General features: G+C 48.8%; 97 protein-coding genes, 3 tRNA genes and 2 pseudogenes (2 of these 102 cut by a window edge). 32 read left to right on the top strand and 70 right to left on the bottom strand.

The window, feature by feature from the left end:
• Both BMW71_RS14495 and BMW71_RS14485 read right to left on the bottom strand, forming a co-directional pair.
• Positions 1–292, bottom strand: partial view of a glycoside hydrolase family protein gene (locus BMW71_RS14495; protein ID WP_092175414.1) — the start only. 1,169 nt of this gene lie to the left of the window's left edge; only the first 292 of its 1,461 coding nucleotides appear in the window; it begins with the start codon at positions 290–292; its stop codon lies beyond the left edge, outside the window.
• 689 nt (positions 293–981) lie between these two features.
• Positions 982–1,509 (bottom strand): RNA polymerase sigma factor, encoded by a 528-nt coding sequence (locus tag BMW71_RS14485; protein WP_092175408.1) that lies wholly within the window; start codon positions 1,507–1,509, stop codon positions 982–984.
• A 434-nt stretch (positions 1,510–1,943) separates the two neighbouring features.
• On the opposite strand from BMW71_RS14485, the gene BMW71_RS14480 reads away from it, so the two are divergent.
• Entirely contained in the window at positions 1,944–2,294 is a 351-nt protein-coding gene (locus BMW71_RS14480) for a hypothetical protein (protein WP_092175406.1), read from the top strand.
• Positions 2,295–2,351: 57 nt separating this feature from the next.
• Here BMW71_RS14480 and BMW71_RS14475 read toward each other — a convergent pair whose 3' ends face one another.
• Both BMW71_RS14475 and gntA read right to left on the bottom strand, forming a co-directional pair.
• Positions 2,352–2,936, bottom strand: a complete 585-nt coding sequence (locus BMW71_RS14475) for a DUF1989 domain-containing protein (protein ID WP_092175403.1) — start codon at positions 2,934–2,936, stop codon at positions 2,352–2,354.
• Positions 2,937–3,061: 125 nt separating this feature from the next.
• The gene (gntA, locus tag BMW71_RS14470; RefSeq protein WP_092175400.1) at positions 3,062–3,772 is read right to left on the bottom strand and encodes a guanitoxin biosynthesis heme-dependent pre-guanitoxin N-hydroxylase GntA; all 711 of its coding nucleotides are present in this window, start codon (positions 3,770–3,772) and stop codon (positions 3,062–3,064) included.
• Positions 3,773–4,068: 296 nt separating this feature from the next.
• Here gntA and BMW71_RS14465 point away from each other — a divergent pair, with 296 nt between their 5' ends.
• The gene (locus BMW71_RS14465) at positions 4,069–4,731 is read left to right on the top strand and encodes a MarC family protein (protein ID WP_143057634.1); all 663 of its coding nucleotides are present in this window, start codon (positions 4,069–4,071) and stop codon (positions 4,729–4,731) included.
• Between the two features lie 542 nt (positions 4,732–5,273).
• On the opposite strand, the gene BMW71_RS14460 is transcribed toward BMW71_RS14465, so the two are convergent.
• Both BMW71_RS14460 and BMW71_RS14455 read right to left on the bottom strand, forming a co-directional pair.
• Positions 5,274–6,686, bottom strand: a complete 1,413-nt coding sequence (locus tag BMW71_RS14460) for a sigma-54-dependent transcriptional regulator (protein WP_092175395.1) — start codon at positions 6,684–6,686, stop codon at positions 5,274–5,276.
• Positions 6,687–7,292: 606 nt separating this feature from the next.
• On the bottom strand, positions 7,293–9,920 hold the full coding sequence (locus tag BMW71_RS14455; RefSeq protein ID WP_092175392.1) for a family 20 glycosylhydrolase: 2,628 nt from the start codon (positions 9,918–9,920) through the stop codon (positions 7,293–7,295).
• Positions 9,921–9,998: 78 nt separating this feature from the next.
• Here BMW71_RS14455 and BMW71_RS14450 point away from each other — a divergent pair, with 78 nt between their 5' ends.
• Positions 9,999–11,090, top strand: coding sequence for an acyltransferase family protein (locus tag BMW71_RS14450; RefSeq protein ID WP_092175389.1), 1,092 nt, complete (start codon positions 9,999–10,001; stop codon positions 11,088–11,090).
• Between the two features lie 6 nt (positions 11,091–11,096).
• Positions 11,097–12,959, top strand: coding sequence for an exo-alpha-sialidase (locus BMW71_RS14445; RefSeq protein WP_244891179.1), 1,863 nt, complete (start codon positions 11,097–11,099; stop codon positions 12,957–12,959).
• 1 nt (position 12,960) lies between these two features.
• Here the strand turns inward: BMW71_RS14445 and BMW71_RS14440 are convergent, their stop codons facing one another.
• Together BMW71_RS14440 and BMW71_RS14435 are read right to left on the bottom strand one after the other, a co-directional pair.
• Positions 12,961–13,665, bottom strand: a complete 705-nt coding sequence (locus BMW71_RS14440; protein WP_092175383.1) for a 2'-5' RNA ligase family protein — start codon at positions 13,663–13,665, stop codon at positions 12,961–12,963.
• 5 nt (positions 13,666–13,670) lie between these two features.
• Positions 13,671–14,720 (bottom strand): hypothetical protein, encoded by a 1,050-nt coding sequence (locus tag BMW71_RS14435; protein WP_092175381.1) that lies wholly within the window; start codon positions 14,718–14,720, stop codon positions 13,671–13,673.
• 223 nt (positions 14,721–14,943) lie between these two features.
• On the opposite strand from BMW71_RS14435, the gene BMW71_RS14430 reads away from it, so the two are divergent.
• Both BMW71_RS14430 and recO read left to right on the top strand, forming a co-directional pair.
• Positions 14,944–15,528 carry a thymidine kinase gene (locus tag BMW71_RS14430; RefSeq protein ID WP_092176072.1) on the top strand — a complete coding sequence of 195 codons (585 nt, stop codon included), beginning with the start codon at positions 14,944–14,946 and terminating at the stop codon, positions 15,526–15,528.
• Between the two features lie 4 nt (positions 15,529–15,532).
• Positions 15,533–16,219 carry a DNA repair protein RecO gene (recO, locus tag BMW71_RS14425; protein WP_092175378.1) on the top strand — a complete coding sequence of 229 codons (687 nt, stop codon included), beginning with the start codon at positions 15,533–15,535 and terminating at the stop codon, positions 16,217–16,219.
• 11 nt (positions 16,220–16,230) lie between these two features.
• Here the strand turns inward: recO and BMW71_RS14420 are convergent, their stop codons facing one another.
• Complete coding sequence (locus BMW71_RS14420) at positions 16,231–16,989, bottom strand: hypothetical protein (RefSeq protein ID WP_143057632.1); 759 nt, start codon at positions 16,987–16,989, stop codon at positions 16,231–16,233.
• Positions 16,990–17,066: 77 nt separating this feature from the next.
• Between BMW71_RS14420 and BMW71_RS14415 the strand changes: the two genes are divergently transcribed.
• The 4 genes and pseudogenes from BMW71_RS14415 (at position 17,067) to BMW71_RS14400 (ending at position 20,542) form a co-directional block, all read left to right on the top strand.
• The gene (locus BMW71_RS14415) at positions 17,067–18,047 is read left to right on the top strand and encodes an isopenicillin N synthase family dioxygenase (RefSeq protein ID WP_092175373.1); all 981 of its coding nucleotides are present in this window, start codon (positions 17,067–17,069) and stop codon (positions 18,045–18,047) included.
• A 9-nt stretch (positions 18,048–18,056) separates the two neighbouring features.
• Complete coding sequence (gene chrA, locus BMW71_RS14410; protein WP_092175370.1) at positions 18,057–19,265, top strand: chromate efflux transporter; 1,209 nt, start codon at positions 18,057–18,059, stop codon at positions 19,263–19,265.
• A 748-nt stretch (positions 19,266–20,013) separates the two neighbouring features.
• Positions 20,014–20,259 (top strand): annotated as a pseudogene (locus BMW71_RS14405) (cytochrome c nitrite reductase small subunit); the annotation flags it as partial.
• A 55-nt stretch (positions 20,260–20,314) separates the two neighbouring features.
• Positions 20,315–20,542, top strand: a pseudogene (locus BMW71_RS14400) (ammonia-forming cytochrome c nitrite reductase subunit c552).
• 68 nt (positions 20,543–20,610) lie between these two features.
• Here the strand turns inward: BMW71_RS14400 and BMW71_RS14395 are convergent.
• Entirely contained in the window at positions 20,611–21,243 is a 633-nt protein-coding gene (locus tag BMW71_RS14395; protein WP_143057631.1) for a hypothetical protein, read from the bottom strand.
• A gap of 463 nt (positions 21,244–21,706) precedes the next feature.
• Here BMW71_RS14395 and BMW71_RS14390 point away from each other — a divergent pair, with 463 nt between their 5' ends.
• Both BMW71_RS14390 and BMW71_RS23730 read left to right on the top strand, forming a co-directional pair.
• The gene (locus BMW71_RS14390; RefSeq protein WP_092175365.1) at positions 21,707–22,270 is read left to right on the top strand and encodes a hypothetical protein; all 564 of its coding nucleotides are present in this window, start codon (positions 21,707–21,709) and stop codon (positions 22,268–22,270) included.
• A gap of 164 nt (positions 22,271–22,434) precedes the next feature.
• Positions 22,435–22,590: a hypothetical protein gene (locus tag BMW71_RS23730; protein WP_177179652.1), complete on the top strand. Its 156-nt coding sequence runs from the start codon at positions 22,435–22,437 to the stop codon at positions 22,588–22,590.
• Here the strand turns inward: BMW71_RS23730 and BMW71_RS14385 are convergent.
• From BMW71_RS14385 to BMW71_RS14355, 7 genes are all read right to left on the bottom strand, one after another.
• Positions 22,587–22,985 (bottom strand): group III truncated hemoglobin, encoded by a 399-nt coding sequence (locus BMW71_RS14385; protein ID WP_092175362.1) that lies wholly within the window; start codon positions 22,983–22,985, stop codon positions 22,587–22,589. The genes BMW71_RS23730 and BMW71_RS14385 overlap by 4 nt on opposite strands.
• A 22-nt stretch (positions 22,986–23,007) precedes the next feature.
• Positions 23,008–23,451 carry an RrF2 family transcriptional regulator gene (locus BMW71_RS14380; protein ID WP_092175360.1) on the bottom strand — a complete coding sequence of 148 codons (444 nt, stop codon included), beginning with the start codon at positions 23,449–23,451 and terminating at the stop codon, positions 23,008–23,010.
• Positions 23,452–23,457: 6 nt separating this feature from the next.
• A complete protein-coding gene (locus tag BMW71_RS14375) occupies positions 23,458–23,946 on the bottom strand; it encodes a hemerythrin domain-containing protein (RefSeq protein WP_092175357.1) in 489 nt (162 codons plus the stop codon).
• Positions 23,947–24,040: 94 nt separating this feature from the next.
• Positions 24,041–26,296 (bottom strand): TonB-dependent receptor domain-containing protein, encoded by a 2,256-nt coding sequence (locus BMW71_RS14370; protein ID WP_092175354.1) that lies wholly within the window; start codon positions 26,294–26,296, stop codon positions 24,041–24,043.
• Between the two features lie 326 nt (positions 26,297–26,622).
• Positions 26,623–27,012 carry a hypothetical protein gene (locus BMW71_RS14365; protein ID WP_092175352.1) on the bottom strand — a complete coding sequence of 130 codons (390 nt, stop codon included), beginning with the start codon at positions 27,010–27,012 and terminating at the stop codon, positions 26,623–26,625.
• A gap of 50 nt (positions 27,013–27,062) precedes the next feature.
• Positions 27,063–28,169 (bottom strand): hypothetical protein, encoded by a 1,107-nt coding sequence (locus BMW71_RS14360; protein WP_092175350.1) that lies wholly within the window; start codon positions 28,167–28,169, stop codon positions 27,063–27,065.
• A 10-nt stretch (positions 28,170–28,179) separates the two neighbouring features.
• The gene (locus BMW71_RS14355; RefSeq protein ID WP_092175348.1) at positions 28,180–28,914 is read right to left on the bottom strand and encodes a DUF542 domain-containing protein; all 735 of its coding nucleotides are present in this window, start codon (positions 28,912–28,914) and stop codon (positions 28,180–28,182) included.
• 325 nt (positions 28,915–29,239) lie between these two features.
• On the opposite strand from BMW71_RS14355, the gene BMW71_RS14350 reads away from it, so the two are divergent.
• Positions 29,240–30,358 carry an alkene reductase gene (locus BMW71_RS14350; RefSeq protein WP_092175345.1) on the top strand — a complete coding sequence of 373 codons (1,119 nt, stop codon included), beginning with the start codon at positions 29,240–29,242 and terminating at the stop codon, positions 30,356–30,358.
• 157 nt (positions 30,359–30,515) lie between these two features.
• Here BMW71_RS14350 and BMW71_RS14345 read toward each other — a convergent pair whose 3' ends face one another.
• From BMW71_RS14345 to BMW71_RS14335, 3 genes are all read right to left on the bottom strand, one after another.
• The gene (locus tag BMW71_RS14345; protein ID WP_092175342.1) at positions 30,516–32,285 is read right to left on the bottom strand and encodes a hypothetical protein; all 1,770 of its coding nucleotides are present in this window, start codon (positions 32,283–32,285) and stop codon (positions 30,516–30,518) included.
• A 166-nt stretch (positions 32,286–32,451) separates the two neighbouring features.
• Positions 32,452–33,819, bottom strand: a complete 1,368-nt coding sequence (locus BMW71_RS14340; RefSeq protein WP_092175340.1) for a Gfo/Idh/MocA family protein — start codon at positions 33,817–33,819, stop codon at positions 32,452–32,454.
• 162 nt (positions 33,820–33,981) lie between these two features.
• A complete protein-coding gene (locus BMW71_RS14335) occupies positions 33,982–34,557 on the bottom strand; it encodes a uracil-DNA glycosylase family protein (RefSeq protein ID WP_092176069.1) in 576 nt (191 codons plus the stop codon).
• Between the two features lie 133 nt (positions 34,558–34,690).
• Here BMW71_RS14335 and BMW71_RS14330 point away from each other — a divergent pair, with 133 nt between their 5' ends.
• Positions 34,691–35,866, top strand: coding sequence for a hypothetical protein (locus tag BMW71_RS14330; protein ID WP_092175337.1), 1,176 nt, complete (start codon positions 34,691–34,693; stop codon positions 35,864–35,866).
• Between the two features lie 64 nt (positions 35,867–35,930).
• On the opposite strand, the gene BMW71_RS14325 is transcribed toward BMW71_RS14330, so the two are convergent.
• The gene (locus BMW71_RS14325) at positions 35,931–38,684 is read right to left on the bottom strand and encodes a TonB-dependent receptor (RefSeq protein ID WP_092176067.1); all 2,754 of its coding nucleotides are present in this window, start codon (positions 38,682–38,684) and stop codon (positions 35,931–35,933) included.
• 360 nt (positions 38,685–39,044) lie between these two features.
• Between BMW71_RS14325 and BMW71_RS14320 the strand changes: the two genes are divergently transcribed.
• Positions 39,045–39,117, top strand: a tRNA-Gln gene (locus tag BMW71_RS14320).
• 670 nt (positions 39,118–39,787) lie between these two features.
• Here the strand turns inward: BMW71_RS14320 and tnpA are convergent.
• Together tnpA and ggt are read right to left on the bottom strand one after the other, a co-directional pair.
• Entirely contained in the window at positions 39,788–40,249 is a 462-nt protein-coding gene (gene tnpA, locus BMW71_RS14315; protein WP_092175334.1) for an IS200/IS605 family transposase, read from the bottom strand.
• Between the two features lie 929 nt (positions 40,250–41,178).
• Positions 41,179–42,840, bottom strand: a complete 1,662-nt coding sequence (gene ggt, locus BMW71_RS14310) for a gamma-glutamyltransferase (protein ID WP_092175331.1) — start codon at positions 42,838–42,840, stop codon at positions 41,179–41,181.
• 109 nt (positions 42,841–42,949) lie between these two features.
• Here ggt and BMW71_RS23725 point away from each other — a divergent pair, with 109 nt between their 5' ends.
• Positions 42,950–43,114 (top strand): hypothetical protein, encoded by a 165-nt coding sequence (locus tag BMW71_RS23725; protein ID WP_177179651.1) that lies wholly within the window; start codon positions 42,950–42,952, stop codon positions 43,112–43,114.
• Positions 43,115–43,372: 258 nt separating this feature from the next.
• Here BMW71_RS23725 and BMW71_RS14305 read toward each other — a convergent pair whose 3' ends face one another.
• A complete protein-coding gene (locus BMW71_RS14305) occupies positions 43,373–44,698 on the bottom strand; it encodes an amidohydrolase family protein (RefSeq protein ID WP_177179650.1) in 1,326 nt (441 codons plus the stop codon).
• 151 nt (positions 44,699–44,849) lie between these two features.
• Positions 44,850–46,148 carry a glycoside hydrolase family protein gene (locus BMW71_RS14300; RefSeq protein ID WP_244891178.1) on the bottom strand — a complete coding sequence of 433 codons (1,299 nt, stop codon included), beginning with the start codon at positions 46,146–46,148 and terminating at the stop codon, positions 44,850–44,852.
• A 325-nt stretch (positions 46,149–46,473) separates the two neighbouring features.
• Here BMW71_RS14300 and BMW71_RS14290 point away from each other — a divergent pair, with 325 nt between their 5' ends.
• Positions 46,474–47,178, top strand: coding sequence for a TVP38/TMEM64 family protein (locus tag BMW71_RS14290; RefSeq protein ID WP_092175323.1), 705 nt, complete (start codon positions 46,474–46,476; stop codon positions 47,176–47,178).
• Between the two features lie 154 nt (positions 47,179–47,332).
• Here BMW71_RS14290 and BMW71_RS14285 read toward each other — a convergent pair.
• From BMW71_RS14285 to BMW71_RS14275, 3 genes are all read right to left on the bottom strand, one after another.
• A tRNA-Thr gene (locus BMW71_RS14285) sits at positions 47,333–47,405 on the bottom strand.
• Positions 47,406–47,553: 148 nt separating this feature from the next.
• A complete protein-coding gene (locus tag BMW71_RS14280; RefSeq protein ID WP_092175320.1) occupies positions 47,554–49,719 on the bottom strand; it encodes a DUF349 domain-containing protein in 2,166 nt (721 codons plus the stop codon).
• 58 nt (positions 49,720–49,777) lie between these two features.
• Positions 49,778–50,347 carry a YqgE/AlgH family protein gene (locus tag BMW71_RS14275; RefSeq protein WP_092175318.1) on the bottom strand — a complete coding sequence of 190 codons (570 nt, stop codon included), beginning with the start codon at positions 50,345–50,347 and terminating at the stop codon, positions 49,778–49,780.
• A 97-nt stretch (positions 50,348–50,444) separates the two neighbouring features.
• On the opposite strand from BMW71_RS14275, the gene pdxH reads away from it, so the two are divergent.
• A complete protein-coding gene (gene pdxH / locus BMW71_RS14270; RefSeq protein ID WP_092175315.1) occupies positions 50,445–51,083 on the top strand; it encodes a pyridoxamine 5'-phosphate oxidase in 639 nt (212 codons plus the stop codon).
• A gap of 173 nt (positions 51,084–51,256) precedes the next feature.
• Here the strand turns inward: pdxH and bshB1 are convergent, their stop codons facing one another.
• From bshB1 to BMW71_RS14230, 8 genes are all read right to left on the bottom strand, one after another.
• Positions 51,257–51,973 carry a bacillithiol biosynthesis deacetylase BshB1 gene (gene bshB1 / locus BMW71_RS14265; RefSeq protein WP_092175312.1) on the bottom strand — a complete coding sequence of 239 codons (717 nt, stop codon included), beginning with the start codon at positions 51,971–51,973 and terminating at the stop codon, positions 51,257–51,259.
• Positions 51,974–52,000: 27 nt separating this feature from the next.
• Positions 52,001–53,032, bottom strand: coding sequence for a M23 family metallopeptidase (locus BMW71_RS14260; protein WP_092175310.1), 1,032 nt, complete (start codon positions 53,030–53,032; stop codon positions 52,001–52,003).
• 12 nt (positions 53,033–53,044) lie between these two features.
• Complete coding sequence (gene trxB, locus BMW71_RS14255) at positions 53,045–53,983, bottom strand: thioredoxin-disulfide reductase (protein WP_092175307.1); 939 nt, start codon at positions 53,981–53,983, stop codon at positions 53,045–53,047.
• A 157-nt stretch (positions 53,984–54,140) separates the two neighbouring features.
• A complete protein-coding gene (locus tag BMW71_RS14250) occupies positions 54,141–55,004 on the bottom strand; it encodes a sigma-70 family RNA polymerase sigma factor (protein ID WP_010853621.1) in 864 nt (287 codons plus the stop codon).
• Between the two features lie 99 nt (positions 55,005–55,103).
• Complete coding sequence (gene pnp, locus BMW71_RS14245) at positions 55,104–57,239, bottom strand: polyribonucleotide nucleotidyltransferase (RefSeq protein WP_092175305.1); 2,136 nt, start codon at positions 57,237–57,239, stop codon at positions 55,104–55,106.
• A gap of 101 nt (positions 57,240–57,340) precedes the next feature.
• On the bottom strand, positions 57,341–57,616 hold the full coding sequence (gene rpsO, locus BMW71_RS14240) for a 30S ribosomal protein S15 (protein ID WP_092175303.1): 276 nt from the start codon (positions 57,614–57,616) through the stop codon (positions 57,341–57,343).
• A gap of 63 nt (positions 57,617–57,679) precedes the next feature.
• Positions 57,680–59,539: an LptF/LptG family permease gene (locus BMW71_RS14235; protein WP_092175301.1), complete on the bottom strand. Its 1,860-nt coding sequence runs from the start codon at positions 59,537–59,539 to the stop codon at positions 57,680–57,682.
• Between the two features lie 72 nt (positions 59,540–59,611).
• Positions 59,612–60,013 carry an START-like domain-containing protein gene (locus BMW71_RS14230; RefSeq protein WP_092176064.1) on the bottom strand — a complete coding sequence of 134 codons (402 nt, stop codon included), beginning with the start codon at positions 60,011–60,013 and terminating at the stop codon, positions 59,612–59,614.
• Between the two features lie 91 nt (positions 60,014–60,104).
• Between BMW71_RS14230 and BMW71_RS14225 the strand changes: the two genes are divergently transcribed.
• Positions 60,105–60,178, top strand: a tRNA-Met gene (locus BMW71_RS14225).
• A 313-nt stretch (positions 60,179–60,491) separates the two neighbouring features.
• Here the strand turns inward: BMW71_RS14225 and rplT are convergent.
• From rplT to thrS, 4 genes are all read right to left on the bottom strand, one after another.
• Positions 60,492–60,836, bottom strand: a complete 345-nt coding sequence (gene rplT / locus BMW71_RS14220; RefSeq protein WP_092175298.1) for a 50S ribosomal protein L20 — start codon at positions 60,834–60,836, stop codon at positions 60,492–60,494.
• A gap of 99 nt (positions 60,837–60,935) precedes the next feature.
• On the bottom strand, positions 60,936–61,130 hold the full coding sequence (gene rpmI / locus BMW71_RS14215) for a 50S ribosomal protein L35 (RefSeq protein ID WP_092175295.1): 195 nt from the start codon (positions 61,128–61,130) through the stop codon (positions 60,936–60,938).
• Between the two features lie 22 nt (positions 61,131–61,152).
• Positions 61,153–61,704: a translation initiation factor IF-3 gene (gene infC / locus BMW71_RS14210; protein ID WP_092175293.1), complete on the bottom strand. Its 552-nt coding sequence runs from the start codon at positions 61,702–61,704 to the stop codon at positions 61,153–61,155.
• Positions 61,705–61,789: 85 nt separating this feature from the next.
• Positions 61,790–63,745 carry a threonine--tRNA ligase gene (gene thrS / locus BMW71_RS14205; RefSeq protein WP_092175290.1) on the bottom strand — a complete coding sequence of 652 codons (1,956 nt, stop codon included), beginning with the start codon at positions 63,743–63,745 and terminating at the stop codon, positions 61,790–61,792.
• A 674-nt stretch (positions 63,746–64,419) separates the two neighbouring features.
• Here thrS and BMW71_RS14200 point away from each other — a divergent pair.
• The 3 genes from BMW71_RS14200 to BMW71_RS14190 all read left to right on the top strand — a co-directional run bounded on the left by BMW71_RS14200 (position 64,420) and on the right by BMW71_RS14190 (position 66,720).
• The gene (locus BMW71_RS14200; protein ID WP_143057630.1) at positions 64,420–65,355 is read left to right on the top strand and encodes a hypothetical protein; all 936 of its coding nucleotides are present in this window, start codon (positions 64,420–64,422) and stop codon (positions 65,353–65,355) included.
• Between the two features lie 87 nt (positions 65,356–65,442).
• Positions 65,443–66,093, top strand: coding sequence for a hypothetical protein (locus tag BMW71_RS14195; RefSeq protein WP_092175285.1), 651 nt, complete (start codon positions 65,443–65,445; stop codon positions 66,091–66,093).
• Between the two features lie 9 nt (positions 66,094–66,102).
• A complete protein-coding gene (locus tag BMW71_RS14190; protein ID WP_092175282.1) occupies positions 66,103–66,720 on the top strand; it encodes a hypothetical protein in 618 nt (205 codons plus the stop codon).
• 144 nt (positions 66,721–66,864) lie between these two features.
• Here the strand turns inward: BMW71_RS14190 and BMW71_RS14185 are convergent, their stop codons facing one another.
• The 21 genes from BMW71_RS14185 to BMW71_RS14085 form a co-directional block, all read right to left on the bottom strand.
• Positions 66,865–69,483, bottom strand: coding sequence for a DNA gyrase/topoisomerase IV subunit A (locus BMW71_RS14185; protein ID WP_092175279.1), 2,619 nt, complete (start codon positions 69,481–69,483; stop codon positions 66,865–66,867).
• Positions 69,484–69,514: 31 nt separating this feature from the next.
• Positions 69,515–69,718, bottom strand: coding sequence for a hypothetical protein (locus BMW71_RS14180; protein ID WP_092175277.1), 204 nt, complete (start codon positions 69,716–69,718; stop codon positions 69,515–69,517).
• A gap of 387 nt (positions 69,719–70,105) precedes the next feature.
• Positions 70,106–72,004, bottom strand: a complete 1,899-nt coding sequence (locus tag BMW71_RS14175) for a DNA topoisomerase IV subunit B (protein WP_092175274.1) — start codon at positions 72,002–72,004, stop codon at positions 70,106–70,108.
• Positions 72,005–72,017: 13 nt separating this feature from the next.
• On the bottom strand, positions 72,018–72,521 hold the full coding sequence (locus BMW71_RS14170; RefSeq protein ID WP_092175272.1) for a DNA topoisomerase IV: 504 nt from the start codon (positions 72,519–72,521) through the stop codon (positions 72,018–72,020).
• 96 nt (positions 72,522–72,617) lie between these two features.
• A complete protein-coding gene (locus BMW71_RS14165) occupies positions 72,618–74,159 on the bottom strand; it encodes a sialate O-acetylesterase (RefSeq protein WP_218145588.1) in 1,542 nt (513 codons plus the stop codon).
• Between the two features lie 118 nt (positions 74,160–74,277).
• Complete coding sequence (locus BMW71_RS14160; RefSeq protein WP_092175266.1) at positions 74,278–75,054, bottom strand: phenylalanine-4-hydroxylase; 777 nt, start codon at positions 75,052–75,054, stop codon at positions 74,278–74,280.
• A 164-nt stretch (positions 75,055–75,218) separates the two neighbouring features.
• Positions 75,219–76,238: a 3-deoxy-7-phosphoheptulonate synthase gene (gene aroF / locus BMW71_RS14155; RefSeq protein WP_092175264.1), complete on the bottom strand. Its 1,020-nt coding sequence runs from the start codon at positions 76,236–76,238 to the stop codon at positions 75,219–75,221.
• Positions 76,235–77,008, bottom strand: a complete 774-nt coding sequence (gene trpA / locus BMW71_RS14150; protein WP_092175261.1) for a tryptophan synthase subunit alpha — start codon at positions 77,006–77,008, stop codon at positions 76,235–76,237. Before trpA ends, aroF begins: the two co-directional genes overlap by 4 nt.
• A 5-nt stretch (positions 77,009–77,013) precedes the next feature.
• Positions 77,014–78,192 carry a tryptophan synthase subunit beta gene (gene trpB, locus BMW71_RS14145; protein ID WP_092176061.1) on the bottom strand — a complete coding sequence of 393 codons (1,179 nt, stop codon included), beginning with the start codon at positions 78,190–78,192 and terminating at the stop codon, positions 77,014–77,016.
• Between the two features lie 12 nt (positions 78,193–78,204).
• On the bottom strand, positions 78,205–78,837 hold the full coding sequence (locus BMW71_RS14140) for a phosphoribosylanthranilate isomerase (RefSeq protein ID WP_244891177.1): 633 nt from the start codon (positions 78,835–78,837) through the stop codon (positions 78,205–78,207).
• A gap of 17 nt (positions 78,838–78,854) precedes the next feature.
• Positions 78,855–79,676 (bottom strand): indole-3-glycerol phosphate synthase TrpC, encoded by an 822-nt coding sequence (trpC, locus tag BMW71_RS14135; protein WP_092175255.1) that lies wholly within the window; start codon positions 79,674–79,676, stop codon positions 78,855–78,857.
• A gap of 1 nt (position 79,677) precedes the next feature.
• Positions 79,678–80,688, bottom strand: coding sequence for an anthranilate phosphoribosyltransferase (trpD, locus tag BMW71_RS14130; RefSeq protein WP_092175252.1), 1,011 nt, complete (start codon positions 80,686–80,688; stop codon positions 79,678–79,680).
• A gap of 11 nt (positions 80,689–80,699) precedes the next feature.
• Entirely contained in the window at positions 80,700–81,263 is a 564-nt protein-coding gene (locus tag BMW71_RS14125; protein ID WP_092175249.1) for an anthranilate synthase component II, read from the bottom strand.
• Positions 81,264–81,286: 23 nt separating this feature from the next.
• Positions 81,287–82,693, bottom strand: a complete 1,407-nt coding sequence (locus BMW71_RS14120) for an anthranilate synthase component I family protein (protein ID WP_092175246.1) — start codon at positions 82,691–82,693, stop codon at positions 81,287–81,289.
• A gap of 412 nt (positions 82,694–83,105) precedes the next feature.
• Positions 83,106–84,062, bottom strand: a complete 957-nt coding sequence (locus BMW71_RS14115; RefSeq protein ID WP_092175243.1) for a glycosyltransferase family 2 protein — start codon at positions 84,060–84,062, stop codon at positions 83,106–83,108.
• Positions 84,062–85,024 carry a glycosyltransferase family 2 protein gene (locus tag BMW71_RS14110; RefSeq protein ID WP_092175240.1) on the bottom strand — a complete coding sequence of 321 codons (963 nt, stop codon included), beginning with the start codon at positions 85,022–85,024 and terminating at the stop codon, positions 84,062–84,064. The genes BMW71_RS14115 and BMW71_RS14110 overlap by 1 nt, the downstream gene beginning before the upstream one ends.
• A 6-nt stretch (positions 85,025–85,030) precedes the next feature.
• Entirely contained in the window at positions 85,031–85,588 is a 558-nt protein-coding gene (locus BMW71_RS14105) for a DUF4199 domain-containing protein (RefSeq protein ID WP_092175237.1), read from the bottom strand.
• Positions 85,589–85,599: 11 nt separating this feature from the next.
• Entirely contained in the window at positions 85,600–86,118 is a 519-nt protein-coding gene (locus BMW71_RS14100) for a DUF4199 domain-containing protein (RefSeq protein ID WP_092175235.1), read from the bottom strand.
• Positions 86,111–87,358, bottom strand: a complete 1,248-nt coding sequence (locus BMW71_RS14095) for a dihydroorotase (protein ID WP_092176058.1) — start codon at positions 87,356–87,358, stop codon at positions 86,111–86,113. Before BMW71_RS14095 ends, BMW71_RS14100 begins: the two co-directional genes overlap by 8 nt.
• Positions 87,359–87,725: 367 nt before the next feature.
• A complete protein-coding gene (tamL, locus tag BMW71_RS14090) occupies positions 87,726–90,041 on the bottom strand; it encodes a translocation and assembly module lipoprotein TamL (protein ID WP_092176055.1) in 2,316 nt (771 codons plus the stop codon).
• A 1-nt stretch (position 90,042) separates the two neighbouring features.
• Positions 90,043–95,076 (bottom strand): translocation/assembly module TamB domain-containing protein, encoded by a 5,034-nt coding sequence (locus BMW71_RS14085; RefSeq protein WP_092175232.1) that lies wholly within the window; start codon positions 95,074–95,076, stop codon positions 90,043–90,045.
• Positions 95,077–95,314: 238 nt separating this feature from the next.
• Here BMW71_RS14085 and miaB point away from each other — a divergent pair, with 238 nt between their 5' ends.
• From miaB to BMW71_RS14055, 6 genes are all read left to right on the top strand, one after another.
• Positions 95,315–96,778 (top strand): tRNA (N6-isopentenyl adenosine(37)-C2)-methylthiotransferase MiaB, encoded by a 1,464-nt coding sequence (gene miaB / locus BMW71_RS14080; RefSeq protein ID WP_092175229.1) that lies wholly within the window; start codon positions 95,315–95,317, stop codon positions 96,776–96,778.
• Between the two features lie 14 nt (positions 96,779–96,792).
• Positions 96,793–98,106: a sigma-54 interaction domain-containing protein gene (locus BMW71_RS14075; RefSeq protein WP_092175227.1), complete on the top strand. Its 1,314-nt coding sequence runs from the start codon at positions 96,793–96,795 to the stop codon at positions 98,104–98,106.
• The gene (locus tag BMW71_RS14070; RefSeq protein WP_092175224.1) at positions 98,093–98,629 is read left to right on the top strand and encodes an LptE family protein; all 537 of its coding nucleotides are present in this window, start codon (positions 98,093–98,095) and stop codon (positions 98,627–98,629) included. Before BMW71_RS14075 ends, BMW71_RS14070 begins: the two co-directional genes overlap by 14 nt.
• 42 nt (positions 98,630–98,671) lie before the next feature.
• Positions 98,672–99,520 (top strand): hypothetical protein, encoded by an 849-nt coding sequence (locus BMW71_RS14065; RefSeq protein ID WP_143057629.1) that lies wholly within the window; start codon positions 98,672–98,674, stop codon positions 99,518–99,520.
• Between the two features lie 3 nt (positions 99,521–99,523).
• Positions 99,524–99,895, top strand: a complete 372-nt coding sequence (secG, locus tag BMW71_RS14060; protein ID WP_092175219.1) for a preprotein translocase subunit SecG — start codon at positions 99,524–99,526, stop codon at positions 99,893–99,895.
• Between the two features lie 150 nt (positions 99,896–100,045).
• Positions 100,046–101,020, top strand: a complete 975-nt coding sequence (locus BMW71_RS14055) for a sterol desaturase family protein (protein ID WP_092175216.1) — start codon at positions 100,046–100,048, stop codon at positions 101,018–101,020.
• Positions 101,021–101,152: 132 nt separating this feature from the next.
• Here BMW71_RS14055 and BMW71_RS14050 read toward each other — a convergent pair whose 3' ends face one another.
• Positions 101,153–101,863 carry a hypothetical protein gene (locus BMW71_RS14050; protein WP_092175214.1) on the bottom strand — a complete coding sequence of 237 codons (711 nt, stop codon included), beginning with the start codon at positions 101,861–101,863 and terminating at the stop codon, positions 101,153–101,155.
• Positions 101,864–102,093: 230 nt separating this feature from the next.
• On the opposite strand from BMW71_RS14050, the gene BMW71_RS14045 reads away from it, so the two are divergent.
• The 3 genes from BMW71_RS14045 to BMW71_RS14035 all read left to right on the top strand — a co-directional run bounded on the left by BMW71_RS14045 (position 102,094) and on the right by BMW71_RS14035 (position 104,636).
• The gene (locus BMW71_RS14045) at positions 102,094–102,372 is read left to right on the top strand and encodes a co-chaperone GroES (RefSeq protein ID WP_014021059.1); all 279 of its coding nucleotides are present in this window, start codon (positions 102,094–102,096) and stop codon (positions 102,370–102,372) included.
• Positions 102,373–102,421: 49 nt separating this feature from the next.
• Positions 102,422–104,050: a chaperonin GroEL gene (gene groL / locus BMW71_RS14040; protein ID WP_092175211.1), complete on the top strand. Its 1,629-nt coding sequence runs from the start codon at positions 102,422–102,424 to the stop codon at positions 104,048–104,050.
• A gap of 211 nt (positions 104,051–104,261) precedes the next feature.
• Positions 104,262–104,636: a response regulator gene (locus tag BMW71_RS14035; protein WP_092175208.1), complete on the top strand. Its 375-nt coding sequence runs from the start codon at positions 104,262–104,264 to the stop codon at positions 104,634–104,636.
• A 42-nt stretch (positions 104,637–104,678) separates the two neighbouring features.
• Here the strand turns inward: BMW71_RS14035 and BMW71_RS14030 are convergent, their stop codons facing one another.
• The 3 genes from BMW71_RS14030 to BMW71_RS14020 are packed head-to-tail and all read right to left on the bottom strand — an operon-like array spanning position 104,679 to position 109,324.
• Positions 104,679–106,892 carry a beta-galactosidase trimerization domain-containing protein gene (locus tag BMW71_RS14030; protein WP_092175206.1) on the bottom strand — a complete coding sequence of 738 codons (2,214 nt, stop codon included), beginning with the start codon at positions 106,890–106,892 and terminating at the stop codon, positions 104,679–104,681.
• Positions 106,893–106,905: 13 nt separating this feature from the next.
• On the bottom strand, positions 106,906–108,840 hold the full coding sequence (locus tag BMW71_RS14025; RefSeq protein ID WP_092175203.1) for a hypothetical protein: 1,935 nt from the start codon (positions 108,838–108,840) through the stop codon (positions 106,906–106,908).
• Positions 108,821–109,324: a hypothetical protein gene (locus BMW71_RS14020; RefSeq protein WP_143057628.1), complete on the bottom strand. Its 504-nt coding sequence runs from the start codon at positions 109,322–109,324 to the stop codon at positions 108,821–108,823. The genes BMW71_RS14025 and BMW71_RS14020 overlap by 20 nt, the downstream gene beginning before the upstream one ends.
• 334 nt (positions 109,325–109,658) lie before the next feature.
• On the opposite strand from BMW71_RS14020, the gene BMW71_RS23720 reads away from it, so the two are divergent.
• A complete protein-coding gene (locus BMW71_RS23720) occupies positions 109,659–109,805 on the top strand; it encodes a hypothetical protein (RefSeq protein ID WP_177179649.1) in 147 nt (48 codons plus the stop codon).
• 413 nt (positions 109,806–110,218) lie between these two features.
• On the opposite strand, the gene BMW71_RS14010 is transcribed toward BMW71_RS23720, so the two are convergent.
• The 5 genes from BMW71_RS14010 to BMW71_RS13990 form a co-directional block, all read right to left on the bottom strand.
• Entirely contained in the window at positions 110,219–111,103 is an 885-nt protein-coding gene (locus BMW71_RS14010) for a diacylglycerol/lipid kinase family protein (RefSeq protein ID WP_092175196.1), read from the bottom strand.
• Between the two features lie 71 nt (positions 111,104–111,174).
• Positions 111,175–112,215, bottom strand: coding sequence for a phosphatase domain-containing protein (locus BMW71_RS14005; protein ID WP_092175193.1), 1,041 nt, complete (start codon positions 112,213–112,215; stop codon positions 111,175–111,177).
• Positions 112,212–113,612, bottom strand: coding sequence for a TolC family protein (locus BMW71_RS14000; protein WP_092175191.1), 1,401 nt, complete (start codon positions 113,610–113,612; stop codon positions 112,212–112,214). Before BMW71_RS14000 ends, BMW71_RS14005 begins: the two co-directional genes overlap by 4 nt.
• Entirely contained in the window at positions 113,609–114,964 is a 1,356-nt protein-coding gene (locus tag BMW71_RS13995; protein ID WP_092175189.1) for an HlyD family secretion protein, read from the bottom strand. Before BMW71_RS13995 ends, BMW71_RS14000 begins: the two co-directional genes overlap by 4 nt.
• A gap of 5 nt (positions 114,965–114,969) precedes the next feature.
• Positions 114,970–115,343: the 3' portion of a peptidase domain-containing ABC transporter gene (locus BMW71_RS13990; RefSeq protein ID WP_092175187.1), read on the bottom strand. The gene runs 1,339 nt beyond the window's last position; only the last 374 of its 1,713 coding nucleotides appear in the window; the start codon falls outside the window, past its right edge — the gene reads right to left on this strand; the stop codon is at positions 114,970–114,972.

Here is a 115,343-nt window from a genome sequence, read left to right as displayed (position 1 = left end):
CCTTACCGGCGGTAGGAACCCCTCGGTAATAGGCCTTGAACGTATCCCCGTCCTGCAGGATGGTCACGTATGCGGAAAAAGCTCCCTCCCAGGGCAGGTCGAATGGCAACACCTGACCTTCATCCACCGGCGTATGCATCCGCAAGGTGGCTCCCTTCAGGGAGTCTATCAGGTACTCGTCCACAAAAAGTTCGCGGCGGTCAGCGAGGGAGACAGCTTCCTGGGCCAGGCTTACCTGGCTTGCTGTAAGTAAGAAGATAACCGGCAACAAACCGGAGTAAACGGGTATCATAGGCATCTGAGTCAGTTTGATTGCATCCAATATACTCAATTATTTCTGTAGCCGCTTCAGCGGAGTGGTGCGCATGTAGACGCTGTTCCTGCCTTCTTGACTGGAAGTGTGCACCAGCCAGCGTTTGCTTTTTGCGATTTTCGGCGCATGCGCGTTCCGGGAAAAGCCAGCGCCGCGGCCATTTACTACCGGGATTAAGTTCAGGAAAAGCTGATGCATACCGATTTTTTATTGATTGATCTTACTTACTACTGAGAAATAAGGAAAAAATCCCCTCCATTTTTTTCTTTTTTCCCGGGCGGGTTCAATCGCCCCCCTGGTAGATTGATGCCCCGAAGCCGGGTAACCAGCTTTTCCCGCGTGGCTACTTTCTTTCAAAAGGTTATTTCAAGTACTGTGTGGTACGCGTCCACTGTTTGAAGGCTTACGCGTTTTAATAACGGTCCCGACACCGAGAAGCCCCGCTTTTATTCGTCATGGAGTCAAAAATGGGCAAGTTTTTATGGTGGACGTGTACCGAAACCACAGAGGACCCGATTCTACTTGCTTGTATAAAAAAGATGTGACGTATATCCGAAAATAAGCTGTTACTTAAAAAATGATTTGGGTGCGAAAAAAAAACACACAAATATCTTCGTAGCTCCTCACGAACCACCTACCAGCCTGAAAAAATCAAGGATGCCGGGGCATTACTCCATCTCTTTCCGAAGGATAAACTTGGCTTTTACTAATTGGTTCTTCACCGTGTTTTTTGAAATCATGAGAATATCCGCGATTTCATTGTAGGACTTCTTTTCGAAATAATTCATCTCCAAAATCTTCCGCCGCTTTGGAGATAAACCTTCGATAATGCGTTCCATCTTCGTTAGCTGCGCCTCCTTTACCTGTTCACAATCGTCCTCCTCTTGTTGAATACGTTCCCAAAACCGCTCCTTCAAATTGTTGTTTTTGTTGAGTGCTTTCAAGTAATCGAATATTTCGTTCTTGACGGAAGTAAATACGTAGGAATTGAAATTCAATTCCGGGCGAATTTTGGTCCTTCGTTTGAGAATTTTCATAAATACCTCGTGGTAAATATTTTCCGCCTCCTGCTCATCCTTGATAATGGAAACACTGAAACGGATTACCGGTATCCGGTAATATTGGTAAATCTTTTCGAAGGCCTTGCGGTCTCCACTCCGAAAACCATCCAGCAATTTTTTGTCAGGTTGTTCCATATCCCAATTGATTATCGTATACACTGTTCATAAGCCTTGCACTGCATGAAACATGGACAGGCACTGCTTATTTTTTTATGAATATGAAGCTTTAAACCGGGAAAATCTGCGCAAATCACGTATATAAATCTTCAATTTGCGAATTTTACAAACACATTATGGGTTGGAAATGAAGGATTTAACAAATTGATGACAAAAAATTAACCGAAAAATTGAGAATACCCGTAAAAAAGTGGCTTCTTTTTAAAATTGTGTTAAATTTTAACGAGATTTCTGTTTCTGGAACTAAAAAAACTTTTTCGGCAATTTTGGCCTATTTTTTTATATAAAAAACGGTGTCTGGTTCATTTTTTGAAAGCTCACATAGAAGCATCGTAATAAATCTGTCCTTTGCGGTAACCACCTCGAAGGAAATTTAAACAAACCTGTGAAAAATGAAGAGTATACCTGCGCAACTACTGATTCTGCTTAGTTATTTGAATGACGCATCCGTTAACGAAAAAATTAAGGGGAGACTGGACACTATTTATGAATGGCTCGAATGTAAATTGACGCGTATCATTGACCATGAAAAGCTCAGTGACCTCAAGTCTAAACCCGACGACCCACAGGTCAGGGAACAATGGCGACTGATTTTACAGGAGGCCATTTCCGAAGACGACCTGTACTCGAATGAGTTACATGCAATGTTCGACGAAGGGATCGACCTGATTCAAAGAAATGATCCCGAATGGTATCAACGTTATTGCTCCAATAAGAAAAAGGGGGAACCCGAAATCAGGTAAGTGCGGTAGCAGCGATACCGAATACCAAACGGTGTCCATCGCGACAACTTCCGGATTTTACGATTCCGGATTTACCTCGTAGCCGATAGGTTTGAATTTGAAGTTATTGGATTGTTCGGCAGAACAGGCCGTTAGACCAATAATCAAATCCATGCAGGCTTTAAATAGAACGTAGTCCCCCGGCTTGCTTTTTGGAGGTTCCACGCGAATGGTTCCCTCCGGGTCCAGTTGTACATTCATAAAAATATTAAAGGCTGTCGGTATATCGTCGGCTGGTATGCCGAATGCGTCTAGGTTTTGCTCCAGGTTTTCGAAACAACTGGGGTGATAGGTTGGATTGTTGTACAAAATCTGAAAGGTTTCGGGACTGCAAGGAGCCAGGAGAAAATCATTTCTGCCATTCGTATCTTCCCATATTTCCATCATTTTCTGACCTCGGTTGCTCCAAAGATGATGTCCTTTCGTGATAAAAAGCGTACTTTCAAAATCCAGGGTTTTACCCGAAGAGAGCTTTTCGCGCTTGTCATTCGCATTAAATGCCACCAAATCGCTGACCTGCTCTCCCTGTAAATCAATTACCTTCAAAAATGCTCCCTTTTTGAGGTGAAAGGCTACTCCAGACTGTTTTTCAATTATTTTCATGTGTTTATAATGGTCTTTTAGTGGTCACCTACCCGCCCGGATAACGCCAGTCGGACGGGGAATCCTTGCCTGTCCGGTAGGCAGGCACGATTTCATCCTACGTCTATTTTAACGGCTCAGCCTTTCTACGGACGAAAGGGACATTTCCAGTTCTTTTCTACCCTTCTACCGCTGTATTGAGGTGCCTCCCGTCCCTCTCCGAAATCTTCGACCATTGGATTGATGGAACCCTGGTATTCCCTATCCCGTTCTCTAGTCACCTTTTTCATCGTTTCGAATTGATCGTTTTCTCTCAATTTGTCAAATTGCCGGTGTAGATTAAACGCCATGGCGGGATACCCTATCCTTCGCGCAAGCCTGCTGGCTTTTGGATGAATGCCCACAATAAAAAAAGCCGTTCCCCCAAAACTAAAGCTGAAATTGTCTGCCTCAGGATCACTACTTACCGCCGGGTCCCAATTATCTTTGCGACCTTCGAGATCGTGCAATTTTTGAAGTTGCTCCCATAACTTTTGTTCAAATCCCGATTCGGAATGGATTTCATCCGTAAAGTAGGCGATAAATGTAAGGTAATCACTTTCGGATTCAACGGCCTCTTGTAGGTATTTTTTTAAATCAACGCTTAAATCTTGCGTGGTTGTTTCCGATGCCATCAGGTTATAAAAACCCAAGCGGTATTGATTGGTATTAATAGCGGCCTTTGCGCCTACGCATGGATAGCCGGCATTCGCTATTTTCTCATTCAGATCCGTGTAGCTATTCCTGATTCGCTCATTTTTAGTACCAATCATCGCTGCAGGTGTCCAGTAGGTCGGATGGATATTTTTGCTATTCATACGCGTTTTGCGTTAGGGTGATTTTGTTTCGACATTATTTGTTCGCAAAACTGGATTCCAACGGTTCTCAAACGATTGGCCGTTCGCTTACTTACCCACACAGGGACAATTCCTGTGCCAGTACCTTGGTTGCGTGCTGCCCAAAAATCTTGAGGACTAAAAACCTCGATACCTACAACTTTTTTGGTACAACAGTCTGGGTATCGGCCGAAAACCCTAAGCCCAGCCAGCGATCTAACGCTCCATTGGAATGATATGTGTACGCTAACTGGCGTACCCTTAACCGGAATAAAGACATGAATAGTGATTTGATGCTAAATTTCCTGCTAGCGATGGTCGCAATTGTCAACCCTATCGGACTGATACCGATTTGGTACGAATTGACGGGGGATGCCCAACCAAAGGTAAGGCGCCGAATTGCCGTAATGGTGGTAGGCACCGCATTCGTTATCCTATTGGTCTTCGTGAATGTTGGAATCTTCATCCTGCAATTCTTTGCCATTGATATAGAAGTGTTTAAAATTGCCGGAGGGCTATTACTAATGCTAACAGCCGTTTCGATGGTGGAAGGAAAGGCCAGTCGCCTGACTGGAAATCAGGAGGAAGGCCAAACCGATACAGAACTCGCCGCAAGGCGGTTTGAAAAAGTGCTTGTCCCACTTACGATCCCAATGCTTGCCGGACCTGGTTCCCTCACCACTGTTTTGCTATACAGCGCGCAATCTCAGGAACTGCTGGATTACTTGGGCAATTCGCTTGTTTTGGTGGTTAGTTATGCCTTCCTTTTTCTCGTTCTCATCCATTCCTATTTGCTGGAAGAAAAAGTAAACAAACTGGCATTCGTCGCATTTACCAGAATTTTTGGAGTGATTGTCGCAGCTATTGCGATCCAATTTGTCGTGGAAGGACTTGGCGCTGTTTTTCCAAATTGGCTGGAAGGGGGGTCCGCTGTGGAGTAATCGTTACAAAATGGTTTGGAACGGTTACAGGGAGTAAGAGGCAGAAAGGTACGTTTTTAGGAGATGGTTTAAAATTTGAAAGGACCAGGTAGTACTGCACATTACTGCACAAATCAGCACCCTGATAGTTTTGCTTCGCTAAACGAATGCAAAACGAATCCCGGCCCAATTCGCTTAATAGTAGGACCGACCGGAACCTGTTGCCAGTTCAGCTTTGGCATCCACCCCCTACCCTTTGGCGGTAAGCGGTAGGGACCGGTATCACCCCGGATAGGGGATACCAGCGGCCAGAAATAGCAGGTGAAGCTGACTGATATAGGTGTGGGGGCCAAACCTGGCGGCTGGCAGAATCCCGGAACGCACCATCGTAGCTTACCATGAGCCCCCTGTTTCGGTTGGCCGGCCGAAACAGGCCCACTCACTAGCATCTTTTTCCTTTTTTTCAATGGCTTTCGATTGATAGGGCTCCATTACTATCCAATCAACCCTGACAGACCCAAGGTGCTGCGCTCTCCTCAGCGCATACCTGGTATTGGATAGCACTAATTGGCTAATTCTACGACTTTTAATTTGGAGTAAAGCGTTTTTCTGTGGATGTTCAAAATCTTCGCTGCTTTGGTTTTGTTGAAGTTGACCTTCTCAAGCACTTCCATGATTCTGGTTATTTCCGCCTGCCGTGCAGCCGACTTGAGGTCCGGCTCTACGCTACTCACCTGGTACGCTGCTTTGCCGTTATTCGTTTCGTCCAAGTGCTTGTAGGAAGGGCTAACCAGCATTGCAGCCGGCAAGGCACTTTTATAGATGTACTGATCCTTTTCAATAAACAAGCAGGCCCTTCGGATTACATTTTTTAATTCCCGAATATTTCCGGGCCATTCGTATCGATAAAAGATTCGTTTTACTTCTTCTGAAAGCTGTGGCTTTTCGATACGTAGTTCCTCACTTACCTGGCTCAGGAAATAATTGATGAACAGGGGCAAATCTGAAATTCGCTGCTTCAGGGTAGGAACCTTTAAAATAAACTCACTTAGCCGGTAAAACAAGTCTTCCCGAAAAAAGGACGAACCGGATTTAACAATAAGGTCTTCGTTTGTAGCGGCGATCACGCGGACGTCGATGGATACTTCTCCAACACCCCCGATTTTCCGGATACGTTTTTCCTGAAGTGCCCGGAGCAAAGCCATCTGCGTTTCCGGAGAAAGATTGGCAATTTCGTCCAGGAAAATTGTGCCGCCATTGGCCAGTTCAAATAACCCCGTCTTTTTGGTAACGGCTCCTGTAAACGCCCCCTTTTCGTGACCAAAAAGTTCACTTCCCGCTATTTCCTTGGACAAGCTCCCACAATCAACGGCTACAAATGGTTGATCGGAACGATCGCTGACTTTATGAATTAGTCGGGCTACCGCCTCTTTACCGGTTCCGGTTTCTCCTTCAATGATCACCGTGAAGTTCGTTGTCCCCACGCGTTTTATTTGTCGGACCATCTCCACCGCTTCCCTGCTTTCTCCGACTACAAAGTCAAATTCCTCGCTACCTCCATTTTCTTGGACAGTAGGCTTTCTTCCAACAAACGGAACGCTACTTGCGGCGGTACGTTCCCGAAGACTACAGGCCCGAATTGCCTCCAGCAATTCATCTGGATTAAGCGGCTTCGACAGGAAATTGCACGCACCCTTTTTGATTGAATCGATCGCATTTTTTAGGTTGACCTCTTGACCCATGAAAATCAGGAACACATCCGGTAGGGTTTTCAGCGCTTTTTCGAAAAATTCGTCGGCGTCGATATCCGGTAGCCGGTATTCGCAAATAACGATGTCAACCTGCTGCTTTTTCATGATTGCCAACGCAAGATGCCCTTGCGTTATGGTTTCCACCTCGTACTTTTCTTTGGATAAAAATTTTTTCAAAAGCGAACACGTGGAAATCTGATTATCAACAACTAATATCTTTTTCATACTATTTGGGGCTTTAGAATGCTTTCGGCAAGTCCCATTTGAACCAACCAACTTCCTACAAAGGTAGCGAACAAAGCACCTCAATGTGTTACAATTAAACCTCGTTTTATTATAGGTTTATGCGATCACCTGTGAATTTATTTAAGTAAAAAATACAAAAAATTGTATTAGTACGTGCTTTTTGGAAAAACAAAACCCATCAATCTCCAAAAACAGAAAAAAAAACAACGGCAGGGCAACTGACAAAGCCCCACCCGAATCTGTAACGTAAAAACCACATAAGCACTCCGTAGAAAACAGGCAAGCGCACCAATCCTATCAGGCGGGAACCTCATCGCCCCTATTCCAGGACTACTAAACGAAACGCCTCCTTGGTCGGCGTCCTACCTTGACCCGGCTAACTTCACGTTTTCAGAAAAAAACGAACGTTACCGGCATGGAACGACCAATGAAGTTTGTATAATGACCAGCTGTCAGGGTGTGCTGTTCCGGCTGGGGGTAGTCCATATTGGCACCTGGGGTTGCCGCATTCGCCCTTTTGGAATCAACAAATCCGGGCCATCGGGGTTCGTTTTACCGAGAGGAATTTGTGAAGCTAAGACCGAATTACAGATCTACAGTTACGGTCTTGCTCCCCTTGCCTGTGCGGTCAAATGCCCTTATTTTTACCTGACCACTCAAAAGTAGGGGCTTCTCGTACTTGTCAGCATCGAAGTGGGGTTCGGTCCCATCGGTGGTATAGCGGAGTTCAAGCCCCGGAAAATTCACATTCGCATACAGGGTATCGTTTTTTATCCGCAAGCCAGGAGGCGCAATGCGGTAATTGTATCCTCCATTCCAACGGGCCAGTTTGGGATACTCTCTTCGAGCCAGGGTATTTGCAAAACGATTCCAGCCTTTTTCAATTTCCTGATCCATTTCTTTAAGGTCCAATGCCCTTTCCCAATCCCGCTCCTTTGCCCAGGAACTCTCGGCAAACCCGAGTAGTTTCGGGAAAATATAGTACTCGGCCATCGCCTCGCCCTTTACCGTTTCCGACCAAAGCTGTGCCTCCAATCCCATGATATTTTCCTTCGCATCGGGATGGATGCGGACCATGTTTGCGAATTCCTTTTCCCGATCGATCGGCCGTCCCATGCTGCTGGTATAGGTTGTTTTAAACCAATCGAAGGGAGCAAAGGCCCAGGCGTCTTTTGTATCCACGAATCCCGCCCAATACAAACCCGGCTCGGCAGGGTCGTTTGAATAGGCAAGGTCAAAGTAAAAATTGGATACGTTGCACAACACCACGTCGTAGCCCTGATTGGCCAATTGGTAACCCAAATCCGGGTAATCAAACATATTGTTCCAGATATAGGGCACCACGTTTCGGCCAACGAATTCGGGATTGGGCCGGTAGGCACCGGATTCATCTTTTATCAGGGTCATTTCTTCCCATACGTGTACCTCTAATCCCCGCTTTTCCAATCGCTTCAAAAGTTCGCGGAAAAAGAAGGCCTGTAGGTTTTTCCTATCCTGTATATCGGGGAGATTTTCCAGCAATAGGGCTGCGGAAGGCGATTCGCCGGGAGATTCTTCCAGCAATTCGGCGACCATGGGCGATTCGGTCCAGGAGCCAACCGGTACCTCATCTCCTCCTGCATGCATCTTTTTTAATTCCAGACCTGCCTCCTGATACATCAGGGCCAGCTCGTCCACCACTTTCTCGTAAAAGCGGTAGGTGGATTCCCTCACTACGCTGACGACGTTGTCCTTATACGCCTGTGCCGAAAGGTACTCCGAGCGGTCATCCGGATCAATCAGGCGGTATTCCTCGGCGGCCAGCATATCGCCGGCCTCCATAAACCTGTGGTACCTTGCTTCCATGGACTTAATGGCAGCCCGGGCATGCCCGGGAAAGTTCAACTCCGGAATAATCGTGATGTGACGTTCACGGGCATACTTAAGTATATCGATAAATTCCTCCCGGGTGTAGAAGCCGCTTCCGTGGCCGCCTTTCCCATAGGCCTCCGGCCCCGAACCGTACCCGGGATGCAACGCGGGCGCTGCCATGCCTTCCACGTGCTGCCGCTGTCCGCCCACATCCGTTAATTCCGGTAACCCGGGGATTTCTACCCGCCAACCCTCGTCCTCGGAGGTATAGAAAAGAAAATGATTCAGCTTGTAATGCGCCATCATGTCCAGGGCTTTTTTGATGGTCTCCTTGGTTTGAAAATTCCTGGCCACGTCCACGTGCAAACTCCTAAAACGAAAGCGGGGGGCGTCTTCTATATAGACAAAAGGCAGGACCAATGGTGCTTTTTCGCGAAGGTAGATTTCCGGGCCCAGTAGGGAGAGCAAACTTTGCACCCCGTAAAAAACACCCGCAGCATCTCCACCCGTGATGGAAATACCCGATTCGTCCACCTCCAGGCGATAGGCCTCCTGCTGCTTCCCGTCCACCCGTATATCGGAAAGAGACAGCCGGATGGCTGCTTCTTTTCCCAGCGCTGCATTGCTTCCGAGATCAACGCCGGTCAGGCTTTTCAGCTTTTCATTCAGGTAAGCTGCTTCGTTTTCCAATCCTTCCTGATAAGCGACTGTCATCGCTGGATCGATTGAAAACGTTCCGTTTCGCTTTTCCATCCGATAAGGGCTCGGGATAATGGGCTGCAAATCGGAATCGCCTACCGGTTGCATGCGCTCGTTGATCGCATACTGCCGGGCAAGGCTGTACGGTTCTTCCTTGTCTGCCCCACCGCGCAGTAGCTGTTCTTCACGGACAAAAGGCCGGACGTTCCAATTATCCACGGGGACCGTTGCAAGCTCCTGCTGATTTGGGCCGTAAAATACCATGTACAGTCCCATAGGGGCATCCGTTTCCTTGATTATCCCTTCAATACCCGTGTAGGCTACCTCCAGCCGCTCACCGGGACCAAGGTAGAAACCTTTTTCGGGACGAAGTCGGTACCAATCGCCGTTAATATGTGTGATGGTCGCATGGGTACTGCTGAGGATCTTTCGCGGGGACATGTTGAAAAATAAAGCCCATCCCTCGTCTTCCAGGGCTTTTTCGCCCGTATTTTCAAACAGGAAACGTGCCTTGAACTGGCCTTCCTCTCCGGTAAAGTTACTGACCAACTCCCATTCCAGGTGAAGCTGTTCGACGGTTTGCTCCCAGGTGGGCGACGACTGACAGGACCCAAACAAAAGACCAAGGGCCAGGAGTAAAAAGGAAGGAAGGGTTTTATTCATAATTCAACAGATTTAAATAGCCTTATTATTACCGCTATTGGTATTAAATTGACTATCAAACGAACCTAAATTTATTCTATGAAGCCAACCCGATTGATCTCCCTGGATGCGTTGAGAGGATTTACCATTGCAGCCATGATATTGGTCAACTACCCCGGTACATGGGACCAGGTCTACCCTCCCTTGTTGCATGCGTCCTGGAACGGCCTTACGATGACGGATTTTATCTATCCGTTTTTCCTGTTTATCGTCGGGGTTTCCATTGCTTTTGCCTATTCCAAAAGGCTTCAGGCTGGCTTTCCCAAACCTGAAATGTACAAAAAAATACTGACCCGTTCCCTTAAAATATTCCTTGTGGGTGTTTTTTTGAACCTGATTCCTGCCTTTGATTTTTCGGACATGCGGATAGCCGGAGTGCTGCAGCGCATCGCCATCGTCTTCCTGGTGTGTGCCTTCCTTTTCCTGAACAGCGACTGGAAAAAGCAAGCTTACCTGGCCGGCAGCATCCTTGTGGGATACTGGCTGGCCATGACCCTGATTCCCACGCCGGATGAGGGCCTGGTGATGCTGGAACCCGGAAGAAACCTGGCTGCCTGGATCGACCGAATCCTGCTTCCCGGCAAAATGTGGGAGGGGAATTGGGATCCGGAAGGCCTGTTCAGCACCTTTCCAGCGATCGTAACGGGCATTTTGGGGATGTTGGCAGGACATATCTTGCTTTCCGACAAAAACCAGCACCTGAAAGCCAACTACCTGATGGCTCTGGGTTTGCCACTTGTCCTGCTGGGGCTCCTGTGGGCGCAGGTTTTCCCGATCAATAAACACTTGTGGACCAGCTCCTTTACTTTAGTAACCGGAGGAGCGGCATTTCTGGCGCTGGGCGCCTGCTATTTTCTGGTAGACATTTTGGGTAAACAAAAAGGAACCCGCATTGGCATTATTTTCGGAGCCAATGCCATTACCGTGTATGTACTGGCAGATGTCCTCTCCCTGGTATTTTATGGGCTCGAGATCGGAGGCCAATCCTTAAACATGCACTTTCTGACCGCCTTTTCCGGCATTGGATTGCCGCTGAAATTTTCCAGCATGGTCTATGCCTTGCTGTTCGTTGGTATCAATTTTATCCCCGCCTACCTGCTGTATCAACGAAAGATATTCATCAAATTATAAAACCCCATGAAGCCTTACCTACGTGTACACTGCCTTCTTGTTTTCGTCAGTCTTTTTGGCTTTTTGACGAGTTCTTCGGCCCAAACGGGCAGCATACATGAACCGGTCCGCTATATTGGCGGTACCAGTATCGATCCGGATATACACGAAGGCAGGCTTCGGTATGCCGTAGGGGTAGAAAGCAGGCAAACCTTGCGGGTAAACCGCAGCCAACCAGAGCTGGCCGACGGCTTCGGCTGGACCTACAGCCATGCCTCCAACCTGGCCTATTGGGAAGGTACTTTCTTCCAACAGTATTTGAGCAACCCCGTGGATGAGCACATATCGCCGGGGCAAACCCTGTTGATCCGCTCGGAGGATGGGCGAAACTGGTCGGAACCGGAAGTGCTTTTCCCGCCCTACCCGGCACCGGAGGGCGTGCAGATTCCCGAAGGGTACGCCGGCTACATGATGCACCAGCGGATGGGATTCTATGTAAGCAACAGCGGTAAATTACTCAGCCTGGCCTTTTACGGCCATTCGGAGGACCCTTTCGAAGCAGGTGGTATCGGTCGGGTTGTCCGCGAAATAAAGAAAGACGGAAGTTTTGGCCCCATATATTTTATTCGGTACAGCAGTCACACCGATTGGAACGAAAGCAACACGGCTTTTCCTTTGTATACCACATCTCCCGATACAGCGTTTATTCATGCCTGTGAAGAATTGCTGGAAAATACCCTGATCACCCTGCAGTGGCGAGACGAAGACAATGGCCTGGATGGATTCTACACGGGAGAGCGAGGTGGTTCGGCCTTTTCCTACTATACACGGAAGGACGGAAAAACGATTGGATTCTGGAAGCGTTCGCTGGTAGCTATCTCAGAAGATGCGGGAAAAACGTTCAGCCCCTCTGTAAAAGTCCCCACACTGACCATGGCCGGCGGCAAGGTCTGGGCGCAGCAGACACCCGACAACCGCTATGCCCTCGTATACAACCCCATTGACATCGACGAATACCGGTACCCGCTGATCGCAATCAGCTCGGATGACGGCATCCTGTTTGATGACATGGTACTGGTGCAGGGAGAGGTCCCGCCCCGCCGGTTTTACGGTCGATGGAAAGATTTCGGACCCTGTTACGTACGCGGGATCGTGCAGGGAAACGGAACTCCTCCCGGTAACGACATGTGGCTAACCTACAGCATGAACAAGGAGGACATGTGGGTCAGCCGGGTACCCACTCCCATCCGGCATGCCGTCAAGGGAGCCGTTGATGATGATTTTGATGAACTGAGTGCCCATGGTCCCATTCCGGATTGGAACATCTATTCGCCCCGCTGGGCACCGGTACAGGTGGTCCCCTCTCCTTCTGGTGAAGGAATGGTACTAGAGCTTGCAGACGAAGATCCCTACGACTATGCCCGGGCCATCCGTATTTTCGAAGAGGGACAGGAGGTTTCCGTGGAATGGGAATTCATGGCTTCCGCTGGGGAAAACGGACGATTGGAAATGGACCTCACCGACCGGTATGGAAACCGCCCCGTCAGAATCACCCTGGACGAATCGCGCAACCTCAGCTACTGGTCGGGACACGAAAGAAAAGTAGTGGGAAAAGTCGAAACGGGTAACTGGCAACGCCTCCACCTGCGGGTGTTAGCTACGCCCGGGGGCCATTTTTCACTCGCCTGGAATGGGGAGCAAATCGCCGAACAAATTCCCCTGACAGTGGCCGTAAAATCCATCGAACGGCTGTCTTTTCGAACGGGCCCCTACCGCGACCTGCCTGGACGAAAAACGCCGAACGAAGACCCGGTTCCTCCCCTGCCCGGAGCCGACAAGAAAGTGCCGCGTGCGCGGTTTTTCATCGATCAGGTCTCCATCCACCCTTGATTTACGCGGGATTTTTTCCCAGCAATACGAAGCTTTCGATAAGGGTCACGTTCTTTTGCCGTTGGTACCAATCGTTGCAAACAAACTCCACCTGCTTAAAATGTTGGCAGCCAAAAAAACGATCCTGATAGCGTTCCAGGATGGCCAGCACGGCTGCAGCTTCCGTATCCAAAAGGGGTTTTTGGAAGCGAACCAGGGTACAGTGCGCGGTAACCAGTCGGTACCGCTTATCCAGAGATTGCTCCAGATTGGAATTTTTGAACAGCCGTCGCAGATTTTCCCTGCTTTGCTCCAGGTATGCGTTTCCCGGAAAGCCCTGGACCATCAGACAGGAAGCGGAAGCAAAAACGCCTCTGAACTCCACCGGTATGGGCGGGATGTCCCGAAGAGCCTCTGCAATCAATTGCCGATAGGCGGGAATATCGATCGCCTCTAGCCGAAATTCCGGGTAGCAGGTGATCAGGGGCATTAGGGTCAGGTGCATATCCGAGGGAGGGTAGCCATGGTGTCCGGGCGCCACCTGCCGTACCGCGTCCACGAAACCTGAGAAAGCGGCTTTCAGGTGCTCCTCCGGACGTAATAGGAGTGTCAATCCTTTTCTTGTGTCTGTGGAATCGAGCAGGTGGGGGTCATACGAAAATCCTTCCTGCCGGACCCGGTCCAATGCCTCCCGATGCAGGCGGCTGTAATGTGCCTTCAGATCCATTTAACTCAGTCACCGTCAAATTTCCGAAACACCAGTTGCAGCAATTCCTGCACCTCGTCCGATTGCACGTCCCATTTCAGTGTACCGACAAAACTGGCGTTCAATAGGTTCACCGCATCAAAAAAACTCTCTGTCCGATCCAATTCCTCCAGGGCCTGATCCAACAGATCCTGATTCCCCTGAAACAATCGCCTGGTAAACATGATGCGCTGATTGATACCCATGCCTTCCCGCAGATGGCGGATGCTACCTTTCATGTAGGCATGCTCTTCGGATTCAAAGCGTGCCCAGGCCAATGCAGGATCGATGAAATCTCCTGACTCATCCGGATCCGCTTCCTCTCCGTACCGGGAAGCCGCAGACGCTTCGGACGGCGCTGCTTCCGCAGAAAAGACCTCTGAATTATTGCTGCTGCTTTCTTCCGTAATTTCCGGTTGGTGTATCAACCGATCCAGGTCAATCGGCAGGGTATCCTGGAGCGGTGCCAATAAATCCGCCACCGATGGCGCATCTGCTTGCTTGCCAAAGCCCTCGTACAATGTCTCTCTCCAGGCAGGACTTTCGGGCAAACCGGACAGCAGATCCACTGCCGGGCCCCATGCGTCTGCATGCCATTTGATGTATTTTCGGAGTCCGGAGAAGTCCGGAGTTGATTTTTGTGTCAATGCCTGCAGGGTATCTTCCATGAATTCCACGGGTTGCACTGCGAGCAACAGGGTTTTTTCCAACGATCGGGCCAATAGCGGCTCAAAATCCGCCTGCCGTATGGAGATGGCCTGCGAGAGGCTGTTCATAAATTCCCGAAGCGATGCTTGTACGCCTGCGTCGGTGTAATCAAAATAGGGCGTTCGTGAAAGCAGTTCCAGCTGCTCCTGCCAGGTTTCAAAAAGGCTTTTGATGACCATCAGGTTAAGTTGCTTGCATGCGCTTAATTCAACGATCTCCTTTCCACTGATGGTTTTGTTGGATCCAAAAAAATCCCTGCAAACCTTTTGTGCGAATTCCGCGGAATAATGGGCAGCATAAGTCTGATTCAAACGGTGTTGCTTTGGCATTTGACTTGTCATTATTCGATTAAAAATACGGGTAAAGGTAGGCATTTTCTCGCTTAAATTACGAATGAACGAGTGGCGACTCCCGTGAAATGCCCGGCGAATCGTATGAAAATACCCGATAAAAACGCGTAATTTTACCTATTGTAAAATTTTGAAGAATTTCGTTGCGGCTTTTTACGGTTCGTTCGGGCAAAATAAGGCGTTTGCGACTATTTTTACACCCATGTTTATTGAAACCTCGTTAGGAAACCACCACCACGCCGGTCGCAAGGGACAGGTGGAAGTAATCTGCGGATCGATGTTTTCTGGAAAAACCGAAGAACTGATTCGCCGACTAAACCGGGCATTAATCGCCCGGCAAAAGGTGGAGATCTTTAAACCGGCCATCGACCAACGGTACCATGCCAAAAACGTCGTATCGCACGACGAAACGGTTATCCGGTCCACACCGGTGCAATTTGCCGATGATATCTTGCTATTGGCAGGGAATTGTGATGTGGTGGGCATCGATGAGGTACAGTTTTTTGATAACCAAATCGTCGCCGTAGCCGAAAGACTGGCAGCCTCTGGCGTTCGGGTAATTCTCGCGGGGCTGGATATGGATTTCGAGGGGAAGCCTTTCGAACCCATGCCACAGTTAATGGCCATCGCAGAATACGTGACCAAGGTGCATGCAATCTGCATGAAATGTGGAGACCTTGCGGCATTCAGCTACCGGCTATCTGGCGAAAAATCCAAGGTGATGTTGGGGGAAAAGGAAAGTTACGAGGCCCGCTGCCGACGTTGCTTTTACGGGAACAAAAACTAGCTGCATGCTTCGAAAAACAAGCGGTATCGTCATCAGTTATATCAAATACCGGGAAACGTCCATCATCGTTCGGATTTTCACCCGGGACATGGGCCTGAAGAGCTACCTGGTAAACGGCGTACGAAGCGCCCGGTCAAAAACGAAAATGGCGTATTTTCAACCCCTGACATTGCTGGATCTGGTGGTCTATGACAGAGAAACCGCGTCGATCAACCGGATCTCGGAGGCAAAACTGGCCCGGGCCTTTCAACGCATCCCCTTTGATTTCTACCGTTCCGGCATCAGCATGTTCATGGGCGAAATTTTGGGGAAAGTAGTGGTCGAAAACTACCAGAACGAGCAGCTTTTTGACTACTTTTTTGACAGCATACTGGAGCTGGACGGTCCCGCTTTCCAACCCGGACTCTTCGTACTCCGCTTCTTGATTCGCACCTCGCGGTACCTGGGTTTTGAACCCGAGGATGCAGGGGAATTTTACCTGCAACTCCCCGGTGACCCAGCTAGCACCACCCATCAAGAAAAAATCCGCCTTTTGAACCAGCTATTGGAAGGCCCGGGATCGGTCTTGCCTTCCTTACCGGGTAGGCTGAAGCGGATACTGATCGACGATTGGGTGCTGTTTTACAAAATTCACATCGAGGGATTTGGTGATATCAAATCTCTCGCTGTCCTGCGTACGCTGCTTGGGTAGCCTGCCCCGGGTCATTCCACCCGTATTTTTCTGGAAACGGTGGTAAATCTCCCGGGAATCGTAGTACCACTATCACTCGCCAGCAGGCGTACCTGCAGGTCAAAGGTCCCTCTTGGAAGCCCTGAAATGGCTACCGCCGCAACTTTTTGGGTCCTGTACCGAAACGTTCCGATTTCTACCTGAATGGAAATACCGTCCAATACCGGGTCGCCGCCCAGGTAAAGGAAGTCTACCGGTACCGGTTCCCCCCAGGCAAATTGCTGCTCCTCAGCGGGCAAATGCAGGTACAGGGCCGGATGGGGGCTCTCCGAAAAAGGTTCTGCCCCTGCCACCGTAAAGTACCTCTCGGAGTAGTTTCCGTATTCTTTCAATGCCAATCCCCGTTCGTCCAAGAGGAAAGCGACCACCTGGTAGGCCCCTTTTTCTAGCTGCAAACCAAAGGACGGGCTTCCCTGAGCGATGGCCGTCCTGCCATTTACGGCAACCATCAACGGCCGATCCTTTCCCAAGGGGTAATTCCGTATATTGAAGGCAAAAGGCACCTTGCCCGCCTCGTATTTTTCGTTTCCGGCGGGGGTATACATATCCAGCAGGGCATCCGGCATGCCCGAAGAAGGTATTTCTTCCAGTTTCCAATGCGATTCTTCCAACTGCCTGGAATCTGGCATCTCAGACGAAGTAACGGATTCATTTTTTGTTTCGGAAGAATCGCAGGAAACGATCAGCAAGAGGCAGCAGAGGGCGGCCAGTAAGTAAGAGGCAAGCTTCATGAACTGGGGTTTAAAAGGAAACAAAGGTATTTAATTTTAGCCCAAAAAAAATTACCTTGCAACAAACTTGACGACGAATGCGCGAACTATTATTTGACGAAGTACCTTCTTTGGATTTGGCTGATTTTACTTCCGGGAATGCACAAAAAAAGGAAGACTTTGTAAAAAACTTGAGCGAGGCCTACCAGAACATCGGCTTTGTTGCCATCAAAAATCATGGTTTGAGCGCCTCCCTTCAGGAAGAGCTGTACCGGGCTATTCATGCCTTTTTCTCCTTGCCCGACCAAGTAAAGGCTGCCTACGAACGGCCGGAAATCGGTTTTCAGCGGGGATACACCGGCAAGGGCAAGGAACATGCCAAAGGGAGAAATACCGGAGATTTGAAGGAGTTTTACCATGTGGGACAGGACTTGGACTGGATCTCGAACGACGACCCTGTAAAGGCCGATTACCCGCCAAATGTCTGGCCAAAAGAGGTAAGCGTGTTCCGAGAGGTTTCGTTGCAGGTATTTCAAACAATTGAAGAAGCAGGCAAGCAGATGTTGCGGGCCATCGCTTTGAGCCTGGGATTAAAAGAATCGTACTTTGACGACAAGGTATTCCAAGGCAATTCCATTCTGCGGTCCATACACTACTTTCCGATCCCAAATCCCGAGGAAGTGCCTGCCGATGCCGTAAGGGCCGCCGAACACGGGGATATCAACCTCATAACGCTGCTGATGGGTGCCAGTGCGGATGGCCTTCAGGTACTGCGGCGGGACGGAAAGTGGATCCCCATTACTGCTTTGCCGGATCAATTGGTGGTGAATGTGGGCGATATGCTGGAAAGACTGACGAATAAAAAGCTGAAATCGACCATTCACCGGGTAGTAAATCCCCCCCGTGAAAAAATGAATAGCAGCCGGTATTCCATCCCTTTTTTCATGCATCCCCGGTCCGAAATGGACCTCAGCTGCCTGGATAGTTGCGTGGATGCCGATCATCCGAAAGCCTTCGCCGATTGCACCGCAGGCGAATTTTTGGACGAACGGTTAAAGGAATTGGGCTTAAAAAAATAGCAGGCCATGATGACCATTCGGAGGGTACGGTTTTACATTTACTTGAAGGATGTACTGGTACTTTCCTTAACCGCGTTTGGTGGTCCACAGGTTTTTCTGGCCATGGTCATCGATGTGATGGTCCGAAAAAGAGGGTATCTCTCGGAAAAAGACCTGTTGGAATTAAACGCCCTGTGTATGGTACTACCGGGACCGACCTCTACGCAAACGATCTCTGCGATCGGGTTTCGGATCGGTGGCCCTTACCTGGCCTATCTATCGCTTTTGGTATGGGTATTTCCGGCGACCACCCTCATGATTGGTACTGCCCTGTTGATCGATCACTTGCAAGCCAATACCGAAGGCGCCCTGGGTTTTGCAAAATTCATCCAACCCATGGCCATTGGCTATATCCTGTATGCCGCTCAAATCACCATTAAGAAGATGATTCATTCCGTGGAAGCCGCCATCCTAATGATGATGGCAGCCTTTGTGGCATTCTTTTACAATTCTCCCTTTATTTTTCCCATCATGCTGGTCATCGGAGGCTTGATTACCACCCATAATTACAACAAGCAGCCGGTTATCGAAGAAAAATCAAAAATCACTATCTCCTGGAGTAATTTTGCCCTATGGGCAGGAGTGTTGGTGGCTGCTGCGGTTTTAGGCCACTACACCCGACTACTGCCTGTCAGGCTTTTTGAAAACTTCTACCGAAACGGCAGCCTTATATTTGGCGGAGGGCAGGTCCTTGTTCCGTACCTCTACACCGAGTTTGTAGAATTCAAAAGCTACCTGAGTTCGGAAGAATTTCTAACGGGCTATGCCATCTCGCAAAGTATTCCCGGACCCACGTTTAGCATCAGTTCCTACATAGGGGCCTTGTCCATGCGCGAATGGGGGGTTACCGGTTTGGTCACCGGGGGGCTAATTGCGGCTGCGGGTATTTTTCTGCCGGGCACCTTTCTGATATTTTTTGTAATTCGGTTTTGGGACGAACTCAAAAAATACCGCCGGGTACGCGCTGCCCTGGAAGGAATCAACGCCGTCAGTTGCGGCATGTTGATCGCAGCCGCCTATTTGCTATTCGAGCCCCTGGAAAACAACCTGTTCAATATCATCGCGATTATCGGCACCTACGCCTTGCTTCAGTTTACCAAAATTCCCTCCCCTTTGATCGTCGTCCTTGGGGTCGCTGCCGGTATTTCGTACCAGTGGATAGCAAAGGGGATTGGTTGAGGTAACTTGCCAAATACCTGCAGTTCAAACGGGCTGATCCAAACTAGCTGGGCTTCTTTCTGAGCCGTTCTCCCCATTCGGCAGTATTCAGAAACTAAATTCAAATCTCCCATCGAAGGTAAAAACGGGCTGCCTATATCTTTTTTGTCCTGGAAGCCTACGGAAGCAAGCCTATTCCAAGCAATACCAACAAAAACACCCCTGAGCAGGTCCGAAAAAAAGATTTCAAAATAAAAAGCCAAAATAAAAGCAGTCCCAGGTTTATTTTTTAACCAGTTTTTTCATTTTTTACGTAAATTATACAAAAACAGGTTTAAATTTTAACCAAAAAAAAGAAGGATCTTGTAAAGATCCTTCAGGTTGGGTTTATTTTAAACTGACTAACAGCTATAATGTTTTGAAATTTGGTCGAATTAATAATTTCCGACCATTCAAATTCTTTTAAACATAATAAAAACGTACTTCAAAGCAAAAAAAAAGGATAAAATTTTTTTTAACGGAAAGTTAAGAAACAAAGAATTTTACTCAAAAAATTACACAACCCATTGTTTATCAGCATATTAATCTAAATCGATCCGCTCATTTATTTTTGTCTCCTGTCACCTGGTTCGAATTTGACGAAAAGAAATTTGATTTTAGCGATGGATTGATTAAATTAAAACTTTATGATTATGCATAGAATAAGTAAGAAAGAACTTCTATCAAGGAGTTAAAATTGCTTTTAGGGACGAACAAATCTTTTTAACCAATGAAAATGGGATTGAAGATAAAACGGTTTTTGCTCCGATACAGTCTGGCTCCCCCACACAAGTGGCGACCTGCAGCCACCGTTCTTGTTGCAGTTTTTTTCGGGTTGGGTCTGTATCTCTTACGGCTAAGCAATGCCGCTTCCTACCTCTCGGACGATCCCCAGGCCTGTGTCAACTGCCACATCATGACTCCGCAGTACATTACCTGGAACCACAGTTCCCACCGGGAAGTGGCGCACTGCAACGATTGCCACGTGCCCCAGGATAACATCGTAAACAAGTTTTATTTCAAAGCCAAAGATGGAAGCAGGCAAAGGCCCCATGCCCAGTACCTGCTGGACCTGCAAAAGTCCGGATATGGCCCGACTGATGAAGAAAATGGGCGTCTCGGATTAGTACAGCCCGAAATTCTCCGATTTGGGTTCGGAGGTAATCAACCCCATCGGCTGCGCCGATTGCCACAACCCCGAAACGATGAACCTGACGATCACCCGACCTGCGCTGATCGAGGCCTACGAGGCCATGTGAAAAGACATCAATCAGGCGTCTCACCAGGAAATGCGCTCGCTGGTTTACGCACTAGGAAAGGAACGCGGTCATTGCCTGACGGTGCCGTGTACCTCCAGCCAATCCAGGCGGGAAGAGGCCGGGCTGCCGCCACCTGCCATCAGGTCGCTCATTCCAATTTTCTGCACCGCACTCAGATCGGGATCGGTTACTTTTGCGCCTTCCGTAATCCGCTCCATGTTTAGTTTTCTCCAGCCGATTTTATCCAGGTGGAAGGTGGACACCTGCCAATCGGCACTTTCACTGCTGCCTTCCTCGCTTACCAGCCAGGAACCGTCCGTGAGTTGTACCAAGACCCGCAAGTGTCGGAAACCGGACTGCCGGGTTTTCCAAATTACCTTGCCGTTTCCTGTCAGATCCATGGCCAAACCATTTTTCAGGGCAAGGGCCATGGCCCAGTTTCCCTCACAGGTCCCCGACCAAATGTAAAAGGGATCATTGGGGATTTCCGGGTGGTTGCTTTTCTTTAGCTGCGTTTTTGCCGCCCCGTAGAGGTGCAGTTCCAGCTCCGGATGGGTAAGGTGCGCGGCCGTAACGGGAGTTTCGGCGGGGATTTCTTTCCAGTCCTCCCGGAAAATCAACCCTTCGGTTTGTCCTGCACCCAGCGTTCCGCTGAAGGCGTGCATCGTGGTAAGAAGAAGGAAGTAAACAAATGGTAGCATGGAGATAATGTGTTTATTTTTCGAAATATCACCAATCTTTCCGGGTAAACCAACGCATCCATTTCCTATCTACGGGCAATGGTTGTCTCTGTCGTCCTACGTAGCATTCTGAGTTGTGCGAGAAAATACGCTTTTAGGATGCAAAGGGGTTGACGCATCACCTGGTTTACCCATTCGGAGAAGGGGTTGGCTGTTACGTACGTGGTGAAGAAGCAGCTTATCGATAATCCGATAAAAAATATCTGGATATTTCAGTATATTCGAATGGTATACCGATATCCATAACGAGCACAAGGGCTGGAAATGGAATGGCTTGCATGTACTGGGACGGAATGTTCCCACCACAAGTTGCAAAAGCAGCAAACGGGCTAAGGTAACGTTTGCAGCGCCACGCAAACAAAGCAGATGTTGAGTAAACGCTACTAGATACCACGGATATCGTTGTATCCTACCGTCATAACCCATGAAAGAAGCAATTGAGAAACTTACGGAAAAAATTCCGGATATTTGGTTCGACTGGTATGCCCGATTGCTACCCGGCTGCCTTGCCATTTCCTTTTACCTGATTTCAAACGAAATACCCATGGATGCCGTTAGAGAAAACGCATGGGTGTTGCTTTTTTCGGGGTATTTGCTCGGGCACCTGATACAACCGATATCAAGCGGTTTGATTAACCTATTTTCGGACAGGATAAAAAAGAAAAAGGCAAAATTGGTTTCTAAAGCATACGCCGAATTCGTGGGATTTTTCAGTTTAGTCCTATTAACTGTACTGCTGATCGTGATGGATTACGCAAGGGCAATACAGCCGGAGTTCTTCTTGTTAGTAGCCAAAACGTATTTTCTCGTACTGATTTTAGTACTATTAATCGTCGCCACCTTGAGCAGAAGAAACGCACTTTTACGAAAAATAGCCATCCATCAACCCGAAGAAATGCCGGCTACTTCTCCAGCGGCAAAAGCCGCTGGAGAAGTAAAAGACGCTGAAACCAACGTTGAGAATAGTGATGAAATAAGCAGCTCCTGAATCGCTGAATTTGATGATGGGACCAGAAACCCAGCTGACAGGTCCAATCGTTTGCGCAGCAAAATCTACCTGAGTGGAAAGGTCATCATTGGTTTGCTAGCACTGTAGGGGCGGGATAGGTTCCTGCACTGGCGTTGGGAGGGGAATTTGCCAACGTTCTTTCCATGAAATACAAGCGAATCGACCCAATCGATTTTTCCCATTCGAACATCATCAGCGTTTTCGATACAGAGGGAGTTCTTACCTACCAGAAAGAAGGCTTGGGTCTGCAAAACGACGAAATCATCGCGCAAATTCTACAGGTATCCCAGAAAAACTAGCCAATTGGGTGGATGGAGTGATCCCGGTAATAGGCAATTTTGAGCTGAAACATTTCTGCCATTTTCGCAGCGCGCCATCGGGCCTCTTCCGCCTTTTCTCCCGTGAAATTTTCTTCCAGCGTTTCCTCAAATAACTGCAGCCAGCGACGAAAATGTGCCGCGCCGATGGGCATGCTTGCGTGCGGCGTAAACGGACTCCCCTGGTACCTGTGCTCCTGAAGCAAAACGGTTTGCCAAAACCGATACATTTTATCCAGGTGAACGTCCCAGTGATCGCCGATTCGCTTGTCGAAAACAGGACCCAACAAGTCATCGTTTCTTACCTTACCGTAAAACAAATCCACCATTTCGCGAATTCCTCCCAGGGTGCCAATTTCTCTCTTCTTCGCTTCCACTATCCAGTCGTTAATTCCTACATCAGGTAACCATAACGGTGGAGAGTGTCGCTTTTCCAGAAGACACCTCCTCCGCTAATTCCTTTAAACTTTTGTCCGCCAACAGGCGCGTGAGTCCCTCCCGTATAACCTTGTACTCACCGTGAATGGGGCAAGGATGCTGTTCCGAACAATGCTTCAAGCCCAATCCGCAGCCCCTGAACAGGGAATCACCGTCGATGGCAATTACCAGATCCAATAAACGCATTTTTTCCTGGTCCGTGTCGATATAAAATCCTCCGTTCGGACCCTTGGTCGAACTAACCAAATTTTGTTTCGCAAGAGATTGTAAAATCTTTGCCGTGAAGTATTCCGGGGCATCAATTTCTTTGCAAATATCCTTTACGCCGAGTTTGATCCCACGTTTATTCTGAGACCAAATGTAGATCACTGCTCTGATCCCGTATTCACAAGCTTTCGAAAACATGCGCTTCTAATTATCTTTTTTCCAAAATTCATCTTCCCATATTTCGTCCGCAAACCGGTGACTTGCGGCTATTTTTTTCCCCAAGCGCTCCAGCCTCTCGGGTGATAGGACTGCCTGCATGTGTTCAAATAGGGTTCGTTCTTCAAACCGAATGTGTGCTTCCAGACGCTCGGCTAATTCGTCCAATGGCTGGGACATCGCTTCCGGCGCTCCCCGCTTGATCCCGTCAAAAGTCGCTCGAATCGCTTTGTGCTGCCCCTCGGCCTGTTGCCGCAGCGAATCATTCGCCTCTAAAAAGGGAAACACCTCCGCTTCTTCCAATTGAAAGTGAGGAAGAATCCGGTGCCCAACGTAATAAATCACGTAATCGCGAATACGCGTAAGGCGTACCTCAAAGGCCAGCCCTTGCCGGATCTTCCACACCAATAGCAAGCCAAAATGGTGGTCCCTCGACAAGGGTACCAACGCTTCGTGCCTCTTTAGTGGTTTATGCATGGATCGTTTTTTAAGTCGTTTCGCTTTCTCTCAAAAGTAAACAAAAACAAAGATAATCAGATTACCGGGCAAATAAAATACTTAATTATCTTTTTTAGAAGTCTACACTAACCATCAACCTAAAATTTCGACCGGGTGCAAACAACGGCCCGGCCTGACTTCGTATGGGTCGGTTCAGGTGCTCGTAATACGTCTGATCCAGTAAATTGTGTACCGACGCCCGGAGCGTCAGGGCGGGCAGCAACCGGTACCCTCCCTCCAGGTCCACTAAATGAAACCCGGGCGTGGTGGATTCACCAAAGCGGGAAGAAACACGATGTTGCGCAGCAACAGCCCGCCATCGAAGCACCGAAGTCAGCTTTCCGTCCAGGTGCTTTCCCTGCAAGGAATAGCGTAGATCCAGGGGCGCAATTTCAGGGAGGGGTTCCTGATGCCTGAGATCCTGACCGTACGTATAGGCGGCCATAAGGGATTGCGACCAGTTGCCGCCGATCCGGTGCTCAATGGACCATTCCATCCCGGTTTTTAGTACCTCCTCCACATTGACAAACTGCCTGACTCCGGGACTTTGGGGCAGTCGGGGTGCAAGATCGGTGCGAACTCCCGTGATGTAGTCATTCAGGTAAGCCCCAAACAAGCTAACTGAGATGGAAAGGCCTTCGGTGCGGTGCTGCAGACTCAGGTCGAATTGGTTGTTGGTTTCGGGTTGCAGTTGTGGGTTCCCCAAAAGCTCGTGGGGATCCAACCCTACTGGAAAATAATGGATGTACCGCTCGGTAAGGCTGCCGCTTCTGCTGACGCGGGCAAGCCAAATACCGATTTGCCAGCGATCGCTGAGGTCATTTTGCCATCCCAGCGACAAACCCGGGTTGGCTTGAACGGTGGAAATTTCCTCAAATTGCTGGCTGAATTCAACGGTTGGGTCCAGGGCCTGAGCCCGGTTCATGTCCAGGCGGCCAGAGATGCTAAACATCCCTGCTTTCAAGGGAAGCGAATAGGCGGTAAAAACACCGAATTTCTGAATCAGCGCCTCTTGCCAGGCATTGTCCAACAGGGTTTTGCCTTCGTTCGGTCCCATCAGAAAGGTCCGTTCCCGCGTTCCTTCGGCCTTTTCGCTTCGGAAATCCAGACCGGCAAACAGTCGACCGGTACCCGGGTGCCATTCTCCTTCTACCCGTCCCCCTGCATTGGCAGTTTTTGCCGGCGTTCGGGCATCCATCATCCGGGGATTTATCTCGCGTAAGCCATTGTCCATCAAATGGTCTACTTTGCTAAGGTAGGCCGATTGGGTAATGGATTTTAGCAGCCGCCCCTCAAAGGACTTCTTAAATCTGGCATTTGCCATCCAGGTATCGTCTTTTCGTAGGTCCATTGGCAGCGTTGGGAACGCTACGTCGCGGGCAAAATTCCGGTTAAGATTCACCGACAAATTTTCTCCCGCCCCGGTGGCAAAATCCCCGTAGAACCCGACGGAGGCGCGCATAAAGGAAGCGGGTACGGTATTCCCTGCACCGTCCCGGTAATCCGAACCCCGGGACCAGGAACCGATAAGCCCCATATCCGCCTGCTGTGTTCGCCAACCCAACTTCCCTTCGTTTCGCAGCACCTGCCCGTTTTGCTCCCACATACTTGAAAACCTGCCGTAGGTAGCCGGGTTTTCGACAAATTCCGGAGCTTCGCTCACAAAGTTTAGCGTTCCACCCAGTCCAATCCCGTAGCGCAGCGCATGAGGCCCTTTGAGTAATTCCACCTTTTGCATCCGGCCCAGCGCTATCTGGGAGGTAGGTGGGTCCATCCGGTTGGGGCAGGCAGCCGTAGCCGATTGCAATCCGTCCACCACCACATTGATCTGATCGTATTTAAAGCCCCGCATCACCGGGTCAAAGCCGAAGGCACCACTCTTGCGGATAGAAGAAATCATGGGGTTTTCGTTGAGCAAAGCCCCCGCGTCGTGATGCAGCTTCTCCCGGGCAGAAAAGGCAATTTGCTGATCCTTTTCCTGAGGGATGCCAATGGAAATGACCGAAACCGGCGAAAGCTCCATCCATTCCGGCTGCCAGGTACTGCTGCCAGTTTCCCAAAGCCGGTCAAAAGCGGATTCGGTTAGTTCCCATGTACCGTACCGAAGGTGTTGCAACCGCAACCTACTGTCCGGATCCCTTCGCAAAAAGATCGTTCCGGAGGTATCGCTGCTCCCAAGCTGTGTACCATACTGGTATCTGAATCCGGAAATGGGCGCACCATCCTCCGCATCAAAAATCTGCAAAGGTTTGCCCTCTTGGGCATGAATAATCGCAAGTGGAGCCATCAAAAGCATGGCTTGTAGCAGGTATATAAAGATCGTTTTCATTGAAATCAAATTTTTTGATTTCCCGAATGGGGAAATGCGTGAAACAGGGTACCGTTGGTTAGGAACCGTGAAGGTGTTACGAAGATACTGACTGGCTTTTTTGAATTGTGTAGCATGTATCACCCTGGGCCTTCGCCTTGGGGGAAAGCCAGCAACTGACTAGCGACAGGGGGGGGTATGCGCAGCGAACCGTCTGGCCAAAAGGGGTGCTACCTATCATCGTATTTCTACGCACAGGGATACCCGATCGAGCGGTACCGGGAGGCGGTATTCCGAAGGTCTACCGTCACTACTGCCATTGCCTGGCTACACCGTAAGAAATAAAATCAGAGCCGGGGCGGGTGAAAAATACCAGCAGGAAAAACTTGACCACTACCAGACACGGTGTAAGCAGCCGGGCGTTGATCGGGCATTTTGAAACCGAAACGTGCCGGGAAAACATAGGCGGTAGCAAGCACAAAAACCGAGGAGATTGACTCCACCAGGCGAAGATCGTGTGGCTGTTCCGTATCGGCCGCCTTTTCCAATCGCCGCCCCAATTCACAGGATCCCGCGCAATTCATCTCCGGCTTGTCCAGATTGATACAAAACAAGGCAGCAATCGTCTCTCTGTTCCACATAAAGTCCAACTGAATCAGGGACAGCGAGACACTCTGCACGAGCACCAAGCCTGCCAGTAAAAAGGGAACGCCGTAGGATACGATTCGTTTAGCCATGGTTTCCACGAATAAAGATACATAAGGAACCACTCATTGCCTATCCTTTTTTATTCCAATCCAGATCGTTGACTCCCGGTTTGCATACCCGAAGATTTGAGGTGGATAACTCGCCATCGAAAACCCACGACCAGGGCCATGGACAGAAAAACAGCAATGATGGAAAACCCGTTAAGCGCACCAAAGAAAAAGCGCCAGGAAGGCCAGCCAGCCCAGGAGGAGGCGATACGTGCTACCAAACTAAGCTGAAAAACTCCCCATACCCACCACAGCAGCGGGTGGAATACGTCAACTTTAATCCCAAAGACTGCTGGAAAGATAATCGGCGCATGTGACCAGATCATCGAAAAGACAAATCCCAGGAAAAAGGTATGCAAATACAGGTCGTAATGAAAGGGGTGGTTGTCCAGGAAAAGCAGTACCAGGCCATGCAGTACCAGCCAGGCATAGCCCACTAATAACCCAAAACCGATGTACCGAAACTGACCGGGCTTTTTGACCCCATGGCGCGCCATGTCGTAGCGCAGCAGCCAAATCCCCACACCCAGCGCCGAAGCACCCAAAACTACTCTCCCCCACAGGTGAAAGGGCAGCAATAAACCGATACAGTGGGCAGCTAGCAGCAGGTACAGCAGGCGGTACATGCGTATCGGAACGGACAGGTAGCGGCTTAACTCCAATCGTTCGCCCAGGATAGTAAAAAACAAAAATGCCATCCACCAGCCGGTAGAAAGGACCACAAAATCGGTGTAGAGATACGTGAAATTTCCCAACATCCAACAGGCGCCCCCAAAAGCAATGAGGTAGGTAGGCACATCCGACGTCCGTAGCGATTGCTTGTACAGAAGCACCAGCAAACCCAGGCTGGCAATCAACAAAAAAATGGCTCCCATTTTTTGCCAACCGCCGAGAAATAAAGGGATGGATAGTCCACTCAGTAAGGGAAGCAGTAGCCAGGCGGGGTTTTTCATGACTACACTCCGCTCCAGAGAAATGAGGGTACCCAGAAACCCACCGACCATCAGGACTCCGTGATGAGCCGCTGGCAGGGGAGCCGAAAAACCACCGTATCCCAGCCTCAACCAGCCTCCCAAGAGTCCGGCAAGTAGGCCACCAACCACAAGCGGTAAGAGGTATGCAGGGGGTATCTTTTTCATGTAAACTGAGTTAAGCCCCGGCACCAACTTTCTCGGCCACAGCTAGCGCCTTTGGAAAAAGAATGTTGTTTTCCAAATGGAGGTGTGTCTTCATATCCTGTTCAAAGGCGGCCAATTGTGGAAACAGTAGTCGCTCCCAATAACCTGCTTGTGCAGGCAGTGAAAAATTATTCGTAATGTCTCGGATCTGCTGCAGCCATATCCCCTCTTTTTCATGCTCCCGAAACAAGTTAATGATGGAGTGCCGAACCGTACCGAAATGCGGCGCAGCAAAGGGAATATCGCCCTCTTCATTGGCCTCCATTTTTCGTAGATAGGGAAAAAGAATTCGTTCTTCACGTTGGATATGGTCTAACAGGTCTTCCGCCGCCTTCCAAAAAACTCGCTTCACCTCGAATAGGATGTCCATTTGTTCGGACGGTTCATGCAATGCTTCCTTGAACAAATTCACCAGTAAGGGAATTTGTGTCTTTACGTACCGATGATGCTTCCGCTCAATATAACTGGCCAAAAGCCCTATCGGCCAGAAATCAAAGGAAAACCGCGGCGAAGCGTGATGATCAACATAGGATTGCAGTTGGTCTGCGATCAGGTCCAAGGGGATCGATAGGCGCTCACAGGTATCCGATAGGCGCTCCGATCCACGGCAACAATAATCAATTCCGTACGCGTCAAAAACGTCGGTTGTCCAGGAGTTTGCCGTGACAATGGCTCCCAAACTGGCTGTTCGCATGTCCAAATCCATCCTATACCGTAATTGTTTGTAACCAATATGTTTTTGAAGAAATCAGGGATCCTGAAGCGCGCCCGGACCCTATCCCTCCCATCGTTTTCCAAAGATACTACATATCTGACAAAAAAGGATATTTTTATCTTTTTTTGTCGGCCAAAAAATAAACCGACTGGTAGTCATGGAAAAATCCGTATTTCGAAGAACTCGTTACCGATCAAGAGAACTTTTCATGTAACTACATATGTTGTCTACACATCCTATCGATTCCGCCTGCCTGGCAGCTGCGTGATCGGCAGGATTGAAAAAGAAACCGAAGTAGCTAAACCAACTAGAAATTATGAAAACCAATGCGTTACTGACCGCCTGGAACATGGCGGACCTGAATCTAAAAAACCGCATCCTGATGGCGCCCATGACCCGTAGCCGGGCGGATAACCCGGAAAAGGCCCCTACGGAGCTGCATGCAACCTATTACCGGCAACGGGCGACGGCCGGACTTATCATTACCGAAGGCTCCCAAATTTCACCACGAGCGGTAGGGTATGTCAACACCCCCGGAATCCATACCCCCGCTCAGGTGGAAGGATGGAAAAAGGTTACCGAGGCGGTTCACGAGGAAGGCGGACGTATCTTCATTCAGCTTTGGCACGTAGGGAGAATTTCCCACCCGGATTTTCACGGGGGTGATCTGCCCCTGGCTCCGTCTGCGATCAATCCGGAAGCCAAATCCTTTACACCGGAGGGATTCAAAGAGACCGTCACTCCCAAAGAGATGAGTCTGGAGGAGATTCAACAAACCATTCTGGATTTCCGCAACAGCGCCAAAAATGCTCTTGAGGCCGGCTTTGACGGGGTAGAAATCCACGCATCAAACGGCTATTTGCTGCACCAGTTCTTTAGTCGCACCTCCAATGTTCGCAGCGATGCCTACGGGGGAAGCATCCCGAACCGGGCCAGGATTCTCTTTGAGATCATCGATGCGATAAAGGAAGTTCTTCCCGAAAACCGCGTGGGTGTTCGCCTAAACCCCTCCCTTCACGGTTTGTTTGGAATGACCCTGGACGAAGAAACGATCCCTACCTTTGACTATATCGTCGAAAAACTAAACGACTACGACCTGGCCTACCTGCACCTGTCCGAACCCTTTACGGATGTGTCCAAATTGCCACACGCAGAAACGCAAATCGCCAAAAGGTACCGACCAAAATACCGCGGAAATCTGATCATCAATGGCGGTTTTGACCGGGACAAGGGCAATCTATTTCTGGAGAAAGGCCTGGCTGATGCCGTTGCTTTTGGCAAACCTTTTGTTTCCAATCCCGATTTGGTCAGCCGCATCGCAAAGAATCTGCCCCTTACCGAATGGGACCAGGACACCTTTTACACACCAGGGGCTAAAGGATACACGGACTACCCCACAGCGCATGAAGTAAAAAAAGAGCAGGCTGCCGACTGATTGGAAGCGACGCACTAAAAAAGGCAAGCCCGATCCAAAATGGGGTCGGGCTTGCCTTTTTTGTTAAGCACGCGTCTTCATTTCAGGAAAAACATCATCGGTGGCGCCCGGGAAATCCTATTCGCTAACCTCTGTCCGACTCTGTATGAGAACCCTATTAGACCTGTTCCAGTTCCCAGGTCAATCCCAGGACCTGCTCTTTTAATTTCGCCAGCAGCACTTCGTTCTCTGCTGTCCATAGAGAGGTTAACTCCTGGTAATAGCCAATTCCGTCTGCCAGGTTCTTTCGGAATTTCTCCACATAACTTTCGAACTTCCGTGCATTTACGGGTACTGCCGTCTCGATTTCACTTTTCAGGTGTTGCACATACAGCTGCAATTCTTTCAGGAATACGTGCGGCCGCTCAGCATCCAGCGTCAGCTGTATCTTGCCGTAAATATGGTCCACCATTTCCTTTAAGCTAAATGTCCCTTTGAAATAGGCCAGGTTGGGTCCGGGACAAATGGTCACTGCTTTCAGATTTCTCCGGGGTGTTTCCCCTCTGGCAAGTATGGCAGGCGCCGATAAGCCCTCGCACAGACAATCCTTATCCAGGATTTCTTCCAGGGCTGCCGCGGAAATTTCTCCGGCCTGTTGCTGCTTGATTTTTAAGAGTTGGTATTGCCTGGAAGCGGTACAAATGGGCTTATCCGTAAATTCCGTATTGGTGGACAAAAACTTCTTGTAACAGGGGCTTCCCGGCCGCTCCCGGTCGATACGTGCCTTTCGCTGTTCCTCTCCACTGCTGTTTCGAAGATTGTTGAAAGGAATACCCAAGGGAGAGGCCCGACTCAGGTAAAAGTCCGACTTTTTGGCCGCCAGCAACCGATCCAGGGTATCTGAATCCACACTCGTCGCTTCGGGCACCAGTAAAAAGGGGCTCCCCCAACCCGTTCCATCCAATTCGTAGGTGTTGAGTAGCATTTCGTTTTCCTCGGCGGTCCCGATACCGCCCTGGTAGGTGATTTTCGGGCGCACATTCTCCGGCAAGGAGGGCAGGTTTTTTTCCTGTAGGGCCTGCTGACAAAGGCCTAGCAACTCCTGGCGAAGGGTTTCCTTGTTTTCCTTAAAAGATTCCAAAATCGGTCCCGCCAAAAACCCGTCCGTAGCAAAGGCATGCCCTCCGCAATTCAACCCGGACTCAATGCGAAATTCCGACACCCAAAGTCCTTTTTTTGCCAAAAATTTCCCCTGAATCAAGGCCGACCGGTAATCGGAAACTTTCAAAATTATCGGCTTTTTCAGCTTCCCCTCCCGATCCGGAAAGAAATCCGGAAAATCGCCCAGGTAGCTGTACAAAGCAGGGTTCATACCCGCAGAAAACACCACCCCGCCGCTTACCTCACTCTGAGCGAATCCGCGCAACGCAGCCAGGGCATCGGAGAATTCGCGCGGTAAGGCCTGCCCGTCCTTATCGTAATTGAGTTTATCGACCTTGGTCATGATGTTCACATCAATGCTCCCCGGTACGATTTCCCTTCTTAATTCCTCCTGCAAAGCCAGCTGTTCGGGACCACTTGCCTGCTGCATGCGGCTGTATAGCCGGTGAAGGGGATGGGCTTCGGGCAATAAGCTGAAATACGTATCTATCTCGCTGTTTTTGCCAAAAGCCTGGTTTTTTAGTTCCTCAACCTGCCTGGTCACGGCAGTCTGTAGAAAATCCAGGTACTCCCGGACCCTACGTGCCCGTACATCTGCTGTTTTTTCTTCGATGGGTACGTAGGGAATTCCCAACTTTTTGGAATAAAGTCGCCGCATTTCTTCCAGCAATTGATCGTCCATAATGGAAACAACGGAGGCGATTCCAAAGCGGGCAACTTTCAGCGGGCTATCGACCGTGAATCCCAGCCCCATAACCGGGATGTGAAAACTATGAATTTTTGACATAAAGGGTAATTTGATACGGTAACACGTCCTCTTATTGACGATTCAAAAAGAGTGGAAATACAAAGCTACTCCCTGCACCTACCAAAAAACCTAAAAACCCTCAGCCACCGAACTGACTTTCGTCAGGAAAAATGGACTTTCGGGCAACGTACTCCCCTGAGCACTGCTAAACCTGTAAGCTTCGGTAGAGCGAAGCCCAAGGCTCCCGCATTTTTCTAGCGAGCAACTGATTCGCGGCAAAATTCCCAATAAACTGTTCCTTCACGGGATCCCAGTCCAGGTCCTGTCCCAACATCATGGCGATGTTCCCCAGGTGAGCCAGGGTGATGGACCGATGCCCCACCTCTGCGGGTGCTACCGTTTCTTCACCCGAAAGGATGCAGTCAATGAAGTTTTCGTAATGGTTGTCGCTTTGGTAGAGCGTCGTCTCGTTTGGCCCGATGACGGTATTGATCAATGTTTCCGGTGTGGTTTTGTGATCGCCCCGGGTAGCCCAGGCCGAACCTTCCGATCCATGAAAGGTCACGCCAAAATCCTTATCGCTTTGAATGATTAGTTTGACACCGTTTTCATAGATACATTCGAAATAAAACCGAGTTGCGGTATTCCATACCGGGTGATCGGACCAAACGGCCTGGGCATTCTGGATCTTTACCGGTCCGGTATGATCCGTACCCATCCCCCACTGGGCGATATCCGGGTGATGCCCACCCCAATCGGTGACATTCCCTCCGGAATAATCCATGATCCAACGGTAATTGACATGGGTGCGGCAGGGACTGTAGGGGGCTTCCGGTGCGGGACCCAACCACATATCGTAGTCAAAATCCGAAGGCACGGGAACCGTTTCCGTCAGGTGACCGGTTTTCCCAAAGTCCGGTGTTCCACCCGGAAGGCCACAGGTAACGGTGTGGAGCTCTCCCAACCTACCATTTCTGGCTAGTTCGCAAACTCGCCGGAAATGATGGCTTGAACGCTGCTGACTACCCGTCTGAAACGTGACGCCATACTTTTTAACGGCATCGCTCATGGCCCGGCCTTCCTCCACGGTCAGGGAAAGTGGTTTCTGGCAATAGATGTGTTTGCCAGCCGCTGCCGCCATCATCACCGGAATGGCGTGCCAATGATCGGGAGTGACTACCTCCACGGCATCGATGGAGTCGTTTTGCAGCACTTCCCGGAAATCGGTATAGCCCACCGCGGAACGGTACGATTTTCCTTGCTTTTCGGAATAGTAGTCGTCTACGACTTGCTGAATGTACTCCCTACCAGCCACCTTTCCGTTCCAGTACCCGGGACTTTTTTTATTCACGTCGCAAATGGCAGTAACCTGTACCCGCTTGTCCGGCAGGAAGCCCCGCACGTCATTCCCGGCCTGATTCCCAGCGCCGATAAACGCCAGGTTGATGCGGTCCGAAGGAGGTACAAACCCATCCCTTCCCAAGGCAGCTGCCGGAATGTACTGGGGAATACCAAAAACGGTCCCGGTGGCAAGGGCCGCTTTTTTTATAAATGAGCGTCTTGAATTTTTCATGTCGGAAAATACGGGGATTTGGCCATGGAAACAAAAAAAATCCGGTAAAAACCGGGCCTGGCAGCCTTATATAGGGGATAGTCAGGCTATCCGACCAACAAGCTGCCGATTGCAGCCCATCTAACCAAATAATTCGGGACCTCCTATTAGTGCAACACCTTGCTAGGCGCCCAAAATTCCCTGAATGTAGGACCGAAGGACCGGAATCACTTCTTCCTCAAACCAGGGATTCCGTTTTTGCCACCGTTTGTTTCGGGGAGAAGGATGCACCAGCGGAAAAAATTCCGGCAGGTAATCGGCATAATGCCGGACCGTTTCCGTTAGGTTCTTCTTGCGGCGTTTCCCCAGGTAATACTGCTGCGCATACTGTCCGATAAGTAAGTTGACCTGGATATCCGGCATCCTCGCCAACAGGTCCCTGTGCCACAACGGAGCACATTCTGGGCGAGGCGGCAAATCGCCCCCCTTTCCTTTACCCGGATAGCAAAAACCCATGGGCACGATTCCAAAAACGCTCGAATCGTAAAACACGTCCGGAGGTACTCCTAGCCAGCGCCTCAGCTCTTTACCGCTGGCGTCGTTCCAGGGAATGCCGGTGGCATGCACTTTGGTACCCGGAGCCTGGCCAATGACCAGTATCTTACTGCGTTCGCTGGCAGCAAGCACCGGATTGGGCCCCAAAGGAAGATGGGCCGTGCAGTGGGTACAGCCCTTAATGCGCTCCAAAAGGTCTTTCATCGCCCCAAAGGTACGAATCTCTTTGCAAACAAGTACCGAGCCCCGGCTGGCTCCAACGGACTGCACGTCACAATTAATCAGCTCATTGCTTGCATTGTATCTTTTTGCTTATTATTTTAGTTAAAAACATTCCATGACACGAACACAATCGCTAGCCCTATTCTTTGGCCTCCTGTTGGCAGTGGCCTGTGAGCCGCAGGAGAAGGAAGCCAGCAGCTCCTTTGCGCTGGAAATTACCGATAGCATTCGGGTGGACTACCCTGGGCTACTGGACCTAATGGACGTAGATCCCGCCCAGAAACGGATACTGCTTCACGACCGTCAGCGCGGAACCATTCTGCTCACCGATTTTGAGGGAAACCAGGTACTGACGCTAAACAAGCAGGGGGATGACAAAGGGAGTTACGGGCAGTATTTGTGGAGCCCGGCCCGGATAGAAACCGACGGGAGTATTTTCCTGATCTCCCACAAGGGTTTTTTTACCTTCGATTCGGCCGGTAACCTGGCCGAATACAGGCCTTTTGAAGAAGCCGTTCCATTCTTCGGTGGACGGGCCGCGGCTGACTCCGAATTGCTGGAGCACGAAGGCATTTTTTACCAGAAAGGCCTGGTCGCCCGGGGAGAGTACAACAAAACGAATGACGAATACTACGAGCAGTTCCAATTACTGGTCAAATTTGACCCGGAAAAAGGTTCTGCCGAACGGATCATCCACCTGGAAGAAGAAAGCTCCTTTCGTAGCAGCGGAAAGGCCTTTGAGGTTCCGGAAATGAACCCAAGTTTTACCATCCTGGAGGACAAACTCCTGGTCGTCGCCGGCACGGATCCCTACCTCAATGCCTACGCAATCCAGCCACCGCATCGGCTGCTGTTTCGGAAATCCATTGCCTATCCCGAATACAGCGCTGGTCAGGGAGTCGAGCGGGCCAAAGCCGACCCCAGATCCATTGCCTCCGATGAAACGGCCGGGCGGACGTACACGCTTACAGTTTATAAGGACTACCTGATCAGCTCCTTCAATCCCGGATACGATTTTGCCGATCGGGAACGGTACTTGACCATCGACAATCCGGATGATTACCGTACCTTCAGGGAAAGCATCGGGGATAAATACCCTGCGGCCCTGTTCCTTATGGACCATCAGGGCCAGGGGATTCAAAAACTTGACCTACCCGAATCCCTGGACCACCGCCAATTTCTGGTGCGAGGCGGAGAACTCTGGTGGCTGTCCCGATTCAATTCGGAAGTGGAGGAGGATTTTGTCACGGTGTACAAGGTGGAAATCGCTGAAAAGGACCGGGCAAATTGATCCCGACTTCCCTGTTTGCCAGCGCAAGAAAAACAGCCACGGTTCGGCAATTGTTGACTACGTTCTAAAGGGCCATGTCGTAGCCTCCAAAGCGGCGCAGGTTGTAGGTCACCGTCAACATAAAAAACTGACGCAGGACCTGTGTACGGACGTCCTCGACAAACACATCGGTCACGTTTCGGTCAATGCTGACATTTTGATTCATCAGGTCAAAAACCGTCAGCTTGATTTCGGTCTTATTGCTGGGGGGGATGCGGTAGCCCAGGTCCAGGTTGACCAGAAAAATGCTTCGGTCAAAGCCTTCACCCAATCCCGTATACACCTGGTGATTGACGCTGCTGCCCACAAAGATTCCGCCCACGAAATTCCAAAACAGGTCTGCCCGTGTCCGGTGGGTATAAAAATTATTGTCCAAATCCTCCTGCAGGCTGCTTCGGACGGTATTGAAGCTCCCTCGGGAAGAGATATTGAAATCAATCCGATCGTTGATATTGCTACTCAGGTTGATTCCCTGGCTGAATGTGGTGTTGGTATTGAAATTTTCCTGGCCATTGATGATCCCTGGCCGGTTGCGTACCGTGAAGGAAGAATTGATATTCAGGTTACTTTTTATGAATTTTAGCGGAAATCCATAGCTTCCGTACAAGCGCGCCACGTAGTAATTGTTCAAGTTTACGGGCCGCGTGTATTGTCCACCCTGATTCAGCAATACCTCGTTCTGGATCAGTGTATCTTTTGGTGCGATAAAGGTCTCGTTTCCGATATAGTTTTGCCGGATATTTCCGTAGAGGAAAAACATTAACGAACGATTGGTCTCCGGGTTGATCTTACGAAGCCGCGTAAAGAGGCGATGGCTGTACTCCTGCACCAAATCCGGGTTCCCGTTGGAGATCTGCATGGGATTGGAATTGCTGATAACATCCTGCAACTGCCGGATGGAAGGGGCGTCGGTATCGGTATTATAGTCCACCCGCAAACTGCTGAATTCTCCCATCTGGTAATTGACCACCAGTCTTGGCAGCACGTTTGAAAAGGTACGCTGGGTATTTTCGAAGCCCGGGAATAGCCGGTCGCTATCAATGGATGCCGATTCGTAGCTGACCGTACTGTACAGGGACACCTTCTCGGATTTATAACTGTATCCGATACGGCCCCGCTGGGTCATGTATTGGTTTTCAAAACGGTTGGTCAGCGCAGTGTCCAACCGGATAATGTCTGTTTCTGGTTCCTGAACCTCTACCGTTTGATCCGTATCGGAGGCATTGTTGGAAAGCCGGTACTCTATTCGCAAGCGTGAACGCTCTCCCAGGGGTTCAAAATAGCTGACACCGGTACTGTAATACAGGCTGGAATACAGGCTGTTCCGGAATTGAATCAGGGAATCGACGTTGGCCGTCTGGAAATTCCGGTTAGCGGCGACCAGGTCCGATTGGCTGTCGCTGTCGTAGGTGCTGGTATATATGTATGTAGACAAGGTTCTTCCTTCCTTTGCAAAATTGTATCGGTAAATCAGAGAGTTCCTGAAATTCATGGATTGTCTTTCCGAAACGGTGGTATTTTGATTCTGGCTGATCGGAGTGGCTGCATCAAACAAATTGTATGCATCCCGAATGGTTGTGGACTTACGGTAATCCAGTCCGATTCGTGGTCGTAGGATAAGGGCCTGCCGTTCGTCGATTTCGTAATCGATGCGTGCGCTCATCCGGTGGCTTTGGGTCCGGGTCTGGTTGTTGCGGTCTTCGTTGTACAGCTGCAAGCTATCGTTGGGCAAAATGTATTCCCGGGAAGAACTACGGGTGAGGACATTGTCGCGGTCGTTGAACAAGTAATTTCCTGTCACTTTCAATTTCTCATCCAGGTATTCGTCGGAAAAGTTGACCCCCACCGCATTGGTGGTGGTGATGCCAGGCAGCTCTCCTACTGCCAGTTCGTTGCCTCCCCGACGGCTATCGTCACTATTGAGGTTACCCAGGTCGTCTTCGCCAAAATTCTGTTGGTTGATATTGTTGGTCAATCCCAGGATGGAAAGCCGACGGGCGCCATTAAAAAAGTTCATATTGCCACCACCGATGTAGTTATTGTCCGTGCCGTAGCCTCCGTAAAATTTCCCAAACCTGCCGGCACGCATGCCCGGCTTGGTGATGATGTTGATGGTTTTGGTGGTTTCTCCGTCGTCAAAGCCAGTCAGGCGGGCTTCGTCGCTCTGCTGGTCCAGAAACTCAATTTTCAATACCACTTGCGCGGGTAAGTTTTTGAGTGCAGCTGCCGGATTGTCCCCGAAAAACGGTCGCCCATCGACCAGCACTTCCTTTACTTCTTCTCCCTGAACTTCGATCACCCCATTTTGAATGACCACACCGGGCATTTTCCGGACCAATTCGTCGGCGTCGGCCTGGGGGCGGGTTTTGAAAGCATTGGCGTTGAAGGCCACCGTATCTCCCCGAACTTCCCCGGTCAGTGCATCGGCAGAAAGCTCAAAGGCTTCCATCTCCTGTCCATCACTCTGCAGTTCAAAGGTTCCCAGGTCGTTTCCTGAAGGTGCGTTGACGTTTTTTTGCAGGGTTTGGTAGCCAATAAAGGACACTTCCACCAAAAAACTGTTTTTCCCGGGCTTGTTGATCTGAAATACCCCATCAAAATCGGTGTAGGACGAACTAAGGGTTTCGCCTTCACTGTCTTTTAGAAAAACGTAGGCCCCGAAAAGCGGCTCTTTGGTATCGCTGTCTACGATGGTGCCGGTGTATTTTTGCTGACCAAAAAGCGAAAAAGACGTAAAAACAAAGGCAAGCAGCAGGAAAAACGGTAAACGGAAAGGCATGGGACGGTTAATTTTCAAAGAAGATGGTATTGCATCGAAATATTGAACGGAAAATTGGCCACAATACAGGAGCTAGCCAAATTCTATTATGCCAAGGCAGGCAGGGCTAATGTATAAGGTAAATTATCGATTTAATTGCAAGCGGGAAACGAAAGGAAGGCAAGGAGGCATAAGAGGTGTATTTTGGGCGGGACTGTGCGCCGCTGCAGGGGCAGGTGGAAGGCTATGGAATCTTTCTTTCTGAGCACAAGTGGATTAATGGGAAAAATAAAAAATTCCTAAGAGCGGGATTTGCATTAAAAAGAAAGTTCGGCTACATTTGTGACACTTAAAAAAGAGCGCGTAAGGCGCTGTCTTTTTTGGCCGATGGTGTAACTGGCAACACGTCTGATTTTGGTTCAGAAGAGTCCAGGTTCGAGCCCTGGTCGGCCAACGGTGTGCCGGCCCTATGGAGGAGATATCCTCGATTGGGTCGGTTTTTTTTTGTAGTTTTCGTAGGAATGGGTCTCTCTCTCTCTCTGAGCTGTCGGAAAAACTGTTTTTGTGGCAGAACGCGCGGAGCAGGCTCAATTCACAGACAAGTTTTCTGACTTTTGGAGATCCAAAGGGGGCGAACCTTATTGGAATCATTACATTTTATTCCAAATCATTTTGTCATCCCTTCGGAATTGAATGTATGGGTTGATTATTCCATGCCGCAGCGAACTCCTGTACGATTATTTTGTCCATTTTTAATCCCCTGTACTGCGGGGAGCTATATCACCCCGCCGGGGTTTTGGTGATTAGGAAATCGTCCCCTTGCTATAATACTGTCATCCCTTCGGGATTTAACCGATGGACTGATCGTTAATCATAGGTTTCATCCCTTCGGGATTCGGATACGCCATTTATCAGAACACTCAATCGTAGCATGGGGGATTCGATTTCTCTGCAGGACTGATACTCCTTTCGGATACCCATGCTCGTATCAAAAGCCAAGCAGATCAATTAGGGAAATGGGACAAAACCTTACCTGTAACATAATCTCCTCAATCCCGAGAGGACGCAAGGATCATTGCCGATAAACATCCTATTCAGCTTAAGCCCCGAAAGGGGTAATACCATCAATCCAGCCATTCAAACAAATACTTCTCCTGGTATTCAATTTCAAATTTTTGAAGAAACTCAATGTATTCTTCTTTAAATGTTTTCTTTCTGTGGTGATTTTCCTGGTTTGCTATGTATTGATAAACGGTGTCCAGTTGAGAATGGGAATGGGAAAATGCGCCATATCCTTCTTGCCAGGAAAATTTACTTTTCAAAAAATTTCGTTCGTTGATAAAATTAGAGGAATTATTTTTGATGTCTCTGACCAAATCCGAAATGCTGACCACTGGTTTTAATCCTACAAAAACATGGACGTGATCAGATACTCCATTTACGATGATCGGTTTCTGCTTTTTCCCTTTTATAATACCTGCTATGTACTTAAATACTTCCTCACGCCAGGGCTTTTCTAACAAATTTTCCCTGCGCTCTACAGCGAAAACATAGTGGATATAAATTTGAGAGAAGGTACCTGCCATGATTTTTGAAATTAATTAACTTGTGAATAACAATAATGAGCTAATAAACGAATATTCTCGATCCTTGAAACACAAGGGTATATGTGACCGCTTTAAATTTCTATTTGTTAGCAACGCTACACTCCTGTCATTCCTTCCGTATCCGGGATAGTCGGTCCAATTGGGTGATTCATTTTTGGTATTGATGATGTCTTTCTTTTGGCTTTACACCTCACTCCTATCTGCAGGTTGTCACCTAGCGATTAATCAGGGTAACAAGAAAAAACTAATTTCCTTTTACCATCATTTTCATTTCAGGTAATCCCGAAGGGATGTAAGGATTATAGCCAATATAAAACCTATTCGATAAACCCCGTAGGGGTGACATTGCAAGGTTCCTCTACAAATACTTATCAATATAGTTTGATTTGGGTAAAAATCAAAGATATTTGACCACCTTTTACCGTCAAAAACTGTGTTCAGGATCATCGTGTGCCCAGCGCCACTACTGTAATTAATTGCGTATCAGGTGGGCTTTGATGGGGAAAGAGCAACTACGAGTGAAGGAGTGGGAAAGACGACGGGACATTCATGTTGTTGAGAGAAAAAAGGGATTGTTTTAGGGGTCTTCGTTACGAAGAAGGCACAAAAGAGCTATATCACCCCGCCGGGGTTTTGGTGATTAGGAAATCGTCCCCTTGCTATAATCAAGTCATCCCTTCGGGATTTAACCGATGGACTGATCGTTAATCATAGGTTTCATCCCTTCGGGATTCAGATACGCCATTTATCAGAACCCTCAATCGTAGCATGGGGGATTCGATTTCTCTGCAGGACTGATACTCCTTTCGGATACCCATGCTCGTGTCAAAAGCCAAGCAGATCAATTAGGGAAATGGATACATACGGAGTGGCCGTATTCTACGTACAAAAATCTTAGGATTACACCACTAATACCCCGCTGCTTGTCCATCCTTCCTGGATTCGGAAGCCCCGTAATACACCCCGTTTTTGCGCATAATGGCCTGGTAACCTCCAAAGATACCCTTTCCCATTCGCAAGGTATGCCCTTTGTCCATAAGGCTACGGATTACTTCGTAGTCAAAGCCGGATTCCAGATAGGTGCCGCCACTGGCGAGGTTCTCATCCCGGTGATAGATTCGCGGGGCGTCCCCGGCTTCCTGCAGGTTCATGTTAAAGTCGATGATATTCGTAATGATCTGCACGTGTCCCTGCGTTTGCATGTCTCCGCCCATCAGGCCGAAACTCATGAACGGTTGGTTGTCCTTCGTTACAAATGCCGGAATAATGGTATGAAACGGACGCTTGCCGGGTGCATAGGTGTTGATGTGCCCTTCTTCCAGAATAAAACCCGCGCCTCGGTTTTGCAGCACAAAGCCCAAGCCAGGCGGCACCACCCGGGAACCAAAAAGTGCCGAATTGCTTTGGATCAGCGAAACCATAGTACCCTCGCCATCCGCTACCGTCAGGTAGATCGTGTGGTCACCGGAGGTCAGCCCCTCTGTAAAACTTCCCGCCCGATCGGGATCGATCAATTGTCTACGCTCCACGGCATAATCTTCGGACAGCAACCGATCAATAGGAATGTTACCGAAATTGGGATCGCCATAGTAGGTCGTCATGTCCGCATAGGCCAACTTTTTGGCCTCTAAAAAGGTATGAATATGGTCGGCACTGCCATAGCCCATGCTGGCCAGGTCGAATCCTTTGAGGATATTCAACATCTGAAGTGCCGCCATTCCCTGACCATTGGGTGGCATTTCCCAAATAGCGTAGCCACGGTAGTTGATCGATACCGGATCCACCCATTCGGGCGCGTTGTTTGCCAGGTCTTCTGCGGTCAGGTAACCTCCTTCCGCCTGTACCTGGTCGGCGATCCTTTGGGCGATCTTTCCCCTGTAAAATCCGTCCCTCCCCTGTTTGGCGATGATTTCCAGGGTATTCGCCAGGTCTGGATTTGAAAACACCTCTCCTAAGCGCGGAAGCCGGCCTTCACTTGTATAGTACGTTTCCCTAAAAGATGGATTCCCAGGCCCCAAATTGACGGTCGAAAAATTATCCGATACTTCGGAAGAAACCGGAACACCTTCCCGGGCATAACGAATGGTGGGCTCCAGCAAGTCGGCAAATTCCAGCTGTCCAAATTTTTCGTGCAAGGCAAACCAGCCGCCCACCGCACCCGGCGTTGTCACCGAAAGCGCACCAGTCTTGTAGCTGTTGCCGGCATCGATTTCAGCCTTAAATTTGCCTACCGACAAACTGGCGGGTGACTTTCCGCTGGCGTTGATTCCATACAAGTCTTGTGTTTTCGCGTCCCAGACAATGGCAAATAAATCACCCCCAATGCCGTTGTTTCCCGGATCGGCAAATCCCAAAAAAGCGTTCGCTGCAATGGCTGCATCCACGGCTGTCCCTCCCCGCTTGAGTATGTCGATGGCAATCTGGGTGGCAAGCGGGTGGTTGGTGGCTGCCATTCCATTCCGGGCCAGTACTTCCGACCGGGTGGCAAAGGCCTTGCCCGACAACCTATCCTGGGCCTGCGATAGCTGGAGGGATGTCAGTAGTAAAAGGAGTGAAAAGAATGCTCTCATTTTGTCTGGTATTTAGTGGTACGGGTAAAAGGATGTAATAAGACCTTGATTTCCTCATCTGGCGAAACGAGCCTTTCCGGTTCTACTAAATCCGCAATCCGGAGATGGAATGGAACTGCCAGCAACTACCCCCATCGCGCCTCGAATCGAATCGGAAAGGGCAATGAGGCTTCCAGCAGCCTTGCCGGCGTTTAAGCTAGGAAAAAAAAGCCAAATCGTCACGAAAAAAGAGGGGAAAGTGCTCAACCGGGACAAGCCAATCGGTATGCGATAGGTGATTGAAGGATGTGGGGTGACTGCGCTCTTCGAAGGCCTGAAGTGGGGATGGATCGAAGGAAAAAGATTGACGGGAGATTGAAAAGGAAATTGAGGATTAAGGGTGGGGGTTGGCTATTTTTTGTATTCCGGATCGCTTTTGGTGGGGAAATCCGTAATCTTCGTGTTCTCTGTGGTCCGTTGGGTCTTCCCCACCTATCGGTCGGCAAGCGTGACAAAAATAGATTGCACTCCTTCGGGTTTCCCCCATCACCAACTACTCCACCACTTCCTCCCGATCCACCCATTCCCCGTTGAGCATGACTTTTTTGATGGCGTACATGGCTTTGATATCCACGGACGGATCCCCTTCCACCAGAATCAGATCAGCAAGTTTGCCGGGTTCAATACTGCCCAGGCGGTCCTGGGTGCGGAAATAACGGGCGTTATGGATGGTGCTGCTCGAAATGGCCTCCAGCGGCGTCATGCCGGCTGCAACCAATAACTCCATCTCCCGTTGGTAGGCAAGCCCCCGTTGGGCGTATTTGCCGGAATTATGGGAGCCGGTCACAATGGTGACCCCGGCTTGATGCGCCATTCCTACGAAATCCAGCATGTTCTTAAAGCCTTTGGCCTGGTATTCCTCGTCCCCGCTTTGCCTTTCAAAGGTGGTGAGCGTGGGAGATAATACCGCCTCGTGCTTAACGGCCAGGTCCAGTACCTCGCTCACGCGATCAGCGGACAAATCGATCTTCGACCAAAGCAGGTACCTGCCGTCTCTGCGGTAATCATTGTCTGCCTCAACGGCCTCCCGGAATTCCCTGGCATCCTCCGGGTCGGCCAGGGAGGTACCGTAGGAGGTGACGTGCTCGATCCCCTGAAGCCCGGCCCGAATCGCGTCGTCCGCATCCACGAGCTCCAAATGTGCCACTACGGGGATATGGTAAAAATCAGCCGTCTGAAGCACCGTTTCGTAATACTTCAAAGGAAGGCGGAAATAAATTTTAATACCCGACCCTCCCTCTGTCACGTAATCCCGAATCAACGTTCGGATATGATCGGTGCCCCGTATCAGCGAGGCCTGATCCCGGTAGACCCCCGGATAGCCGTCCAAATGGGCTCCGGTCAGGTAGACTCGGGGCATTTTTGCCTTAGCAAAATACAGGGACTGGTAAAACCGAAACGGATGACCTGGATCCCGGACAGTCGTCACCCCATTGGTAAGGATGGCATGCAATGCCTTGTTGTTGTTGACATTGTGCAAATGGGAATCGATCAGACCCGGAAGCAGACTCATGCCGGTGCCGTCGGTGATTTCCGCTCCTTCCGGCACGGTTACCTGATTGGCTGGGCCAGCTTGCAGGATGCGGTTGCTTTTGATCAGCACGACCGCATTTTCCAGTGGCTGCCCTCCCAGGCCATCTATCAGGCGCACGTTTACAATCGCGCTGACCTGATCGTCTGATGGCCCTTCGGGTGGGTTTACCTCCAAAAGGGAAGGGTTTTGCGCCAAAGCCAGATGAGTCAGACCTAAAAAACAGCCGACCAGCAATAAAACAAAACTGTTCGATAATACCACCGTTGTCTTTGATTTCACATTCATTTGAAAACTGGTTATGTTGGATCTCCTAAATGTATTCATCCTTTCCCAACAAAACAAGCAAGGGGAAGCGGCCCTCGACCCGAAATGGAGATCGGTACCCGTATCAATTCCATACTATCCTTCGATAAGCCACCGGTTCGAAACAAAATGCTCACCTGACCTTTAACCACGAGTTTTCGGTCACATTGCTGGTCTCCCGAGGGTCAACCTCATATATAGTGGCGCGCTCATTTACCCCGGTATACATGCCATTTAAAAAATGACATTTGGCTACTTTTGCCTGTATCCTTACCAGGGATTGGCCATTTCCCATGATGTTCATGGCCTGAATGGTATGAATTTTACCCGGTAGCGATTCTTCTCCATAGCCCCTCCCTCCAATCAGCAGGGCTTCATATCGATCCTCCATGGCTCTGAAAATCACCCCACTAATGTAGATTTGGTGGATTCCTGCCCGGTCGCTGCCCCGTATCGCAACCGCACGGTACCGGTTTTCACAGGAAATATTCGTAATCACCACTTGCTCGATATCGTCTTCCGGCCCGTGCCAGCGACTGGCTGTCACCATACTCCCATTGATATCTCCATTTTTCTTGGGAATATCCGGGGCGGTATCCAAATTAGAAAGCGCTATAAAATCATCTCCTGTTACACCGGAGACATGATCGATCCGAACGTTTTTACAACCCTGTCTCAGGTTAATCCCGTCCTTATTCGCCGTCATCCATTGCTTCCCATCCACGGTCACAAACTCTTCGTTAAAAATAGTCACATCGGATAGGTCTATTCCCACCGTTCGCTCAAAACTAACGGTCCAGCCATGGGCATTTTCAAAACGAACATTTTTTAGGCTGAAGTCCCGGACGTATCCGATCAACACCATGATGTTCCGCCAGTCACTGGTTTGCTTCAAACCAGGTTTTCCGGCATCACTTCCGTAACTTACCCGCCAATTTCCCTTTTCCTGCTCTGCTTGTGGATTCAGGCTTAGCGTCCTGGCACCGTCACCCGTTGCCCGGGGATTGACCGCCCCTTTCAATACCGCATTTCCAATTCCATAAATTCGTATGTTTTCGTTCCAAACCGGGTCAGTTATGCCTTCCCCAACATTGTCCGAACGGAACAGGTTGTCCCTGCTTGTATCAGAGAGTTGCAAGGTGCAATTGTCCAATATGAGCGTCATATTGCTGGGCAACAACAGGGCACTATCAATCATCCATACGGAGGTTCCATTGGCATTTTCCTTCGGAATGCGTACCACGTGGACACGTTGCTTTGCGGCTTCTATGGCCTGGATAATGCGCTCGGTGTCCGTTCCTTCAAAGGCATTGGGGTTTACCGTTTGGGGTATCCCGGGTCCTCCACTGCCAAAAGCCAAGCTTTGGAACCCGAAAAGAAAAAACATAAGGCAGCCATACACTGTCCAACCAACATGGTTACGCGCTATCATAGGAAGTTACTTTTCGACAGAATAAAATTAACTTGGCTCATACGATCGTTCCGGAAATAAGGCGAACCTATACCGGATTTCCGTGAAGGCGGTATTTCTACAAGTAATCGAAAAATAGCCATCTTTGGGGGATAATAAAAATCTGCAATGGCCTGGCTGGAAAAAATAAGCTTCCGGAAAAAACAAAAGGCAATAGGTGGGAAAAGCAAATACATCCGGGCCGGCAGGCATGCTCGCAGAAATCTTCCTTTTTTTTTCTTAAAATGAGTACTTTCGGTACAATCTATGCTATTCCTAAACTGTTTTTATCGTTAACTCCTGATGCATGTCCAAAAATAAAGCGGCTGTTTGGCCCTACATTCTTTCCAGTATTTTTTTCGGAACGCTAATCGCTCTTTATTTCCTAAACGACTCGGTTCGGGTATTTTTTTCAGAGGCCTGGGAGGTGCTTCGCAGCAACGATGAGAAGACAATCTCCAATTGGGTGGATCAATTTGACTATTGGGGGCCGCTGGTCATCGTTACTGCCATGACCTTGCAGATGTTTCTGTTTGTGGTTCCCTCGTTCCTTCTGATGGTGGTAGCGGTCTTGGCGTACGGTCCCTGGGCCGGATCAGGAATTATATTTCTGGCTATTTTCACAGCCTCTACCATTGGGTACGGCCTTGGTTTTAGATTCGGCACGCCGGTTACGGACCGAATTCTGGGTAAAAAAACAGAAAAAAAGGTATCGGTTTTCCTGGAAAACTACGGCTTTTGGGCGGTGATTGTCACGCGAATTTCTCCCTTTTTATCGAACGACGCCATCAGCATCATTGCGGGTATGTTACGGATGGGCTACTGGCGGTTTATTGGCAGTACCCTGCTGGGAATCGCTCCGCTGACCCTGTTGACAGCCTTTTTGGGGGAAAATACCGAGCGCCTCAAAACCGGCCTTGTCTGGATCGGTATCGCCAGTCTCCTGGGCTTTATCGGCTATGTCTGGTGGGATCGAACGCGAAAAAAACGCAGCAACTCAGCCAATCGGTAAAAAGCCCAGCGTCCGCGCTTGGTAACGAAAAGGCAGGTTGAAATTGAATCGGGCTACCCTACACAAACTCTGTCTGCGTAGGGAAAAAGAAACCTTCGTACCTACCAAAGAAAAAAGCCACCATGAGGGATGCTTCATGAGTGGCTTTTTTTTGAGCCCCCTGCCGGGATCGAACCAGCGACCTACTGATTACAAGTCAGTTGCTCTACCAGCTGAGCTAAGGAGGCTTCGGAAAGCGTTTTTTTCAGCAATGACGGCACGAATAAATCGTTTACCGCCAAATGCGAGTGCAAATATAATTTTATACGCCTGGTAAATCAAAATTTCAGCAGGTATTTTTATACAAAAATAACTAGTCCACTCAAATTGAGCCCATTAAAATTCCCGGATAATGGATAGCTTTTTCTTTAGCTTATCCACTTCCTGCTCGGCCTTGTCGATTTTTTCCTCAAACTGATCTTTCAGCTTATCGGCGGTTTTGGATGCAGCAAAAAACTCCAGGTTGTTGCGCCAGAGGGTAATGTTGTTTTCCAAATCGGAAATTTGCTTGCGGATTCCGTGCTCCTTTTTGTTCAATACCCGGTTGCTATTCGGGTCGGATTGGAGCTTATTCAGATTGAGGCGAAACATAAAATCTTCCTTGTTCTCGCCTTCCAGGTCCAGCGTACCCAGATAGGTAGTTACTGCCTCGTTGAATTTGGATTGAATGTCCTTCATGTTTTTGCGGGGAACAAATCCGATTTCGTTAAATTCCTGAATCAGGGACTCCAATCCTTCCGGACTCGCTTCCCCGGGATTGGATGCTGCCGCTACGATGCGCTTACACACCTCCTCTTTGGCGGCCAGGTTTTCCTCAAAGCCCTTATTGGTCTCCTTGTTTGCATCCCGGCGATTGTTAAAAAACGTATCGCAGGCCTTTTTAAAGCGGGAGTACAGGTTATCTCGAAACTTTTCCGGAAGAGGTCCCAGTTCTTTCCATTCTTTCTGCAGTTGGATCAGGTGATTCGAGGTGGTTTTCCAATCGGTGCTCTCCCTATGGGATTCAGCTTCGGTAATGAGGGCCTCTGCTTTTTCCTTGTTTTCGTTCCGAATCTCGTCCAGTTCTTTAAAAAACTGGTTTTTGTGCTGAAAAAACTGCTTGAATAGTCCCCAAAAGGTTTTATTGATTTCCTTTCCGGATTCCCTGGGGACCGGACCGATGCTTTCCCATTCCTTCTGAAGGAGCAGGATTTCCTTGGTCTTGCTGTTCCAGTCCCTGATTTTCTCTGCTTTGAACGTACTGAATTCGGATAATTTTTCGATCAGCTTCTCCTTTAATTCCTGATTGGCCTTAAATACTTCCTTCTGACTGTCGTAGAAGGCCTTTCGCTTGTTGTATACCCCATCGGAGGCTGTTTTAAATCGGGTCCACAGGGCTTCCTGCTCTTCCCGGGGCACTGGGCCGATGTGTTTGAACTCCTCGTGCAGGTCGTTTAGGACGCGGATGGCCTCCTTGATGTCTTCCATCTCCGCCAATCCCTCTGCCTTTTCACAAAGTTCCAACTTGCTCTCGAGATTTTTCTTTCGGTCCAACTCCTTCAGCTCAAAATAAATGCTTCGGTTGTCGTAAAACCGATCCATCAGCGCGTTGTACGATGCCCAAAGATTTTTATTTTGGCTATGGGGTACGGGACCAATCTTTTTCCACTCGTCCTGTATCTTTTTGATCGTCTCGATGCTGTTGGTGGTCTCCTCCCCGTCTACCAGATTCCTCAACCGATCCAAAATGGCATTTTTATCCTGCGCATTTTTCTCTTTGGAGCGTTCAATGTCTTTTACATGCTGGTGTTTTTTATCCTTAAACTGCTGGTAGGTGGCAAAAAATTCACGGTCCTCGTCCGAACCCCGAAACTCAAACCCCTCTTCTTCTCCCCCGTCCTGGACAAACTGCTGCAGGGCCTGCTCCTTTTCTTTTGCGTAGTATTCCTCGTAATGGTTTTTTAACTCCTGGACAAGGGCATCCCGCTTGATGAAGTCCTGCTCCGAGGCAAACTCCTTCAGTGCTTTGAGTAATTGGGATTTACTGTATTGGTTAAAATCTACTTCGTCTTCGTGCTCCTCCTCTTGATGTTCCTCGGTATCCTCCGCTACTGCTTCCGTTGCCTTTTCCGGCTCGGCTTTCTCTGCGGCATCTACAAGGGATTGCTCGTTGGGCGCATCCGCGTTCGTTTCGGGCTTCTCTGGCGTTGCCGAGGCAAGCGGCATCGCTGCCTGAGATTCGGAACTTTCCGAAGCCTCCGGTTGCTCCGGCTTCTCCCCCGCCGGATCAACTTCCGCATCAGATTCCACACTCCCGGCCGTCGGGCTTTCCTGCTCCGGTACCTCGGGGGCTTTGGCCGTTTCTTGCTCCGCTGCGCTTGCTTCCGGTACCGCCTCTGCTTGTGGCTCCTTTGTGGTTTCTTCCTTTTTCACTTCCGTTGCATCCAAACCTGATTTTTGGCCATCCACCAAATTTTCAGTAACCTTATCCGATTTTTCGGACATTTCTTTATCCTTATCCATAATAGTAATGTATTCCTGAGTAAATCAATCCATACAAAACAAAAGTAGCAATTTTGGGCTAATTAAGTCTTGGGTCTATGGGATAATTTGCCAAAACCTGGAAATCGCCACCCATGTTTTTCAATATCACCCGCCAAAGATCGTCCGGTTCTGCCAAAAAAATATTACGGGCATAGGCATTGTCACAGACGATCCAGGTATTTTCCGTCAGTTCTTCTTTCAACTGACCACTCTCCCAACCGGAATATCCGATAAAAAACCGAAAGTCTGCCGTATTGACCATCCCTAGCCTGTGTTTTTCCATCAACTCGGTGAAGTCGCCGCCCCACCACAGGTTCTCCCCTACGGAAATGCTATCGGCCAGTACTTGTTCGCCCTGATAAATAAAATGCAGGGTATTTTGCTCTACAGGCCCCCCTACGTATACTTCTTTGTCCCGTAGCTCACAGCCATCGAGCAATTCATCCAATTTGAAGATGGAAAGCTTGTTAAGCACCAAACCAAAAGACCCCAATTCGTTGTTCTCACATAGCAATACCACCGAGCGAACGAAATTTTCGTCCTGAAGAAAGGGCTCCGAAATCAACAGACTCCCGGATTGAGGCGATATGTTTGGTACTGGCTGCATTAAAAATAGTGACAACGAGGCTTTAATTTAAAGTAAAAATTTTTAAATACAATATATTTGTAATCTTTAATTGATTTTCCTCGCTAAAATTGAAAAGATGAAACTCGCGGACATAAGAAAGGAATATTCCTCTAAAACGTTAGATATTAAGGGGATGAAAGCCGATCCTTTGGAACAATTCAAGCTGTGGCTTTCAGAAGCCATTAGCGCTCAGGCAAACGAACCGACCGCCATGCACCTGAGCACGGTAGACGCTGACCTGAAGCCCGATGGGCGGATTGTGCTATTAAAAGGAGTGGAAGAGGGGTTCGTCTTTTTTACCAATTACAGCAGTACCAAAGGCAAACAGCTGGAAAGGCATCCGGTTGCCGCGCTGACTTTCTTCTGGCCGGAACTGGAACGGCAGGTACGCGTCGCCGGGAAGGTAGTGAAGGCAAGTAGGGCCGAATCGGACGATTACTACCTAAGCCGGCCTCCAGAAAGCCAGGTAGGCGCATGGGTCAGTCCCCAAAGCCAGGTCATTCCCGATCGGGCTTACCTGGAAAAAGAATTAGCGGCAGCGGTAAAGCGATTTCAAACGGAGCCCCTCAACCGACCCGAACATTGGGGTGGTTTCCGGCTTGTTCCCGAATCCATGGAATTCTGGCAGGGCAGACCTGCGCGGCTGCATGACCGGATTCGCTACACGCTTTCGCCCACTGAGAGTCTTTGGAAAATGGAACGGTTGGCGCCCTAGGTATCCGGACAGATTGACCATACGGCAGGCAGTTGGCGCCGCTTTGGTTCAATGCATCAGGAACGAAGAGCCGATACCATGTCCACTGTCCTGGCTCGTTGGAAATGTCAACTACATCCAGGGTTTGGAAAGCCATTCCTCGCTCTTGCGTCAAATGACACAATCCCGGTAGTTTACACTAAATCAAACAGATCGCGAATGCCCGGTACGCGCTCCACGGTAAAGCCTTCCCCGTATTTCACGTTGATTTTGTGGCCCATTTCCCGGCTTCTCGCTTCGATAAAGTCCAAAAAGTCCGGTCGCGAGATAAAACTCTCCGGCTCCCGGGAATCGGGATTGTAAAATTGGGATTGAAACGCCAGGATGCTGTTTATTTTGACTTGCCAGTGGTCAGAGATATCGACTACCAGGTCCGGCTCGATGTAGTTGTTCTGAATGTAGTGGTACACGTATTTTGGTCGCCAGGCTTCCTGCGGCTTTCCGTCTTTTTCGGTCTCCAGCTTTCGCAATCCACTCACGAAGCAGGCATGGGAAGCCAGGCTTCCCCCTTTTCCATGGTCCGGATGTCGGTCACTGACGGCATTGGCCAGCACGATTTCCGGACGATAGGCCCGCAACACCCGGGCGATGGCCACCTGATGCTCCTCGTCATCAGCAAAAAAAACGTCCCGAAACCCGAGGTTTTCGCGTACGCTCACGTTCAACAGTTCTCCCGCTTTACCCGCTTCCTGAAGCCGAAGTTCAGGAGTGCCCCGCGTACCCATTTCACCCTGCGTAAGATCCAAAATACCCACTTTGTAGCCTTTTGCTACGTGCGCGGCCAGGGTGCCGCTGCAGGAAAGCTCCACGTCATCGGGGTGTGCCGCTATGGCCAAAATATCCAGTTTCATCGTTATCGGTTTCGTAAACGTCTCGTATTATTGTATCTGTAATCGCTGTCCAATTCGTAAAATGGAGCGGGTGCTGATGCCATTCAGCCGGGTAATCTGACTCATGCGAACCCCGTACCTCCGCGCGATTACCGATAGGTTTTCGCCGGACCTTACCCGGTGGTAGATCGCCTCGCGCAATCGGATCTCGTGTTCAAAACTTGTAGCTGTCAGCATAAATACCGGCGACTTGATTCGACCAATTTCAAAATCAAAGAGCTCGGTGGGATCGATCGAAAGCCCCCGGTACCGCACTTCGAAATGCAGGTGCGGGCCGGTACTTCTCCCCGTATTTCCTCCCAGCCCCAAAATTTCTCCGGCCCGGATTTCCTGCCCTACCACTACATGCACTTTTGACAGGTGACCATAGAGCGTTTCCAGGCCATTTCGATGTCGGATGACTACGTAATGTCCGTACCCGTACCGCTCATACGATCGAACGCGCACAATGCCGTCGAATACAGCCTTGACTGGATCCCCTACCGCCAATTTTAAATCGGTACCGTGATGCCAGCGGTACCACCTTCTGCCGAAAGGCGAGTTGATTTCGGTATTTTCCACCGGAACACTCCAATTGGATCCAAGATACGGATCGTACAGCACCACCGATAGCGTATCGGTAAACTCCCTGGGATCGAAATCGTAGCTATTCACCTTTTTGCTATCCCATAAGCCGTAATACTCGTGGGCGGTAATCCAGATGCTATCTATCAACACTTTCTCCGCCACTTCCACGAGAATGTTAGTGGGTGCCCAAATCGCGTATAAGGTCGCTTCACTGACCAGAGAAAGCCGCTTTTTCAAATCGATTCCTTCCTCAAAGATCAGGGTATTGGTCAGTTCCGAAAGGTCCTCCCGGTACCTATCGGCATCAAAAATCTGTAACTCATCCGGCGAAATGATTCGCTGCTCAAGCCGACTAGCGCCTTTATTGCGACGCTTTTTCTCCTGTGCCAGGTTTTTGAAAGACAGCAACAAACAAAAAACCAGCAAAGGAATCCATCGTTCGGGTTGCCTCATGGAAAACCCGGACTATTCTTCCGCAGACAAAAACCTTTCGGCATCCAGAGCGGCCATGCAGCCCGTTCCTGCCGCCGTGACTGCCTGCCGGTATTCGTGGTCTTGCGCATCCCCGCATGCGAAAACGCCGGGAATATTGGTTCGCGTGGTTCCCGGTACGGTCTGTATGTATCCATTGGCATCCATGTCTACCAAGCCTTCAAAGATGGCCGTGTTGGGTTGATGCCCGATGGCTACGAAAAAGGCCTCTACATCCAATACCTTTTCCTCGCCAGTTTGATTACTTTTTACCCGAGCACCGGTCACTTCCTCTTCACCTAGTATTTCTTCCGTTTCGTGGTTCCACAATATTTCGATCTTCGGATTGTTCATCACCCGCTTTTGCATGATCTGTGAAGCCCGTAATTCATCCCGACGTACGAGCATGTACACCTTTTTACAGATATTGGCCAGGTAACTGGCTTCCTCACATGCGGTATCTCCTCCTCCCACAATGGCTACTTCTTTCCCACGAAAAAAGAACCCATCGCAAACGGCACAGGCGGACACCCCTTTTCCATTCAAGCGGGTTTCGCTCTCAATCCCCAGCCACTTAGCGGAGGCCCCGGTAGAAATGATAAGGGTATCGGCAATCAGGGATTTGCTATCGTCGATCGTGGCAGTAAATGGTCGCTTGCTCACATCGACAGCCGTTACCACGCCGTACCGAACCTGTGTGCCGAAACGTTCGGCCTGCTTTCGGAAATCCTCCATCATCTGAGGTCCCACTACTCCATCCGGATAACCCGGGTAATTTTCTACATCATTGGTGATGGTAAGCTGACCACCGGGTTGGGCACCGGTATACAGTACCGGTGACAGGCCTGCTCTGGAAGCATAAATTGCCGCTGTATAGCCGGCAGGACCGGAACCGATTATAAGCACTTTTACACGTTCAATCTCCTGATTCATTGTTCAATGGGTTTTTAACTAAATGCTGTACACAGCCTATGTTGGATTGATAACAAAATATAAATACAAAAAAGTTTAAGTTTCCTTATAAAATTTCTTTTTTATACAAAAAAAGGGCAAAGAGCCCTTTTTATATCCATGTTTTACCGGAGCTGCCTTATCCCAGGTAGGGCTTCAGCGTTTTGCTACGGCTGGTATGTCTCAATCTTCGGATTGCTTTTTCCTTAATCTGCCGAACCCGCTCACGGGTAAGGTTGAATTTTTCACCAATCTCTTCCAGAGTCATGGCGTGTTCTCCATTCAGCCCGAAGTACAGGGTGATCACATCGGCCTCTCGTTGAGTGAGGGTAGAAAGCGCGCGTTGCACTTCTTTCCTGAGCGAATCGTTCATCAACCCATCATCGGGCTTGGTCTCCCCGTCGTTTTCCAACACGTCCAACAGGCTGTTTTCTTCTCCCTGAACAAACGGTGCATCCATGGATACGTGTCGGCCGGAGATCTTCATGGTATCCACTACCTCGCCGGCCGTAACTTCGAGTACCTCTGCCAGCTCTTCGGGAGAAGGCTCCCGTTCAAACTTTTGTTCCAGCTCCGAAAACGTCTTGCTGATTTTGTTCAGCGAGCCGACCCGGTTTAGCGGCAAGCGCACGATTCGCGATTGCTCGGCCAAGGCCTGTAGGATGGACTGTCGGATCCACCAAACGGCGTAGGAAATAAATTTAAATCCCCTGGTTTCATCGAAGCGTTGAGCGGCCTTGATCAGCCCCAGATTTCCTTCGTTGATCAGATCACCCAGAGACAATCCCTGGTTTTGGTATTGTTTGGCAACAGAAACAACAAAACGGAGATTGGCTTTGGTTAATTTCTCCAGGGCCAGTTGGTCCCCTTCACGGATTCTTTTGGCCAAAACCACCTCTTCGTCTGCTGTCAATAGATCTACCTTACCTATCTCTTGAAGGTATTTATCAAGAGACTGACTCTCCCGGTTGGTAATCTGTTTACTGATTTTAAGCTGCCTCATTCAATTTTGTCTATTATTTTTAATGCAATCATAACAGAAGTTTCCTGAAAATAAGTTCAATTATGGGGAATTGTTCCATATTTTCAGGAAACATTCAGCTTATTTTTCTTTTCTTTCCGGCTTGGGCAATAAGGCTTTCCTGGAAAGCTTGTATTTCCCTGTCTTCTTGTCGACGTCGATTAGTTTCACAGCAATTTCCTCGCCAGATTCCAGCACGCCATCCATGGACTCCAGTCGCTCCCATTTGATTTCGGAGATGTGCAGCAGCCCGTCTTTGCCGGGCATAAACTCAACAAATGCTCCAAAAGGCATGATATTTTTCACTTTTCCGGTATATACCTCGCCGATTTCCGGTTGGGCTACAATCGCCTTGATACGTGCGACGGCTCCGTCCATGGAATCTTGATTATTGGAGAAAACGTTAATTTTACCCACATTATCCACTTCTTCGATAATGATGGTAGCACCCGTATCTTTCTGGATTTCCTGAATCACTTTTCCACCTGGACCAATGACTGCTCCAATAAGCTCCTTGGGTATTTGCATGTTAAAGGATCTTGGCGCATGGGGTTTGAACTCCGGCCTTGGGGCAGCGAGTGTCTTATTGATCTCATCCAGGATGTGAAGTCTTCCCTTTCTGGCCTGATACAGGGCTTCCTTCAATACTTCGTAATCGAGCCCTTCTACTTTCAGGTCCATTTGGCAAGCGGTGATGCCTTTGGCGGTACCGGTTACTTTAAAATCCATGTCACCGAGGTGATCCTCATCGCCCAAGATATCGGATAGGATGGTATAGTTCCCGGTTTTGGCATCGGAAATCATCCCCATCGCAATCCCTGTCACGGGTGCTTTGATGGAAATACCCGCATCCATCAAGGCTAGCGAGCCGGCGCAAACCGTCGCCATGGAAGAGGACCCGTTGGATTCCAGAATATCCGATACGATGCGGATGGTGTAGGGGTTTTCGGCCTCGGGAGGCAGCACTTTTTTCAGTGCCCGCATCGCCAGGTTACCGTGCCCTACTTCCCGTCTACCGGGACCGCGGTTGATTTTTACTTCTCCCGTGGAAAACCCGGGGAAATTGTAGTGCAAGTAAAACTTGTTGTACCCCGAAAGTACGGCCCCATCGACCATTTGTTCGTCCAGTTTGGTACCCAGGGTACAGGTGGTGATGGACTGGGTTTCTCCCCGGGTAAAAATGGCCGATCCATGCGCAGATGGCAGGTAATCTACCACCGACCAAATGGGTCGCACCTCATCCGGATTTCTACCGTCCAAACGCTTCTTCTCGTTTAAGGTGAAATTTCTGGCGGCTTCCTTATGGATTTTGCCAAAATAACGTCCAATGAGGGACTCGTCGTATTCGTGCTCTTCACCCAAACTCTCCACAAAGCCTTCTTTGATGGCCTTGGTGAGGTCGGAACGCTCCTGCTTGTTGGCAATCTGACGACTCACGACTTCGTACAAGCTATCGTACAACTCGGACTTCATTTTTTCAAAAAGCGCCTCGTCGTTTACTTCGTGGCTGTATTCCCGCTTTTGCTCTTTTCCGACCGCCTTGGTGAGCTCTTTCTGCACCTGGCAGTGCCGCTTCAGCTCCTCGTGGGCAAATTGAAGCGCTTCTACCATTTCGTCCTCCGAAATCTCGTCGCCTTCGCCTTCCACCATCAGGATAAACTCCTCCGAGCCGGCTACGATCAATTCCATGCTGGCTTTTTGCAGATCGGAAGGCTTGGGATTGATGCAGAGTTTGCCATCAATCTTGGCTACACGAACCTCCGATATGGGGCCATTAAAGGGGATATCGGACACCGCGAGGGCGGCCGATGCGGCCAATCCGGCCAGGCAATCCGGCAGGATGTCTTCGTCTGATGACATGAGGGTGATGCTGATATTGGTATCGGCATGGTAGTCGTCCGGAAAAATCGGACGTATGGCACGGTCTACCATTCGGCTGATCAGGATTTCGTAATCGGACAGCCTTCCCTCTCTTTTCAGAAATCCGCCGGGAATCTTCCCGGATGCTGCAAATTTTTCCTGATAATCTACGGACATGGGCAGAAAATCCACACCCTCTCCGGCTTCTTTTTTGGTAACTACGGTGGCCAATAAGATGGCTTTACCCATACGAACCACCACGGCTCCATCGGCCTGTTTGGCCAGGGCACCCGTTTCCAGGATGATCTCCCTGCCGTCTTCCAGGGTGATGGTTTTTGAAATTACATTTGGTAACATAAATTTTTGATTCGGTAACGTGTATAGTTGTAAAAGTAAGGCTTAATACTAGGAGGTAGCAAAAAAGTAAGGTTCCCTGAAATAGGGAACCCCACGTGTTGTTATTTACGGATACCCAGGTCTGCAATAACAGCCCTGTAGCGTTCGATGTCGATCTTCACCAGGTAATTCAGCAGACGCCGTCGCTTACCTACCAACTTCAAAAGTCCTTTTCGGGATGAATGATCTTTCTTGTTGGTCTTTAAATGTTCCGTCAGGTGCTTGATCCTGTAGGTAAACAGGGCAATTTGTGATTCGGGAGAACCCGTATCCACTTCTGACTTCAACCGACCATGATTCTTGAATAGTTCTACTTTTTCTTCTTTCGCTAAATACATGCTTAGTCAAATATGATGGTAATTTTTTTAAAACAGAGACAAAGGTAGCTGTTTTATTCCAATTTATAAAATATCTTCTTTTAACTTTTTTTGTGGCCGAAACCGCCCGACCCCTTTTACCACTTTGTCCCAAATCCCCTGGTAAAAATCCAGTTCGAACAGGCGGGCATCCTTTCTCGCTTGTCGCAGAAAAAATAATCCAAAGGGTATCAGGGCTAAATTTGAAAAGAACGTCCCGAATAACGTATCCGACATGCCTTCCTTCGCCCACTTTTCGCCCGTTATCGTCAACATGTAATACATGATGAAGAAAATAATGGACAGAAGTACCGGCATGCCCAAGCCGCCTTTCTTGATAATGGCCCCCAAAGGCGCCCCTATCATAAACAAGACAAAGCAGGCCAGGGACTGGGTGTATTTTTGGTACCAGGCTACTTTAAATACCCGGTAATTACGTTCCACTTCTGCTATGCGGGCCTTGTTGGTGGTGAAGTTGTTTTTAATATTGCGGGCAGCGGTCAGTCCGACGGTAGCCTGCGAAGTCTGGTACCGCGGCGTGTTGCGCACGGAATCCAGTGTCTTTTGCTGCTCGGGGCTTAGGCTGACCACCGGTGCTGGACTGTTAGGCGTGCTTGCCGCGGCATTTTGGTTGATGCGCCGCAGGTCGGGTGCCTTAGCCCTGACACTACCGGCGGCGTTCGATGTATCGCTGCGAAGGGTATCTCCCTGGCCGGAACGGGCTAATTGACGCCGATTTTGGGTGGCCACCGTATCCGGGGCATTGCCTTGCTGCTCCATGGATGCGGTTACTTTTCTTTCGGGGCTCCTTTGTATCGCGGAACTGTCCCTTCCTGGCCTGGCAGACCGGGTAAGGGTTGCGGTCGTATCGGCGCTGGTGCGGGCAGTGTCGAGGGGTACGCCGTTTTCATTATTTTCGTTTTCCTCCTTGTATTTCAAATTCCGCAGGGAGTCGGATTCGTTTTTCTTATCCACAATCGCTTTCGGTGGATTTAACTCCCGGGTTCTGCCAAAATAATTGTAAGAAGCTTCGGTATTGGCAAAATTGAAAAAATACCAATGGTTCAATTCCCTGTCCATGGAGTCCAGATCCACCCGGATCTCGCCAATATTTTTGATGGATTTGCTATTGGACCAAAGATTTTCCGGTGTCCTTTTCATGTCAAACGCGTCCAGGCTAAACACCATTTGGTTGGTCTCAAACTGGGTTCTGCTAAAGGCAACCGGCTTGTCTTTGATACCACGCTGGCTTTGCCCCTCCTGATAGCTGTTGCCGTGGTACAGGGTCAGCATCATGTAACGCTCGTTAAAGAAGGGTTCCATCCGTCCGGAATCCGCCGTGATAAGGTGTAAGTTGCCTTGCCCCCGGGTATGGTCATATATCAGCACGTCTTCCAGCCGCACCTCATCCAGTTTTCGGTTTACCTTGATGCTGTAGTTAGGGATCCCGTTGTAAAAAACGCCCTCTTTAATATCCAGTGCGGGTGATTTCTTCCGGATGTCGTACAGCAGGCTAAAGGTTTTCAGGTTTACCCGAGGGACCAGGTAGTTATTCGACAAATAGGCAAAAACCGACAAGAACACCACAAATACCCCGATGGGAAGCATGGCCCGAAGCAACGAAATACCGCTGCTTTTTATAGCAGTTAGCTCAAAATGCTCGCCCAGGTTACCGAAGGTCATCAGGGAAGAAAGCAAGACCGCAAGGGGGAGCGCCATGGGAGAAATGCTGATCACAAAATAGCCGATTAACTCCATGTAGACCATAAAGGGAAGATCTTTCCCAAATATTTCGTCAAAATACTTGAGCATGTTTACCGTCAGCAGAATAAAATCCACCACGATAAAGGTCAACAAAAAGGGACCCAGGAAAGAACCCAGGATGAGTTTATCTAATTTTTTCATGAAACGCCTTACTTCCTTAAAGACGAAACAAAATTGAGCATATTATGTCACAAAAAAGAATAATTTTCCTGCTTATCCGCCGATAATTTCCTTCAGGCCGTTGATCAGGCCTTCCCAGATCGATCGCTGCTCTTGTTCGTCGTAGGCATCTCCGTATTCGATCACGCGTAGGTAAAAGGTTTGGGTAAGCTCGTTTTCCTCCAATTTAAACTCAATGAAGGGGTGGTCGGTATCCACTTCTTCCTCATCCGAGGGGTCAAAAAATTCGAACTTAACGTGATGGTTGATCCGCATGATCACCGGTCGTGCATAATGGTTTTCTCCGTCGTAAATGAAGTTGTATACCTTGTCCTCATTGATGACCACATCGTCTGCAAACCACTGTGCCAGCCCGCTAGCCGTACTTAAGTAGGGATAAATGATCTTTTTGGAAGTATTAATCTGGTAGTCTGAAACAAACTTAATTTTCTGCATGGCCATTCTGTTTCTGGTTGTAAAAAGTAATTTTTTTTAGGTATTCAATTTGCAATTCAAGGATTATCCTCACATATTTGCATTCCCTTTTGGCGAGGTAGCTCAGATGGTTAGAGCGCAGGATTCATAACCCTGAGGTCAGGGGTTCAACTCCCCTCCTCGCTACACACGATAGGTCTCTTCCAAGAGACCTTTTTTTATCTTGTCGATTACCGCAAGACAGGCAGGATAGTATCTTCTATTCCTTGTTGCAAAATTTCCCCGATTTCAATTTCTGCCATTTGGCTTTTCCCGGTTCCGTTCTGAACAGGGCTGGTTGGTTATGTTATACTGCCACTCGGTGTACGTAACCCGACACCCTCGCGACGTAAGGAAAAGTAATATACTGAAATTTTCAAAAAAGTAACGCTTCTTCGCAATAACCGGATACAAAAAAACCCTCGCATGAGGGTTTTTTTGTATCCGGTCAATACCTGATTTATTTTACTTTTTCCACCACTGCTTTGAAAGCCTCCGGGTGGTTCATGGCCAAATCGGCCAATACTTTTCTATTTAGGTCAATGCTGGATTTTTTAAGCATACCCATGAATTGGGAATAACTGATGCCGTACTGACGAGCACCTGCATTGATCCGCTGAATCCACAATGCGCGGAATTCTCTTTTCTTGACTTTTCTGTCCCTATAGGCGTATTGAAGTCCTTTTTCGTACTTGTTTTTAGCTACCGTCCAGACGTTTTTCCCTCTTCCAAAGTAGCCTTTGGTCGCTTTTAATACTTTTTTTCTTCTGGCTCTGGAAGCCACTGCATTTACCGATCTTGGCATGATTGTTTTCGTTTTTGGCCGTTGGCGCTCCCTGCTTTGGCAGGCAAGTCTTAGTCAACCAAAGGCCTGGTGTGAATTAAATAACCTGAATGGAATCGATTAGATTCGTAGCATTGCTTTTACCCGACCCTCGTCCGTTTCGTGAACGACACCCCACTTGGTAAGGTTTCGCTTCCTTTTGGTGGACTTTTTGGTCAGGATGTGGCTTTTGAATGCATGCTTTCTCCGGATTTTTCCGGTAGCAGAAAGCTTGAACCTTTTCTTTGCACTTGATTTGGTTTTTACTTTTGGCATTACCCTCTATCTATTAGTTAACTTATTTCTTTCCAGCTTTGGGAGAGACAAAGATATTCATTCGCTTGCCCTCCATCTTGGGAAGCTGCTCCACTTGCCCATAATCCTCCAGGGCCTGGGCAAATTTAAGCAGCAACATTTCTCCCCGCTCTTTAAACACAATGGTTCGTCCCACAAAATGCACGTAGGCTTTAACTTTAGCGCCATCCTTGAGGAAATTAATGGCGTGCTTTAGTTTAAAATCAAAATCGTGGTCGTCTGTATTGGGACCGAATCGTATTTCCTTAACTACTGTTTTTGCCGCATTGGACTTGATTTCTTTCTGCTTTTTCTTTTGTTCGTACTTGAACTTGGCATAATCAATCACCTTGCAAACAGGTGGGGCAGCGGAAGGAGAAATTTCCACGAGATCAAGACCATTTTCCTGGGCAAGTGCGATGGCCTTATCCGTCGCCATGACGGCATTTCCACCTTCTACAAAATCCCCCACAACCCTGACTTCCCTGGCCCGGATTTTTGAATTTACCCTATATGGTTCCTCTTGTCTCGGAGTATACGTTCTTTTTCCTCTCAAAATAGTTATGGTTGTTGTTTAAAGTTTGAATCTGCAAATATCTAATAATTTTTTAAATATTAAAAATCAACAAATTATTATACCGTTATTTATTCAATGATTCCTTAATGATTCCCTGGAAGTAGTCGACAAAGGCTTCCAATTCAAAACTACCGATGTCTCCCTCCCCGTGTTTTCGCAGCGAAATCTTATTTTCTTCCTGTTCTTTTTCGCCGACAATCACCATAAACGGAATCTTTTTGACTTCGGCATCCCGGATTTTCCGCCCGATTTTTTCGTCCCGGTGATCGATGTCTCCGGTAATGCCCTGATCGGCCAACAATAACTTCACCTGTTCGGCGTAATCGGCAAATTTTTCCGAAATAGGAAGAATCACCAGCTGTTCGGGTGCCAGCCACAAGGGGAAGTTGCCCGCACAATGCTCAATCAATACCGCAACAAATCGTTCCAGGGAGCCAAAAGGTGCCCGGTGAATCATTACCGGCCGGTGTTTTTGGTTGTCGGAACCGGTGTATTCCAATTCAAAACGCTCCGGCAACTGGTAATCTACCTGTATGGTACCCAATTGCCAACTTCTTCCCAGCGCATCCCGAACCATAAAGTCCAGTTTTGGTCCATAAAAGGCCGCTTCTCCCAGTTCGGTGACTGTCTTCAACCCTTTCTCCCCGGCCGCTTCGATGATGGCAGCCTCTGCTTTGTTCCAGGCATCCTCTTCACCGATGTATTTCTCCATCTTTTCGGGATCCCGAAGGGATATCTGTGCCGTATAGTCCTCAAAGCCAAGCGCCTTGAACACGTACAACACCAAATCAATGACTTTGATAAACTCTTCCTTCACCTGATCCTGCCGACAAAAGATATGTGCATCGTCCTGCGTAAATCCACGGACGCGGGTCAATCCATGCAGCTCCCCGCTCTGTTCGTAGCGGTACACGGTGCCAAATTCGGCATACCGTACCGGCAGATCTTTGTAAGAGCGGGGCTTGCTCTTGTATATTTCGCAATGGTGGGGGCAATTCATGGGCTTAAGCAAAAACTCCTCACCCTCATGGGGTGTGGTAATGGGCTGAAAAGAATCCTTGCCGTATTTTTCGTAATGCCCGGAGGTTTCGTACAAGGCCTTGTGACCGATATGGGGGGTAATCACCTGCTGGTAGCCCGAATGGTCCTGCTCCTTTTTCAAAAAGCTAACCAGGCGTTCGCGAAGCAACGTTCCTTTGGGCAACCACAGGGGCAGGCCCATCCCTACCTTCTCCGAAAAGGTAAACAATTCCAGTTCCCTGCCTAGCTTGCGGTGGTCCCTTTTCTTCGCCTCTTCCAGCATTTCCAGGTATTCCTTCAGCTCCTTGGCTTTGGGAAAGGTGATGCCATAAATACGGGTCAACATTTTGTTGTGCTCGTCCCCTCGCCAGTAGGCTCCGGCGATATTGAGCAGCTTGACGGCCTTTACAAAACCGGTATGCGGAATATGTGGTCCCCGACAGAGGTCGGTAAATTCCCCCTGCTTGTAAAACGTGATGGTACCGTCCTCCAGCCGTTCGAGCAGGTCCAACTTGTATTCGTCGCCCTTGGTTTCGTAATAGCTTACTGCATCCTGCTTGGAAATTTCGCTCCGAACGTATGCGTTTTTCTGCCGGGCCAATTCCACCATTTTGGCTTCAATCTTTTCCAGCTCCGCACCTTCCAGCGTTCGCTCACCAAAATCCACGTCGTAATAAAACCCCTGCTCGATGGGCGGTCCAATGCCAAATTTAATCCCGGGATACAGCGCCTCCAGCGCCTCGGCCAACAGGTGGGCGGAGGAATGCCAGAAAGTGGATTTCCCTTCCTTATCGTTCCAGGTTAGCAGGGCAATGCTCACGTCCTTTGTTATCGGGCGTGTGGCGTCCCAGACCTCCCCGTCGACCTTTGCGGCCAGGACGTTTCGGGCCAGACCCTCGCTGATACTCATGGCGATATCCAGGCCGGTGACCCCTTTTTCAAAAACCCGTACCGACTGGTCGGGAAAGGTTACATTAATTTCATTTTCAGAGTGTGACATGCGTGCGCTTTCGATTTGTTTTCACCTTTACAAACAGGTGTTTTTTAACGGACTGCAAATATGCACATTCGGGAGGGTAAATAAAAGAGGAAACAGGGCTTATCAGAGAGATTAGGCGAAAGGAACTATACAGCAGCCTAATTCTCTAGGTGGGAAGGTAGTTAGTATTGCTTCCTACACGTTACGTCAATTTACGAATGGGCCGATTCATTCACAGATCTTAAAAGTGTTAAAAGAGAGAAAGAAAATAACCCATTACTGGCAGGTGTTCCTATGGCGGATCGAACATTCGGCTATAAGCTCTCTGGTTAAATAAAAATGAAAGCGGAAAATCCAGAAAAATTCATGCTTAACAAAGCATAAAGGACCTTAAAAAAATGCTGCCAGGTTGCCACTTAATTGGTAGTAAAAATTCCCCCGGATCGGTTCTTTTTAGTTTCGCTTCCGAAGAAGCCTCGCCGGATGGGATTTATCCTACCAATATACGGGAATCGGTTGCGTTCACGCTCGTCCCCCAGCCTTACAATTATTTTGAGAGAAATATTGATTGACAAAATAGGGATACCATTACCAATGGTCATTTATTTTTGGAAGCAATACCAGCTATTTTGAATAGGAAAACTTAAATGTAACAAGCTATAAATAGGCTATGTTAAAATAGTTTAAATATATACTTGGAAATTAAATTTTATTTTGTATTATTATATTATAAAAAATATAATATTAAACTTATGCCATATAAAAATATTACCTGGCAGGAAGATGTGCATTATCACAATAATTACGACAATGCAAGAACACGCCTTTCTGGTGTATTGTCCATCACCACCGGCAAAGCAGGAGATACCGAACCGATTACTGTTCACGCCAGTCTTCAAGGAACGTTGGTAACCGTTCCCTTGATTGATGGAACGTTGGGAAAGATGGTTGCCGATACCGACAACAAAAAAGGATGGTTCAAGGACCTGGTTAAAGTAACCATGAAACTAACGGACCAGCATGGACAGATTTACCTCCCGCTATCAAGGATTCAATCCAGTCCGGGAACAGTAAACGCGTCAGGTTCCATTACTAGTTCGGTCACCGTATCTTTCGGTGGAAGTGCCAGCGGCGGCTTCTTCGGACCTGCACCCACTGGGAATGTCGGGATATCGGGAAGTACATCCAATACCAATTCATTTAGTGAGACATTAAACGATTTTATAGTGACGGAAGCTGCTGATCGATCTATTGTCTCCCATACCTATAAAATGGAAAAATTGGCAAATGGTGCGCCGTATGAACGTCCATTTGACCTACTTCCTGACCCTACTAAAGTGCTGGCTTTTAACGCTTTTGATCCTATAAAACTCAATAATCCTCCGCCACTGGCAATAAATTCTTTGCCTTTGCTAGACCAGGCATATTGGCAGGCAGGCGACAATAGACTTATCTCAGAACATGTAAAAATTGAGATCACCGTTGAAACTCACATTGCTTGGGTAGAAGTAGCGGGTACAGCCAAATTTCCACAAAATCAAAATGCCTGGACATGGGTAGGAACACACAGGCACTCGGTTCCTCTGGAATTGGATAAATTAAAGCAATCCACTCATAGCGCACCACTTTAGCGGATTGGCTACCACCACGATAATCCGGTCTTTACTTGTGAGCCTGGTAGCTTTATATTGATTTACTGAACCTTTTAAAACAGACATATGCGCCGCCATGTTGCTAAAAAAACCTTTATTGGATTAGAAGACGTTCGTACTTATTGGATTGATGTATTGAGTGATTGGAATAACTTCCTGGATGACCAAACCGGACAGGCTCGTAACAATGCTGAATTTAGTTTGACAGGCATATGGTTCTATTATGAAGGGCTTAATTCTCCTGCGATAAAGATTACCGATAAACAAATCAACGCTTTAAAGAAAATCATTTCCTATTTTGACAGTGTAAAAGCAATGCCGCCAAGGATGCGAAAAGCGTGCGGAGTGGATGACCAATCCATCATTGATACGATGTATTATGAGGAATATTGGCCCGGAGTTGAGTTTCTCAAAGACGCATTTAATATCGACGTAAAGGCTCCGACATTATCTTCTATCGATAACCCGAGTGCATCTCCAACCAGCCAAATTGACAGCACCAGAGTGTTGAAAAATATAATTCTCCAGGATGGATACGATCTTAATGATCTTTTATCAGCAGAAGTAAGAACATTTGAGGAATATCGAGACGCAGAGTCAAATTATGACTTGATGCCGGAGGGACCGGTGGATAGTCCCGATGCGGATCCGCCCGGGGGGGATGAAGGTATTGGTTCAGAAAACGATCCTTCCAGCGACCCAGTGGAAGGAATTTAAACAATAATTATGAAACCCTACATAGGATTAGATCAAATTAATACGCATGTTTTTGAAGCGGTATCTAGTTGGCAGAATTATTTGAAAGGCAAAACCGAATGGGATAATTCGGCCCTGGCTGCCCACTTAATTTTCTCTGTAGAACTAAGAACTCCCTGGTCACCTATTCGGGTTGCAACTACGGAAGAGCATAATGCATTAAAGCTGTTATGCAAGTATGTTGCCTATTGGCATGAACACCCCTGGGTAACGACGCAACGACGTTTGTTGCGCTATCACCGTAATTGCGAGGCTGGAGTCGAATACCTCAAAGAAAGCTGCGGCATCGAGATACACATTGACACTTCGGTCCGGCCAAAACGTCTCAGCGACAACCCACCTACATCCTTTAAAAATCTTACCAATTTTTTGAATATTTCTGCAGCTAACAATATTAAACTTTCTGGAGGTATTCCCGCCTGGGCCCAGTTGAATCGACCTAAGGATTTTATAGTTAAGGCAAATTCAAAAACCGGACAGTTCAGTGCGCCCGAAGATCCCGATTATAACAGCATCGACAACTACGATCTCTGGTTTACGGATCCTCAAGAAGCGGCGATTGCACTCTGGCACTTAAGAAAAACGTAACAAGCAAAATTTATTGGTTTTTATCCCAGTGCTTTGCCAAGGCAAACACGAATAACGGCAACCAATCATTCTAAACAATGAAGGTCCCTCTAAATCCTGCAATATTCAAACCGCTGATTAAGTTAACCTAAAATATTGTTTAAGCTAAAACAAGCCCAGCTGCTCCTTATCCTCGTCATCTTCGTCCTCTCCGCCTTCCTTTTTCTTTACATCAAAATTCACGGTGGAGCCGACCGACAGGTTATCTTCGCCCTTGCCGCCCGCTTTCTTATCCGGTGAAGCGACAAGTTCCACGGCTTTTACCGTGTGGTTACTCAGACGGTTCCCAACGGCTCGCCACCCCTTCACATCAATAAGCATGTCCATATCGTACACGTTTTCATCCACCTCTTTGCCTTTTTGAAGCTTTACCTTCACCTGTGGCTGTTTCTCGGTGGTTACCACGGTCAGACGGGAATTCTTATGGTCGGAGATGAAGTTGAATTTTTTATTCAGCGTGGACGTTTCCACCAAAAACCGTTTGACATAATGGTTTTTACTGGCTCCATCAAAATAGATGGCGGAGACCACTTTTTCCGGATCGAATTTTTCTATGTGCATCAGGTTTTCCTGATCGTAGCGGTTGGTCAGCTCAAAGTTGGTCAGCTCGTAGCTCCCATCTTTGTAAAAGGCGAGAATCTTATCATCTCCCAGGAAGTTTCCTACCCATTTACCCCGCCCATCGGTATTGAGCCTACCCACGGCTGGATCGTAATGGATGTCCAATCCCCCCAGGGTGGAAACACCTTCCATCTTGAGTTGAATCTTCCGAACAGGGTACTTGGTCAGGATGTTTCCCTGGGCACCCCGGCCTTTGATCTCAATATCCTTGAAATCAAAATCAAATACCTTGACCCGCGCCTTGCTGCCTGCGGTCAGGTAGACAGTAATGATTTCCGCTTCGCCATTGGCATTGGCAGTGAAGTATAAAATTCGGGAGCCTTTGGTGCCCTTGGTAAGGACGTACTCCCGGTCTCGGGTTACGCTCAGCACCTGAAAGCGCTTGATCATCGCCCTGCCCGAGGCTCCTTCCAGATACACCAGATTGTACACCATGCGTTCGTCCCCTTTTCGGAAAACGGCCGCGTGGATAATGTCCTTACCGACAAACACCTTGTCCTGAATTTTCGTAACCAGGCAGACCCCATCTTTGCGGAAAACGATGATGTCGTCCAAGTCGGAGCAGTCACAGATAAATTCGTCTTTTTTCAGTCCGTGACCTATAAATCCATCGGCCCGATTGATGTATAATTTGGCATTGTTTGCCGCCACTACATTGGCGGAAATGGTATCAAAGGTCCGAATTTCGGTCTTTCGTTCCCTCCCCTTTCCGTATTTACTCAGCAGGTTTTTGTAATACTGAATGGCATAATCGGTCAGGTTTTCCAGGTGGTGGTTTACTTCTTCCAGCTCCTCTTGAAGCTTGCGCATCAACTCATCCGCCTTGAAGGTATCAAATTTTGAAATTCGCTTGATCTTGATTTCTGTCAGGCGAATGATATCGTCACGGGTAATATCCCGGTAAAAGTCCGGCTTAAATGGGTCCAATCCCCGATCGATGGTTTCGATGACGGCTTCCCAGGTTTCGCATTCCTCGATATCCCGGTAAATCCGGTTTTCTATGAATATTTTTTCCAGGGAAGAAAACAGCAATTTCTCCATCAACTCCCCCTTGCGGATTTCCAGTTCCCGGTTGAGCAAGGCCTTTGTTTGCCGGGTGTTGTACTCCAGGATCTGATTAACCGTCAGGAACACGGGCTTCTCTTCGATAATCACGCAGGCATTGGGAGAAATGCTGACCTCGCAGTCGGTGAAGGCATACAGGGCGTCAATGGTCATGTTGGGTGACTGCCCGGGGGCCAATTGCACCTGAATTTCCACGTCTTTGGCGGTATTGTCCACCACTTTTTTGATCTTGATCTTTCCTTTATCGTTGGCTTTGATAATGGATTCGATTACGGAATTGGTGGTGGTCCCGTAGGGGATGTCTTTGATCAGGAGGGTTTTGTTGTCCTCCTCTTCGATTTTTGCCCGTACCTTGATGCGCCCGCCTCGCAGGCCTTCGTTGTATTCGGAAAAGTCAGCCAGGCCGCCGGTATTAAAATCCGGCAACAGGTTGGTTTTTTTTCCTTTAAGGATCTGAATGGAACCATCGATCAACTCGCAAAAATTGTGGGGGAGTATTTTGGTACTCAGGCCCACAGCAATCCCCTCCACTCCCTGCGCCAGTAGCAAGGGGAACTTTACCGGTAAGGTGACCGGCTCTTTTTTCCTGCCATCGTAGGACAGCTGCCATTCGGTGGTTTGCGGATTGAATACCACATCCAGCGCAAACTTAGATAGCCGCGCCTCGATGTATCGGGCAGCCGCCGCCCCATCACCGGTCCGCACATCTCCCCAGTTGCCCTGGGTTTCTATCAGCAAATCCTTCTGCCCCAGGTTGACGATGGCATCTCCAATGGAAGCATCCCCGTGGGGGTGATACTGCATGGATTGACCGATGATGTTGGCCACCTTGTTGAACCGTCCATCGTCCATTTCCTTCATGGCATGGAGAATCCTCCGCTGCACGGGCTTAAACCCGTCTTCGATGGCTGGGACGGCTCGTTCCAGAATTACGTAGGAAGCGTAATCTAAAAACCAATCCTTATACATTCCGGTAACCGGAATCGAATCGTGTAAGCTTTTGTCCCCGTTTTCGGGGTTTGTATCGTTATCACTCATATTTATTCACATAACTCCAAAAAACCGGAAATTAAAGCCTTATCTCTCCAATGCCAATTCCTGACAATCGAAAGGTAAAGGTTGGTTGAAAGCTTTTTAATTCGCTATCGTCAATTTCTCCTTCGAGGGCGAAGAGATCGCCTTTCTCTTTCAAGCGCATCAACCGATTTCTCGCATCGGCTAACGAAGGCACCATCATCCCGTGAGCTACTCTTTTTATTGATTTCGGTTTCAATTTTTCCCCGCTACATCGCGTACCTTAAGTAAATTTCTTCCTCCGCTTTCCATCTATTTTTCTCAAACCGGGTAATGATCCGGTAAATGAAACACGCCTTACTTTTACGATCCCTTGAAATTCATCACCCAACGTGATGGTCAATGGAGAAAGGATCTACTCTTTATTCACTCGCTTGCATGCGTCAACTACGTGCGAAAAAGCACGGGCTACGTTGGCAAGATCTGCAAATTCCCCACTTTCACTACTAGCTGCCACTAGGATGTAATTCATTCGATTCGGTTTTTTACAGAAATAAATTTTATTCCGAACAAAATGACATACATGTACTTATTTCATAAAAAATGAAACAAGCATCCGCTATGGAATGATGTGCTTGGTCATCCTTTATTCAACCACCTCCTCTTCTTCAGCTGATTTTACTGCCGGGTCGTCGAAGACAATGTCCTTTTCAATCTTTAGGTTATCAATGATGAAGGTTTGCCTGTCCGGGGTGTTTTTTCCCATGTAGAAACTCAACAAGTCCGCAATTTTGGTTTCCTTGTTGAGAATGATGGGTTCCAGCCGAATATCCTCCCCGATAAACGTGCCAAATTCTTCGGGTGAAATTTCACCCAACCCCTTGAAACGAGTGATTTCAGCCGCCTTTCCCAGCTTATGAATGGCCCGCTGCCGCTCCTCATCGGTGTAGCAGTAAATGGTTTCTTTTTTGTTTCGTACCCGAAAAAGCGGGGTATCCAGGATGTACAAATGGCCGTTTTTCACCAAATCGGGAAAAAACTGAAGAAAATATGTCATGATCAATAGCCGAATATGCATGCCGTCCACATCGGCATCCGTGGCAATGACGATCTTTCGGTACCGCAGGCTTTCGATGCCGTCTTCGATATTCAAGGCATGCTGCAGCAAGTTGAATTCTTCGTTTTCGTACACCACCTTTTTGGTCATGGAGTAGCAGTTCAACGGCTTGCCGCGAAGCGAGAAAACCGCCTGGGTCTGCACATTCCGGGATTTGGTAATGGATCCGGAAGCCGAATCGCCCTCGGTGATAAAGAGCATGGTTCCGTCTTTAACTTCGGGATCCGCCTTGGGGTCGTCGTAGTGCACCCGGCAATCCCGTAGCTTCTTGTTGTGCAGGTTTGCTTTTTTGGCCCGTTCATTGGCCAGTTTCTTGATGCCCGAAATTTCCTTTCGCTCCCGTTCCGACTGAAGGATTCGCTTCAGCAAGGCATTGGCTGTGTCGGGATTTTGGTGCAGGTAATTGTCCAGTTCTACCTTGACAAAATCATTGACAAAGGTTCGAAGGGTCGGTCCATCCGGCCCCACGCTCTGGGAGCCCAGTTTGGTCTTTGTCTGCGATTCAAAGACCGGCTCCTGCACCCGGACGGCAATGGCTGCTACCACGCTCTGCCGTATATCGGAGGCATCGTAGTCTTTCTTGAAAAAATCCCGAACCGACTTCACGATGGACTCGCGAAAGGCTGCCAGGTGGGTGCCTCCCTGCGTGGTAAACTGTCCGTTGACAAAAGAATAATATTCCTCCCCGTATTGATTGGAATGGGTGAGGGCCATTTCGATATCGGTTCCTTTCAGGTGGATGATGGGGTACCTGCGGCTATCGTCGTCCACTTTCCGATCCAGCAGATCCAGCAGGCCGTTTTGGGAATAAAACTTCACCCCGTTGAAGTTGATGGTCAATCCGGAGTTCAGAAAAGCATAATTCCAAATCTGGTTTTCCAGGTATTCGGGGATGAAATGGTAATTTTTAAAAATGCTCGCATCCGGCGAAAACACAATCCGGGTACCGTTCCGCTCGGAAGTTTTTTCGATTTTCCGATCTTCGATCAATTCCCCCATTTGAAAGCGTGCCACTTTGCACTCGCCTTCCCGATAGGATTGGACCATGAAGTTTTCCGAGAGGGCATTTACCGCTTTGGTACCCACGCCGTTCAAGCCCACTGATTTTTGAAAGGCGCCGGAGTCGTACTTACCCCCGGTATTGATCTTTGACACGCAATCGATCACCTTCCCCAGGGGAATTCCGCGGCCGTAGTCCCGAATCTCCACCTTGTGCTCACTGATCTTTACCTCGATGGTGCGTCCGTGCCCCATCATGTGTTCGTCAATGCTATTGTCGAGGATTTCCTTTACCAACACGTAGATACCATCGTCTTGTGCACTGCCGTCCCCCAACTTCCCAATATACATACCGGGTCGCAGGCGAATGTGTTCCTTCCAATCAAGGGATTTGATGCTGTCTTCTGTATAATTTGCGTTTGCTGCCATAAAATACCGTAATTCAACTTAGGATGTTTCCTGACTTCACCTGTTTTATTTTTCCGGCGATCAGAAAAAAAAGAAGGGCTACCCACACCAGCATCAATACTGGAGCCAGGTAAAAAAAGAAATTATACTCTGAACTGCTGATGACATTTTGGTTGCTGATGCTGTGAATGTAAAAAACCAGTACAGCCGTGGCCAGATTGGCAACGGCAATAAAGGAGAATAGCCAGGCCAACATTTTGTCCCGGTACACATCCCCCACGGGAAACAAGCGATTCAGTGAATTGCTCAGTTTCATTTCCATCAGTTTCGCCGGTACGATCAAGGCCAGGTTTACAACCAAAAATACCCCGATGGCGGCGTAGAAGAAACTGTTTCTGCTAACCTGCTTTAGCGGCATGCCCGCATCGTTTACGGCATAGGTGGCAAACTCGGGAAGTGCGGCATAGACGTATAGTAGCAGGAACAGGAACAACCCCAGGGAAAGAAAATAAAACACTTTGGCGAAACGGGTGTACATGGTTTTTTATTTAGATCGCTAATATAAAAATTTATCCAGTACGAATTTTGGAAAGTTCCGGCCCCATTTTGGAAAATAACCAGCTAGTCGGGATAATCACTTGAATTCCAGCACACGGTCTACTTCGTCACCGATGCCATGAATAAGCAATTTATTTGTATACACCCGAACCACCGCCCCCATGGCCGGGGACTGTGCCTCCACCATTCCGCGAAGGGTAAGGTGATGCGTGCCCTGATCGTCATGTACATAGTTACCTTCGTGGTGATGTCCGGAAATCCAGGCGACAAGGGCCGGAGAAGGACCAATTTTTTCCAATACCTCCCGGCTATTGAGCAGATGAAGGCCATTTTCGGGAAGCAGCGGGTAGTGGCAAAATACCAGTACCTTTTTCCCGGATTCCTCGGCTTCGTTCACTTTCGAAACCAACCAATTCAGTTGCTCCTCGCCAATACCGCCGTTCCAGGGTTTGGCATTGTTGGCACCCGAGGACTCCAATCGGGCCATCCATTCACTGGCTTTTTGGTAATTTTCGCTTCCCTCCGGATGTCCTTCCAGACTAATATCCATACCATTGACTACCAAAAAAATCAGCCCCCCCTTTTCGAAGGAGTAGTAACCGGTAGGGTTGTCCAGCTTCTCCCCCACCTTTGCTTTGAGGCTATCCGCAACCGAAAAGTCGTGGTTGCCCCAAATGTGATGCATGGGAGCGTTGACGCCCTCCAGGATTCCAAGCGGAGCATCAAAACTGGCAAAATCCCGGTCAATCAAATCTCCAAGGCTTACGACAAACTCCGGTTCAAACGCATTCAAAAAAGGAATGGTTTGCTGCAGTGTCGTCAGCGTACCCCGGTAATTTCTTTTTCCTGCCGTCGCTGCGTCGGCGTATTGCACATCGGCAATAAGTCCGAACGCAAATTCGTGCCGGCCATGATTTTTTTCCAGAAGTTGGTTCATTTTTTCTGCATATCGTTCTCCCAATAAAACCTGACTGGGACTGTCAAAATGGGTGCTATCAAAGGTAGCGGTACCGTAGGACCGAACCACCGCGGTGTGAGGAATCCTTTTAGGGAGCTCCAGCAATCGTTCGTTGAAGGGTTTTCGAATGTCCTTGTCCTCCGAAAGCTGACCAGCGACGAAGGGCAGATCGGGCAATGATAGCGAATCCCGCAAAGCGGTAATGAACTGCCCCAGCTGCTCCAGGTACCGGTCAGGTTTGCCTGCGTTGGACTCACCCTGATGCCAAATCACCCCACGGAGCGTTCCATCCTTGGCGGCAAGCCGAGCGCGAAGCAGCATGTCCCTGAAGAAGGGGGTGCCAGGCATCCATTCCTCAATGGCCGTTCCGCCTTTGGCATTGACGACAAGGCCCAGGTTTTTGCTTCCCTGCAACTCCTGCATCTTTCTGGCAAAACCATAGCTGGGACTCAGCCGTTGCATGCTGCTATCTTTTCGGATGGTGGAGTGGATATTGAGCGGATTGGTGGCGGCAACCCAATCCGCTCCGGTAAATAAAAAGACCCCTTCAAGGGGAGCCAAAAGGTCGGGCGGAACGACAGCCCTGCCTGCCATATTGGACTGCCCAATGGCCAGGTAAATATCCAAAACCCTGCTTTGCTGGGCGAATAGCTGTCCCATAAACGGCCAGGTTACGAAAATAAGCAAGAATAGTAGTTTAATTGAGACGCGCATACGAAGGCTACTGGTTTGGTCGCATTAGGTTTCCAAACCAAGAATACTGAAAATCTTTCGAAATTTAACCTGCTTTCTCAAGAAGTTCGCCCAATTTTTCTTCAATCAATGGAATGGACGTGTAGAGGTCTTCAAAACTATCGATGATAAAATACCTCTCCTGAAATTTGTTTTTCCAATAGGGCGTATTCAGGATTTCCTCCACATCGTATTGCAGGTGACGGGGCTCGTCGGAAAGGGAAAACTGCGTCTCGCCTGCCGAACTAAGGATACCCGCACCATAAACCTTTACCTGTCCAGCTTCCCGGATCAGCCCAAATTCGATGGTATACCAGTAGACCCTGGAAAGTAGGTCGATCGCCAGGGGGTTGTCCAGGTGCTTTAACGCAATCCCTGCCAAATCTTGTAAAAACCGCGTGTAGGCAGGGTCAGTCAACAAGGGCAGGTGGGCAAAGGCGTCGTGAAACATATCCGGTTCCTGCAAATAATCCAACTGCTCCAACGAACGTAGCCAGGTAGACGCCGGAAACCGGCGGTGATGCAGCAAGCCAAAAAACAAATCGTCATCGATCAATCCGGGAACTACCTGGATGGACCAACCGGTGGCGGCTCCCAACCGCTCGTTTGCCTCCGCAAAGTTGGCAATGCGGTGGGCCGTAAAACCGATTATGCCCAGTCCTTCCAAAAACTTGCGAGACGCTGCTCCCGGTAGGTTTTTGTATTGCCGTTCAAAAAGAATTTTCCACACCTGAAAATCCTCCGAGGTATAGGCCCCGTATTCTTGATGCAGGGGTTTCAATCGTGGGTCGGAAAAATTAGTCGGCGATGCTGAATCGGTCATGGTAGTCATCTGGGATTTTCGACAGGGCGTTTACCTAACTAACTGCGGCGATTATTTTTTCAGTGGGGCTCTTCCCTTCAATTAGCTAACGGATAAATTCCCGTTCTGTTTCCATGGTACCTTTATTTTTCGGTTTCAAGAACGATCCACATTGCACAGGTCTGCTACAACAGGTCGAAGGTTTTTCTCATGGCAAATATTTTCCGGATTTGCTCGGCCAGCAGGGAACTTTGCGCAAAATTCAGTGTCTGCTGTCCGTCCGAATAGGCCTTATCGGGGTTTTCGTGGGATTCATAAATGATGCCATCTGCTCCTGCCATGACGCCTGCCAGCGCCATTTGAGGTACAAATTCACGGATACCAATACCGTGCGAGGGATCCACCACCACCGGCAGGTGCGATTTGGATTTAAGAATAGGAACGGCGTTTAGATCCAAGGTGTTTCTGCTGGCTTTTTCGTAGGTACGGATGCCACGTTCGCAGAGGATCAGTTTCTCGTTTCCTCCGGAAAACACGTATTCGGCGGATTGCAGCAATTCCTCTATGGTACCGGAAATGCCCCGTTTTATCAAAACGGCCTTATCCGCCTTACCCAATTCATCCAACAAATTGAAATTTTGTGTGTTTCTCGCCCCAACTTGAAATACATCCACATAGTCATACATCTCTTCGATTTGGGACACCTGCATGACTTCCGTCACGATCTTAATGCCGGCCTCTTTCGCCAACCGGTACCATAGCTTGAGCCCTTCCATGCCCAATCCTCTAAACGCATAGGGACTGCTTCTGGGTTTAAATACCCCTCCCCGCATCATGGTCAGGTTATTTTCCTTCATGTGTTCGATCACCTTTACGATTTGCTCCTCCGACTCGATGGAGCAGGGCCCGGTAATGATGGCCATGTCGCCATCTTTGATCGCAATGCCATCGCCCAGGTCGATGCTGGTGGGCTTGACTTTCCATTTTTTCGAAACCAGTTTGTATTCGTCCGAAACGATGTGAATGTCCTGAATCCCATCCAACGCACCGATTTTTCGGATATCAAATGCTTTCTTTCCAATGCCGATCAGGTACGCGCCTACCTGCGTTTTTACTTCCGTGACGGTGTAGCCCAACCCATTTACTTTCTCGATCAGGGTTTCTTTTTGTACGGAAGGGATGTCTTGTTTGAGCTGAATAATCATGCTAGTATTCCTTGAATGTATTCCTGAATATCCTCTTTTAAATCTGTTGATTCGCGTAGTACGTTGATAAAGGCACTGCCGATGATAGCCCCATGCGAATGGGCAGCTGCTGTTTGGAAGGAAGGCTTGTCGGAGATTCCAAAGCCTATCAGGCGGGGATTTTTCAGGTTCATGGCCTTCACCCGCTCAAAATAGGCAATTTGTTCCGGGCTCACCTCTTTTTTCGCTCCGGTGATGCTGGCCGAAGAAACCATGTAAATAAATCCATCCGTGTGCTGGTCTATTTGACGGATTCTGGCTTCCGAAGTCTGGGGAGAAATAAGGAAGGTATTGCGCAAGTCGTAAGCATCGAATGTATGCTTGTACTCTGTCAGGTACTGTTGCATGGGTAAATCCGGTAAGATTAGCCCGTCGATGCCAACCTCCTTGCAGGTTTTACAAAAGGCCTCCATGCCGTATTGCACCACGGGGTTTAGGTATCCCATGAGAATCACCGGGATGTGTATGCGTTCCCGAAACCCTTTTAATTGTTCAAAAAGAACCTTCAGGGTCATGCCGTTCTTCAAGGCCTGGTTATTGCTTTCCTGTATCGTGGGACCATCGGCTATGGGATCCGAATAGGGCACCCCTATCTCAATGATATTAGCCCCCGCCGCCTGTATGGCCTCCATGATCGACACCGTATCGTCAAGTTGCGGAAACCCTGCCGTAAAATAGATGGATAAAATACGCTCCTTTTTTTGTTTAAATAATTCGTCTATACGATTCATAACTGCTAGTAATTTCCCCATTTAATGTAGGTTTCCAAATCTTTGTCTCCCCTGCCCGAGAGATTAATGACGATCACATCGGTTGGCTCGTAGTGGATCTGATTCAGGGCGGAAAACGCATGGGCCGATTCGATGGCCGGAATAATGCCCTCCAAACGACTCACTTCGATTCCTGACTGCATGGCGTGCTCGTCTTCTACGGCCACAAACTCTCCTCTACCGGAATCAAACAAGTGGGCGTGTACCGGCCCGATCCCCGGATAGTCCAGCCCTGCCGAAATACTATGCGGTTCCACTACCTGACCGTCATCGGTTTGCATCAGCAGTGTTTTACTCCCATGCAGAATACCCGGTTTACCGAGAGTAGTAGTGGCGGCCGACCTACCTGAAGTGATGCCCATTCCAGCTGCTTCTACGGCAATCAGACGAACCGAAGGCTCGTTGTAGTAGTGGTAAAACGAACCGGCCGCGTTGCTTCCTCCTCCCACGCAGGCAATCACGAGATCGGGGTTTTCTCTGCCTTCTTTTTCCTGGAGTTGCCACTTCATCTCCTCCGAAATCACGGATTGAAAGCGGGCGACCATTTCCGGATAGGGGTGCGGCCCGACCACGGAACCAATGATGTAATGTGTATCTACCGGATTGTTGATCCATTGACGCATGGCCTCGTTGGTGGCATCTTTTAGGGTCTTGCTTCCGGAATTGGCGGGCACCACCTTGGCACCCAGGATGCGCATGCGCTCCACGTTGGGCTTTTGCCGCTCCATGTCCACCGCTCCCATGTATACCGTACATTCCATCCCCATAAGGGCGCAGACCGTAGCCGTGGCTACTCCATGCTGACCGGCACCGGTTTCGGCGATGATACGCTTTTTGTTTAGTTTTTTGGCCAGTATGATCTGTCCCACGGTATTGTTGATCTTGTGTGCGCCCGTGTGGCAAAGGTCCTCTCGCTTCAGGTAGATCTTGGCCCCGTACTTTTCTGACAACCGTTGCGCCAGAAACAAGGGGGTGGGTCTGCCCACGTAATCTTTGAGGAGAGAATCAAATTCCTGCCGAAAAGCAGGAGTGGCCATGATTGCTTCGTAATTCTCCCGTAGTTCTTCGATGTTGGGATACAACATCTCCGGGATAAAGGCACCCCCAAACTGCCCATAGAATCCATTTTCGTCTACTTTTATCATCGCTCTTTCCATTTATTCGTTCGTTTTTTCAAGTTGTTGTCTGATTTTGCTGGCAAATATCCGGATCAGGTCCAGGTTTTTTACTCCCGGTCGCAGCTCAAATTTTGAGTTGATATCGATTCCCGCCATCTGCGGACAGGAGCGGTACAGATCCACCAATTCGTCCACATGATCCGCGTGTATGCCACCGCTCAGTAAAAACGGTTTGTGGAAGGGATATTGTTTACCGATTTCCCAATTAAATCGATGCCCGGTACCTCCGTAGGAAGGACCATCCGTATCCAAGAGAAAAAAATCCACCGGCTCTTCGTAATTTTCGAGCCCCTCCCAGGCCCAATCCGCACCGATCCGCAATACTTTGATTACCGGCAGCCCTGTTTGCTGTTTGACCTCTCTGACCTGCTCCGGGCTTTCGTCTCCATGAAGTTGAACCCGATCCAGCCCATAGGTGGTCGCTGCCTCCTGTATCTCCGCAGCACTGGCATTGACAAACACCCCTACTTTCGGCAGGACAATGTTCCGGTAAAATTCCGGAGCTACCTGGAATCCTGGCAGGTATCGCCGGGAAGGGGGATAAAATATCATACCCATCCAGTCTACCAGCTGTAGGTCCACAAGTCCCCGAATATTAGCGGGTTCGGCCATTCCACAGACTTTGATAATCACGGGTTCTTTGCTTCGGTTACAGGTTTCAGTAATTTCCGGTAATGATTCATAAAATTGTATGCCGCCTGATGGGGTCGGATGGTTTTCATGAAGTTTTCACCGATAAGAAATCCGTCAAAACCCGCCTGCTTTAACTGCACCAGGGTAGCCGGCTCAGACAATCCACTTTCCGAAATCCGAACGTAGGATTCAGGAATGCGCTTAATCAACTCCAGGGAAGTTTCCACGCTTACCTCAAAGGTTTTCAGGTTACGGTTATTCACCCCCACCAGGTCGACGTATTCGTTTAGTGAAGCGTCCAGTTCCTCCCGATTATGGACTTCGAGCAACACTTCCATCCCCAGGTCCTTGGCGAAAGCCGCCAGTTTCCTGATTTCCTGGGCCGATAGCGCGGCTGCTATCAATAAAATACAGTCTGCTCCCAATGAGCGGGATTCGATCAATTGGTATTCGTCCACCATAAAATCCTTACGGAGGAGGGGGCAATAATTGAATTTTCTCGCCTGTTTCAGGTCTTCTTCTGATCCTCCGAAAAAGGTGCAATCGGTCAATACGGACAGTGCAGAAGCCCCTGCTTGCATGTATCCGATGGTGGTTTTTTCGACGGATGCGCTCGGATTGATCCACCCTTTGGAGGGAGATTTTCTTTTGAATTCGGCGATGATTCCGGTTTTTTCCGGGTCTCTCACGTATTTTTTCATGGAAACCACCGGGCTTCCAAAGAACAGGCTTTTTTCCAGCAATTTTTCGGGGTAAAGTGCCTTCTTCTCCGCTACTTCTTCTTTTTTACGGGCAATAATGGTATCCAGTATATTCATATCAACTCGTTGTAATAGACGTTTGGGGGTCGACTAATTTCTTGAACACGGAAAAAGCCGTACCGTTTTTAAGGGTTTCGGTCGCCACTTCCTTTGCTTTTAAAAAGGTCCATTCCGGCTTGGCGGTCAGCAGCGCCGCAGCGGCATTGGCGATCACCACGGCATCCTGTGCCGGGCTGCCTTTCCCTTGCAGAATTTCCAGGAAGATTTTGGCGGATTCTTCCACGGTACTGCCTCCCACGATGGATTCCGGAGATAGGGTTTCAAAACCAAGTTCCCCTGGGCTAACTACGCGCTCTCCCCCATTGGAAATCCACTTTAGGTCACCGGTGAGGGATATTTCGTCGTAGCCGTCGAGTGCGTGCAGGATGCTAAACTGCACCTCATTGTTTTGGTAAAGGTACCCGTATAAACGGGCTAGTTCCAGGCTAAAGACCCCCACCAGTTGTTTTTTTGGAAAACTGGGATTCACCATCGGGCCCAGCATGTTAAAAAACGTCTTTACACCCAACTCCTTGCGTACCGGCCCTACGTATTTCATGGCGGGATGAAACAACGGCGCGTGCAGAAAACAGATTCCGGCCCGATCCAGACTGCTTTTTAGTTTGTCCGGGTCATTGGTAAACTCGTAGCCAAAATGGGCCAGCAGATTGGAGGAGCCACAAACCGAGGACACCCCCACGTTCCCATGCTTGGCGACCGGCTGTCCCGCACCAGCCACAATAAAGGAAGCCAGCGTGGAAATATTAAAGGTATCTTTGCCGTCACCTCCGGTACCGCAAAGATCGATGGCGCCGTATTCGGGAATATCCACCGGAATGCACCGTTCCAACATGGCCTCTCGAAATCCCATCAACTCCTCTACACGAACGCTACGCATCATGAATATAGTCAAAAAGGCAGCCATCTGGCTTTGGTTGACCTCTCCGGAAGTCATTTCTTTCAGGACCCCTTTCGCCTGTTCCTTATTCAGGGTTTTGTGTTCAATCAGGTGATTCAGAATATCTTTCATTGTCCAATCGTTTATTCTCCGTCAATCCAGTTTTTGATGATCTCTACGCCATGTTCGGTCAGAATGCTTTCCGGGTGAAATTGCAGGCCCTTGACCCGGTAGCTGTTGTGCCTGACGGCCATGATTTGGCCGTCGGGGGTTTTGGCAATAACTTCCAGCTCCGAAGGTAGCAGCGTTTCGTCAATGACCCAGCTGTGGTACCTCCCCACGGTAAAAAACTCAGGCAGTCCCCTGAATAAGGCGTCCGGTTGAATACGTACTTTGGAGGCCACTCCATGCACGACTTCGCTCAGGTTTATCAATCCTCCCCCAAAGGCCTCACCGATGGCCTGGTGACCCAGGCAGACCCCCAGTATGTCCTTGGTAGGTGCGTATTTCTTGATCAGTTCGGGCATGATACCGGCTTCCGAAGGAATGCCGGGTCCGGGTGACAACAGGATTTTGTCGTAGTGATTCACCGCTTCCAGGCTGATTTTGTCGTTTCTATAAATGTCCAGCTCGCATCCCAATTCCCGGAGAATATAGACCAGATTGTAGGTGAAGGAATCGTAATTATCCAGTACCAGTATTTTCATTGTCTGTTGTTTTCGTATAAAAATTAAATGGCCTCGGCAGACTTCAGTGCTACCCGTAAAGCTTCCAGCTTGTTGCTGACTTCCTGAAGTTCACTTTCGATAGAAGACTTGGCCACCACCCCTGCTCCTGCCTGAAAGCGCAACTGGTTGTTTTCTGAGATGAAGGAACGAATCAGGATGGCATGGTTGAAATCCCCGTTAAAACCCAGAAAGCCGATGGCGCCACCGTAAAACTTCCGGGCCTTGTTTTCAAGGGAATCGATCAACTCCATGGCCCGGTATTTGGGTGCTCCCGAAAGGGTACCGGCTGGAAACGTATCTGCCACCAATTGAAGTGGATTGGCTCCCTCGGGCAACTCACCGGTTACTTTGGATACCAGATGAATTACGTGTGAATAGTACTGAATTTCTTTGAATACCTCCACGTTTACTTTTTCGGACGAACGGCTGAGGTCATTTCTGGCAAGGTCCACCAACATAACGTGCTCCGAGTTTTCTTTGGGGTCGTCGTACAGCTTGATGGCAAGTTTCGCATCGGCGGGGTCGTTACCGGTACGTTTAAACGTACCCGCGATGGGATAGATGGTGGCCTTGTTGCCTTTTACCACAATCTGCGCTTCGGGGCTACTCCCAAAAACCTTGTACGATCCGTAATCGAAATAAAACAAATACGGAGAAGGGTTTATGGAACGCAGTGCCCGATACACGTTAAATTCATCTCCCTTGAACCCGGTGGAAAATGCCCGTGACAATACAATCTGGAATACATCTCCCCGGAAGCAATGCTCCCTCCCTTTGGCAAGAATCTCCAAAAACTCCCCATCGGTGTAGTTGGAGCGTTCCTCCCCGTCCAATTTAAAATCGTAGCTCGGAATGTTCTTATTATTCAGAATCATTTCGATTTTGGCGATACCCGATTCCCCCGGTTCTTCTTCCAGGTAATGTTCAAAGATGTGCAGTTCGTTCTTAAAGTGATCCACCACGATCATGTTTTTGTACACTGCATAGTGAATCAGGGGCGTCTGGGATGTTTCCGTATTCTGCAAATCAATGTCTTCAAACTGGCTTACCGCATCGTATTGAATGTAGCCAAACAAGCCGTTGGTGATAAACTTGAAATCGAGTTTCTCTTCCTGGAAGGTATTGGAAAATGCCCGCAAGGCATCCATTACCTTTTCCCCCGCTGCCAGCTCCCGGAGGCTGGTCTGCCCATTTGGAAACGATTGCCGGATTGCGGAATTAATCAGCGAAAAAGAGGCGATAGGCTCACAACAGATGTAGGAATAACTGTTTTCATTTCCATGGTAATCCGAACTTTCCAACAGGATGGTATTGTGGTACCTATCCCGAATTTGCAGGTAAATACTCACCGGAGTGATGGTATCTGCCAGCAATTTTTTATACCGGGTTTTGATGCGAATAGGTTTCATGTGCTGTGTGTTTAAAATAAAAAAAGGCTTGCCGGGTGTCCAGCAAGCCATGGTATCGTTACACTAACAAATTTGGGCAATGGATAGCTGTTCTCCCTTTAAAAGAAGTAAGAAAGCCACCACCAAATTTGATTCGTTTGTTTCATAAGGTTGGGCAAATATAGAAAAGGGGGCTCATTTTCAAAAGTAAATATGATTTATTTTAAACGTGAATTGCCAGAAGCAGGTACGGCTCATGTAAATACTGGATACAAAACGGGATTTCGTTGCGCATGCCTACCCAGTATTTGTTGGCCATCGGGCAAAAAAAGAAATCTCATAAACGGAACACCGTCCGTTGCCACCATTGCCCATTACCTGTATTATACCGGCGCGTATTCCCTTGGTGCCGGACGTTGATTCGGGAAAAAGCCTACTTGTCCTCCGTATCCGGACATAAAAATTCCCGAAGAATGCCCATCCCGTAGCCAAGAAGTTGCCCGTAAGAAGTGAGGACGGCATAGGAAGCCACCCGAAGATTTTCAAAAGCCGAAAAGAAAACAAGCAGCGTCCATGCCAGAATCCCCAGTACCATTACCAGCGCTGCCTGGGGGGCGATCAGCGCAAGCACTGGTAGAAACAGGAGCCCTAAAAGGAAAAATACCGGCAAGAGATGAACCGCCTTTACGGCTTCGGGATGAAATCGGCGAATGAACACCCGGTTTCTACCGAATTGGAAACTTTGTCGCAGAAAGGATTTCAGGGTATTCTTCCGCCGGTGATACACCAGGGCCTTTTCAACCAGCTCCAGGCGAAAACCGGCTTTTTTTATTCGAAGGCTCATTTCGATGTCCTCCGCCATGTTTGCATGCACAAATCCCCCCAAACGCTCGTAGATCTCCCGGGAAAATCCCATGTTGTACCCCCTGGCCTGGTATTTCGCTGGGTTTTTCATTTTGCCCCGTATGCCTCCTGTCGTCCAGAAAGAGGTCAGGCTGAAATTCATGGCCTTTTGCCAGGCAGAAAAGGTATCATCGGCATCATCTGGTCCGCCATGTGCCTGCAGTCCCCGGGTCTGAATGGCCTGCTCCAGGGCATCCATGTAACCCGGCGGGAGGATACAATCCGAATCAAAAAATACAAAATAATCGCCCTCAGCCAATTCCATGCCTTTGTTTCGTGCAAAGCCCTGCCCGGTATTGGCCTGAAAATGATACCGCAAATCCAGCTTTTCCCGGTAGTCCGCAACGACATCCGCGCAAGTCAGAGACGATCCATCCTCCACAATCAACACTTCAAAGTCGGTGTAGGTCTGCCGGTACAGACTCTCCAACAGCTCCCTGATTTCCGCGGGACGGTTATATACCGGAACAATCACAGAAAAACGCATCAGCTATTCTTCTTGATCTCGTCAGAAATGTTGTAATCGCCTTTTCCGGAATTATTTGACGTCATCATTTCGGCGAGAAATCCGGTAAGGAATAACTGCACACCAATTATCAGGGCCACAAGTGCAAGAAAAAATAGGGGTTGATCGGTAATTTCCCGCACCGCAATTCCCTTGCGCAATCCTTGAATTTTTTCGAGGGCTAGCCAGATGGTGATGCCAAAGCCAGACAAAAAGGAAAGCGTGCCGAAGGCACCAAAAAAATGCATGGGATTCTTGCGGTACCGATTGACAAAAGACACCGAAATAAGGTCCAAAAAACCGTGAACAAATCGCTCCAGTCCAAACTTGGTAGTACCGTATTTTCGGGGCCGATGGGCCACCTCTTTTTCGCCGATGTTACCAAATCCATTCCATTTGGCGATCAGGGGAATGTACCGGTGCATTTCTCCGTAGATGTGTATATTTTTTACCACCCGCTGGCTGTAGGCCTTAAGTCCGCAATTAAAGTCGTGAAGCTTGATCCCGGACAAAAGCCGGGTAACGCCGTTGAAAAAGCGGGACGGCAGGGTTTTGGAAAGGGGATCGTAGCGCTTTCGTTTCCAGCCACTCACCAGATCGTAACCCTCTTCCCGAATCATGCGGTAAAGCTCGGGGATTTCTTCGGGGCTGTCCTGAAGGTCTGCGTCCAGGGTCACTACCACCTGCCCATCGGCCCGCGAAAAGCCCACATCCAGGGCTGCGGATTTTCCGTAATTGCGGATAAACCGAACGGCTTTTACCCGAGCATCTTTTTTGGACAGGGATTGGATCACCTTCCAGGATCCATCCGTGGATCCGTCGTCAATGTATAGAAGTTCCGCATCCAACCCGGCATCATCCACCACCGTTACGATCCAATCCTGGAGTTCGGGAAGGGATTCTTCTTCGTTGTATACGGGTATAAGGATGGATAGCTCGGGCATGCAGGTTTAGTAATCGTTTGATTTGTCTCTTTTTTTAAGAATGGCTCCCAGGATCAAGGAAAGGATGGCATAGATTATCAGTGAAATGCCGAAGGCTTTGAATTGGCCCAGGGGAGTGAAATTGGAAGCCATTTCTTCACGCATCTCGTCGATCTGATCGCCGGACAGGCTGTCACCTGCTCCGAAACTGTCCAACATGGCCACCATGTTTTCCAATTGGGTCTCAACCAGCAATTCAGGAAGTCCGGGATGGATGACAAAATACAGCAGCATGTTTCCGAGGGTACTGATAAAGCCGGATACAATGAGTGTGACGAGGGAAAACTGAAACGCCGTACCAAAATCCATAAACCCACCGATCTCTTTTCGGTATTGCTTGCCAAAGAAAATCACCTGTCCGAAAAACAATACCACTACGAAAAAACCGTACCATCCAGCTACGAGGTAACTGTAATCAATGAAATACATGATAAAATTGATGCTGAGCATGACAAGACCGATAATCAGCCCTGTTTTTACTGCGCTACTCGCTGGGGAATTTGTTGGTTGTGGTTGTAAGTCCATGATGCAGAATGTTATTGATTTTGACTAGTCCTCTTTAAAATTATGGAAATAATAATGGTAAAGAACAAACCCGGGAAAATTTTTCTGAGAAAATCGTTCATGGCTACATCCCCCCGGCTCATCCCCGCTACACTGGCGTAGGTATCGGCGTAGGCCTGCTCGTTTAGCTGTTCTTTCAGCACCTCCTGATTGTTGCTCATTAGATCCAGGTTCACCTGCCGGAATGTTTCAAAAGCCTGTGCGTCTACCTGAAGGAAAATAAATACATAGAGTCCGGAGAGTAGAGAAATTAGCGTGTAAACAAAGAATCCCACCGTCATCCCCTGGCTAAAGAACAACTCTCCCCCATTGTAGCCATCCCGAAAGCCTTTGATCCCAAAAAAAACAAAAATGGGCGTAAAAATGTACCCGATTATGAGATTCATACGAATGGGCTCCACCTGCAGCAGGTACATGACCAACATCCCCAACAGGCATAGGCCAGCACCCGAAAGTCCAAACGGATACGCCGCCCTCCAGTACCTATACATAAAGTCCCTCCATTTTTCCACGATTGATCAGGTATTTCACCCGGCCTTTTACCGACTGGCCCCAATAAGGGCTATTTTCGGCTAGCGAAGCGTTTGTAGCCTCGTTCAATTCCCACACTTCTTCGGGGTCAAAAACCGTAAGGCTGGTCCAGTCGTCTTCCGTTTGTCCCAAAACCCGTCGTGGTCCTGAAGTAAGTTTGCTGACCAATAAGGGATAGCCTAATTCATCCGCAAGCGTCACCACTGCCGGCACAAATGCCGGCAAACCAGACATTCCAAAGGGTGCCAGGTCAAATTCCCTGTTTTTGGCATCGGTATCCTGAGGAACGTGATTGGATACCAGGGCATCGATGGTTCCGTCTTTTAATCCTTCTATCAGGGCTTCCCGTTGGGAATCTCCCCGAAAGGGCGGCATCACTTTCAGACGGGTATCAAACTCCCGCAGATCTTTGTCAAAAAACAGCAACTGGTAAATCGATACATCTGCGGTAACTGCCAGCCCCTCTATCTTCGCCTTGCGGATTTGCTCCAATGCACCGCGGGTACTTACGGTCTGAATGTGTAGTCTTCCGCCGGTATACCGGAGAATTTCCAGGTTTTTCTGAATAGCTACTTCCTCCGCCAGATCCGGGATACCTTTAAGCCCCAGCCGGGTAGAGGCCAGTCCCTCGTGCATGTGCCCAAAAAGGGCCAGCATCGGGTCTACGCTTTGGTCAAAAAGTACGCCGTCGAACTTTTGAAGGTACTGAAGCGCTTTCATCATCCGGTCCGAGTGCGCCAGGGGCTCCAGCCCTTCCCCAAATATCCGAACCCCGTGATGGTTGAGATCGAGCATTTCCGTCAATTCCTCCCCCATAAAATTTTTTGTTACCGCCGCCTGAATGTGAAAGGTTGGGAATAAACCGGCCGTTCTGCTTTGTACATAGGCCACCTCATTTTTGGATTGCAGGGGTGGCTGGGTATTTGGAAGTAGCACCGCCTCGGTCATCCCTCCCTGGATCAGCGCCAAGGCCAGGGTTTCCAAGGTTTCACGGTATTCCTGGCCTGGCTCACCCGAAAAACACCTCAAGTCAGTCCATCCCCTGGAACCGAGCAATCCTGAGCAATCAACCCTGACCTCCTGGTCTGCAGCGGCAGCGGTGCTAGCTTTCGTGAGTTTATGGCCATCAAAAAGATAATCAGCGGGAGGAAGTATTTCCTTTTCAGTGATGATTTTTAGGGACTGAAAGCGTACGGTCATGTGCGGTAGGTATTTTTGCAAAACTGCAATTTTATTCCTGAAAATGGAAATAAATGAAAAGGAAAGCCCCAATTAGTCCCTTGGAAAAAGTAGGGGAACATCGGTGTAAGCCTCGGTCTTCGCGCAGAAATGGAAGCATGCCCGACAAAAACGTTTGTTAATTTCCGGGAAACAGCGGCTTGCATGGGTTAGCGACTTACTTTTTGCCCCTTTTTGGGCTGATCGAAAGGCATTATTATCGGTAGGAGGGTCTTTTCCTTAACTCCGCGGAGAAAATCACACATCCTTGGGAAGGTCCCAGACCGCTTGCTCCATGCCGTGTGAAAAAGGCTGACCGTTTTGACGCATCGCTGAATCGAGCCTGAAATCAAAATGGATACCCGATTGCAAAATTAAAAATGAAATTTTCCTTTCTCCAGTCATTGTCCCCAAACCGAAAATCTCTTTCCCATCGCTGCCCTTCCTCAGGGTAGGGCCTTCGCAGAGGGGTGGCGAGGTCAAACCGGAGAACAAAAAACTCAATATCCACCCGCAATCCAAGGCCAACCCCTATTCCCAATTCCCGGTACCAATCGCTACCCAGTTTACCTCCCGGTAAGGCTTCGTTCTCGTTAATGAGCCAAACGTTTCCTGCATCGGCAAAAACGGCTCCTTTTAGGTACGAAAAAATCGGGAAGCGAAATTCCAGATTTCCTTCGATGCGCACGTCTCCTGCCTGATCAAAAAAATTGGCCGTCGTCTCGCTGTCAGGCCGAAATGACCCAGGCCCCAACGATCGAATGCGGAACGCACGTACGCTGCTCGGACCACCCGAAAAATATTGTTTCACAAACGGAAGCGAAACCGAATTTCCATAGGGAAGTCCCGCTCCCCCAAACAAGCGAAGTGCCAGTAACTTCTCTTCCGTAAACCGCAAGTAATACCGAAAATCTATGTCCCCTTTGTTGTATTGCGCATAAGTAAATCCGAGAAAGGTATTGGGGTCAGCCCCATTGAAGACGTTGTTGGCAAACCGAAGACCAAATCCGGCCAGGTCCATATTGACACCGACGTATACGCTGTGGGTTCGGTACGTATCCATCAACTTGTTGAAAGCATAGCTGTAGGTAACCCCGGCGATAAATTGCTGCTCGAAACTTTGCCGCAAAAATGGATTGTTGTTCAGTATTTCCTCAAACTCCCCCGAGGTGTTGGACAAATCTACAAAGTTTAGGCTGATCGGGGTAATCTCGTGGTATACAAACCGATTGGCGTTCCAAAAATATCCGTAGGACGCGGAAAGGCTATTCAAGCGGTAAAGCCCCCTGCGGTCCTGGTATTCGGAACCCAGGCTGATCTTGGTCTTGGGCACGGAATAGGCAAAACGCTCCTTGATGGGAATAGGAAACACCACTCGTGGAAAAATCAGGTCTCCTTTTAGGCCAAACTCAAAGGCATTCAATCCCTCCCGTTCTCCGGATGCGATCTGGCTTTCGTAGGCTACCTTCCCTGTCAAATCAAAGGTTTCTCCACCGAAAAACAGGTTTCTATTTCGGTAGTTCAAAAGCAACGCGGGGCCGGCAAAGTTGTTCGACTTGGAAACCCCCTGCAATTCGGCCCGAACCGAGCGTTTATCCAACGGAGATAGGTAAATATTGGCATCCAAGAGGCCGCTTTCCCAGTCTTTCTCCCCGGCAACTTCCGTGTAGCGGATGTTCACAAAGCGGTAATTGCCAATGCCCGAAAGACGGTTACTGGTAAGCCGGGACCGTTGCGCATTGAATAGTCCGCCCTTTTCGATGAGCAGGTATTGCCGCAGCAGTTCGGGTTTAAAAGAAAATTGTTCCTGAATAAATTCCACCCCCTCGATCCTCGTCGTATCCGTACCTGCGCCGTATTCATCCAGGGAGTAATTGGGAAAAACACGGATGGACCGGATTTGGTAGGGAAGAATGCCTTCCTCGGGAACGCTTTCCTTTAGGCGTACATACAAATCGTATTCACGCCCCTCGTATTGGTTGGTATCGGCCTCAAAAATCAGGTAGTCGGGATTAAAATTATAAAAGCCTCGATTTTTGAGTGCCGTATTTATTCGTTCCCGCTCCGCCTTCATTTTGTCCAACGCAAATCGATCTCCAGAGGTAAGCTCACTGCTTTCCAGAAGTTCTTTTAGGTGCCGATCAATGGGCAGGCTGTCCTGCTCGTAATAGTAGTTTCTCAGTGAATACGGCGGAGGAAGGGTTACCTGATAGGTAATATCCGCTTTCTTGGCATCTCGCGAACTCGTGGACAACACCTCCGCGTAAAAAAACCCGTTATTATCCAACCTGTTGAGTAGCAGTTCTTCGGTTTTTTCGGGCTGCACCTGGCTAAAATACACCGGTTCTTCCCCAAGTCTGTTATAGATAAAGCGGTTGATAAATCCGGGATGCTCCTGTTGCATTTTATAATGCGCCCATAATCCCAGGTACTGCCCCAAAATTTTGCTGTTTGGCTTGGGGCGAAGCAGTCCCTGGAGCTCTTCACGGACGGCTTTCATTCCCTTTACGGGTGCTTCCTGTACGATCTCCAGGTGGGCTCCTGTGTAGAGAAACTCGTCCTCGGGCAGGTATTTGCTGATGTTGCAGGATGTGGTTACCAGTACCAGAGCGAATAGCCAGGAGGTATCCAAGCGGTACAACTGCAAAAAACGGTTGGTATCCATGTTAATTTTCTGGTTTTTTTTCTGGGTTTTCTGTCGGTGATGCCATAAGGTTGCTGCCATTTCTGCGGGTTTCGATGCCTTTCCATAACTCGCGAAAGTGGTTAAACTCTCGATTGAAAATGGCCGAGACACCAGTGACCACCAACTGCCCGTCGATAAAACTTTCAAACTGATTTTTTCGAAATCCGCGGAGACGATACCTGCCGTTTTCGGTAAGCAGGTATTCGATGCTGACGTTTCCCAGCAGGGTGTTTTCCGCGCCGCGGTTTTGGGAGCTGCCTTCAATGTCAATCTGGCTACCTACCTGCACCACCAGTCGGTCGTCTAAAAACCGCTTCCTGGCATTCAGGTTGAGTTGGGTTCGGGCTTGAAGAGACCCCTGCTGGTAGTCTTGAAAGCTATCCAAATCCACATCCAGTTCCAGGCCGCTGTTTCCCAATACATTATCCGTGAGACTTTTTAGCTGACCCGAAAGTAGCTGACTTACGCTGGACCTTGCCATGGCCGCGGTACTTCCGCCCCCGGCATTGTCCCCATCGGGAAAAAACCGGTTCAATACCATCAGGGAAAAAACCTGTCGGTTTAGTTCTCCTTCCCGGTTGTTCAATTGCTGTACCTGTGCATACACGCTACCGCCCGCAGCCCCCCGCTGGTCTTCCGGCATGTCCATCCGAAAGGAAATCAGTGGGCTGAGCAGCTCGCCATTGATCATCAAATAGACCAGAAAGGGTAGTTCCTGACGGTATTGTGCCATGTTTTCCCTGCTCCCGCCGGCTGCCGCAGACGTCATCAGTCCTGCCGCAGACGTTCGAATGCGATAGATGGCCGTAATGTCAAGGGTTGCATCCAGGGGATCCCCAGCCCAGGTAATGGAACTTCCTTCTTGTATATCAAACTTCCGGTTGACCAGGTTGTACAAACTGAGTTCATAGTGCCCCCTGCTCAGTTCGTACCTGCCGGTAAGGTTGATGCGGCCATTGGGATCGATGTTTAACCGCAGGTCCGCGGCACCTTCCACCAGCAGATTGTCCCCGGATCGCTGATCGATGACCAGGTTAAAAATGGCTGAGGACGACACGTTGAGTAATGCGGATATTTGGTAACCGGAAAAGCCGGCACTGACGTTTTCGTCCATTCGTTTGGTAAGCACATCCTCAGGATCCTCCCGGTTAACAAAAAGGACCACGCCCTCTCGTTCTACCACATCGAGTTGACTCTCCGGAACCACAAAACTCAGGTTGGTGCCGTCTTCGATGGTCAATTCGGCATCCACTACCGGTAAGTTCAAATCACCCTGAACGGTTACGTTGGCACCGATGATCGCATCTCCGTAAAAAAGATCATTGTCCTCCACGGTGGAGTTCAATACGCGGAAATTTTTGGTTTCCAATGTCAAATCAAATCCCGGATTGCTGAGGCTTTCTGTTGAAATTTCCCCATCGAGTTTAAATTCATTGCCCTGGGCATCCCGAATGGTCAATTGATTCAGGAAAACTCCGGTCTGATCCAAGTCAATCTCCTGATTGTCCAGCGTAAAGGCAGCATTTAAAGCAGAAACACTGAATTCTGTATCCTGAAAGCGAAGGGAACCCTGGTACCTGGGAGAATTGATGCTTCCTTCCACGCCAAATGAACCTGACAGGTAGCCCGATCCGTCTCGGATGTTGCCAGCAGACAGCCCGGCCAAAACGTCCATGTCCAGGCGTTCGAGATTAAGCGCAAGATCCAATTGAGCTCCCTCCGGGTCAGCTCTATAGCCTCCCGAAAGCTGCAGTTCAATGCCCTTATCTGCAAGCGCCAAATCAAAATCATAGCTATTCTGGCTCGAGGTAGCCGCGTTCAAACTCAAGTTTCCGAGCGGAACTTCTAAAAAGCCCAGATCCCGAATCGTAATGTCCGCTAGCAAGCCGGTGGCACCAAATGGGTTTTCAACCACTACCTCCCCGTTCACCAGGCCGGATGCGACCATCTCATCGGCATTTAACAAGGTGGTAAAGGTCGCCAGTCGAAAATCATTAAATTTCAGCGCAAAGGCATCATCGCCCTTATTCGCAATCGAAAATTCCTGACCTTCCCTGCTATATGCGAACTCACGAAAACCGATCAACGAAGGACCCAATAGCACCTCGTTATCCGGAGGAACCGTCCATTCTTTTCGGTTAAAAATCAGGCTGTCTGGATTTACGTGAATACGCAGACTATCCGGGACGGGGCTCACATCAAAGGCGACGTGCGTCAGCAACTCCTCCTCATCCCAGGCATTGAAGTCCAGGTAGAGCGTTTTTTCAAGAATTTTGCCGGTAACGTAGGTACGTCCCAAAGAGACTGGGCCGGACTCCAATCCTACCAGCCCGAAACCAAAGTCAAAATTCTCCGAATCGCTGTGAATTCGAATACCCAGACTATCCATGACTAAACCGGAATAGGACAGGTACGGGAAATCGACCCTTCCCTCCAAGGCCGCATTTGCTTCGTCAAAAGTAACTTCGATGGATCCTTCATCCATTCGCTCCAGCCCCGGCAAGACCACCTCGTCAAGTAAAAGCGTGGGACGTACCTTAAGCACCAAATCTGCCAGTAGTCCCGTAGAATCCTGCCTGTCCAACCGGGGCAGGCTGTCGGAAAAATACCGGTTAACATGCCGAAGCAGCCCGTCCATAATGCGGCTCGGATCGGCATTTGCATGAAGGGTTCCCTGTAACAAATTACTCTCTACCCTAAAGTCAGTGGTATCCGGACTGACGCCAAGCGCAAGATCCCAATCACCCATAGGCAAGGATTGCTCCTCCAGCACCACGGTACCGTTTCTAAGCTGGGATTGCACCTCGTAACTGCTGCCGTTTCCTTTCGCATTTGCCGTCAGGTCCATTCCTATGCGGAGCATGCGGGAACTTAGGTTCAACCCGTTCAAGTCAGCGCCGTTGAGATTGAAATCCAGCTGCAGGTCGAAATCGTTAGGATCCAGGTCTACCTCCGCCCGCAGCTGCAAATCGAGAAACTCCTCCTCCTGGGATAGTTCCAACTTTCCCAGACCTTCCGAAATGTCCGCCTGCAACCGAAGCCCGGCATAGTCGTGCCCGAATACCTCCCATTCGCTGATTTGGGTTTCGAGCACCAGGTCCAGAGCTTCGGGAGGTCCGGTATTTCCTTCCGCTATAAGCGTAAAGCCGAGGTTTCCAAGCTCGGGATTCTGCAACAAGTTGCCCAGGGGAAAGCTGGATAAATCGGACCGAAGAGCGTAGGTGTAGCCACCTTCGGCCGCGGTAGCGGTTGCTTCCAGGCCCATGCTGCTTTCGAAGGCATCCAACCGGGAGTTTAGGGAAAATTCCTCGAGGGTCCCTTCGCTACGAAGCGCCAGGCCCAGATTGTCCGGATAAGCGATCCCCAGGCTATCCTGCGGATAAAGCCGGTTTAAGTCCTCCCGAACACTGGCAAACGTAAGGGTGTCTAACCGCCAGGAGATCCGCTCGGGATCGACCGGTGACCCGATTTGGCCCTGCAAATGCATCCCTGTCTGGCTTCCCCAATGCGCTGCAACGTTTTTGAGTTTCACGGACTGCAACGTACCCGAGGCCTCGATTTCCCCGGAAAGGGGCTTGCTTTCGAGTATTCGCAGGTAGGGATCTTCCCGCAACTCCGGAGCAAAATAATAAGCATCCGTCAAGCCCAGCCCCAACTCACCAAGCCGGATCGCAAAGCCGGAGTCTTCCGGCCGGGCAATGAAACCGTCCAGTGACTCAAACGAAAGGCTCAAGGCACCGGCTAGCTTACTCGAGCCAGTAGCCATCCGGATCTCCTCCAGCCGCAGGCCTGTAGTGTCCATGCCAAGATCCAGCTGAAACTTCTCCAGGGCAAATCCGGAACGCTCGCGGAAAGCCAACTGCTTAACGGAAGCTCCGGCCCCCCGGGTAGTAAAAAACACGTGATCAAACTCCATGTTGATACCTGTAAGCACCAAATTATCGGGATCAAATTCTCCGGTGCGGACAGGCTTATCTGCCACCTGATACCTTATTTCGTTTTCTACCAAATCCAGGGAAGCCAGTTCTATGTTCCATTCCGGCCAGGAAAAATCATCTGCTGGAGCATCCGCTGTGGACCCGTTTCCCGTATCACCTTCTTCCGGTAAACTGCGGTAGGCCACCTGGCTGTGCTTGAGCTGTACTCGGTTGATACGAATGCGTTTTTCCGGCAGGTTGGCTTCCGGCAAATCCAGCAGAAACTCCCCAATACTAGCCTCCAGATCCATGCCATCCGGTAAAGATTGATACTGTACGTGAATATTGCTGAGGGAAAACCGATCCAGGATAAGCAAGGGCAGGGCAAGTTCTGAATCGCTGCTATCCGTTTCTTTCGGAAGCGGCTCCCGTTGGATGTAACTAAACTCACTATTTTCCCAATGGAGGTTGCTAACATGAAACTCCATGCTGTCCAGGGACATCCCGTCCAATTTTGCGTTCAATTCGCCCAGGTCCAGGGTTGCGTCCGTACCGGAAAAATCGTCCTCGTAGCGGATTTTCCACTGTTGAAGGACTACCGGGCCCGTAGAAATTTCCGGAAAGGCCTGGGTTTGCTCCTGCTGTGGTTCGGAACGGGAGGTGCTATCAGCTGGGGAACCCGAAAATGCCTCCAGAAGGAAATCAAAATTAAAGGTCCCGGATGTATCCCGGCGAACGTTTGCCTGCAGGCCTTCCCATTCCAAACGGGAAATGGCAAGTTCATTTTTTCTAAAAAACGGGAGCAAGGACACTCCGGTCTCCAGCCGTTGTGAATAAATAAGCGTGTCTCCTTTTTGGTCTTCCAGGTAGAGACCTTCCAAAAAAAGATCGCCGCGGAAGGTGACAAATAAGCGATCGATGGAAAATTTCGTATTTGTTTTTTCGGATACGTAGCTCGTCGCTTTGCCTACGAGTAGTTTCTGACCAAAAGGACTTCGAATGAATAGCAACAGGACTGCCAGAAGTAGGAACAGGACCAGGGAAATCCAGCCGGCTACTTTAAAAATCTGTCGCAGTATGTTTTTTCGCTTGCTCAAGACTACAAATATGGGTAAAAAAAAGAGTGGATAAACAACCCACTCCCGTGTTACATAAAATTTATTGTTCAGACTAATCGTATCAAAGACTACACCAAAAATTTACAAAAAATCAGGGGTAATCTCAATTTTTCCCGAATGAAAATCCAAACCGCATATTTGCTCCATAATAATGCGACGTTATCCTGACAATCTGTCTGTATTTTATTAAATTTGCCGTCTGAAAGAAAGTCAGCCAATGGAAAACATCATCAAAGACATCGATATCATCCGGGATGAGGAAGAGAAAAGTTGTGACGTTGCGATCACCGCGGAAGAAAGTACCGGAAAAACAAAAAAATTATACATTGAAAGTTACGGTTGTCAGATGAATTTTTCTGATAGCGAGATCGTGGCTTCCATTATGAAGGACCATGGTTTTGATACGACGTCTGATTTCACGAGTGCGGACGTTATTTTTCTAAATACCTGTTCGATCCGGGAGAAAGCAGAGCAAACGGTGCGGAAGCGCCTAAGCCAGTTTAATCAGGTCAAGTCTGAGAACCCCGAACTCACGATCGGGGTGCTGGGATGCATGGCCGAACGACTCAAGGAAAAATTGCTTGAAGAAGAGAAATTGGTTGACCTGGTCGTGGGGCCGGATGCGTACCGGGACTTGCCCAACCTGGTAGGACAGGCTGAAGAAGGCAACAAAGGGGTGAACACCTTTTTGTCGCGGGAGGAAACCTATGCGGATATTTCCCCGGTAAGGCTAAATTCCAACGGTGTTACGGCATTTATTTCCATCATGCGCGGCTGTGACAATATGTGTTCTTTCTGTGTGGTTCCGTTTACCAGGGGCCGCGAGAGAAGCCGGGACCCCCATTCCATCGTGAAAGAAGCCCGCGAACTGTTTGAAAAAGGATACAAGGAAGTCACCCTCTTGGGGCAAAATGTAGACAGTTACAAATGGTCCGCAGAGGAAAACAACAAGGCCCGGCTGACCAAGAAAGAGACCGCACTCTCGGAAGTGATCCATTTTTCCGATTTACTAGAGATGGTCGCACTTGTCGATCCTAAATTGCGGGTGCGGTTTTCCACTTCTCACCCCAAGGACATCACGGACGAAGTGCTGCTGACCATGAAACGGCACGACAACATTTGCAAATACATTCATTTGCCGGTACAAAGCGGCAATTCACGTGTATTGGCCCTGATGAACCGCACCTATGACCGGGACTGGTACCTGGATCGGGTTCGGAAAATCCGGGAAATCCTGGGCGAAGATTGTGGCATTTCTTCCGACATGATCGCTGGGTTTTGCACGGAAACGGAGTCAGAACACCAAGACACCCTCAGCATGATGGATTTGGTCCAGTACGATTTCTCCTACATGTTTTATTACTCGGAACGCCCCGGAACCCTGGCCGCCAAAAAGTTACCAGACGATGTACCGTTAGAGATAAAAAAACGGCGACTGCAAGAAATCATCGAAAAACAAAATCAACTTTCCCTGATGCGTAACCAACGAGACATTGGCCGCGTGCAGGAGATTTTAATTGAGGGTCAATCCAAACGCTCTGCCGCACAACTAAAGGGAAGAAACTCCGCAAACAAAGTGGTGATCGTTCCTTCGCAAGGGTTAGCGGTCGGGGATTACGTGCAGGTACGGATTACGGATTGCTCCTCAGCCACCTTATTTGGAGAAGTCATCGACCGATAATCAGGAAAAAAGGTATGGTCCCAATCAGCGAATCAGAAATTCTTAGTGTCAAACAACGGTTTGGAATCATTGGCAACAGCCCCTTACTGAATCATGCCATCCAGGTAGCCATGCAGGCCTCGCCCACGGAAATGACGGTATTGATTACGGGAGAAAGCGGAAGCGGAAAGGAGTCTTTCTCGAAGATCATTCACGCCCTTAGCAAGCGAAAGCATGGAAAATTCATTGCCATTAACTGTGGGGCAATACCGGAAGGCACGATAGATTCCGAGCTTTTTGGGCACGAAAAAGGCTCATTTACAGGGGCACACGAAGCAAGAAAAGGGTACTTTGAAGTCACCGACGGAGGGTCGATTTTTCTGGATGAAATCGGAGAAATGCCCCTTGGAACCCAGGCCCGGCTTTTGCGGGTGCTCGAAAACGGGGAGTTTATAAAAGTGGGTTCCTCCAAAGTCCTGAAAACCGACGTGCGGGTAATCGCTGCCACAAATGTAAACCTGCTAAAGGCGGTGGAAAAGGGCAAATTCAGAGAAGATTTGTACTACCGGCTCAATACCGTTCCGATTTTTGTACCCCCTTTGCGGCAGCGAGGTGAGGACATGGTCTTGCTCTTTCGGAAATTCACCACGGACTTTTCGGAAAAATATCAGGTAAAACCTATTGTTTTGACCGATGAGGCAAAAATTCTGCTGACCAAGTTTCCTTTTCCGGGAAATATCCGGCAGCTAAAAAATTTAGCAGAGCAGATTTCGTTATTGGAGCAGGAGCGCGAGGTGGATGCCGATACACTTGCCAGGTATTTACCGAAAGAAGGAAGTAGTTTACCTGCCTCCCTGCCTGGAAACAAGGGGCAACAGGATAGTTTTTCGGATTTCTCCGAGCGGGAAATTCTCTACAAGGTCTTGTTTGACATGAAAAAAGACATGACCGAATTGAAAAAGTTGATTCTTGAGTCGTATCGTTCGGGCGGGTTGGATCAAACAATTATGAAAAAACACCAAACGCTCTTTGACGATATGGATACGGATAATTCCTACGAAGACCGTCCTGCTCCTTCCAAAAACCTGCCGCTGGTCCTGGAATCATTGAGCGACAAAAATGCGAATGCAGAGGAGAAGGAATCGGTACGAAGCAGCTACGAAGAAGACATTATCGAGGACATTGTACACGAAGAGGACGATCACTCCCTATCGTTGGAAAAAAAAGAAAAAGAATTGATCAGCAGGGCACTAAAAAAACACCAGAACAAAAGAAAATACGCAGCCATGGACCTGGGCATTTCGGAACGGACCCTTTATCGAAAAATAAAGCAGTATGACATCCAGTAAGTTTTCCCTGGTTCTGATTTGCCTGGTATCCTGCTGGATGCATGCCTGTAAGGTAGAGTACAGCTTTACGGGAACCACCCTGGATTACAACGTCACAAAGACCTTTTCGGTGGCGAATTTCTTCAATGACTCCGGCGGAGGACCGGCCAATATGGGGCAATTATTTACGGAAGAGCTTAAGGATTATTTTCAGCGAAACACGCAATTGGAATTGATACGAAACAGCGGAGACCTACAGCTATCCGGAGCCATCACCCGGTACACCATCAGTCCTCAGGCTACGGTATCCAATCCCAACAGCAACCAGCCCGACAGAGCTGGTCAGATGCGCATCACAATAGGGGTGGAAGTGGATTTCGTGAATCTGGCCAACGAGGAAGAAAATGGTAAGAAAAGCTTTTCGTTTTTCCAGGATTACGATCCCCGCACCACCTCCCTGCTGCAGGTAGAGACAGAACTGGTAGAAGTAATATTTGAAAACATCATCCAAGATGTTTTCACCTCAACAGTGGCTAATTGGTAAAAAAATAAGTACCTTACTAAAAGTAACGTAAACTGAAATGCTGTGAACGCTCAAGAATTTCTAGCCCTGCTTCAAAAATCGGAGCAATTGAGTCCAGAAGATTTTAAAGACGTGCTTTCTTTGCAGGAGGATTTCCCCTATTTCTTGATACCGAAGGTACTTGGGGCAAAATACGAGTGGGAACGATCCTCGGGTACGTCAAATGCGCTGTTGCACGCCGCGGCCGTGCTCAGTCCCAATCGAAAACGACTAAAGGGCTTGCTTACAGGAAGCATTTCATTACCTCAGGTTCGCTTTCCAGACCTGTCGTCGGTAGAGGTGGCAGAAGAAAAAAAAGAAAACAACCCGGCAGAAAAGGAGTCCTCTACCACACCGGACCAGCCAGAAGCCGCCGCTATACCAGAAACACCCGAACCCAGCAGCTCCCGACCCAACCGGGATGAAATCCTTCGCAGGCTAGAGGAAAACCTGAAAAAAATAAAAAAAAATGATACTAGCGGGTCTTCAGACGCAACCCCGGAAAAAAAAAAGGAGGTAAATCCCGGGGCAAATCCGGTTTCGGAGGGGAGTGATTTGATTGAAAGCATTGCCAAAAAGGAGGAACGCGAAATATCTGACGAACGAAAAAAAGAACAATTGGCACTGATCAATTCATTTCAGGAAAAACCGATTCGTTTACCCCGTGAGCAGATGGACGCCCAGCCGGATCTGCCGGACCTGTCCGAAAAAAGCACGCATTTGAACGATTCCATGCTCTCCGAATCCTTTGCCAGGCTGTTGGTAAAGCAAAACAAAAAGCAGGAAGCCATTGAAATATATAGAAAATTAATATTGAAATTCCCAAAGAAAAAGACTTACTTTGCGGATCAAATTGAGAAATTAAAAGCATAAAGCATGTTTGTAGTACTGATCAGTATCATTATAGTGTTGGCCGTGTTGTTGATTTTGGTTATTCTAGGCCAAAATTCCAAAGGAGGAGTGGGGGCCGCGTTTGGCGGTAGTGCTTCTCAAATCATGGGTGTAACCAAAACGGGTAACATTCTTGAAAAAGCGACCTGGGTGTTGGCCATTGCCATTTTGGTACTTTCGCTCGGGTCGTCAGCCTTTCACCAAACCAGTGCTCCTTCCGGGTTTAGTTCGCCTAACGTCGAGAACGCGCAAAAACAGATTTTGACGCCTTCCTTCGATGACGAGTCCCTACTCCCTACAGAGGGTCAACCGATAGAACCACTCGACGCCGAAAGCGGAGCTGATTCCGTCGAGTAACGAAACGTTTAAACGATATTTACCGGGCCTGTTTTTTTAAATAGGCCTTTTTTTATTTTTCAACAAATCCCCGAAAACATTGAAGAAAAGCTGGAATATGATTAATTTAACGTTTTAACAACCATACAAAATCAACCAAATTCACGATTTATGTTTGAAAATCATTTAACAATGGAAGATTTGGGAGCGGACAAGTGGCCCAATATCATCCTGTGGGCGGCTCCCGTGATGTTCTTATTGGTATTCATCGAGTGGGGAATTAGCTTATACCAGAAAAAAGACACCTACGACAAGAAAGATTTCATGGCTGCTACGACCATCGGCTTGGTAAACGTGGGTATAAGTGCCCTTCTCAAGGTCTTTACGTTTGGAATTGCCCTGTTTTGCTGGAATCTGGTACCCTGGAAAATCCCCGCTACCTGGTGGTCGTTTATTGCTTGCTTTTTTGCCATTGATTTTGCCCGCTATTGGGCACACCGGGTAGCGCACGAACAGCGTTTTTGGTGGGCTACGCACATTACGCATCACAATTCTTCCAAGTACAACTTTTCGGTATCCTTCCGCCTGGGATGGACCCAACATATAAAAATCATCTTCTTCGTTCCGGTGATGCTCATGGGATTCGATCCTTTTGTGTTCTTTATTTGTCATCAGATAGCTGTGTTGTATCAGTTTTGGATCCATACCGAATACATTACAAAACTTCCCAGGCCCATCGAATACTTTTTTACCACGCCTTCTCACCACCGTGTTCATCACGCGAGCGATGCACATTACCTGGATAAGAATTATGGTTCCACATTCATTATTTGGGACCGAATATTTGGTACCTTCATGCCGGAAGGCGAACGCCCCAACTACGGAATAACCAAGCCCGTCACTTCCTACAATCCGATTTATCTTAATTTCCACGAATGGGCAGATATCGTCAAAGACCTTAGGAAAGCGAAAAATGGAACCGAGGTATTTCAGATACTTTTCGGAAAACCAGGAGACGAGGTAATCAAAAACCGGGAGCTTCGCGAGAGAGAAGCGTTGGAAAAACCCACCGAGAACCGGGCCAGCCAGGCTCCGCGTCCCATTTTGGTAAGCAACGAAAATTCCTTGTTGAAAAAAGAAGATTAATCCACCGCACAAGTGCTAAAAGAGGCTGTCTCTTGCGAAGGAGACAGCCTCTTTTTTTTGTGAAGTCAGGTGTCAAACGGTCCGGGATTTCCCGCATTCATCTCGTTCCCTAACTTTGTCTGCGCCCTTAGTTTAGGGCGTAACGTACTTTAAAAGCAGGCGTTTGCTGACCGGGAGCAGGCTTTCTTCCAACGGAACCCGCTGCGCCGATTGAATTCTCCAGGTAGACGGATTGGGCAGGTCCGTAAACTTTTTTACCAAATCCATTTTGATACGCTCGTAGGTTAAAGTCAGACTCCTTTTGACAGCCGCTACAAAACGCAGGGCAATGCCCCGGAATCGATCCACGCTATTCTGAAAAAGGTTAATCTGGTACCGATAGATGAAGACATCCCGCGAGTTTTGGTAAGAGAGCAGAGCGTAACCTTCTCGCTGATAGATGGGGGTCAATCCAACCGGTTCAATTTCCAGGTGACTTTCGATAAAGTCGTAAATGGATTTTCCTTCTTCAATATGTTGCTTGATCTTGGGCAGGGAAAAGGCAATGATTTCGCCCAATTCTTTCATTACGTCGTCCTCCTGGATTTTGTGTTTATACGTAATTTTCATTTTTTCCAGATCGATGCCTTCCATTTCTTTCGGTAAGGCCAGTTTCAATTGGCTTCGGTTTTGATCCAAGAGCGAGAGTTTTTGGTGATGAGCAATCAATTCGCCAAGGGATGGATACAGTTTTACCGCTTGAAACTTCTCATTTACCTCTTTCAGGTAAGCAAGCAACAGGTACTTTTTGTACTCAAAATCGATCCATCCTTCCGAAATCCAGTTTTCAGATAATTTGTTCATAGGTCAACGTGGTTAATTCATGTCACAAAAATTACGAAAATCGGACTTTTGTTGCAACCACAAACAGAAAAAATGACAGCTAGGAACAAAGCTTTTCGGAGGTCTGTCAGTCAGGCGCCGGTTAAGTAAGACTTTATGTCAGGAAAAAGTTCTTCCTCAGGATTGGCACAGAAAGTGTACGTAGGGAATTCGTATTGTAGAAATTAAACTTTAAAAATAACTCAATCACAATGTCTAAAGTTAACATCCAACCTCTAGCAGACAGGGTTTTGGTAGAACCCGCTGCTGCTGAAGAAAAAACAGCTTCAGGACTTTATATTCCTGACACTGCCAAAGAAAAACCACAAAAGGGCACCGTCGTAGCTGTAGGAAACGGCAAGAAAGACGAACCGCTGACCGTAAAGGTCGGAGACACCGTTCTCTATGGCAAGTACGCAGGTACCGAACTTTCCGTGGAAGGTGCAGATTATCTGATCATGAGAGAAGCGGACATATTCGCTATCCTGTAAGGATCCTTTAATCAAGTTTAATTAATTGTAACGAAAAAACGAGTAAAAAATGGCTAAGGAATTATTTTTCAACACTGATGCGAGAGATCGTCTGAAAAAAGGCGTGGATGCGCTAGCAGATGCAGTAAAAGTAACGTTAGGTCCCAAAGGCAGAAATGTAATTTTGGACAAGAAATTTGGTGCTCCCACCATTACCAAGGACGGTGTTACCGTTGCCAAGGAAATCGAACTGGAGGATGCCATTGAAAACATGGGTGCCCAGTTGGTGAAAGAAGTAGCGTCCAAGACGGCAGACGATGCCGGAGATGGTACAACGACTGCTACCGTTTTGACCCAGTCTATTTTTTCCGTCGGAATCAAAAACGTAGCTGCCGGTGCCAACCCAATGGACCTCAAAAGGGGTATCGACAAAGCGGTTAGCTCGGTAGTAGAAGAATTGAGAAAAGCCTCCAAGCAAATTTCTACTTCCAAGGAAATTGCTCAAGTTGGAACCATCTCTGCAAACAATGACGATGAAATCGGTAAAATGATTGCAGACGCCATGGAAAAAGTAGGCAAGGACGGTGTCATCACCGTTGAAGAAGCCAAAGGCACCGAAACGGAAGTGAAGACCGTAGAAGGTATGCAGTTTGACCGAGGCTACCTTTCTCCTTACTTCACTACCAATACGGAGAAAATGGAGGCTGAATTGGAGAATCCCTATATCTTGATTTACGACAAGAAGATCTCTGCCATGAAGGAGCTGCTTCCCGTACTGGAACCCGTAGCTCAGTCTGGACGGCCACTTTTGATCATAGCCGAAGATGTTGATGGGGAAGCCCTTGCTACCCTTGTGGTCAATAAAATTAGAGGTGCGTTGAAAGTTGCGGCTGTGAAGGCACCAGGTTTTGGTGACCGAAGGAAAGCCATGTTGGAAGACATCGCAACGCTTACCGGAGGTACCGTGATTTCTGAAGAAAGAGGCTACAAGCTGGAAAATGTAACCATCGACTACCTGGGTACTGCAGAAAAAATCAACATTGACAAAGACAACACGACCATCGTAAATGGAGCTGGTGAAAAATCAGCCATTGAAGGTAGAATCAATGAGATCAAAAGTCAAATAGAAAAAACCACCTCAGATTACGATCGGGAAAAACTTCAGGAAAGGCTTGCCAAGCTTTCCGGAGGCGTAGCCATCCTGTACATTGGAGCGGCTACCGAAGTAGAAATGAAGGAGAAAAAAGACCGGGTAGATGATGCCTTGCACGCTACACGCGCCGCTGTTCAGGAAGGTGTCGTAGTAGGTGGTGGTGTTGCCTTGATACGTGCATCTGCCGCGTTGGATAAATTAAAAGGAGCCAACGAAGACGAAGATACCGGTATCAACATCATCAAGCAAGCTGTGGAGTCTCCCTTGCGAACCATCGTTTCCAACTCCGGTGGAGAAGGTTCTGTGGTCATCAACAAGATCAGAGATTCCAAGGGGGATTACGGATACAACGCCAGAACAGACAAGTTTGAAGACCTGTTCAAAGCCGGTGTAATCGATCCTACCAAAGTGACCCGATTGGCACTTGAAAATGCTGCCTCCATTGCAGCCCTGCTACTGACTACCGAATGTGTAGTGGCAGATATCAAAGAAGAAGCTCCTGCCGGCCCTCCAATGGGAGGCGGAGGAATGGGCGGCATGATGTAATTCATCGCGCCTTCAAATAAAGAAACGGGGGAAGCCAACAGCTTCCCCTCTTTTTTTGCCCCTGTCCTAATCGGTGAGTCAATGGTTGATCCACCGGAAGCCCGCCTACGCATGGCCAACAAAAAATGAGGAGAAAATTTTAATACTGAGATTATAGTGTTAAATTTCAGAAAATAGAGATCGAGCGCGAGAAAAGTTATTATAAAAATCAATGTATCCATTCGATTTAATTGTTTTAATTGATGATGACCCTATTAATAACTTAATCAATAAACGGTTAATCAACAAGTTAAACCTATCACCCAAAACCATCGAATTTTTAGAAGCAGAACTGGCATTGGAATACCTCAAGAATCCTCGATTGGATAAAAAGGTATTGATTCTGGTAGATATCAACATGCCGGTGATGAATGGTTGGGATTTTTTAAGCCACTATGTAGAACTTGAAAACGAACGAAACGATCGCATCATCATGCTTTCCAGTTCGATCGACTTCCAGGACCGTCAAAAATCCAAAGAATTTCCCTTCGTTAGCGGATTTATCGAAAAACCCCTTACGCACGAAAAACTCGAAACACTCATTTAGCCCTTACCCGGAAATCATTTGCTTCGGTTCAATCGCAATCGGTTAGTCTTTCTGCATGCGGATCCACCTTGCTCCATGAGCCTCAATGGTCACGGGTGCATCCATCGGTAACGTTTCACCACTCACCGCATCTTCCATGGCCGTGTAATTTGGACCGGCAATATCCAAACGGGCTTGTATCGTTTCGGCCTGTTCATTTAAAAGAAAATAATGATCGCTTTCGGGACCCGCCAGCCGGTATACGATGGCTTGTTCGCTGCTTACCGGCACCTTCATCCCTTCGGGCATGACCGCTCTCAGGAGTCGCTCTTCGGCAAGGTCCTGCCGGGGCCGAAAACAAGCTCTGGCAGCCTCATACCCGATGAGAACGACCGCTCCATGTCCTTTTTTGTTCACCGTCACCGCCGCTTTCCCGTTGTCAAATCGCTGTACCACCTCTGCGGAAACCGGCTGAATATCACCTATGGAACCTGTCAGCAACGCTCCTTGTATGGACCAATCCCGATTGATACCCGAAAATTGGTATTCCCGTAAGACCACACCGAACAGGTCGGCAAAATCACTGCCCATGCCTCTGGGAAACAGTGCCGAATAGGTATCCATCCAGGCTCCCGGCATGTCCATCACCAAACGTCCTCCATTTGAAACATACCGGATTAAAACCGGAACCATCGATTTGTCGAGGGCCAGAACAGCTGGCAGATAAATAACGGGGTAGCGTTGGGCCAGGCCCGCTTCCAGATCCTGTTTGGTTACAAATTCGAAGGGGATATCGGCATTGATTAGTGCCCGGGTCAGTCCGACGCGGGCTTCCATGGGACGGTATCTTAGGCTGTCCTGCCCCTTCAACGAGAGGGCCGTCCACATGGCCTCGTTGTCCCAGTCAAAAAAAACGCCAACCTGCGGTTCTTTGTGTAAGGACCAAATCTCTTCCCGGTATTTTTGCATGGCTTTCGCTATTTTTCCTACAGCTACCGCCCGTTCGGTGACGTTATTCTGATGGTCGAGCAGCGCATATTCGCCTACTTCCGCCCCCGCGGTCCGCACCGACCAACTCCAAAGTCCCCAGCCCTTAAAACCTGCAGCAAGCATACTCAACGTAAATTGCTCCATTTCCGGGGCATCTACCGTAAAACCCTTGTTGTTTTGCCCAAACTTTTCTCCACCAAACTGCTGCGGACCTCCGGTGGTCTCCCAGCCGCCACTCCAACCCCCTTTGAACATGTCTTGGATGTAACTTGCCTGCATGTAGACCGTCGGACCCAGCTCGTCCCGAACCTGGTCAAAATGCCAGGTAAAATGAATCGAGGGATAAAAGGATCCGACATCCCGCATGGCTTCGGCGATTCCGGGGAAGTTTACCCCAAAATAGGCATGGGGACGAAACAAGCCGAGCTCCCCCCCTGCCCGGTAGGGAGCGTTAACATCCACCTTTTGAAAAGATCTTACCTTTTCTTTCAGGGCCGACACCCCATAATCCGCTTTGAATCGAAGAATATCCCGGACGATGCGTAGTTCGCGGTGATTGTACGCCTGCCACCGTTTCTCAAAATCTTCCCAGGAAGTATACGGCTGCCCCCCGGTGGCCAGACCGTGGTGGTGTTGATTGTGTGCCAGATTTAGCTGGTCGATGGTCTGGTACTGCTCCCTCGCCCAGGACACGAACAATTTCTTCCCCAGGTCACTCAAATCCAGGCCCCTTTCACCGACAATTGGGTCGTAGGCACTGCTAGAGCCCCGGATGTGCTCCCGGTGCCCCGATTGACGTACTTCTTCAGCGTACGTCTGTACGCGCTTTTTTAAGTAGTCGGTTTGGTACGCAATCATTTTTGGATGTCGGCGCACTTCGCTCAATTCCATCCCAGCAGGGAGTCCGATTTTTTGAATCAACTCCGGGCTGATGGGATCCCAGCCTCCCTCAGCATACCACCAGGGAATGAGCCCCTCCTCCAGCGCTATCAGCTGGATCTGCTCCAGGGACCAATCGGGCAGTGGCATGATTTGTTTGAGATTGGTAAAGCCCAATTCCTTCATGGTACGGAAATGCCAGCGAATTTCCGCTTCCCCTTCTCCCGGACGCTGAATATACACCACGCCCGCCGGTACCGGAGCCAGGTCACGGTACCGCTGCTGGGCGGGAGACTGGTGCCTGCTATCGTATACATCGTGTAGAAAATCGTGATCCTGCTGGGCTTCCAAACGGTCAGAAAGCAGAAATCCTAGAAATAGGTAGCCGAAAACCAGTTCTTTTTTCATGGGATAGGGTGAGTTATTTTTTTTCTAATTCGATTGCCAGATTCGCTATAAAAACACGTGCGTTTCCCTCGTCGAGACGTACCTGTGGCTCCGGCTGACCGGGAGCTTGCAAAACCATCAGCACCGTTAGTTCCGCTTCCATTTCCAGATCAATGACCTTGCTGTGGGTATAAGACCGGCCGTTCCAGACGATACCGGGGTTCACCCGGGAAAGCCGCCCCCCGTAAGGAACGGTGCTTACCGTGGCCAGCGCTTGATTCGGCTTGCCCAGGACCAGTACATGCAGCCTGTATCCAGTGGATGTATCGATTGTAAACCCATTTTCAGAAAGACGAACCTCGTTGAATTCAGGCGTGGCCATTCGCCAAATCCGCCCGTTTTCCGTGTGATCCTCGATCAAAAACACTGCTTCCGCTCCGGAAGCCTCATCGTAGCGGACAGTAAACGTACGGCGGTGCTCCATCACCCCGGTACTACTCCCCTCCCCGATAGCAAAGCCGGAGCCAGAGCCATCGAATCCGAAATCCAGCAAGCTGCCCGGATCCGGCTGCCCGGTCTCATTCCCATCCGGTACATGGGGAAATACGTTGGTTTGTCCGGCGATCTTTCCGGTTCTTCCAGCCCCGATAACCAATGGAACTCCCCCGCCAATGATGCGAAACGTATTGACATCCGGACCTTTGTGACCCGCAATGCGTTTGGAAGAGGTATTAAACACTGCTACTACGTCGGTATCATCGGCAAACCTGTTTCTGAAAACAGCCACTCCTTGCGTAGAATCGGCATGGTTTAACCAACCGCTTTGGCCCGGGTTTTTACTGCGTATTTCCGCAGGGTAATACATCAGGCTGTAGAGGGAACTATCTCCCAGATAATCGTGCATCCATTTGATTTCGGGTAGTTCCGCCTGGGGATACAGGCGAAATGCCAATCCAAAAAACCCGGTACCAAGATTTAAGTTGTCATCGGATAAATCGGGCTTCATTCCCGTTAGACCCTCCCGGGCAAAAATGCTAACCATGGTTGGTGCCATGGCTCTTATCGCTCCCCTGGCGGTAGGAGCCAGTATTTCCAGCGCGGACCGGCTGTTTCCCTGCCCCTGCCTGTTTTGAAATGCGATAAGGGCCGGACCGATAAACGACCAATTGTACAGGTGGTAACCGATACTTTCCGCGTTCCAGCCTTGCGGATAGATGTTTTCCCTGATATGATCCATCAGTCGCTTGGTGGCGTCCCATACCAGCGGATCCATGAGGGACCGTTCATCCGGAAAGGGATTGTCCCAGACCATTCCCGCAAAGAGGGCCGCTCCCCAGCGTACCCCCATCCAGTTGCTAACCAGGCTATAATTGGCCTCCGCCCCCATGTTTGCCTGCGTGGTATAGGTGAGTTTGTACAGTTGCCGGTTTACGCGGTTTCGCTGATCCGGAGACCATCCCGTGTAGCACAGGTCATAGGCCATTGCCAACGAACGCAAGACAGCCGCTCGGGTAAGTCCTCGGGAAACGGGGTTATTAAAAATTATCCGGTCTTGAAACAACCGCTCCAGCTGGGAGAATGCCTGATCCGAATACCGGGCTTCACCCGACAATAAATGTAAAATGGCGAACATTTCAGCCGATTCGGCCAGTTGTCGGGCATCCGGATCCGCTATCTGCAATGCTTTTTCAAGTCGCGCTGCTTTTTCCCGGTAGGCCGATAAAACACCCGAATACCGCTCCTCTGCCAATCGTTTGCGAAGGACTGGCACTTCTTCTGGCAACAGCAACCCCCTCGGATGTATCCCAACAGCGTCTGCTTGCTCCAATTCCGGCGCATCAATGAGCCAATCCAGGGCATTTTTTTGTGCCGTAGCGGGGGGTACCAGCCCGAGCACCAGTAAGCCCAGACAAAGTATCCCCATTAGCAGGGACTGTTTTCGTTTCGATTTAATTTCTTTCAATGCCATTCTTTGTCCATTTCATCGTTTGAACCTTACCACCTAACTTTAGCCGGAGAACTCCCTCACCAATCGCCAACACATCCGATGTGTACACCCCCGCCGGGCTCCAGTCAGTAAAAGTTACTTCCTTTTCATTTATCCTGCCGGTAGCATGCAGTGCATCTCCCCGATACACCATTTCCAGGGAATCACCGGAACTGGACCGGTACTTTTCGATCCGGGATCGAACGTTAATTTTCAGGTCAGATTCTGCTTGCATGCGCTGCATAAACTCCTCAACGTTTAAAAACGAGTCGCTCTCGTGAACCTCCAGCGCATAGCCAGAGAAAGGTCCGGGCACCACTAATATCGCATAATCCTGAAACTGATCCGTATTTCCAGAATTGCTGTTCCCTGCCAGGGAATCGATCCAGTAATGCTCGTTGGAGAAAGGGGTGATCGCCAGGTATACCCGATCCGATCGCAAGAACACCCTACCATCTTTTTCCAAAATTTCACCACATCCTATATGGCAACGGAGTTAACAGCCTGGTTGCCGTGAATCTAGCGAAAACCTCCAAAGCCACCTATCCGATGAGCGATTTTAACCAAATCCTGGGGATTTCTGGGTTGAGTAAACCCATTTGAAACGGTACCCACATCTCTTGACTACCGATATTCGTACAACCTACACAGTTGTGCTTCCAAAATCTTGACCAGGACAAGGATCGTCTTAATCGTCTTAATCTTTTTTCATGTTCCTTTTAGATTAGTTGCTAGAAAATAAATAAAACAGCTCTGATTATGGTTCGCTGAAGGGGAAAAAAAGTCTTTCCCACGCACACATGGGACAGATTCCGATGTTGGCGGTTGCCATTAAAATTAGCCACCGCCGGATCAAAGCCAAGGTTCCCGGCGAAGGTCAGCAGGTTGATGGCATTGGCACCTACCAGCCCATCCTTAATTCTCTCGCTGGAAAGCCAGGTTTGTAAAACGTTGTAGCTCAATCGCAGTTTCCTAGGCCATACAAAACCTAAGAGTGTAGGTAGAAAGAAGTGGTTCCAGACGATGTTAGAACTCATTTTTGCAGATCCGGTTCAGGTAATGAAGGCTGGGTTAGGACGTATTGGGATTAACTCTGTCCCAGATCTGAAATCGAACCGAAATGTTGGTCGTGCATAGTGAAAAAGAAACGGGGCAAACGATCGGTTGCTTCCGGACTGTTGCTCAGACATATAACGTTCGTCTCCTTCGTCCGATTTCTGACAACTCCATTTCGGTTTGTTCTGAAATAACCCCGTTAAACCAGGCTAAACAACCTGCAAAATTGAAAATAACTACCGGCAGTACACACCGATAACCGACCTCTTCTTTTTTGGAAGTACATGAATAAAACCAAGTTATTTTACGCTTCGTCTGAATCCATGTAATACAGGCACAATTCCCGTTTTCGAATGCGTACCTGCACGTGCTCGTCATTACCTACAGGTTCTCCATCCACGTGAAAGGCCGCCCGATCCGCATTGACCAGGTTTACCGAGGAGCAACTCCAAGTTTGAACGAAATCCAGTACTTTTAGTTCTTTTTTAAGTAAGGCATAGGTCAGTTCCATCCACTCTTGCATGCCTTGGGGGTTGAGTGCGATGACTTCAAAAACCCCATCGTCCATCCGCCCATCCGGGTTGATCGTAGCGCCGGTACCGTACTTTGTTCCGTTTGCAATCACCAGCATTTTGGCCGATGTCCACTGCTTTTCCTCGCCTATCTGCACTTCAAATCGATAGGGTTTGAGTTCAAAAAAACTTGATAGCGAGTTTTTAAAATACGCCATCATCCCACGCTCGTCCCCGTCTTCGAATTTTCGTATCAGGTCCGCATTGAATCCGAAATCGCACAGATGCAGGCAAGCTTCTCCATTGACTTCCAGCAGGTCCATTGGCTTATAGGTTTCGGCAGCCAGACAACTTAAACTATCCTCCCAGCTTTCAATACCCAGACAAGTAGCGAGGCCATTGGCAGAACCGAAAGGTATGGGAAGCAGGCAACACTTTTTTCCCTCTACTGCCTCCGCCACCATCTTTACCGTTCCATCACCGCCTCCTACCAGGATCAATTCGTAAGGCGTTTCGTCCACTAGTTTTCGGATCTTTTCACCGTCCTTTACGCCTGTGGTTTTCCAGACCTCAATGTCATAAGCCGGAAGTTGATCGCAAATAGTACCGACCATTTCGTCTTTATCGGGTAGGTCCCCGGAGAATGGATTAAGTACAAATAATATTGGTTGATTCATCGTACATAAAATTTACTAAACCACTGTAAACGGTTAACCTATTTTTCGATACATTATTCAGGCAGTATAGGTCAGACAACCAAATGCTTCTGCGCATGCAGCAATGCTTCGCGGGTGGTTTTGACCCAGGCCACCTTGTTTGGGGGAAGCAGTTGATTCAAATTATGTTCCCGCGCCGCATCCCCCTGCCGGACTTTGCGAATGTATACGGCCTCGACCCGGTCGGGAAAGCGACGAATGATTTCCGCGTACAATTCGGGATCGTGTTGCCCGCTATCACCAATCAGCAATACCCGCTGTTCCGGAAAAAACTCCATAAGGAATTGGATTTTTTCCAATTTATGTGCGTGGTTTCCTCCACCCGATTTCCAGATATTCTTCAGATTTATATGCCCATCTTTCAGCAAAATTGGGCCCAATGGTATGTTCCGGTACGATAAAAAATCTCGAATAAGGTCAAACAAGTTCCAATCGCTGCTGGAAACGTAAAAAACGGGATATTCCCCGTTTGCTGTTAACAATTGGTAGAATTCACTTACTCCGGGAAAGGGTCGTCGGGTGTAGGCATTTTTGGAAACAGACAACCAAAGCTTTTCTCCGATATTTGTCGCTTTCGAAATGATAACCGTGTCGTCAATATCAGAAATAACGGCTCGCGGGTACGGCTTGCGAATCCAATGTACACTTCGTTCCACCCAGCCCGTTTCGGGTACCAATCCTTGCTCTGGTACCAGCGAGAAACGAATCTTTTGTACTGCCTGCCTTTCCGCATCGGAAAAACGCAACATTTTTTCGAACAACCCTTCTGAGTCGGTGATCAATTCGGCCTGGTGTGACCCGTAAGCAAGTAGGATGGTTGCATCGGGTACGCTGCTGCCGGCGTACCGTCTCAGTGTGGCCAGCAGATTTTGTAAGGCGGTTTTCTTATCGGATGGCCGACTTTGCCGATAGGCCTCCACCACCCGCCCTTTGACAAACACCTTCCTCCCATTCCCGATGACCAGGAAAATTTCCAGTTTCAACCGGTCTAGTTTTCCGAGCTTCTTTTTAAGTTTGGCGAATGCGTAGCGAAAAGGACTGGAAAACCACCGGAATACAAAGAAGTGCTTCATGGGTTAACCCCTTCAAATCCCAGGCCAGCAGCAGTTCTAACTTTGGAAAAAGCAATATTTTTATCTACAAAGAGTGAATTATTGACCAGCAAGGCGTCGAAGAGGCTGGTTTCCCGGGCATTGATTAAGAACAACGAACTTTCTCCCAGGTCAAATTTCACACGCTCTCCTTCCAGGAGTCTTTCCAAACCACTGATATTGTCCCGAAATGTCGCGATTTGCTGGTTCAATACCTGGTAATCATTGAAGCCCTGCTCGAGTTTTGCGCGGAGCTGCTGGGATTTCAAGTCCCGCTTATTACCAACCATGGAAATTTTGGTCCTGGTGAGCCCCAAGCCCCCCCGGGCTTTTCGTAAGAACAATGGGGTGGCGATTTCTACGCCGAATTTATAATCGTTTTCCATAAATCCAATTCCTTCCATTCCCCCCAGGTTTTCGGTCAGAAAATTGTATTTTAATTTGACCGTGGGTTTGAGTTGCTCCGCCTTATAACGGCGCTCGATTTCCAGGTGGTCCAGGTCGTAGTCCAGCAGCCGCAGTTCGGGGTGCCGGGCCACCAACTCCCGAAATACCTCCCGGTTTATCCCCGAAGGGAAATATTCCTGCAATTCCTGCGGGATAACTTCTGGATCCAGGTAGATCGGATTTTGATCCATGTCCCATAGAAACACATTCAAATCCTGCGTACTGGCAAAAAAGCTGTTTTCCGCTTTCTGGAGCTGAATGGTCCGGCTTAGTACCTGTGTATAGGCTTCGACGGTGTCGATGGCCGGCAGATCACCTTGTTCGAAACTGGATACAATGCCTTCAAAGCGGATGGAGGCCAGTTTCAGCCCTTCTCTCCGTACTTCAAGATTCGCGTAGCTGCCAGCCCATTTCCAATAGGCTTTGACCGCTTCCAGGTACAAGTCATTCAGTACTTGAATCCGCTCCATCTCGGTGGACAGCGCAAAGATTTTTGCTTGTTGCAAGCTTGCTCTTCGCTCATCTATAAAGAGCCCCTTTCCCAGGTTGACCGCTGCACCGATGGCAAAAAGCCCACTTTCGGGAACAACATTTTCAGAATTCAGAAAATCCCCGGTATTTCGTTCCACCAGGCCCTGCAGCTCCACCCCCGCTAGCGTGGGCAACAAGAGCCCTGCTTCCTGGGTGTTGTAATATTCGGTACCCTTAAACTGTTTTTGGTCCATGTTTCCAAAAACCAAGGGATCAAAGGCGCCTCTGGCTGCCCGCAGTTCCTGTCTTCCCAGGTCGAGTGTTAGGTCCGCCTGTCTGGCCACGGGGTGGTAATCCCGAACCCAAACCATAAAATCGGTGTAAGAAAGTCTCTCCTGAGCCTCCGTCGATACGCAGGTGAACAGCAATAATCCACTTAAGAACAGTAATCGAAACCTCATTTCGTCTGACTTTTCATTTCCCTGACTTCTTTTAACGTGTAGTAATCCGGCGGGAATCCGTTCATTTGTCGCCATATTTCGTACCAGACCGGAACGTCATTGAGCAGGGCGATCCCGTCCGCTCCCGAGCCAATGCGCAACGCCTCCGGCCAGGGTTCCTCGTCCGGATCGGGTACCACAAGCAGACGGTACTGGTTGTTTGCACTGGTGAAATTGTCGATGGCGTAGACCCTGCCTCCAAAAGTTCCATTGGAAAGCTGGGGCCAGCCGGAAAAGACGATGGCCGGCCAGCCGTCAAAGATAAACCGGATCTTGTTTCCCACCTTGATCAATGGCAGGTCAATGGGGTCTATGTACATCTCGACGGCAAGCGAATAATTTTCCGGCATGATGCTGACGATTTCGGCTCCTTCTTTGATCGTTTCGCCCAAACCCACCTGAATGGCTTGCGTGACATAGCCCGATTGGGGCGCCAACACGTAATACATGCCCGATCGCACGGTATAGTTGGACAGCTCGTTTCGAAGTTTGGTGACCGTCGCTTCCGCATCGTACTGACTGGACAACGCCGTGTACCGTTCTGCGTTTACTTTAGCCAATTTGTCCCTGAAATCATTGTCTATGGCATTGAGCTCTATGGTAGCCATGATGACGCCGTTTCTACTGCTGAGCAGTTTGTTTTCGGCACTTATTTTTTTAGCCTGAGACTCCTGTAGTTTGATTCGCCGGGCTTCCAGGTCGGTAAGTGATTTTAAGCCCTCTTCGTAGAGTTTTTCCATACGCTCGTATTGCCTTTCCGCCACGATCAGGTTGACCTTTTCCGCTTCGAGCATGATGCTGTCGGAAAGCACACTCAATTGGGCCTGTTGAAGTTTGTTTTGTGCCTGTTCCTTTCGCAGCCGATTGTTTTGTTCCAGGGCCTGCAATTGATTTTCCTGTGCCTTGATCTTTTCTTCGTAGGACTTGACCGAAAGCTCCTTGGCACCCACCTGCAGGCGTGTCCTGTCTACGAGTTCGGGATCCATGTATTGATCCTTCACCTCGGAAAGAAACAAGATGGTATCCCCTTTCTGCACAAAGTCCCCCTCCTGCACGTACCACCGTTCGATCCTTCCCGGGATCACCGAGTGCACGGTTTGCGGGCGATGCTCGGGCTTCAGGGCCGTCACCATTCCCTGTGAGCGGAAGTTCTGCGTCCAGGGTAGAAATAAAAATACAAACCCTGCCAGGAGCAAGTACAGAAGTACCCGTATCCGTTTGCGACTCTGGTCGTTGGGTATGGTCATGTGGTAACTATCAAACAAGAATGGATTGATATACCCTTTCACGGAGTTTTTTGAAATATTCAGCATGGCTGTTAGTATTTTTTATTTTTTTTATACTGCTCAAAGGATTCAAAATCACCCTCAAGTACGACTTTTCCTGCATCCAATACCACGATTTTATCGGCTCGTCGGAGCAGCGCATCATCGGAAGAAACGGCTACCAACGTCCAGGGACCTGAAAAAATATAATCCAGCACGGTCCTCGCCTCGACATCGTTTAGATAATTAAGCTCCTGTTCCAGAAGCAGGAGTTTTGGATCGAAACACAGACTCCGGGCAAGAATAATTTTGCTGATGGTCGCATTATTTAAGTGCTTACCTTCCGGTAACAACTGGGTTTCCAAATCGTCTTTCAACCCGTATATATAGTCACTGAGTCCTACTACCTGCAATACGTCCCGAATTT

Source organism: Cyclobacterium xiamenense, from assembly GCF_900109255.1.
Taxonomy (GTDB): Bacteria; Bacteroidota; Bacteroidia; order Cytophagales; family Cyclobacteriaceae; genus Cyclobacterium; species Cyclobacterium xiamenense.
Note: the sequence above shows the minus strand (reverse complement) of the source record. Positions and strands in the feature narration are given on the sequence as shown.

What these genes read in the sequence shown, in the direction of transcription:
- pnp (WP_092175305.1), bottom strand. Translation starts at nt 57,239, where the DNA reads ATGTTACCAAATGTAATTTCAAAAACCATCACCCTGGAAGACGGCAGG.
- BMW71_RS14475 (WP_092175403.1), bottom strand. Translation starts at nt 2,936, where the DNA reads ATGAAAATAATTGAAAAACAGTCTGGAGTAGCCTTTCACCTCAAAAAG.
- BMW71_RS14445 (WP_244891179.1), top strand. Translation starts at nt 11,097, where the DNA reads ATGAAGCCTTACCTACGTGTACACTGCCTTCTTGTTTTCGTCAGTCTT.
- recO (WP_092175378.1), top strand. Translation starts at nt 15,533, where the DNA reads ATGCTTCGAAAAACAAGCGGTATCGTCATCAGTTATATCAAATACCGG.
- thrS (WP_092175290.1), bottom strand. Translation starts at nt 63,745, where the DNA reads ATGTCACACTCTGAAAATGAAATTAATGTAACCTTTCCCGACCAGTCG.
- BMW71_RS14325 (WP_092176067.1), bottom strand. Translation starts at nt 38,684, where the DNA reads ATGCCTTTCCGTTTACCGTTTTTCCTGCTGCTTGCCTTTGTTTTTACG.
- BMW71_RS14160 (WP_092175266.1), bottom strand. Translation starts at nt 75,054, where the DNA reads ATGACCGATTCAGCATCGCCGACTAATTTTTCCGACCCACGATTGAAA.
- BMW71_RS14250 (WP_010853621.1), bottom strand. Translation starts at nt 55,004, where the DNA reads ATGAGGCAGCTTAAAATCAGTAAACAGATTACCAACCGGGAGAGTCAG.
- miaB (WP_092175229.1), top strand. Translation starts at nt 95,315, where the DNA reads ATGGAAAACATCATCAAAGACATCGATATCATCCGGGATGAGGAAGAG.
- BMW71_RS14230 (WP_092176064.1), bottom strand. Translation starts at nt 60,013, where the DNA reads ATGCAGAAAATTAAGTTTGTTTCAGACTACCAGATTAATACTTCCAAA.
- BMW71_RS14275 (WP_092175318.1), bottom strand. Translation starts at nt 50,347, where the DNA reads ATGCAGCCAGTACCAAACATATCGCCTCAATCCGGGAGTCTGTTGATT.
- BMW71_RS14035 (WP_092175208.1), top strand. Translation starts at nt 104,262, where the DNA reads ATGTATCCATTCGATTTAATTGTTTTAATTGATGATGACCCTATTAAT.
- BMW71_RS14105 (WP_092175237.1), bottom strand. Translation starts at nt 85,588, where the DNA reads ATGGACTTACAACCACAACCAACAAATTCCCCAGCGAGTAGCGCAGTA.
- tnpA (WP_092175334.1), bottom strand. Translation starts at nt 40,249, where the DNA reads ATGGCAGGTACCTTCTCTCAAATTTATATCCACTATGTTTTCGCTGTA.
- BMW71_RS14125 (WP_092175249.1), bottom strand. Translation starts at nt 81,263, where the DNA reads ATGAAAATACTGGTACTGGATAATTACGATTCCTTCACCTACAATCTG.
- BMW71_RS23720 (WP_177179649.1), top strand. Translation starts at nt 109,659, where the DNA reads ATGGGACAGATTCCGATGTTGGCGGTTGCCATTAAAATTAGCCACCGC.
- rplT (WP_092175298.1), bottom strand. Translation starts at nt 60,836, where the DNA reads ATGCCAAGATCGGTAAATGCAGTGGCTTCCAGAGCCAGAAGAAAAAAA.
- BMW71_RS14335 (WP_092176069.1), bottom strand. Translation starts at nt 34,557, where the DNA reads ATGAAAGACCTTTTGGAGCGCATTAAGGGCTGTACCCACTGCACGGCC.
- BMW71_RS14430 (WP_092176072.1), top strand. Translation starts at nt 14,944, where the DNA reads ATGTTTATTGAAACCTCGTTAGGAAACCACCACCACGCCGGTCGCAAG.
- BMW71_RS14290 (WP_092175323.1), top strand. Translation starts at nt 46,474, where the DNA reads ATGTCCAAAAATAAAGCGGCTGTTTGGCCCTACATTCTTTCCAGTATT.
- trxB (WP_092175307.1), bottom strand. Translation starts at nt 53,983, where the DNA reads ATGAATCAGGAGATTGAACGTGTAAAAGTGCTTATAATCGGTTCCGGT.
- ggt (WP_092175331.1), bottom strand. Translation starts at nt 42,840, where the DNA reads ATGAGAGCATTCTTTTCACTCCTTTTACTACTGACATCCCTCCAGCTA.
- BMW71_RS14415 (WP_092175373.1), top strand. Translation starts at nt 17,067, where the DNA reads ATGCGCGAACTATTATTTGACGAAGTACCTTCTTTGGATTTGGCTGAT.
- BMW71_RS14030 (WP_092175206.1), bottom strand. Translation starts at nt 106,892, where the DNA reads ATGAAAAAAGAACTGGTTTTCGGCTACCTATTTCTAGGATTTCTGCTT.
- BMW71_RS14340 (WP_092175340.1), bottom strand. Translation starts at nt 33,819, where the DNA reads ATGAAAAATTCAAGACGCTCATTTATAAAAAAAGCGGCCCTTGCCACC.
- BMW71_RS14455 (WP_092175392.1), bottom strand. Translation starts at nt 9,920, where the DNA reads ATGAATAAAACCCTTCCTTCCTTTTTACTCCTGGCCCTTGGTCTTTTG.
- BMW71_RS14460 (WP_092175395.1), bottom strand. Translation starts at nt 6,686, where the DNA reads ATGAAAAAGATATTAGTTGTTGATAATCAGATTTCCACGTGTTCGCTT.
- BMW71_RS14395 (WP_143057631.1), bottom strand. Translation starts at nt 21,243, where the DNA reads ATGCTACCATTTGTTTACTTCCTTCTTCTTACCACGATGCACGCCTTC.
- BMW71_RS14175 (WP_092175274.1), bottom strand. Translation starts at nt 72,004, where the DNA reads ATGGCAGCAAACGCAAATTATACAGAAGACAGCATCAAATCCCTTGAT.
- BMW71_RS14010 (WP_092175196.1), bottom strand. Translation starts at nt 111,103, where the DNA reads ATGAATCAACCAATATTATTTGTACTTAATCCATTCTCCGGGGACCTA.
- BMW71_RS14365 (WP_092175352.1), bottom strand. Translation starts at nt 27,012, where the DNA reads ATGGCTAAACGAATCGTATCCTACGGCGTTCCCTTTTTACTGGCAGGC.
- BMW71_RS14045 (WP_014021059.1), top strand. Translation starts at nt 102,094, where the DNA reads ATGTCTAAAGTTAACATCCAACCTCTAGCAGACAGGGTTTTGGTAGAA.
- BMW71_RS14075 (WP_092175227.1), top strand. Translation starts at nt 96,793, where the DNA reads ATGGTCCCAATCAGCGAATCAGAAATTCTTAGTGTCAAACAACGGTTT.
- secG (WP_092175219.1), top strand. Translation starts at nt 99,524, where the DNA reads ATGTTTGTAGTACTGATCAGTATCATTATAGTGTTGGCCGTGTTGTTG.
- BMW71_RS14370 (WP_092175354.1), bottom strand. Translation starts at nt 26,296, where the DNA reads ATGAAAACGATCTTTATATACCTGCTACAAGCCATGCTTTTGATGGCT.
- BMW71_RS14330 (WP_092175337.1), top strand. Translation starts at nt 34,691, where the DNA reads ATGACACGAACACAATCGCTAGCCCTATTCTTTGGCCTCCTGTTGGCA.
- BMW71_RS14360 (WP_092175350.1), bottom strand. Translation starts at nt 28,169, where the DNA reads ATGAAAAAGATACCCCCTGCATACCTCTTACCGCTTGTGGTTGGTGGC.
- BMW71_RS14435 (WP_092175381.1), bottom strand. Translation starts at nt 14,720, where the DNA reads ATGCCAAAGCAACACCGTTTGAATCAGACTTATGCTGCCCATTATTCC.
- BMW71_RS14305 (WP_177179650.1), bottom strand. Translation starts at nt 44,698, where the DNA reads ATGAATGTGAAATCAAAGACAACGGTGGTATTATCGAACAGTTTTGTT.
- BMW71_RS14465 (WP_143057634.1), top strand. Translation starts at nt 4,069, where the DNA reads ATGAATAGTGATTTGATGCTAAATTTCCTGCTAGCGATGGTCGCAATT.
- gntA (WP_092175400.1), bottom strand. Translation starts at nt 3,772, where the DNA reads ATGAATAGCAAAAATATCCATCCGACCTACTGGACACCTGCAGCGATG.
- trpD (WP_092175252.1), bottom strand. Translation starts at nt 80,688, where the DNA reads ATGAAAGATATTCTGAATCACCTGATTGAACACAAAACCCTGAATAAG.
- bshB1 (WP_092175312.1), bottom strand. Translation starts at nt 51,973, where the DNA reads ATGAAACTGGATATTTTGGCCATAGCGGCACACCCCGATGACGTGGAG.
- BMW71_RS14190 (WP_092175282.1), top strand. Translation starts at nt 66,103, where the DNA reads ATGAAACCCTACATAGGATTAGATCAAATTAATACGCATGTTTTTGAA.
- BMW71_RS14450 (WP_092175389.1), top strand. Translation starts at nt 9,999, where the DNA reads ATGAAGCCAACCCGATTGATCTCCCTGGATGCGTTGAGAGGATTTACC.
- groL (WP_092175211.1), top strand. Translation starts at nt 102,422, where the DNA reads ATGGCTAAGGAATTATTTTTCAACACTGATGCGAGAGATCGTCTGAAA.
- BMW71_RS14390 (WP_092175365.1), top strand. Translation starts at nt 21,707, where the DNA reads ATGAAAGAAGCAATTGAGAAACTTACGGAAAAAATTCCGGATATTTGG.
- BMW71_RS14055 (WP_092175216.1), top strand. Translation starts at nt 100,046, where the DNA reads ATGTTTGAAAATCATTTAACAATGGAAGATTTGGGAGCGGACAAGTGG.
- BMW71_RS13995 (WP_092175189.1), bottom strand. Translation starts at nt 114,964, where the DNA reads ATGCTGAATATTTCAAAAAACTCCGTGAAAGGGTATATCAATCCATTC.
- aroF (WP_092175264.1), bottom strand. Translation starts at nt 76,238, where the DNA reads ATGATTATTCAGCTCAAACAAGACATCCCTTCCGTACAAAAAGAAACC.
- BMW71_RS14050 (WP_092175214.1), bottom strand. Translation starts at nt 101,863, where the DNA reads ATGAACAAATTATCTGAAAACTGGATTTCGGAAGGATGGATCGATTTT.
- BMW71_RS14110 (WP_092175240.1), bottom strand. Translation starts at nt 85,024, where the DNA reads ATGCCCGAGCTATCCATCCTTATACCCGTATACAACGAAGAAGAATCC.
- BMW71_RS14140 (WP_244891177.1), bottom strand. Translation starts at nt 78,837, where the DNA reads ATGGCCGAACCCGCTAATATTCGGGGACTTGTGGACCTACAGCTGGTA.
- BMW71_RS14350 (WP_092175345.1), top strand. Translation starts at nt 29,240, where the DNA reads ATGAAAACCAATGCGTTACTGACCGCCTGGAACATGGCGGACCTGAAT.
- BMW71_RS14485 (WP_092175408.1), bottom strand. Translation starts at nt 1,509, where the DNA reads ATGGAACAACCTGACAAAAAATTGCTGGATGGTTTTCGGAGTGGAGAC.
- trpA (WP_092175261.1), bottom strand. Translation starts at nt 77,008, where the DNA reads ATGAATCGTATAGACGAATTATTTAAACAAAAAAAGGAGCGTATTTTA.
- BMW71_RS14420 (WP_143057632.1), bottom strand. Translation starts at nt 16,989, where the DNA reads ATGAAGCTTGCCTCTTACTTACTGGCCGCCCTCTGCTGCCTCTTGCTG.
- BMW71_RS14235 (WP_092175301.1), bottom strand. Translation starts at nt 59,539, where the DNA reads ATGAAAAAATTAGATAAACTCATCCTGGGTTCTTTCCTGGGTCCCTTT.
- trpC (WP_092175255.1), bottom strand. Translation starts at nt 79,676, where the DNA reads ATGAATATACTGGATACCATTATTGCCCGTAAAAAAGAAGAAGTAGCG.
- BMW71_RS14115 (WP_092175243.1), bottom strand. Translation starts at nt 84,062, where the DNA reads ATGCGTTTTTCTGTGATTGTTCCGGTATATAACCGTCCCGCGGAAATC.
- BMW71_RS14000 (WP_092175191.1), bottom strand. Translation starts at nt 113,612, where the DNA reads ATGAGGTTTCGATTACTGTTCTTAAGTGGATTATTGCTGTTCACCTGC.
- BMW71_RS14170 (WP_092175272.1), bottom strand. Translation starts at nt 72,521, where the DNA reads ATGTACACCCGTTTCGCCAAAGTGTTTTATTTTCTTTCCCTGGGGTTG.
- BMW71_RS14185 (WP_092175279.1), bottom strand. Translation starts at nt 69,483, where the DNA reads ATGAGTGATAACGATACAAACCCCGAAAACGGGGACAAAAGCTTACAC.
- trpB (WP_092176061.1), bottom strand. Translation starts at nt 78,192, where the DNA reads ATGATAAAAGTAGACGAAAATGGATTCTATGGGCAGTTTGGGGGTGCC.
- pdxH (WP_092175315.1), top strand. Translation starts at nt 50,445, where the DNA reads ATGAAACTCGCGGACATAAGAAAGGAATATTCCTCTAAAACGTTAGAT.
- BMW71_RS14480 (WP_092175406.1), top strand. Translation starts at nt 1,944, where the DNA reads ATGAAGAGTATACCTGCGCAACTACTGATTCTGCTTAGTTATTTGAAT.
- BMW71_RS14005 (WP_092175193.1), bottom strand. Translation starts at nt 112,215, where the DNA reads ATGAAGCACTTCTTTGTATTCCGGTGGTTTTCCAGTCCTTTTCGCTAC.
- BMW71_RS14100 (WP_092175235.1), bottom strand. Translation starts at nt 86,118, where the DNA reads ATGTATAGGTACTGGAGGGCGGCGTATCCGTTTGGACTTTCGGGTGCT.
- BMW71_RS14025 (WP_092175203.1), bottom strand. Translation starts at nt 108,840, where the DNA reads ATGGCATTGAAAGAAATTAAATCGAAACGAAAACAGTCCCTGCTAATG.
- BMW71_RS14300 (WP_244891178.1), bottom strand. Translation starts at nt 46,148, where the DNA reads ATGATAGCGCGTAACCATGTTGGTTGGACAGTGTATGGCTGCCTTATG.
- rpmI (WP_092175295.1), bottom strand. Translation starts at nt 61,130, where the DNA reads ATGCCAAAAGTAAAAACCAAATCAAGTGCAAAGAAAAGGTTCAAGCTT.
- BMW71_RS14345 (WP_092175342.1), bottom strand. Translation starts at nt 32,285, where the DNA reads ATGTCAAAAATTCATAGTTTTCACATCCCGGTTATGGGGCTGGGATTC.
- BMW71_RS14440 (WP_092175383.1), bottom strand. Translation starts at nt 13,665, where the DNA reads ATGGATCTGAAGGCACATTACAGCCGCCTGCATCGGGAGGCATTGGAC.
- BMW71_RS14165 (WP_218145588.1), bottom strand. Translation starts at nt 74,159, where the DNA reads ATGGGACAGCTATTCGCCCAGCAAAGCAGGGTTTTGGATATTTACCTG.
- BMW71_RS14120 (WP_092175246.1), bottom strand. Translation starts at nt 82,693, where the DNA reads ATGAAACCTATTCGCATCAAAACCCGGTATAAAAAATTGCTGGCAGAT.
- rpsO (WP_092175303.1), bottom strand. Translation starts at nt 57,616, where the DNA reads ATGTATTTAGCGAAAGAAGAAAAAGTAGAACTATTCAAGAATCATGGT.
- tamL (WP_092176055.1), bottom strand. Translation starts at nt 90,041, where the DNA reads ATGGATACCAACCGTTTTTTGCAGTTGTACCGCTTGGATACCTCCTGG.
- BMW71_RS14195 (WP_092175285.1), top strand. Translation starts at nt 65,443, where the DNA reads ATGCGCCGCCATGTTGCTAAAAAAACCTTTATTGGATTAGAAGACGTT.
- BMW71_RS14095 (WP_092176058.1), bottom strand. Translation starts at nt 87,358, where the DNA reads ATGACCGTACGCTTTCAGTCCCTAAAAATCATCACTGAAAAGGAAATA.
- BMW71_RS14260 (WP_092175310.1), bottom strand. Translation starts at nt 53,032, where the DNA reads ATGAGGCAACCCGAACGATGGATTCCTTTGCTGGTTTTTTGTTTGTTG.
- BMW71_RS23725 (WP_177179651.1), top strand. Translation starts at nt 42,950, where the DNA reads ATGGAACTGCCAGCAACTACCCCCATCGCGCCTCGAATCGAATCGGAA.
- BMW71_RS23730 (WP_177179652.1), top strand. Translation starts at nt 22,435, where the DNA reads ATGAAATACAAGCGAATCGACCCAATCGATTTTTCCCATTCGAACATC.
- BMW71_RS14375 (WP_092175357.1), bottom strand. Translation starts at nt 23,946, where the DNA reads ATGCATAAACCACTAAAGAGGCACGAAGCGTTGGTACCCTTGTCGAGG.
- BMW71_RS14380 (WP_092175360.1), bottom strand. Translation starts at nt 23,451, where the DNA reads ATGTTTTCGAAAGCTTGTGAATACGGGATCAGAGCAGTGATCTACATT.
- BMW71_RS14355 (WP_092175348.1), bottom strand. Translation starts at nt 28,914, where the DNA reads ATGGATTTGGACATGCGAACAGCCAGTTTGGGAGCCATTGTCACGGCA.
- BMW71_RS14280 (WP_092175320.1), bottom strand. Translation starts at nt 49,719, where the DNA reads ATGGATAAGGATAAAGAAATGTCCGAAAAATCGGATAAGGTTACTGAA.
- chrA (WP_092175370.1), top strand. Translation starts at nt 18,057, where the DNA reads ATGACCATTCGGAGGGTACGGTTTTACATTTACTTGAAGGATGTACTG.
- BMW71_RS14070 (WP_092175224.1), top strand. Translation starts at nt 98,093, where the DNA reads ATGACATCCAGTAAGTTTTCCCTGGTTCTGATTTGCCTGGTATCCTGC.